The sequence below is a fragment of the Enterobacter cloacae complex sp. IR5412 genome, assembly GCF_049237385.1.
GTDB classification, from domain to species: Bacteria; Pseudomonadota; Gammaproteobacteria; order Enterobacterales; family Enterobacteriaceae; genus Enterobacter; species Enterobacter intestinihominis.
This window is the reverse complement of the sequence record NZ_JBMKHQ010000007.1, coordinates 19,908-103,036: the sequence shown is the minus strand read 5'-3', so window position 1 is coordinate 103,036 and position 83,129 is coordinate 19,908. Positions and strand designations below refer to the sequence as shown.

Annotated in this window: 72 protein-coding genes, 1 pseudogene and 1 riboswitch; of the genes and pseudogenes, 41 read left to right on the top strand and 32 right to left on the bottom strand. The window is 54.5% G+C overall.

Translation table 11 applies throughout. The features are described from left to right. Window positions 1–170: 170 nt before the first annotated feature. The 4 genes from thiQ to sgrR form a co-directional block, all read right to left on the bottom strand. Window positions 171–872, bottom strand: a complete 702-nt coding sequence (gene thiQ, locus ACOTX2_RS14505; protein WP_032625461.1) for a thiamine ABC transporter ATP-binding protein ThiQ — start codon at window positions 870–872, stop codon at window positions 171–173. Beyond that, window positions 856–2,466: a thiamine/thiamine pyrophosphate ABC transporter permease ThiP gene (gene thiP / locus ACOTX2_RS14500; RefSeq protein WP_063148355.1), complete on the bottom strand. Its 1,611-nt coding sequence runs from the start codon at window positions 2,464–2,466 to the stop codon at window positions 856–858. Before thiP ends, thiQ begins: the two co-directional genes overlap by 17 nt. Further along, a complete protein-coding gene (gene thiB / locus ACOTX2_RS14495; protein WP_023299313.1) occupies window positions 2,442–3,425 on the bottom strand; it encodes a thiamine ABC transporter substrate binding subunit in 984 nt (327 codons plus the stop codon). Before thiB ends, thiP begins: the two co-directional genes overlap by 25 nt. Window positions 3,426–3,456: 31 nt before the next feature. Further along, a riboswitch (TPP riboswitch) is annotated at window positions 3,457–3,557 on the bottom strand. Between the two features lie 36 nt (window positions 3,558–3,593). After that, window positions 3,594–5,249 (bottom strand): HTH-type transcriptional regulator SgrR, encoded by a 1,656-nt coding sequence (gene sgrR, locus ACOTX2_RS14490; protein ID WP_063148356.1) that lies wholly within the window; start codon window positions 5,247–5,249, stop codon window positions 3,594–3,596. 88 nt (window positions 5,250–5,337) lie between these two features. Between sgrR and sgrT the strand changes: the two genes are divergently transcribed. The 3 genes from sgrT to ACOTX2_RS14475 all read left to right on the top strand — a co-directional run bounded on the left by sgrT (window position 5,338) and on the right by ACOTX2_RS14475 (window position 7,159). Beyond that, window positions 5,338–5,490, top strand: coding sequence for a glucose uptake inhibitor SgrT (gene sgrT, locus ACOTX2_RS14485; RefSeq protein ID WP_003856388.1), 153 nt, complete (start codon window positions 5,338–5,340; stop codon window positions 5,488–5,490). A gap of 120 nt (window positions 5,491–5,610) precedes the next feature. Continuing rightward, complete coding sequence (locus ACOTX2_RS14480; RefSeq protein ID WP_058645797.1) at window positions 5,611–6,789, top strand: sugar efflux transporter; 1,179 nt, start codon at window positions 5,611–5,613, stop codon at window positions 6,787–6,789. Window positions 6,790–7,006: 217 nt separating this feature from the next. Beyond that, window positions 7,007–7,159 carry a Hok/Gef family protein gene (locus ACOTX2_RS14475; protein WP_010427008.1) on the top strand — a complete coding sequence of 51 codons (153 nt, stop codon included), beginning with the start codon at window positions 7,007–7,009 and terminating at the stop codon, window positions 7,157–7,159. A 90-nt stretch (window positions 7,160–7,249) separates the two neighbouring features. On the opposite strand, the gene leuD is transcribed toward ACOTX2_RS14475, so the two are convergent. The 5 genes from leuD to leuL form a co-directional block, all read right to left on the bottom strand. Next, the gene (leuD, locus tag ACOTX2_RS14470) at window positions 7,250–7,855 is read right to left on the bottom strand and encodes a 3-isopropylmalate dehydratase small subunit (RefSeq protein ID WP_023299315.1); all 606 of its coding nucleotides are present in this window, start codon (window positions 7,853–7,855) and stop codon (window positions 7,250–7,252) included. A gap of 10 nt (window positions 7,856–7,865) precedes the next feature. Next, window positions 7,866–9,266, bottom strand: coding sequence for a 3-isopropylmalate dehydratase large subunit (leuC, locus tag ACOTX2_RS14465; RefSeq protein ID WP_023299316.1), 1,401 nt, complete (start codon window positions 9,264–9,266; stop codon window positions 7,866–7,868). Window positions 9,267–9,268: 2 nt separating this feature from the next. Further along, a complete protein-coding gene (gene leuB, locus ACOTX2_RS14460; protein WP_022647034.1) occupies window positions 9,269–10,360 on the bottom strand; it encodes a 3-isopropylmalate dehydrogenase in 1,092 nt (363 codons plus the stop codon). After that, on the bottom strand, window positions 10,360–11,931 hold the full coding sequence (leuA, locus tag ACOTX2_RS14455; RefSeq protein WP_022647035.1) for a 2-isopropylmalate synthase: 1,572 nt from the start codon (window positions 11,929–11,931) through the stop codon (window positions 10,360–10,362). Before leuA ends, leuB begins: the two co-directional genes overlap by 1 nt. Before the next feature lie 91 nt (window positions 11,932–12,022). Further along, the gene (gene leuL / locus ACOTX2_RS14450; protein ID WP_057979999.1) at window positions 12,023–12,109 is read right to left on the bottom strand and encodes a leu operon leader peptide; all 87 of its coding nucleotides are present in this window, start codon (window positions 12,107–12,109) and stop codon (window positions 12,023–12,025) included. Between the two features lie 626 nt (window positions 12,110–12,735). Between leuL and leuO the strand changes: the two genes are divergently transcribed. From leuO to mutT, 23 genes are all read left to right on the top strand, one after another. After that, a complete protein-coding gene (leuO, locus tag ACOTX2_RS14445) occupies window positions 12,736–13,680 on the top strand; it encodes a transcriptional regulator LeuO (RefSeq protein ID WP_038415328.1) in 945 nt (314 codons plus the stop codon). A gap of 376 nt (window positions 13,681–14,056) precedes the next feature. Then, a complete protein-coding gene (gene ilvI, locus ACOTX2_RS14440; RefSeq protein ID WP_023299318.1) occupies window positions 14,057–15,781 on the top strand; it encodes an acetolactate synthase 3 large subunit in 1,725 nt (574 codons plus the stop codon). Between the two features lies 1 nt (window position 15,782). After that, window positions 15,783–16,277 carry an acetolactate synthase small subunit gene (gene ilvN, locus ACOTX2_RS14435; protein WP_001252742.1) on the top strand — a complete coding sequence of 165 codons (495 nt, stop codon included), beginning with the start codon at window positions 15,783–15,785 and terminating at the stop codon, window positions 16,275–16,277. 176 nt (window positions 16,278–16,453) lie between these two features. Then, complete coding sequence (cra, locus tag ACOTX2_RS14430) at window positions 16,454–17,458, top strand: catabolite repressor/activator (protein WP_003856369.1); 1,005 nt, start codon at window positions 16,454–16,456, stop codon at window positions 17,456–17,458. Between the two features lie 591 nt (window positions 17,459–18,049). Next, on the top strand, window positions 18,050–18,508 hold the full coding sequence (gene mraZ, locus ACOTX2_RS14425; protein ID WP_014830641.1) for a division/cell wall cluster transcriptional repressor MraZ: 459 nt from the start codon (window positions 18,050–18,052) through the stop codon (window positions 18,506–18,508). 2 nt (window positions 18,509–18,510) lie between these two features. Further along, window positions 18,511–19,452, top strand: a complete 942-nt coding sequence (gene rsmH, locus ACOTX2_RS14420; RefSeq protein ID WP_003856366.1) for a 16S rRNA (cytosine(1402)-N(4))-methyltransferase RsmH — start codon at window positions 18,511–18,513, stop codon at window positions 19,450–19,452. Next, on the top strand, window positions 19,449–19,814 hold the full coding sequence (gene ftsL, locus ACOTX2_RS14415; RefSeq protein WP_003856363.1) for a cell division protein FtsL: 366 nt from the start codon (window positions 19,449–19,451) through the stop codon (window positions 19,812–19,814). The genes rsmH and ftsL overlap by 4 nt, the downstream gene beginning before the upstream one ends. 15 nt (window positions 19,815–19,829) lie before the next feature. Beyond that, window positions 19,830–21,596, top strand: coding sequence for a peptidoglycan glycosyltransferase FtsI (gene ftsI / locus ACOTX2_RS14410; protein WP_022647040.1), 1,767 nt, complete (start codon window positions 19,830–19,832; stop codon window positions 21,594–21,596). After that, on the top strand, window positions 21,583–23,070 hold the full coding sequence (gene murE / locus ACOTX2_RS14405; protein WP_063148357.1) for a UDP-N-acetylmuramoyl-L-alanyl-D-glutamate--2,6-diaminopimelate ligase: 1,488 nt from the start codon (window positions 21,583–21,585) through the stop codon (window positions 23,068–23,070). Before ftsI ends, murE begins: the two co-directional genes overlap by 14 nt. Next, window positions 23,067–24,425, top strand: a complete 1,359-nt coding sequence (murF, locus tag ACOTX2_RS14400; protein WP_063148358.1) for a UDP-N-acetylmuramoyl-tripeptide--D-alanyl-D-alanine ligase — start codon at window positions 23,067–23,069, stop codon at window positions 24,423–24,425. Before murE ends, murF begins: the two co-directional genes overlap by 4 nt. Continuing rightward, on the top strand, window positions 24,419–25,501 hold the full coding sequence (gene mraY / locus ACOTX2_RS14395) for a phospho-N-acetylmuramoyl-pentapeptide-transferase (protein ID WP_003856353.1): 1,083 nt from the start codon (window positions 24,419–24,421) through the stop codon (window positions 25,499–25,501). Before murF ends, mraY begins: the two co-directional genes overlap by 7 nt. Window positions 25,502–25,503: 2 nt before the next feature. Further along, entirely contained in the window at window positions 25,504–26,820 is a 1,317-nt protein-coding gene (murD, locus tag ACOTX2_RS14390; protein ID WP_063148359.1) for a UDP-N-acetylmuramoyl-L-alanine--D-glutamate ligase, read from the top strand. After that, complete coding sequence (gene ftsW, locus ACOTX2_RS14385; RefSeq protein WP_022647044.1) at window positions 26,820–28,064, top strand: cell division protein FtsW; 1,245 nt, start codon at window positions 26,820–26,822, stop codon at window positions 28,062–28,064. Before murD ends, ftsW begins: the two co-directional genes overlap by 1 nt. Beyond that, window positions 28,061–29,125: an undecaprenyldiphospho-muramoylpentapeptide beta-N-acetylglucosaminyltransferase gene (murG, locus tag ACOTX2_RS14380; protein WP_063148361.1), complete on the top strand. Its 1,065-nt coding sequence runs from the start codon at window positions 28,061–28,063 to the stop codon at window positions 29,123–29,125. The genes ftsW and murG overlap by 4 nt, the downstream gene beginning before the upstream one ends. A gap of 59 nt (window positions 29,126–29,184) precedes the next feature. Then, the gene (gene murC, locus ACOTX2_RS14375) at window positions 29,185–30,660 is read left to right on the top strand and encodes a UDP-N-acetylmuramate--L-alanine ligase (RefSeq protein ID WP_022647046.1); all 1,476 of its coding nucleotides are present in this window, start codon (window positions 29,185–29,187) and stop codon (window positions 30,658–30,660) included. After that, window positions 30,653–31,573, top strand: coding sequence for a D-alanine--D-alanine ligase (locus ACOTX2_RS14370; RefSeq protein ID WP_023330111.1), 921 nt, complete (start codon window positions 30,653–30,655; stop codon window positions 31,571–31,573). Before murC ends, ACOTX2_RS14370 begins: the two co-directional genes overlap by 8 nt. Before the next feature lies 1 nt (window position 31,574). After that, window positions 31,575–32,417, top strand: coding sequence for a cell division protein FtsQ (gene ftsQ / locus ACOTX2_RS14365; protein ID WP_003856342.1), 843 nt, complete (start codon window positions 31,575–31,577; stop codon window positions 32,415–32,417). Further along, window positions 32,414–33,670: a cell division protein FtsA gene (ftsA, locus tag ACOTX2_RS14360; RefSeq protein WP_421625930.1), complete on the top strand. Its 1,257-nt coding sequence runs from the start codon at window positions 32,414–32,416 to the stop codon at window positions 33,668–33,670. The genes ftsQ and ftsA overlap by 4 nt, the downstream gene beginning before the upstream one ends. 63 nt (window positions 33,671–33,733) lie before the next feature. Then, on the top strand, window positions 33,734–34,885 hold the full coding sequence (gene ftsZ / locus ACOTX2_RS14355) for a cell division protein FtsZ (RefSeq protein WP_022647048.1): 1,152 nt from the start codon (window positions 33,734–33,736) through the stop codon (window positions 34,883–34,885). Window positions 34,886–34,986: 101 nt separating this feature from the next. Continuing rightward, window positions 34,987–35,904: a UDP-3-O-acyl-N-acetylglucosamine deacetylase gene (lpxC, locus tag ACOTX2_RS14350; protein WP_003856337.1), complete on the top strand. Its 918-nt coding sequence runs from the start codon at window positions 34,987–34,989 to the stop codon at window positions 35,902–35,904. Between the two features lie 280 nt (window positions 35,905–36,184). Next, a complete protein-coding gene (secM, locus tag ACOTX2_RS14345; RefSeq protein ID WP_032677334.1) occupies window positions 36,185–36,688 on the top strand; it encodes a secA translation cis-regulator SecM in 504 nt (167 codons plus the stop codon). A 58-nt stretch (window positions 36,689–36,746) separates the two neighbouring features. Next, entirely contained in the window at window positions 36,747–39,452 is a 2,706-nt protein-coding gene (secA, locus tag ACOTX2_RS14340) for a preprotein translocase subunit SecA (RefSeq protein ID WP_022647050.1), read from the top strand. A 57-nt stretch (window positions 39,453–39,509) separates the two neighbouring features. Continuing rightward, window positions 39,510–39,902 carry an 8-oxo-dGTP diphosphatase MutT gene (gene mutT, locus ACOTX2_RS14335; RefSeq protein WP_032621758.1) on the top strand — a complete coding sequence of 131 codons (393 nt, stop codon included), beginning with the start codon at window positions 39,510–39,512 and terminating at the stop codon, window positions 39,900–39,902. A gap of 34 nt (window positions 39,903–39,936) precedes the next feature. Here the strand turns inward: mutT and yacG are convergent, their stop codons facing one another. Genes yacG through coaE form a run of 3 tightly spaced genes read right to left on the bottom strand, consistent with a single transcriptional unit; the run spans window position 39,937 to window position 41,504 of the window. After that, on the bottom strand, window positions 39,937–40,131 hold the full coding sequence (gene yacG / locus ACOTX2_RS14330; RefSeq protein WP_003856332.1) for a DNA gyrase inhibitor YacG: 195 nt from the start codon (window positions 40,129–40,131) through the stop codon (window positions 39,937–39,939). A gap of 9 nt (window positions 40,132–40,140) precedes the next feature. After that, a complete protein-coding gene (gene zapD / locus ACOTX2_RS14325) occupies window positions 40,141–40,884 on the bottom strand; it encodes a cell division protein ZapD (RefSeq protein WP_022647052.1) in 744 nt (247 codons plus the stop codon). Continuing rightward, window positions 40,884–41,504 carry a dephospho-CoA kinase gene (gene coaE / locus ACOTX2_RS14320; RefSeq protein ID WP_022647053.1) on the bottom strand — a complete coding sequence of 207 codons (621 nt, stop codon included), beginning with the start codon at window positions 41,502–41,504 and terminating at the stop codon, window positions 40,884–40,886. The genes zapD and coaE overlap by 1 nt, the downstream gene beginning before the upstream one ends. Before the next feature lie 228 nt (window positions 41,505–41,732). On the opposite strand from coaE, the gene ACOTX2_RS14315 reads away from it, so the two are divergent. Continuing rightward, entirely contained in the window at window positions 41,733–42,776 is a 1,044-nt protein-coding gene (locus ACOTX2_RS14315; protein WP_022647054.1) for a GMP reductase, read from the top strand. 33 nt (window positions 42,777–42,809) lie between these two features. Here the strand turns inward: ACOTX2_RS14315 and hofC are convergent, their stop codons facing one another. The 4 genes from hofC to nadC form a co-directional block, all read right to left on the bottom strand. Further along, window positions 42,810–43,994, bottom strand: coding sequence for a protein transport protein HofC (gene hofC, locus ACOTX2_RS14310; protein ID WP_063148362.1), 1,185 nt, complete (start codon window positions 43,992–43,994; stop codon window positions 42,810–42,812). After that, window positions 43,984–45,363 (bottom strand): type II secretion system protein GspE, encoded by a 1,380-nt coding sequence (gene gspE, locus ACOTX2_RS14305; RefSeq protein ID WP_022647056.1) that lies wholly within the window; start codon window positions 45,361–45,363, stop codon window positions 43,984–43,986. Before gspE ends, hofC begins: the two co-directional genes overlap by 11 nt. Before the next feature lie 12 nt (window positions 45,364–45,375). After that, a complete protein-coding gene (ppdD, locus tag ACOTX2_RS14300; RefSeq protein WP_023299332.1) occupies window positions 45,376–45,813 on the bottom strand; it encodes a prepilin peptidase-dependent pilin in 438 nt (145 codons plus the stop codon). A gap of 174 nt (window positions 45,814–45,987) precedes the next feature. Next, the gene (gene nadC, locus ACOTX2_RS14295) at window positions 45,988–46,881 is read right to left on the bottom strand and encodes a carboxylating nicotinate-nucleotide diphosphorylase (protein ID WP_063148363.1); all 894 of its coding nucleotides are present in this window, start codon (window positions 46,879–46,881) and stop codon (window positions 45,988–45,990) included. Window positions 46,882–46,968: 87 nt separating this feature from the next. Here nadC and ampD point away from each other — a divergent pair, with 87 nt between their 5' ends. Continuing rightward, window positions 46,969–47,532, top strand: coding sequence for a 1,6-anhydro-N-acetylmuramyl-L-alanine amidase AmpD (gene ampD, locus ACOTX2_RS14290; protein WP_421625929.1), 564 nt, complete (start codon window positions 46,969–46,971; stop codon window positions 47,530–47,532). Further along, a complete protein-coding gene (gene ampE / locus ACOTX2_RS14285) occupies window positions 47,529–48,383 on the top strand; it encodes a beta-lactamase regulator AmpE (RefSeq protein ID WP_023299333.1) in 855 nt (284 codons plus the stop codon). Before ampD ends, ampE begins: the two co-directional genes overlap by 4 nt. An 18-nt stretch (window positions 48,384–48,401) precedes the next feature. Here ampE and ACOTX2_RS14280 read toward each other — a convergent pair whose 3' ends face one another. The 3 genes from ACOTX2_RS14280 to aroP form a co-directional block, all read right to left on the bottom strand. Further along, window positions 48,402–49,352 (bottom strand): family 43 glycosylhydrolase, encoded by a 951-nt coding sequence (locus tag ACOTX2_RS14280; RefSeq protein WP_063148365.1) that lies wholly within the window; start codon window positions 49,350–49,352, stop codon window positions 48,402–48,404. Window positions 49,353–49,362: 10 nt separating this feature from the next. Then, window positions 49,363–50,760, bottom strand: a complete 1,398-nt coding sequence (locus tag ACOTX2_RS14275; protein WP_022647062.1) for a glycoside-pentoside-hexuronide (GPH):cation symporter — start codon at window positions 50,758–50,760, stop codon at window positions 49,363–49,365. Between the two features lie 164 nt (window positions 50,761–50,924). Continuing rightward, window positions 50,925–52,295, bottom strand: a complete 1,371-nt coding sequence (gene aroP, locus ACOTX2_RS14270) for an aromatic amino acid transporter AroP (protein WP_023299335.1) — start codon at window positions 52,293–52,295, stop codon at window positions 50,925–50,927. Between the two features lie 537 nt (window positions 52,296–52,832). Between aroP and pdhR the strand changes: the two genes are divergently transcribed. The 4 genes from pdhR to lpdA all read left to right on the top strand — a co-directional run bounded on the left by pdhR (window position 52,833) and on the right by lpdA (window position 59,894). Continuing rightward, window positions 52,833–53,597 carry a pyruvate dehydrogenase complex transcriptional repressor PdhR gene (gene pdhR, locus ACOTX2_RS14265; protein ID WP_006173806.1) on the top strand — a complete coding sequence of 255 codons (765 nt, stop codon included), beginning with the start codon at window positions 52,833–52,835 and terminating at the stop codon, window positions 53,595–53,597. Window positions 53,598–53,720: 123 nt separating this feature from the next. Continuing rightward, a complete protein-coding gene (gene aceE / locus ACOTX2_RS14260) occupies window positions 53,721–56,384 on the top strand; it encodes a pyruvate dehydrogenase (acetyl-transferring), homodimeric type (RefSeq protein ID WP_022647064.1) in 2,664 nt (887 codons plus the stop codon). A gap of 14 nt (window positions 56,385–56,398) precedes the next feature. Then, window positions 56,399–58,294 (top strand): pyruvate dehydrogenase complex dihydrolipoyllysine-residue acetyltransferase, encoded by a 1,896-nt coding sequence (gene aceF, locus ACOTX2_RS14255; RefSeq protein WP_022647065.1) that lies wholly within the window; start codon window positions 56,399–56,401, stop codon window positions 58,292–58,294. 175 nt (window positions 58,295–58,469) lie between these two features. Next, window positions 58,470–59,894 (top strand): dihydrolipoyl dehydrogenase, encoded by a 1,425-nt coding sequence (gene lpdA / locus ACOTX2_RS14250; protein WP_003856313.1) that lies wholly within the window; start codon window positions 58,470–58,472, stop codon window positions 59,892–59,894. Window positions 59,895–59,946: 52 nt separating this feature from the next. Here the strand turns inward: lpdA and ACOTX2_RS14245 are convergent, their stop codons facing one another. After that, complete coding sequence (locus ACOTX2_RS14245) at window positions 59,947–60,738, bottom strand: DUF2950 family protein (RefSeq protein WP_032625516.1); 792 nt, start codon at window positions 60,736–60,738, stop codon at window positions 59,947–59,949. A gap of 10 nt (window positions 60,739–60,748) precedes the next feature. Then, window positions 60,749–62,266, bottom strand: a complete 1,518-nt coding sequence (locus ACOTX2_RS14240; RefSeq protein WP_063148366.1) for a DUF3300 domain-containing protein — start codon at window positions 62,264–62,266, stop codon at window positions 60,749–60,751. A gap of 387 nt (window positions 62,267–62,653) precedes the next feature. Here ACOTX2_RS14240 and acnB point away from each other — a divergent pair, with 387 nt between their 5' ends. Together acnB and yacL are read left to right on the top strand one after the other, a co-directional pair. Then, on the top strand, window positions 62,654–65,251 hold the full coding sequence (acnB, locus tag ACOTX2_RS14235) for a bifunctional aconitate hydratase 2/2-methylisocitrate dehydratase (RefSeq protein ID WP_022647068.1): 2,598 nt from the start codon (window positions 62,654–62,656) through the stop codon (window positions 65,249–65,251). A 182-nt stretch (window positions 65,252–65,433) separates the two neighbouring features. Continuing rightward, window positions 65,434–65,796 (top strand): protein YacL, encoded by a 363-nt coding sequence (yacL, locus tag ACOTX2_RS14230; protein ID WP_022647069.1) that lies wholly within the window; start codon window positions 65,434–65,436, stop codon window positions 65,794–65,796. Between the two features lie 31 nt (window positions 65,797–65,827). Here the strand turns inward: yacL and speD are convergent, their stop codons facing one another. From speD to ACOTX2_RS14215, 3 genes are all read right to left on the bottom strand, one after another. Next, window positions 65,828–66,622, bottom strand: a complete 795-nt coding sequence (speD, locus tag ACOTX2_RS14225) for an adenosylmethionine decarboxylase (RefSeq protein ID WP_022647070.1) — start codon at window positions 66,620–66,622, stop codon at window positions 65,828–65,830. Then, the gene (gene speE / locus ACOTX2_RS14220; protein ID WP_063148368.1) at window positions 66,623–67,492 is read right to left on the bottom strand and encodes a polyamine aminopropyltransferase; all 870 of its coding nucleotides are present in this window, start codon (window positions 67,490–67,492) and stop codon (window positions 66,623–66,625) included. It lies immediately after the preceding gene. A gap of 101 nt (window positions 67,493–67,593) precedes the next feature. Then, a complete protein-coding gene (locus tag ACOTX2_RS14215; protein ID WP_003856306.1) occupies window positions 67,594–67,941 on the bottom strand; it encodes a YacC family pilotin-like protein in 348 nt (115 codons plus the stop codon). 145 nt (window positions 67,942–68,086) lie between these two features. On the opposite strand from ACOTX2_RS14215, the gene cueO reads away from it, so the two are divergent. Further along, window positions 68,087–69,646, top strand: coding sequence for a multicopper oxidase CueO (gene cueO / locus ACOTX2_RS14210; RefSeq protein WP_063148369.1), 1,560 nt, complete (start codon window positions 68,087–68,089; stop codon window positions 69,644–69,646). 86 nt (window positions 69,647–69,732) lie between these two features. On the opposite strand, the gene ACOTX2_RS14205 is transcribed toward cueO, so the two are convergent. Beyond that, window positions 69,733–72,123, bottom strand: a complete 2,391-nt coding sequence (locus ACOTX2_RS14205) for a glucose/quinate/shikimate family membrane-bound PQQ-dependent dehydrogenase (protein WP_063148370.1) — start codon at window positions 72,121–72,123, stop codon at window positions 69,733–69,735. 206 nt (window positions 72,124–72,329) lie between these two features. Between ACOTX2_RS14205 and hpt the strand changes: the two genes are divergently transcribed. Then, entirely contained in the window at window positions 72,330–72,866 is a 537-nt protein-coding gene (gene hpt, locus ACOTX2_RS14200; protein WP_003856303.1) for a hypoxanthine phosphoribosyltransferase, read from the top strand. A 64-nt stretch (window positions 72,867–72,930) separates the two neighbouring features. On the opposite strand, the gene can is transcribed toward hpt, so the two are convergent. After that, on the bottom strand, window positions 72,931–73,593 hold the full coding sequence (gene can, locus ACOTX2_RS14195) for a carbonate dehydratase (RefSeq protein ID WP_003856301.1): 663 nt from the start codon (window positions 73,591–73,593) through the stop codon (window positions 72,931–72,933). A 107-nt stretch (window positions 73,594–73,700) separates the two neighbouring features. Here can and ACOTX2_RS14190 point away from each other — a divergent pair, with 107 nt between their 5' ends. The 4 genes from ACOTX2_RS14190 (at window position 73,701) to ACOTX2_RS14175 (ending at window position 77,251) form a co-directional block, all read left to right on the top strand. Next, a complete protein-coding gene (locus ACOTX2_RS14190) occupies window positions 73,701–74,627 on the top strand; it encodes an ABC transporter ATP-binding protein (RefSeq protein WP_003856300.1) in 927 nt (308 codons plus the stop codon). Next, a complete protein-coding gene (locus ACOTX2_RS14185) occupies window positions 74,624–75,394 on the top strand; it encodes an ABC transporter permease (protein ID WP_022647074.1) in 771 nt (256 codons plus the stop codon). The genes ACOTX2_RS14190 and ACOTX2_RS14185 overlap by 4 nt, the downstream gene beginning before the upstream one ends. Before the next feature lie 105 nt (window positions 75,395–75,499). Further along, window positions 75,500–75,940 (top strand): PTS sugar transporter subunit IIA, encoded by a 441-nt coding sequence (locus ACOTX2_RS14180; RefSeq protein ID WP_022647075.1) that lies wholly within the window; start codon window positions 75,500–75,502, stop codon window positions 75,938–75,940. Window positions 75,941–76,003: 63 nt separating this feature from the next. Continuing rightward, complete coding sequence (locus tag ACOTX2_RS14175; RefSeq protein WP_063148371.1) at window positions 76,004–77,251, top strand: polysaccharide deacetylase family protein; 1,248 nt, start codon at window positions 76,004–76,006, stop codon at window positions 77,249–77,251. 3 nt (window positions 77,252–77,254) lie between these two features. Here ACOTX2_RS14175 and ACOTX2_RS14170 read toward each other — a convergent pair whose 3' ends face one another. From ACOTX2_RS14170 to ACOTX2_RS14145, 6 genes and pseudogenes are all read right to left on the bottom strand, one after another. Beyond that, window positions 77,255–78,340, bottom strand: coding sequence for a fimbrial protein (locus ACOTX2_RS14170; protein WP_050483641.1), 1,086 nt, complete (start codon window positions 78,338–78,340; stop codon window positions 77,255–77,257). Window positions 78,341–78,360: 20 nt separating this feature from the next. Next, entirely contained in the window at window positions 78,361–78,963 is a 603-nt protein-coding gene (locus ACOTX2_RS14165) for a fimbrial-like protein (RefSeq protein ID WP_022647078.1), read from the bottom strand. Window positions 78,964–78,977: 14 nt separating this feature from the next. After that, window positions 78,978–79,541: a hypothetical protein gene (locus tag ACOTX2_RS14160; protein WP_023299346.1), complete on the bottom strand. Its 564-nt coding sequence runs from the start codon at window positions 79,539–79,541 to the stop codon at window positions 78,978–78,980. A gap of 26 nt (window positions 79,542–79,567) precedes the next feature. Then, window positions 79,568–80,137, bottom strand: coding sequence for a fimbrial protein (locus tag ACOTX2_RS14155; RefSeq protein ID WP_032625598.1), 570 nt, complete (start codon window positions 80,135–80,137; stop codon window positions 79,568–79,570). Window positions 80,138–80,175: 38 nt separating this feature from the next. Then, entirely contained in the window at window positions 80,176–82,770 is a 2,595-nt protein-coding gene (locus tag ACOTX2_RS14150; protein WP_063148372.1) for an outer membrane usher protein, read from the bottom strand. Window positions 82,771–82,851: 81 nt separating this feature from the next. Next, a pseudogene (locus tag ACOTX2_RS14145) lies at window positions 82,852–83,129 on the bottom strand (fimbrial chaperone); the annotation flags it as partial.

The following is an 83,129-nucleotide window of genomic DNA, read 5'->3' as shown; positions in this document are numbered from 1 at the left end:
GGTCATGTCGTTACAGAGTAGCAAGGAACATAAAGTGAACGGAATGACCACCACCGCCGTATGTTCCCCTCACCCTAACCCTCTCCCCGGAGGGGCGAGGGGATTGCTCAGTGCTCGCATTAATTTGTGGGGAACCCTCAGCCCCGTGGGAGAGGGTTAGGGTGAGGGCATCAGACCGCACGAATACCCAACAATGAAGATGCCCCTGCGTTACCACTCAGAAGTTCTTCTGTTTCTCCATCCCACAAAATACGGCCCTCCGCGATCACCACCGATCGCGGCGCGATGCGTGCGGCATCTTCAATGCTGTGCGAAACCATCAGCATCGTCAGTTGTTCGCGCTCGCAAACCTCCTCAACCAGCGAGAGCATTTCCTGACGCAGAGCCGGGTCGAGCGCCGAAAAGGGTTCGTCGAGCAGCAGCAGCGGCTGCTTGCGCACCAGACAGCGTGCCAGCGCCACGCGCTGGCGCTGGCCGCCGGAAAGCTCCCCCGGAAGTCTGTTGATAAACGCAGACAGGCCCATTTGTTCGGCGATCGCCTCCAGCGTCTGACGCTGCGCAGCACTGAGCTTTAACCCCGGATCCATACCCAGCGCGATGTTCTGCCAGACCGTAAGATGATTGAACAGATTGTTTTCCTGAAACAGCATCGACACCGGGCGCTTAGCCGGCGGAGCGTAGGTAAACTCGCCGTTATCAATGACGATCGACCCGCTGGCAGGCTGCAAAAAACCGGCAATCAGATTGAGCAGGGTACTTTTTCCGGCCCCGCTGGGGCCAAGCACTGCGATTCGCTCTCCCTGACGAACGGAGAGGGTAAAACGCATTGGCAGGTGCTCATAAAGCCAGGTTACATCAGTCAGTTTTAACATCACGCCCCGGAAGTTTTTCGATAACGGTAAATAACGCAAAGCACAGCAGCAACAGGAGCAGCGCCGTGACGGCGCCGTCTTGGCTACGATAGGAGCCAATTTGCTGATAAAGCCAGAACGGCAGCGTGCGGAAATCCTCGTTGCCGAAGAGCGCCACTACGCCAAAATCGCCAATCGACAGCACGCAGGCAAACGCCAGCGCCTGGGCGAGCGGACGTTTCAGTGCGCGCAATTCTACCACCTTCAGGCGCTGCCAGCCCTGCATGCCCAGCGACTGACACAGCAAGCTGTAGCGGCTGTTGACGTCGCGCATCGGGTTTTCCAGTACCTTGAGCGCGTAAGGGATGGCCATCAGTGCGTTGGTAAAAATGACGATGCCGTCGGCGCTTTCCGGCAGGCCGAGGGTGCTGTTGAACAGTAAAAAGAATCCGGTCGCCAGCACAATGCCCGGCATCGCCAGGATCAGCATACCCGTCAGTTCCAGCGCGTGTCCGGCTTTACGTGCATGACGCGCGTACAGCTCGCGGCTGCTCCAGAGCAGCATCATGGTCAGAATCACGCACAGTAGCCCGGCTGCCAGCGCAATGCGCAAGGAGGTCCACGTCGCTTGCCACAGGACAGGTTGTTGCAGTACCGACAACACATTGCGATTCAGTCCATCAACGATAACGGCCAGCAGCGGGGGCAGCAAAAGCAGGAGTGCCAGTGCGATCAGCATAAAATCCGCGACGCGGCTATACAGGCTGTCCTGCGGATCGCGCCAGCCTGTCATGTTATTGCTTCCTGCGGGGATCGTTTTGCTTAGCCTCTGGCTGAGTAACACCAGTGCCAGACAGCATACCATCTGCACGATCGCCAGCAGCGCGGCGCGGCCCGGATCGTAGTCGTAACTTAAAGCCTGATAGATCGCCAGCTCAATGGTGGTGGCCTGCGGCCCGCCGCCGAGAGAAAGTACGGTCGCGAAGCTGGCGAAGCAGAGCATAAAGATTAGCGCGGCAACCGGGGCAATCTGGCGTCGCAGCCACGGCCATTCGACAAAGCGGAAGAACGACCAGCCGCGCATGCCAAGCTGGGCGGCAATTTGGCGCTGCTCGCCGGGAATGTTCTCCAGCGCCTGTAAAAAGAGGCGCGTCGCCATCGGCATATTGAAAAAAATATGCGCCAGCAGAATGCCCTTCAGGCCGTAAGGGGAGAAGGACCATTCCAGACCAAGCAGGTTAAAGAGGGAGGCCAGCCAGCCCTGGCGACCGTATACGCTCAGAATCCCGAACACCGCCACCAGCACGGGCAGGATCAGCGTCATGGCACACAGGCGCAGCAGGGCCAGCCTGCCGGGAAAACGTCTGCGATAGAGGGCGCGGGCGAGGAAAATGGCCGGGATGACTGACAGCAGCGCGGAGAGAAACGCCTGCCAGAACGAGAAACGGATGACGTGCCAGAGATAGCTGTCGTGCCAGAGGGCAAGCAGATCGCTCTCTGGCGCGTTAAACCACAGCGCGAGAAACGCTCCCAGGCTGACGACCACCATCAGTATAGCGGCGAGCAGCCCGGGAACTAACCAGCCGGGGATCAGCGGCTGACGGCGCGTTGCCATTCACTTATCCATGCGGCGCGCTGGGTGGCAACCTGCTGCGGCGTAAATTCCAGGGAGGTTTGCGGTTTGTTCAGCTGCTCAAAACCTGCCGGCAGCGCAACATCAGTGACCGGGTACATCCAGTTTCCTGTCGGAATAGCATTCTGGAATGCCGGTGAAACCATAAACTTCAGGAATTTCTCGGCGAGCTCCGGCTGTTTGCTCGCGGCGGTGCGGGCGGCCACTTCCACCTGCAAATAATGTCCTTCAGCAAAGTTCGCGGCGGCGTAGTTGTCTTTCTTCTCGGCGATAATGTGGTAGGCCGGAGAAGTCGTGTAGCTCAGCACAAGGTCGCTTTCGCCTTTCAGGAACAGGCCGTAGGCTTCGCTCCAGCCTTTGGTGACGGTAACGGTTTTCGCAGCCAGTTTCTGCCACGCCTCAGGCGTTTTGTTGCCATAGACTTTCTGCATCCACAACAGCAGCCCCAGACCCGGCGTGCTGGTGCGCGGATCTTCATAAATCACGCGCCACTTCTGATCGCTTTCGACCAGCTCTTTCAGGCTTTTGGGCGGATTCTTCAGCTTGTTTTTATCGTAGACAAACGCAAAGTAACCGTAATCAAAGGGTACGAAGGTGTCGTTTTTCCAGCCGCCCGGCACGTTGACGGCATCTGCCGCCACGCCGCTTTTGGCGAACAGTCTGGTTTGAGTGGCGGCTTGCAGCAGGTTGTTATCCAGCCCGAGCACCACGTCGGCTTTGCTGTTTTTGCCTTCCATACGCAGCCGGTTAAGCAGAGAGACACCATCTTCCAGCGCCACGAATTTCAGCTCGCAGTTGCAGTCGGCTTCAAAGGCTTTTTTCACCGCCGGGCCGGGGCCCCAGTCGGCGGAGAAGGAGTCGTAGGTGTAGACCGTCAGGACAGGCTTAGCAAAAACAGGCAGCGCAAACAGCGCCAGCAGAGGAAGAACGTTTTTTAACACTTTGCACCTCAGGGTTGAGTGGCAAAGGATTTTGAGAGACAGCCTCAAATCCCTTCGCCGGCGTTATCCGGATCAGGTTCGACGGGTATTATCTCAGCGCACATCAGTGATGCAGCACCCCGTTGAGAACGGCGCTATTGTAATGATTTGGTGAATATTACGAAAGCGTTATGGCTCCGGCGGCGCAAACCACGCGGATTTAAAATCAAACCAGCCCAGGGTATTCATTCGCAGGCCGCGCATGCTGCGCTGACCCTGGATCAGCAGCCAGTGGTGAATCAACGGTACGATCGTCTGCCCGGCCAGCAGCTCCTGACACCAGGCGGCCAGATCCATTTCTCCTGCCCGCCACCGTGCGGCGTCTCGCTGCCAGTCCCGCTTGATACAGTGCTGAATCAGGGGCACTTCATACAGGTGCGAGAAGAGCGAAAAATCAAGCGGCAGCGTGAAGTTCGCACTGTTGAGCCAGATATCGCTGATAACATCTCCACGGTGCCATTCATCATAGTCCACTTCCTGTATCGCCAGCGTCACGCCCTCGGCTGCCAGCAGCTTACTCATGATCCTTGCGATAAACCGGTGCTCAATGTGATCGCGATAGTAGCTGAGGGTGATGGTCTCCAGTCCGGCAGGTTTTTCACTGCGTACTGGCTGCGCATGGTGCCAGCGCGGAAGCAGGCCATAGGCCGGGAACCACCAGGTCTGGTATTGCTCTTCAGCGTGATAAATCAGGTTAGCGGGAGCCAGAATATGGCTGATCCACTTGCGGACGTCGTGATTCGCCCCGCGATGGCTGCGGCTGTCAAAAAGCAGATAGTAGCAACCCTCTTCCAGGCGACTCTCGAACGCCTTTTCGCTGGTTGTTGGCCCTTCCAGCGTCAGGCCTGCGCTCAGCTCTTCGTTGAGATCCGGTAGTACCCAGACGTTGACTTCGTCGATCAGCGCCCTATAGCCAAAGTAATCATCAAAGGCGCGGATCTTCAGCTGATTACTGTTGTTCCGTGAAACGGAGTAGGGGCCCGTACCAATCGGCTGGCTGGAAAAATTGTTCAGGGATCGCCACTCGGCAGGCAGGATCATCGAGGGTACGTAGCCCAGAAGCCACGGAAGCCATTTGTCCGGCTGCGATAGCTCAATATCCAGGGTCCAGGCCGTGGGGGAGTGGATCCGCGCGATATGCGAATAGAGCGGCAGCGTGCGGGCGCGCTCTAAGGAATCGATAACGTCGCGCATCTCCAGCTCGCGTCCATGGTGGAAATGAATGCCGGGACGTAAAAAGAAGCGCCAGTGCAACGGAGACACCTGTTGCCAGTGATGGGCAATATCCGCTTCCAGTTCCCCGTTTTCCTCATTTATCCGCGTCAGACCGCTAAAAATCTGCCGGGCCATGTGGGTTTCAGAGCGACGTAACGCCGTACCGGGCAACAGATTTTTCATTGGGCGATAGTAAAGCACTCGCAGAATGTGGCGTCCCTGACGAAAGCTGCGTCCCAGATGCGAGACCAGCATCTGGCGCACGGCGGCTTTGTCGCCCACCAGCTGGACCAGCTGATCGATGCGGTCCTGCTCCAGCAGATCCTCCGCCCGCTGTTGCTGCAACGCCAGGCCGGTATAGAGGAAAGTCAGGCGCGAGCGCTTACCGCGTCCGGCTTCGGCCTCCCAGTTTAGCCAGCCCTGCTGCTGCATGGTGTTAAGGAGGGTACGCATATGACGCCGGGAGCAGTTGAGGAGCTCAGCCAGCTCGTTCAGCGTGGTCTCCTGCGATTGCCCCTCGCAGCACTGCCAGAGGCGGATAAATTGTTGTTGCAGACGACCAGAAGGCATAAAAGAGGAACTCCTGACAAAAAATCAGCAATTTATTAATCCCTATATTAAGCCAATAATCCTTATCGATGAAGCGAGGAGGTAAATTATGAAGAGGTCTACCGCACGTCAGTTTTATCAGCACTATTTTTCAGCGACAAAGGGAGTGTCCTGGCTGGCCCGCCAGTGCGCAGAGCAGCGGCTGAGAATACTGGAAGATCTGATGCAGTGGGACGTTACGAAACCGACCTCTTCTCGCTAACTCGCCTCGATCATGTGTGACTGAGTATTGGTGCTAATCACCCGCCAGCAAAATGTTTTTGCTGGCTTTTTTCGTTTACTATTTCACCCAATTTCGATTCGCTTTCATAAGGACTTGCGCATGCTCTGGTTGATGACGATGGGGCGACGCCTGAACGGCGTGTACGCCGCTTTTATGCTGGTGGCCTTCATGATGGGCGTGGCCGGTGCGCTACAGGCGCCGACGCTGAGCCTGTTTCTCAGTCGTGAGGTTGGGGCGCAGCCATTTTGGGTAGGCCTGTTCTACACCGTCAACGCCATTGCCGGGATCCTCGTCAGCCTGTGGCTGGCGAAACGATCCGACAGCCAGGGCGATCGCCGCAAGCTGATCCTCTTTTGTTGCGCCATGGCCGTGGGCAACGCGTTGCTGTTTGCCTTTAATCGTCACTACCTGACGCTTATCACCTGTGGCGTGCTGTTGGCCTCTCTGGCGAACACCGCCATGCCGCAGCTCTTCGCCCTGGCCCGGGAGTACGCCGACAACTCGGCGCGGGAAGTGGTGATGTTCAGCTCGGTGATGCGTGCGCAGCTCTCTCTCGCATGGGTCATCGGCCCCCCGCTGGCGTTCATGCTGGCGCTGAACTACGGTTTCACCGTCATGTTCACCATCGCCGCGGGAATTTTTGCCATCAGCCTGGCGCTGATAGCCTTTGTGCTGCCATCGGTGGCGCGCGTAGAGCAAGCGACGGACAAGCCCATCACCCAGGTAAGCGGCTGGCAGGATAAACACGTCCGCATGTTGTTTATCGCCTCCACGCTGATGTGGACCTGCAACACCATGTACATTATCGATATGCCGCTGTGGATCAGCAGCGATCTGGGACTGCCCGACAAGCTCGCGGGGATCCTGATGGGCACCGCTGCCGGGCTGGAGATCCCGGCGATGATTCTGGCGGGTTACTACGTAAAACGTTTCGGAAAGCGTCGGATGATGGTCGTCGCCGTGGCGGCTGGGGTGGTGTTCTACGCGGGGTTAATCCTTTTCCATTCGCGGGAAGCTTTGCTGGCGTTACAGCTATTTAACGCGGTATTTATCGGAATCGTTGCCGGGATCGGCATGCTCTGGTTCCAGGATTTAATGCCGGGGCGAGCAGGCTCCGCGACCACGCTGTTTACTAACAGTATCTCTACCGGCGTGATTCTGGCAGGGGTGATTCAGGGGGCGCTGTCGCAAAGCTATGGACATGCATCCGTGTACTGGGTGATCGCAGCGATTTCGGTCATCACGCTTGTGTTAACGTGCCGGGTTAAAGACGTTTGATTCTGGAAGGCGGCTTCACGAAATGAAACGATTTTCTGACAGGAGCAGAGAAGGCGCATAGAGTGCGTGACGGGTGCTTGAGGCTGTTTGCCTCAGGCTTTCGCAAGAGGCAAACAGTGGAGAGTCCCACATCAAAAAAACTGATGGGGAGACCAACTTCACAACCAACATTGCGAGGTTAGTCTCTTCATTGCCGAAAAGCAATAAGGAGGCTGGAATGCCAAAACGTACTCTGCTGTTAGGTTTGTTTCTGATCTGTACGACGTTGTTGATCTTCACCTGGATGGTGCGCGACTCGCTGTGTGAGCTGCACTTCAGACAGGAGAAAACAGAGCTGGCGGCAGTGTTGGCTTACGAAGCAAAACGTTAGCGGTATTGGCGGGGTTTTTCCCCGCCTCGCCAGAGTGGTTACGCCTCAACGCACCCTTATCAATGGCCCGCGCCCTGCGGGCCATTGCCTTTAGCCCATAAACGCAGGCTGTTTTTTCTCGTAGGTGGAGATAGCCTCTTCGTGCTGCAGCGTCAGGCCAATGCTATCCAGACCGTTCAGCATGCAGTGGCGACGGAACGCATCAATGCTAAAGCTGTAGGTCTTGTCACCGGCTTTCACCACTTCTGCTTCCAGATCCACTTCAAACGACATCCCCGGATTTGCCTGCACCAGCGCAAACAGTTCATCGACCTGTTCGTCACTCAGCGTCACCGGCAGCAGCTGGTTGTTGAAGCTGTTGCCATAGAAGATATCCGCGAAGCTTGGGGCGATAACCACTTTAAAACCGTAGTCGGTCAATGCCCATGGCGCGTGTTCACGCGACGATCCGCAGCCAAAGTTTTCCCGCGCCAGCAAAATGGAGGCGCCTTTGTATTCCTGAAAGTTCAGGACGAATTCCGGGTTCGGCACTTCGCCTTTATCGTCGAGGAAGCGCCAGTCGTTGAACAGATGCGCCCCAAAACCCGTGCGCGTCACTTTCTGCAAAAACTGTTTAGGAATGATCGCGTCAGTATCGACGTTAGCGGCGTCCAGCGGGACAACACGGCCCGTATGTTGGGTAAATTTCTCTGCCATGATTGTCTCCTTATTTCAGGCTGCGAATATCGGCGAAATGACCGGTGACTGCCGCAGCGGCGGCCATTGCCGGGCTGACCAGGTGGGTGCGCCCACCGCGGCCCTGACGGCCTTCAAAGTTACGGTTGCTGGTGGAGGCACAGCGCTCGCCCGGATTCAGGCGGTCGTTGTTCATCGCCAGACACATGGAGCAGCCGGGCAGGCGCCACTCGAAGCCTGCTTCGATAAAGATCTTATCCAGACCTTCCGCTTCCGCCTGGGCTTTCACCGGACCGGAGCCCGGCACAACCAGCGCCTGCACGCCCGGTGCCACTTTGCGGCCTTTTGCAATTTCTGCCGCAGCGCGTAAATCTTCGATACGGGAGTTAGTGCAGGAGCCGATGAACACTTTATCAATGCTCACGTCGGTCAGCGGTACGCCGGGTTTCAGCCCCATATAGGCCAGCGCCTTTTCCGCACTCGCGCGCTCGACCGGATCGGCGAAGGAAGCCGGGTCAGGAATGCTGTCGTTGACGGAAATGACCTGGCCCGGGTTGGTGCCCCAGGTGACTTGCGGGGCGATCTCTTCCGCCTGCAACGTCACAACGGTATCAAAAATTGCCCCCTCGTCCGTTTTCAGGGTTTTCCAGTACGCTACCGCGTCGTCAAAATCCTGTCCTTTCGGCGCATGAAGACGCCCCTCCACATAGTTGAAGGTGGTGTCGTCTGGGGCTACCAGTCCTGCTTTGGCACCCATCTCAATGGCCATGTTGCACAGGGTCATACGACCTTCCATGCTCAGCGCCTGGATAGCGTCGCCGCAGAACTCAACGACGTGACCGGTACCACCTGCACTGCCGGTTTTGCCGATAATCGCCAGCACGATATCTTTCGCGGTGATACCCGGCGCGGCTTTCCCCTTCACTTCAATCTTCATGGTTTTGGCGCGGCCCTGCTTCAGGGTCTGCGTCGCCAGAACGTGTTCCACTTCAGAGGTGCCAATCCCGAACGCCAGGGCGCCAAATGCGCCGTGCGTCGCGGTGTGGGAGTCGCCGCAGACAATGGTCATGCCCGGCAGAGTAATACCCTGTTCAGGTCCCATTACGTGGACGATGCCCTGATAGGGGTGGTTCAGATCGTACAGCTCCACGCCAAACTCGTTACAGTTCTTAATCAGCTCCTGCATCTGGATACGTGCCATCTCGCCAGATGCATTAATGTCTTTGGTCTGGGTGGAAACGTTGTGATCCATCGTGGCAAAGGTTTTACCCGGCTGACGCACCGGGCGCTTGTGCGCACGCAGGCCGTCAAATGCCTGAGGAGACGTCACTTCGTGTACCAGATGACGGTCGATGTACAACAGTGGGGTTTCGTCTGGCGTCTCGTAAACAACGTGCGCATCAAACAACTTCTCATATAACGTCTTAGCCATGATTACACCCCTTCAGCGACATAGCGGGCAATGATGTCGCCCATTTCATCGGTACTGACTGCCGCCGTGCCGCGTGCTAAATCACCGGTACGGACGCCTTCTTCTAACGCCCGGTTAATGGCGTTTTCAATTGCGGTTGCTGCATCGCCTGCATCCAGGCTGTAGCGCAGCAGCAGAGCCAGAGAGAGGATCTGCGCAATCGGGTTGGCGATGTTTTTGCCTGCGATATCCGGCGCGGAGCCCCCCGCCGGTTCGTACAGGCCAAAGCCTTCTTCGTTCAGGCTGGCGGAGGGCAGCATTCCCATGGAGCCAGTGATCATGGCGCATTCATCCGAGAGAATATCGCCGAACAGGTTGGAGCACAGCAACACGTCAAACTGAGACGGATCTTTGATCAGCTGCATCGTTGCGTTGTCGATATACATATGCGACAGCGCAACGTCCGGGTACTGCTTAGCGACTTCACTGACGATTTCGCGCCACAAGATGGAAGACTGGAGCACGTTCGCTTTATCAATAGAGGTCACTTTACGGCGGCGTTTGCGCGCTGACTCAAACGCGATATGGGCGATACGTTCAATTTCAAAACGGTGATAGACCTCGGTATCAAACGCTTTCTCATGCTGACCGCTGCCTTCGCGACCTTTTGGCTGACCGAAGTAGATGCCGCCGGTCAGCTCACGCACGCAGAGAATGTCGAAACCGTTGGCCGCGATATCCGCGCGCAGCGGGCAGAACTCTTCCAGCCCCGGGTACAGCTTCGCCGGACGCAGGTTGCTGAACAGTTTGAAATGTTTACGCAGCGGCAGCAGCGCACCGCGCTCCGGCTGCTCTGCTGGCGGCAAATGTTCCCACTTAGGGCCGCCCACGGAGCCAAACAGCACGGCATCGGCATTTTCACAGCCTTCCACAGTGGCTTTCGGCAATGGCGTACCGTGGTTATCAATCGCAATACCGCCCACATCGTAGTGGCTGGTGGTAATTTTCATCGCAAAACGCGAACGAACGGCTTCCAGTACTTTCAGCGCCTGTGCCATCACTTCCGGGCCAATACCGTCACCCGGCAACACAGCAATATGGTAATTCTTCGACATCACACGGTTTCCTTGTTGTTCTCTTTATTCTGAGCTTTGCGTTGCAACTCTTTTTCGACTTCGGCGGCACGCCAGATGTTGTTCAGGACATGCACCATCGCTTTCGCGGAGGATTCGACGATATCTGTCGCCAGACCCACACCGTGGAAGCGGCGACCGTTATAATTGACGACGATATCCACCTGACCCAGGGCGTCTTTACCGTGCCCTTTAGCCGTCAGGTCGTATTTCACCAGCTCTACGTCGTACTCAGTGACGCGGTTAATCGCCTGGTAAATGGCATCCACAGGGCCGTTGCCGTTGGCGGCTTCCGCTTTAATTTCATCCCCGCAGGCCAGCTTCACGGAGGCGGTGGCGATGTCGCTTGAGCCGGACTGGACGTTGAAGTAGTCCAGACGGAAGTGCTCTGGCTCTTCCTGCTGTTTGTTGATGAATGCCAGCGCTTCCAGATCGTAATCGAACACCTGGCCCTTCTTGTCCGCCAGCTTCAGGAAGGCGTCGTACAGCTGATCCATGTTGTAATCGCTGTCCTTGTAGCCCATCTCTTCCATACGGTGCTTCACTGCCGCGCGACCAGAGCGTGAGGTCAGGTTCAACTGAACCTGGTTCAGACCGATGGATTCCGGAGTCATGATTTCGTAGTTTTCACGGTTCTTCAGCACCCCATCCTGGTGGATACCGGAAGAGTGAGCGAACGCGCCCGTACCGACAATCGCTTTGTTGGCCGGGATCGGCATGTTGCAAATCTGGCTGACGGTCTGGCTGGTGCGCCAGATTTCGTTGTGATTGATGCGTGTGTGCACGTCCATGATGTCTTTGCGCACTTTGATCGCCATGATCACTTCTTCCAGCGAACAGTTGCCTGCGCGTTCGCCGATGCCGTTCATCGCGCCTTCTACCTGACGCGCGCCGGCGTGCACCGCCGCGATAGCATTGCCAACGGCCAGACCCAGGTCATCGTGGGTGTGTACAGAGATAATGGCTTTATCAATATTTGGTACGCGGTCATACAGACCGGTAATGATGTTGGCAAACTCAAACGGCATGGTGTAGCCGACGGTATCCGGGATGTTGATGGTTCTGGCTCCGGCATTAATAGCGGCTTCCACTACACGGGCCAAATCGTCAATCGGCGTGCGGCCTGCATCTTCACAGGAAAATTCCACGTCGTCTGTGTAGTTACGCGCCCGTTTAACCATATACACCGCACGTTCGATCACTTCATCCAGCGTGCTGCGCAACTTGGTTGCAATGTGCATGGGGGAGGTGGCAATAAAAGTATGGATACGGAAAGCTTCTGCAACTTTCAGGGATTCCGCGGCCACATCGATATCTTTCTCAACGCAGCGAGCCAGAGCGCACACGCGGCTGTTTTTGATGGTGCGGGCGATGGTCTGCACTGACTCAAAATCACCCGGCGAGGAGACAGGAAAACCGACCTCCATTACGTCTACACCCATGCGTTCCAGGGCCAGCGCAATTTGCAGTTTTTCTTTAACACTCAGGCTCGCCTGTAATGCCTGTTCACCGTCACGTAAAGTAGTATCGAAAATAACGACTTGCTGGCTCATGGGTTAGGTCCTTGTCAGTCTTAGGGCGCCTTGCTACGAGCATAAAAAAACCCGCGCAGTGGCGCGGGTTTTTAGTTTTACTGAAGACGATTCAACGCTGAATTTCGCCCGCCAGTCTACCGCGCACAGTGGATGCGTTTAGTAGTAGTAGACCGGTGAAACGAAGGGTGCGAATCATGAATCCTGCTCCAGGTGAATGCGATATGCTTTTAGTGGTACTGGATACGCCGACTCATGTCAACCCCTCCCCGACAAAACGGGGACCCAACGCAGGGAGAATACATTAGCTAATTGTGCTGGTTTTTGCGTGGCTAACCGATTTTATTGTCTATTATTGGACTGGGGATTCATCTCTGGAATAATTTGAATATAATTGGTAGCAATTGAACATACTATTTTCATCAACATGCTATGAAATGGAATGTGTTTCATATCATTGATTTATAGACTTCATGAATGATTTACGGGTAAGTAAGTTATCAAAATTGATATCAATTTGTTAATGAATATGCGTTGTATACTATTAATAGTTTAATAACGCTTAAGTCATTATTAATGAGAGCGTTGATTGTGTATTTGTCTGGTTTATGGTTTCATGCTCACAATAAAGTTTGAGATATCTTTGAACGATTTTTAACTCTTCATTTATGGGGTGCGTAAAGCCGCTCGGTGAATGGGGCTCTTTATATATTCCGAATTTTAAATAATTTCCTTTCGCTTGTTGTATATGCATGGTAAATCATATTTTTCGAAGTTATTCCTGTACCTGGGCAAAGGGAATTTAGCGTGACGGTGGAGTCAGAAATGCCAGAAAATAATATTAACCAACCACAGACTTATGATGGGGTTAAGCCTCAGTTACGCACAGTGGATCTTAACTTGTTAACTGTATTCGATGCAGTGATGCAGGAGCAGAATATTACGCGAGCAGCGCAATCTCTGGGAATGTCTCAGCCTGCCGTGAGTAATGCCGTAGCCAGACTTAAGGTGATGTTTAACGACGAGTTATTCGTTCGTTATGGGAGGGGAATTCAGCCCACAGCGCGTGCATTCCAGCTATTCGGTTCGATTCGTCAGGCGCTACAGCTAGTTCAAAATGAACTTCCCGGTTCGGGCTTTGAACCCTTAAGCAGTGAGCGGGTTTTCCATCTCTGTGTTTGCAGTCCGTTAGATAATTATTTGACGTCTGTTATATATAATAAAGTTGAACAGATCGCCCCAAATATTCATCTCGTTTTTAAATCATCATTAAATCAAAACACTGAACACCAGCTTCGTTATCAGGAAACAGAGTTTGTTCTGGGATACGAAGAGTTCCGCCGTCCAGAGTTTGCCTGTGTTCCGTTGTTCAAAGACGAAATGGTGTTAGTCGCCAGTAAAAAACATCCCCGTATGAATTCGCCGCTGCGTGAAAGCGATGTTTACAGTGAGCAACACGCCGTTGTTGCTCTTGACAGATATGCCTCATTCAGTCAGCCGTGGTATGACACCGCCGATAAACAAGCCTGCGTGGCTTATCAGGGAATGGCCATGGTCAGCGTATTAAATGTCGTTTCTCAGACACAGTTAGTCGCTATTGCGCCGCGCTGGCTTGCTGAAGAGTTCTCCGATTCACTGAATCTGCAAATTTTACCTCTGCCGCTCAAGCTTAATAGCCGGACCTGTTATCTTTCCTGGCATGAGGCTGCGGGTCGGGATAAAGGGCATCAGTGGATGGAAGAGCTGCTGATCAATATTTGCCGTCGCTAGGTTCTGGTGAATAAACCGCATGGCGTCATGCGGTTTATTCTGCGGTTTTTAAAACTGGCGATATTTTGTGCTGTGTTAATTTTTTCAGTTACTTATGCATGCTCAAAAATAGATGATTTCCTGATCCATCCTCTTTTTAAGAGATGAATTATTATTGTCTCCACTCATACCAGACGAATTCACCATATTCATGTCTGTCAGCTGTTTTTTCTGCTTTTATTGCTCATTCCCGCATCCCGTTTGCTAATTGCCTGCCTCATAACGAGCGGTTAAGGTATCCATCACTCTGCACATTATAAGATGGGTTTACCCTGTCAGAAGACGGCGCGGAAATGAATTCTGTAGACCGTCTATAACAAAAGCCTGGAGGCAAAGCATGGAGATGTTGTCTGGCGCGGAAATGGTCGTCCGATCGCTTATCGATCAGGGCGTGAAACAAGTGTTCGGCTATCCCGGAGGCGCGGTTCTCGATATTTATGACGCGCTGCACACGGTAGGCGGTATTGATCATGTTCTGGTTCGTCATGAACAGGCTGCTGTGCATATGGCTGACGGCCTGGCCCGCGCCACGGGCGAAGTGGGTGTTGTGCTGGTCACTTCCGGGCCGGGGGCGACCAATGCCATTACTGGCATAGCGACTGCGTATATGGACTCTATTCCACTGGTCATTCTTTCCGGACAGGTGGCGACGTCGCTGATTGGCTATGATGCGTTTCAGGAGTGCGACATGGTGGGGATCTCACGCCCCGTGGTGAAGCACAGCTTTCTGGTTAAACAAACTGAAGATATCCCGGGCGTACTGAAAAAAGCCTTCTGGCTGGCCGCCAGCGGTCGTCCTGGGCCAGTGGTTGTCGATCTGCCAAAAGATATTCTCAATCCGGGGAATAAACTGCCTTACCTTTGGCCTGAGTCGGTGAGCATGCGTTCGTATAATCCGACCACGCAAGGGCACAAAGGACAGATTAAACGTGCGCTGCAAACGCTGCTGGCTGCGAAAAAACCGGTGGTCTATGTGGGGGGAGGCGCCGTCAATGCAGCCTGCGAAACGCAACTACGCGAACTGATCGAGAAGCTTAATCTTCCTGTCGCGTCATCACTGATGGGGCTGGGGGCGTTCCCTGCCACGCATCGGCAGGCGCTGGGCATGCTGGGTATGCACGGCACCTACGAAGCCAATATGACGATGCACAATTCTGACGTGATTTTTGCCGTCGGCGTGCGTTTTGACGATCGCACCACGAACAACCTGGCGAAATACTGCCCGAATGCGACGGTGCTGCACATTGATATCGATCCTACTTCTATCTCTAAAACGGTGCCGGCGGATGTGCCGATCGTGGGAGACGCACGACAGGTGCTGGATCAAATGTTGGATCTGCTGGCGCAGGAGACCGCCTCTCAACCGCTGGACGAGATCCGCGACTGGTGGCAACAAATCGAGCAATGGCGTGGCCGTCAGTGCCTTAAATACGACACGCAAAGTGAGAACATCAAACCGCAGGCGGTGATCGAGACGATCTGGCGTCTGACCAATGGCGATGCGTATGTCACTTCTGACGTGGGCCAGCATCAGATGTTTGCTGCGCTGTATTACCCGTTTGATAAACCGCGTCGCTGGATCAACTCAGGCGGGCTCGGCACGATGGGCTTTGGTTTGCCCGCCGCGCTGGGGGTAAAGCTGGCGTTGCCAAACGAAACGGTTATTTGCGTAACGGGTGACGGCAGTATACAGATGAATATTCAGGAACTTTCCACTGCGCTGCAATATGAACTGCCAGTGCTGGTGCTGAACCTGAATAACGGTTACCTCGGCATGGTAAAACAGTGGCAGGATATGATTTATTCGGGCCGTCACTCCCAGTCCTATATGAAATCACTTCCGGACTTTGTCCGTCTGGCTGAAGCCTATGGTCATATTGGCATGCGGGTAACCGATCCGTCAGAGCTGGAAGCGAAGCTCGGCGAAGCGCTTGAGCACGTTAAAAACAATCGCCTTGTCTTCATGGACGTTATCGTCGATGGCACAGAGCACGTTTATCCGATGCATATTCGTGGCGGTGGTATGGATGAAATGTGGTTAAGCAAAACGGAGAGAACCTGATATGCGCCGGATATTATCTGTATTACTGGAAAATGAGTCGGGCGCACTGTCGCGGGTTATTGGGCTTTTTGCCCAGCGCGGCTATAACATTGAAAGCCTGACCGTCGCACCGACCGATGACCCTACGCTCTCGCGCATGACGATCCAGACTGTCGGCGATGCGAAAGTGCTTGAGCAGATCGAAAAGCAATTGCACAAGCTGGTGGACGTACTGCGCGTCAGCGAGCTGGGGCAGGGGGCTTACGTCGAACGTGAAGTGATGCTGGTGAAAATTCAGGCCAGCGGTTACGGCCGTGAAGAGGTCAAGCGCAACACGGATATTTTCCGTGGGCAGATTATTGACGTCACGCCTTCTATATATACTGTCCAGCTTGCCGGAACGAGCGATAAGCTGGACGCTTTCCTGGCCTCTGTCAGGGATGTGGCAAAAATTGTTGAAGTTGCGCGCTCTGGCGTTGTTGGCCTCTCGCGCGGCGATAAAATCATGCGTGAGTAGCGCAATAGGTTCGCCTCTTTCAGCCCGGTAGCCAAAGCCGGGCTTTTTTTTGCGTAATCCGCCGACAACGCAGACAAAAGCGGTTGCCGTGAAGGCTATTCTGCGTTTAGATGTTAAAATATTTAACCATAACCTTGACAGGGCCATGGACTCTTTTCTTTTTTTGAGGGGCAATTGTGAAACTGGATGAAATCGCCCGGCTCGCCGGCGTGTCGAGAACCACGGCCAGCTATGTGATTAACGGTAAAGCAAAGCAGTATCGTGTCAGCGATAAGACCGTTGAGAAAGTGATGGCAGTCGTTCGTGAGCATAATTACCATCCGAATGCTGTCGCAGCAGGTTTACGTGCCGGGCGCACCCGCTCTATTGGCCTGGTGATCCCGGACCTGGAAAACACCAGCTATACCCGCATCGCCAACTATCTAGAACGTCAGGCTCGTCAGCGGGGCTATCAGCTGTTGATTGCCTGCTCCGAGGATCAGCCCGACAACGAGATGCGCTGCATTGAGCATCTGCTGCAACGTCAGGTTGATGCCATCATCGTGTCGACCTCTTTACCACCCGAGCATCCGTTCTATCAGCGCTGGGCGAACGATCCGTTCCCGATAGTGGCGCTGGATCGTGCGCTCGATCGTGAACATTTCACCAGCGTGGTGGGTGCCGATCAGGACGATGCAGAAATGCTGGCTGCCGAGCTGCGTACCTTCCCGGCTGAAACGGTGCTGTATCTTGGCGCTTTGCCTGAACTTTCGGTAAGCTTCCTGCGTGAACAAGGGTTCCGTACGGCATGGAAAGACGATCCGCGTGACGTTCATTATCTCTATGCCAACAGTTATGAGCGCGAAGCGGCTGCCCAGCTGTTCGAGAAATGGCTGGAAACGCACCCGATGCCGCAGGCGTTGTTTACCACCTCGTTTGCTCTGTTGCAGGGAGTGATGGACGTGACGTTACGTCGCGATGGCAAGCTGCCATCCGATCTGGCGATTGCTACCTTCGGTGATAACGAACTGCTCGACTTCCTGCAATGTCCAGTGCTGGCGGTGGCTCAGCGTCACCGCGACGTCGCCGAGCGCGTGCTGGAGATTGTTCTGGCAAGCCTGGATGAACCCCGCAAGCCGAAACCCGGGCTTACGCGTATCAAACGTAATCTCTATCGGCGCGGAATTTTGAGCCGCCATTAATATTTCCACAGGGGCGGTATAACTGCCCCTTTTGCGGCGAATTTATTGCGATAAATAATTCCCGGATAAAAATTAGGATTTATCTCTAAGATTCATAGCCTGCTATTTTTCTGAATCCATTTTGGTGTTAAAAAGCACAATTATAAATTTTTGACTGACATTTCTTTGTATTGTTTTGTTACAAACAGGCGCCAGCCGATGAATATTCAGCCATTTTTCACTCTCCCTCCAGGCCTCAATGCACACGAACGAATCCATATTGCCTCGGGATTAAACTGGTGCTGTTATCCCCCGGCGATATGCCTTAAAATGCTGCCCGCGTCGCAAACTGACACTTTATATTTCCCTGCGATGATATTGAGTGAGTCTTAACGCTCGTGTGCATATTCGGTTTTTTTCTTACAAATATTCATAACGTTAATTTTGCCTCGCCAGTTGTTTAGTTATTAGCCAGGTCACTCTTGCTCTGTAAATAGGATGCTTTCGGGTCCGTACAGAGAGAGTCCTGGCTTGACAAGCTTTTCCCTCGCTCCGTAAACTCCTTCAGGTGGGAATTTGTGGGTTAAAGTGGTGAGGAGGGGTGAGGCTGGCATGTTCCGTGGAGCAACGTTAGTCAATCTCGACAGCAAAGGGCGTTTATCGGTACCAACCCGATACCGTGACCAGCTGATTGAGAACGCTTCGGGTCAACTGGTTTGCACCATTGACATCAACTCCCCCTGCCTGCTGCTTTATCCTTTGCCTGAATGGGAAATCATTGAGCAAAAGCTGTCGCGACTGTCGAGCATGAACCCGCAGGAACGCCGCGTACAGCGGTTGTTATTGGGACATGCCAGTGAATGTCAGATGGATAGCGCCGGGCGATTATTGATTGCGCCTGTGTTGCGGCAACATGCCGGTCTGACTAAAGAAGTGATGCTGGTCGGGCAGTTCAACAAGTTTGAACTGTGGGACGAAACGACCTGGTATCAACAGGTCAAGGAAGATATCGACGCTGAGCAGTCTGATTCCGCAACATTATCGGAACGGCTGCAGGACTTGTCTCTATAAATATGATGGAAAATTATAAACATACAACGGTGCTGCTGGATGAGGCCGTTAACGGCCTGAATATTCGTCCAGATGGCATCTATATTGATGGCACTTTTGGTCGCGGTGGCCACTCGCGTTTGATCCTCTCTCAGCTTGGAGCGGAAGGGCGCCTGCTGGCAATTGACCGCGATCCGCAGGCGATTGCCGTTGCGCAAACCATCGATGACCCTCGCTTTTCCATCGTGCATGGACCTTTCTCTGCGCTTGCGGATTATGTCGCCGAGCGCGGCCTGACCGGCAAAATCGACGGGATCCTCCTCGATCTTGGCGTCTCTTCACCACAGCTTGATGATGCAGAACGCGGCTTCTCCTTTATGCGCGACGGTCCGCTGGATATGCGTATGGACCCCACCCGCGGCCAGTCTGCCGCCGAGTGGTTACAAACTGCTGACGAAGCGGATATTGCCTGGGTGATCAAAACCTTCGGCGAAGAACGCTTTGGCAAACGTATTGCGCGCGCCATCGTGGAGCGCAACCGCGTTGAGCCAATGACCCGTACCAAAGAGCTGGCAGAAGTCATCGCGGCGGCAACGCCAGTGAAGGACAAGCACAAACATCCTGCGACCCGCACCTTCCAGGCGGTTCGTATCTGGGTAAACAGTGAACTGGAGGAAATAGAGCTGGCGCTAAAAAGCTCGCTCGACGTGCTGGCCCCGGGTGGGCGGTTATCCATCATCAGCTTCCATTCGCTGGAAGATCGCATCGTTAAGCGCTTTATGCGTGAACAGAGCCGCGGTCCGCAGGTTCCAGCTGGGCTGCCGATGACGGAAGAACAACTCAGAAAGCTGGGAGGCCGTCAGTTGCGAGCATTAGGCAAGTTGATGCCGGGCGAAGAAGAGGTGGCAGAGAATCCACGTGCCCGTAGTTCAGTGCTGCGTATTGCAGAGAGGACGAACGCATGATCAGCAGAGTGACAGAGACCCTAAGCAAAGTTAAGGGATCGTTAGGAAGTAACGAGCGCCATGCCTTGCCTGGCGTGATCGGTGACGATCTTTTGCGGTTTGGGAAGCTGCCACTCTGCTTGTTCATTTGCATCATTGTGACGGCAGTCATGGTGGTAACCACCGCTCACCATACCCGTTTGTTAACTGCGCAGCGCGAACAGATGGTACTGGAACGCGATGCGCTGGATATTGAATGGCGAAATCTGATCCTTGAAGAAAACGCGCTAGGCGATCACAGCCGGGTTGAACGGATCGCAACGGAAAAACTGCAATTACAGCATGTTGATCCTTCGCAGGAAAATATCGTAGTACAAAAATAAGGGAAAACGCGACGCATGAAAGCAGCGGCAAAAACGCTAAAACCAAAACGCCAGGAAGAACAGGCCAACTTTATCAGTTGGCGTTTTGCGTTGCTTTGCGGCTGCATTTTACTGGCGCTGGGTTTCCTGCTGGGGCGCGTGGCGTGGCTACAAATCATCGCGCCTGACATGCTGGTGCGTCAGGGGGATATGCGTTCTCTGCGCGTGCAGGAAGTTTCTACCTCTCGTGGGATGATCACCGACCGCTCCGGCCGCCCGCTGGCGGTGAGCGTACCGGTGAAGGCGATCTGGGCCGATCCTAAAGAGCTGCATGACGCAGGCGGGATCACCCTTGATAACCGCTGGAAGGCGCTCTCAGACGCGTTGAAAATGCCGCTGGATCAGCTGGCGTCACGCGTTAACGCCAACCCGAAAGGGCGCTTCATCTATCTTGCCCGTCAGGTGAACCCTGATATGGCTGACTACATTAAAAAACTCAAGCTGCCCGGCATTCATCTGCGGGAAGAATCCCGCCGTTATTATCCTTCCGGCGAAGTCACCGCGCACCTGATTGGCTTCACCAACGTGGATAGCCAGGGGATTGAAGGCGTTGAAAAAAGCTTCGACAAGTGGCTTACCGGCCAGCCTGGCGAGCGAATCGTGCGTAAAGACCGCTATGGTCGCGTCATTGAAGATATTTCCTCGACAGACAGCCAGGCCGCGCACAACCTGGCCCTGAGTATTGATGAGCGCTTGCAGGCGCTGGTCTATCGTGAGCTGAACAACGCCGTCGCGTTTAACAAGGCGGAATCGGGCAGTGCCGTGCTGGTGGATGTGGCGACAGGTGAAGTGCTGGCGATGGCCAGTAGTCCCTCATACAACCCGAATAATTTTGCCGGTACAGCAAAAGATGCGATGCGTAACCGCTCCATCACCGATGTGTTTGAACCCGGTTCAACCGTAAAACCTATGGTGGTGATGACGGCTCTACAGCGAGGCATCGTCAACGAAAATACCGTTCTGAATACGATCCCTTATCGAATTAACGGCCACGAAATAAAAGACGTGGCACGTTACAGCGAACTGACCCTGACCGGGGTCTTACAGAAGTCGAGTAACGTCGGTGTGTCAAAACTGGCGTTAGCGATGCCGTCCTCAGCGTTAGTAGATACTTACTCACGTTTTGGGCTGGGAAAGGCGACCAATTTGGGGTTGGTCGGAGAACGCAGTGGCTTATATCCTCAAAAACAACGGTGGTCTGACATAGAGAGGGCCACCTTCTCTTTCGGCTACGGGCTAATGGTAACTCCCTTACAGTTAGCGCGAGTCTACGCAACGATTGGCAGCTATGGCATTTATCGCCCGCTGTCGATCACCAAAGTTGATCCACCGGTTCCGGGGGAACGTGTTTTCCCGGAATCTATCGTTCGTACCGTCGTACATATGATGGAAAGCGTCGCGCTGCCCGGTGGTGGTGGTGTGAAGGCCGCGATTAAGGGCTATCGTATCGCCATCAAAACCGGTACAGCGAAAAAAGTGGGGCCGGACGGCCGCTATATCAACAAATACATTGCCTATACCGCAGGCGTAGCGCCTGCAAGCAATCCGCGTTTTGCGCTGGTGGTCGTCATCAACGATCCGCAGGCGGGTAAATACTACGGCGGCGCCGTCTCCGCGCCTGTGTTCGGGGCTATTATGGGCGGCGTGTTGCGCACCATGAACATTGAACCGGATGCGCTGGCGACGGGCGAAAAAAGTGAATTTGTAATTAATCAAGGCGAGGGAACAGGTGGCAGATCGTAATTTGCGCGACCTTCTTGCTCCGTGGGTGCCTATGCTACCTGCGCGAGCACTGCGAGAGATGGTACTGGACAGCCGCGTAGCGGCTTCTGGCGATCTTTTTGTGGCAGTGGTAGGTCATCAGGCGGACGGGCGTCGTTATATCCCGCAGGCGATTGCGCAAGGTGTTGCTGCCATTATTGCTGAGGCCAAAGATGAGGCAACAGACGGTGAGATCCGTGAAATGCACGGCGTGCCGGTCATCTATCTCAGCCAACTGAATGAGCGTCTCTCCGCGCTGGCAGGACGTTTTTACAACGAACCTTCCGACCAGTTAAAGCTTGTTGGCGTGACAGGAACCAACGGAAAAACCACCACCACTCAGTTGATGGCGCAATGGGCTCAGCTGCTGGGTGAAACCGGTGCCGTCATGGGCACGGTGGGGAACGGTATTCTGGGCAAAGTAAGCCCGACGGAAAACACTACAGGCTCGGCGGTTGACGTGCAGCGTGTGCTGGCAGGCCTTGCAGAGCAGGGGGCGACCTTCGCGGCTATGGAGGTCTCCTCCCATGGCCTGGTACAACATCGCGTGGCGGCACTGAAATTTGCCGCCTCTGTCTTTACAAACCTGAGCCGCGATCACCTTGATTATCATGGTGATATGGAGCACTACGAAGCGGCGAAATGGCTGCTTTATTCCACTCACCACCACGGGCAGGCGATCATTAACGCCGACGACGAAGTCGGTCGCCGCTGGCTGGAAAAACTGCCAGATGCGGTGGCGGTGTCGATGGAAGATCGCATTAATCCGAACTGTCGTGGCCGCTGGCTGAAGGCAGTCGAAGTGAACTACCACGATAGCGGGGCGACGATCCGCTTTGCTTCCACCTGGGGTGAAGGTGAAATTGAAAGCCGCCTGATGGGGGCTTTCAACGTCAGTAACCTGCTGCTGGCGCTGGCGACGCTGCTGGCGCTGGGTTACCCGATGGTGGATCTGCTGAAAACGTCTGAGCGTTTGCAACCGGTCTGTGGCCGCATGGAAGTGTTCAGTGCGCCGGGCAAGCCGACGGTGGTCGTGGATTACGCCCACACGCCGGATGCGCTGGAAAAAGCGCTGGAAGCGGCGCGTCTGCACTGCGCAGGCAAGCTCTGGTGCGTGTTTGGCTGCGGTGGCGATCGCGACAAGGGCAAACGTCCGCTGATGGGCGCCATCGCTGAGCAGTTCGCGGATATTCCCGTGGTGACCGATGACAACCCGCGTACCGAAGAGCCGAGGGCCATTATCAACGACATTCTGGCGGGCATGCTGGATGCGGGTCGTGCGCGCGTGGTCGAAGGCCGTGCGGAGGCCGTGACTAACGCCATTATGCAGGCGCAGGTGAACGATGTGGTTCTGCTGGCCGGTAAAGGTCATGAGGATTATCAGATCGTCGGCAATCGTCGTCTGGATTACTCCGACCGCGTGACGGCAGCGCGTCTGCTGGGAGTGGTGGCATGATTAGCATTACGTTAAGCCAGGCCGCTGCGGTATTGCAGGGGATGCTGCATGGTCAGGATCTGACCATCGAGGCTGTGACCACCGACACCCGTAAGGTGACGGCGGGCTGCCTGTTTGTGGCGCTGAAGGGTGAACGTTTTGACGCCCACGATTTTGCGCAACAGGCTAAAGATAACGGCGCGGGTGCGCTGCTGGTCAACCGTAAGCTCGATATCGATTTGCCGCAGATTGTGGTGAAAGATACGCGCCTGGCGTTTGGTGAGCTGGCGGCATGGGTTCGCCAGCAGGTGCCAACACGCATCGTGGCGCTGACGGGCTCGTCGGGCAAAACCTCCGTTAAAGAGATGACGGCGGCGATCCTTAGCCAGTGCGGAAACACGCTTTATACGGCGGGCAACCTTAATAATGACATTGGTGTACCGATGACGCTGCTGCGCCTGACCCACGAGCATGAATATGCGGTGATTGAGTTAGGGGCTAACCATCAGGGCGAAATCGCCTGGACCGTGAGCCTGACGCGTCCGGAAGCGGCGCTGGTGAATAACCTGGCGGCGGCACATCTTGAAGGTTTTGGTTCGCTGGCCGGTGTGGCGAAAGCGAAAGGTGAAATTTATACCGGCCTGCCGGATGACGGCATCGCCATTATGAATGCCGATAACAATGACTGGCTGAACTGGCAGAGCATCATTGGTTCACGCAAAACCTGGCGCTTCTCCCCGAATGCGGCAAACAGTGATTTTTCGGCGACCAACATTCATGTGACGTCACACGGCACCGAGTTCACCCTCACGACCCCAACGGGCGACATCGACGTGCTGCTGCCTCTGCCGGGTCGTCATAACATCGCCAATGCGCTTGCTGCGGCAGCGCTCTCAATGGCGGTAGGGGCCTCACACGCTGCGATAAAAACTGGTCTGGCGAATTTAAAAGCCGTGCCGGGGCGTCTGTTCCCAATCCAGCTGGCTGAAAACAAACTCCTGCTGGATGACTCCTACAACGCTAACGTCGGCTCCATGATGGCGGCCGTGCAGGTCTTGTCTGAGATGCCGGGCTATCGCGTGATGGTTGTTGGCGATATGGCCGAGCTGGGTGATGAAAGCGAAGCCTGCCACGTACAGGTTGGCGAAGCGGCGAAAGCCGCCGGGCTTGACCGCGTACTGAGCGCAGGCACGCTGAGCAAGGCCATTTCCGATGCCAGTGAAGTTGGCGAACATTTTGCCGATAAATCTGCACTGATCGAACGCCTGAAGGCATTGATTACAGAAAAACAGATTGTGACTGTTTTAGTTAAAGGTTCACGTAGTGCCGCCATGGAAGAGGTTGTGCACGCATTACAGGAGAACGGGACATGTTAGTTTGGCTGGCCGAACATTTGGTCAAATATTATTCAGGCTTTAACGTCTTTTCCTATCTGACGTTTCGCGCCATCGTCAGCCTGCTGACTGCGCTGTTCATCTCGTTGTGGATGGGCCCGCGCATGATTGCCCGTCTGCAAAAACTCTCTTTCGGCCAGGTCGTGCGTAACGACGGTCCGGAATCGCATTTCAGCAAGCGCGGTACGCCGACCATGGGCGGGATCATGATCCTGACCGCGATTGTGGTGTCCGTTCTGCTGTGGGCTTATCCGTCTAACCCCTACGTCTGGTGCGTGCTGACCGTTCTGGTTGGCTACGGGATCATCGGTTTTGTTGATGACTACCGCAAAGTCGTGCGCAAAGACACCAAAGGTTTGATCGCCCGCTGGAAGTATTTCTGGATGTCGGTAATTGCGCTGGGTGTGGCCTTCGCGCTTTACCTGGCAGGAAAAGACACCCCGGCCACCGAGCTGGTGGTGCCGTTCTTCAAAGACGTGATGCCGCAGCTGGGGCTGTTCTATATTCTGCTGGCTTACTTTGTGATCGTCGGCACCGGCAACGCCGTCAACCTGACCGATGGTCTGGACGGCCTGGCCATCATGCCAACCGTGTTTGTCGCGGGCGGTTTCGCGCTGGTGGCGTGGGCGACCGGTAACATGAACTTTGCAAACTACCTGCACATCCCGTACCTGCGACACGCTGGTGAGCTGGTGATCGTCTGTACGGCGATTGTCGGCGCGGGGCTGGGCTTCCTGTGGTTCAACACCTATCCGGCGCAGGTCTTTATGGGCGACGTCGGTTCACTGGCACTGGGCGGCGCGCTGGGCATTATCGCCGTGCTGCTGCGTCAGGAGTTCCTGCTGGTGATTATGGGCGGTGTGTTTGTGGTTGAGACCCTGTCGGTGATTTTGCAGGTCGGTTCCTTCAAGCTGCGCGGCCAGCGCATCTTCCGTATGGCACCGATTCACCACCACTATGAACTGAAAGGCTGGCCGGAGCCGCGCGTCATTGTGCGCTTCTGGATTATTTCGCTGATGCTGGTGCTGATTGGCCTGGCAACGCTGAAGGTACGTTAATCATGGCAGATTACCAGGGCAAAAAAGTCGTTATCATCGGGTTGGGCCTTACCGGCCTCTCCTGCGTGGACTTTTTCCTTGCGCGTGGCGTGACGCCGCGCGTGATGGATACGCGCGTCTCTCCGCCGGGTCTGGACAAGCTGCCGGAGCAGGTTGAACGCCACCTGGGTGGTCTGAATGATGAGTGGCTGCTGGTCGCCGATCTGATTGTTGCCAGCCCGGGCATGGCGCTGGCGCATCCTTCGCTGAGTGCCGCGGCGGATGCAGGCGTTGAGATTGTTGGCGATATCGAACTGTTCTACCGGGAGGCGCAGGCCCCGATCGTTGCCATTACCGGTTCAAACGGTAAAAGCACCGTCACCACCCTGGTGGGTGAGATGGCGAAAGCGGCGGGCAAAAATGTCGGCGTGGGCGGTAACATTGGTCTGCCCGCGTTGATGCTGCTCGATAAAGGGTGTGAGCTGTTTGTACTTGAGCTTTCCAGCTTCCAGCTGGAAACCACTTCAAGCCTGCATGCGGCGGCGGCGACGATCCTTAATGTCACCGAAGATCATATGGACAGATACCCGTTCGGCTTGCAGCAGTACCGCGCGGCCAAGCTGCGTGTCTATGAAAATGCCAAAGTCTGCGTGGTGAATGCCGATGATGCACTCACCATGCCGGTGCGTGGCGCAGACGATCGCTGCATTAGCTTCGGTATTAACATGGGTGACTATCACCTTAACCGCCAGCAGGGCGAAACCTGGCTGCGGGTGAAAGGTGAGAAGGTGCTGAACGTGAAAGAGATGATGCTCTCCGGCCAGCATAACTACACCAACGCGCTGGCGGCGCTGGCGCTAGCGGATGCCGTTGGCCTGCCGCGATCTTCAAGCCTGAAGGCGCTGACCACCTTTACCGGCCTGGCTCACCGTTTTCAGCTGGCGCTGGAACACAACGGCGTACGCTGGATTAACGATTCCAAAGCGACCAATGTGGGTAGCACCGAGGCGGCATTGAACGGTCTGCACGTTGAAGGCACACTGCATCTGCTGCTGGGCGGCGACGGTAAATCAGCCGATTTCTCCTCGCTGAAGCAGTACCTCAACGGTGACAACGTGCGCCTTTATTGCTTTGGCCGCGATGGCAGCGAGCTTGCGGCGTTGCGTCCTGAGGTCGCCGAACAAACCGAGACCATGGAACAGGCGATGCGCCTTATCGCCCCCCGCGTGAAGCCCGGCGATATGGTGCTGCTCTCGCCAGCCTGTGCCAGCCTCGATCAATTTAAGAATTTCGAACAGCGGGGCGATGTCTTTACCCGCCTGGCGAAGGAGTTAGGCTGATGCGTTTATCTCTCCCTCGCCTGAAAATGCCGCGTCTGCCAGGGTTTGGTATCCTGGTATGGCTGTTTACGGCGCTGAAAGGCTGGGTGATGGCTTCACGGGATAAAGATTCCGACAGCCTGATTATGTACGACCGCACGCTGTTCTGGCTCACGCTGGGGCTGGCTGCGACCGGCTTTATTATGGTCACCTCGGCGTCGATGCCTGTCGGACAGCGTCTGGCAAACGATCCGTTCCTGTTTGCCAAGCGTGACGGGCTGTACATCATTCTCGCGTTCTGCCTGGCAATGATCACCTTACGCCTGCCGATGTCGTTCTGGCAGCGGCACAGTACGGCCATGCTTATCGCCTCAATCATCATGCTGTTGATCGTTCTGGTCGTCGGGAGCTCCGTTAACGGGGCATCACGCTGGATCGCCTTTGGTCCGCTGCGTATTCAGCCTGCAGAGTTCACCAAGCTTTCGTTGTTCTGCTACCTGGCAAACTACCTGGTGCGTAAAGTCGACGAAGTTCGTAACAACCTGCGCGGCTTCTTAAAACCGATGGGCGTGATTCTGGTGCTTGCGATCCTGCTGCTGGCGCAGCCCGACCTCGGTACGGTAGTCGTACTGTTTGTCACTACGCTGGCGATGCTGTTCCTGGCGGGAGCAAAACTGTGGCAGTTCATTGCCATCATCGGGATGGGGATTTCGGCAGTGGTGCTGCTGATCCTCGCCGAACCATACCGTATCCGCCGTGTGACCTCGTTCTGGAACCCATGGGAAGATCCGTTCGGCAGCGGTTATCAGCTGACACAGTCGCTGATGGCGTTTGGCCGCGGCGAAGTCTGGGGCCAAGGCCTGGGCAACTCGGTGCAAAAACTGGAGTATTTACCGGAGGCGCATACCGACTTCATCTTCTCCATTATTGGGGAAGAACTGGGTTATATCGGTGTGGTATTGGCGCTATTAATGGTATTCTTCGTCGCTTTCCGCGCCATGTCGATTGGCCGTAAAGCGCTGGAGATCGATCACCGCTTCTCCGGTTTCCTGGCCTGCTCAATTGGTATCTGGTTTAGCTTCCAGGCACTGGTAAACGTTGGGGCCGCAGCGGGTATGCTGCCGACCAAAGGTCTGACGTTGCCGTTGATCAGTTATGGTGGTTCGAGTCTGTTGATCATGTCGACGGCCATCATGTTTTTGTTACGCATAGATTATGAAACGCGTCTGGAGAAAGCTCAGGCGTTTACACGAGGTTCACGATGAATCAACCGAAGCGGTTAATGGTGATGGCAGGCGGGACCGGCGGACACGTGTTCCCGGGACTGGCGGTTGCGCACCATTTAATGGAACAGGGCTGGCAGGTACGCTGGCTGGGAACCGCAGACCGCATGGAAGCCGACCTTGTACCTAAACACGGTATCGAGATCGACTTTATTCGTATTTCTGGCCTTCGTGGCAAAGGGATCAAGGCGCTGCTGCTGGCGCCGGTGCGCATTTTCAATGCCTGGCGTCAGGCGCGCGACATTATGAAGCGCTTTAAGCCTGACGTCGTTCTGGGCATGGGCGGCTACGTTTCCGGTCCGGGAGGACTGGCGGCGTGGTCACTGGGCATCCCTGTTGTTCTGCATGAGCAGAACGGTATTGCCGGGTTGACCAACAAATGGCTGGCAAAAATCGCCACCAAAGTTATGCAGGCCTTCCCCGGGGCATTCCCGAAAGCCGATGTCGTAGGGAACCCGGTGCGTGTGGACGTGCTGGCGCTGCCGCTGCCAGATGCACGTCTGGCGGGCCGAGAAGGGCCGGTGCGCGTGCTGGTTGTCGGCGGTTCCCAGGGCGCACATATTTTAAACCAGACGATGCCACAGGTTGCGGCAAAACTGGGTGATGCGGTGACCATCTGGCACCAGAGCGGGAAGGGCGCTCAGCAGAGCGTTGAGCAGGCTTACGCGCAGGAAGGTCAGCCGCAGCATAAAGTGACTGAATTTATTGATGATATGGCCGCAGCCTATGCCTGGGCCGATGTCGTGGTCTGTCGTTCGGGTGCGCTGACGGTGAGCGAAATCGCCGCCGCCGGTTTGCCAGCGCTGTTTGTGCCGTTCCAGCACAAAGACCGACAGCAGTACTGGAATGCGCTGCCGCTTGAGAAAGCGGGTGCCGCAAAAATTTTTGAGCAGCCACAATTTACCGCTGATGCGGTCGCCACTACCCTGGCGGGCTGGAACCGGGATGTATTACTGGAGATGGCGCAACGCGCACGCGCGACCGCTATCCCGGATGCAACGGAACGGGTGGCAAAAGAAGTGAGCCTGGCAGCCCAGGCATAATTCTCGCAGCGCGTGTTGCGCTGCACGATTTTTTTGAAGTAGTCGATGGCGTTTAGAGAATGAATACACAACAACTGGCAAAACTGCGTTCTATCGTGCCCGAGATGCGTCGCGTCCGGCACATTCACTTTGTCGGCATCGGTGGTGCTGGCATGGGCGGTATTGCCGAAGTGTTAGCTAACGAAGGCTATCAGATCAGCGGGTCTGACCTGGCGCCAAACCCTGTTACGCAGCAGCTGGCGTCGCTGGGGGCGACTATCTATTTCAATCATCGCCCGGAAAACGTGAGCGATGCGAGCGTGGTTGTAGTGTCCAGCGCGATCTCCGCGGATAACCCGGAAATCGTTGCGGCGCATGAGGCGCGCATTCCGGTGATCCGTCGCGCGGAAATGCTGGCTGAACTGATGCGTTTCCGTCACGGCATTGCGGTGGCCGGTACGCACGGTAAAACCACAACAACAGCGATGGTCTCCAGCATTTATGCGGAAGCGGGTCTCGACCCAACGTTCGTTAACGGTGGTCTGGTGAAAGCCGCTGGCGTGCATGCGCGTCTGGGCCATAGCCGTTATCTGATTGCGGAAGCGGATGAGAGCGACGCGTCGTTCCTGCATCTACAGCCAATGGTGGCTATCGTCACCAATATCGAAGCTGACCATATGGATACCTACCAGGGCGACTTCGAGAACTTAAAGCAGACCTTTATTAACTTCCTGCACAACCTGCCGTTCTATGGCCGTGCGGTGATGTGCGTGGACGACCCGGTGATCCGCGAGCTGCTGCCGCGCGTCGGGCGTCAAATTACCACCTACGGCTTCAGCGAAGACGCTGATGTACGCGTGGAAGATTATAAGCAGATCGGTGCGCAGGGACATTTCACCCTGGCACGCCAGGATAAAGAGCTCCTGCATGTCACCCTGAACGCGCCGGGACGTCACAATGCCCTGAATGCGGCGGCGGCGGTGGCTGTTGCAACGGAAGAAGGCATTGATGATGAGGCGATCCTGCGCGCGCTGGAAAGCTTCCAGGGAACGGGCCGTCGCTTCGACTTCCTGGGTGAGTTCCCACTGGAGCCAGTAAACGGTAAGCCAGGTTCTGCGATGCTGGTCGATGACTACGGTCACCATCCGACGGAGGTGGACGCAACCATCAAAGCGGCACGCGCGGGTTGGCCGGAAAAGAATCTGGTCATGATCTTCCAGCCGCACCGTTACACACGTACCCGCGATCTGTATGACGATTTTGCCAACGTCCTTTCGCAGGTCGATACCCTGCTGATGCTGGATGTTTATGCCGCGGGCGAAGCGCCGATTCCGGGCGCGGACAGTCGGTCTTTATGTCGTACCATCCGCGGACGCGGTAAAGTGGACCCTATCCTGGTCCCCGACCCGGTGCAGGTAGCTGAAATGCTTGCCCCGGTCCTGACGGGTAACGATCTGATCCTGATTCAGGGTGCGGGAAATATCGGCAAAATCGCCCGTACCTTAGCTGAAATCAAACTGAAGCCGCAAACTCAGGAGGACGAGCGTCATGGCTGATAAGATTGCTGTCCTGTTTGGCGGCACTTCCGCCGAACGCGAGGTTTCTCTGAATTCGGGCGCTGCCGTGCTGGCGGGCCTGCGTGAAGGTGGCGTGGACGCGCATCCGGTTGATCCGAAAGAGGTGGACGTTACGCAGCTGAAAGCGATGGGCTTCGATAAAGCCTTTATCGCGTTGCATGGCCGCGGCGGTGAAGACGGCACGTTGCAGGGGCTGCTGGAGCTGATCGGTATGCCGTACACCGGCAGTGGCGTGATGGCATCCGCTATCTCCATGGATAAACTGCGCAGCAAACTGCTGTGGCAGGGGGCGGGTCTGCCCGTTGCGCCATGGGTTGCACTGACGCGCCGTGAATTTGAATTGGGCTTGTCGGACAGCGTTAATACACGCATTGCGGCACTGGGCTTACCGGTTATTGTGAAGCCTAGCCGTGAAGGGTCGAGCGTGGGAATGTCCAAAGTTGATAAAGCTGTAGATTTGGCTGACGCTTTAGCTCTGGCATTTCAACATGATGAAGAAGTTCTGATTGAAAAATGGCTTAGCGGGCCGGAATTTACCGTCGCGATGCTTGGTGAAGAAATTTTACCGTCAATTCGCATCCAACCCGCCGGAGTCTTCTATGATTATGAGGCGAAGTATCTCTCTGATGAGACGCAATATTTCTGCCCAGCTGGCCTTGAAGCACAACGTGAAGCGGAATTACAGTCTCTGGTGCTTAAAGCCTGGAATGTTTTGGGATGCCGAGGCTGGGGACGAATTGATGTGATGCTTGACGGTGACGGGCAATTTTATCTGCTGGAAGCAAACACGTCTCCGGGTATGACCAGCCATAGCCTTGTGCCGATGGCGGCGCGTCAGGCGGGAATGAGCTTCTCGCAATTAGTCGTACGTATTCTGGACCAGGCGGGCTGATATGTCTCAGGCTGCGTTGAACACGCGCAACCGCGATGACGAAGAAGAATATTCTTCTTCGCGCCGGAGTAATGGAACGCGTCTTGCAGGGATTATCTTCCTGCTCGGGGTGCTGTGCACCGTGTTTATCAGCGGCTGGATGGTGCTGGGCTGGATGGAAGACGCACAGCGGTTGCCGCTGTCGAAGCTGGTAGTGACCGGAGAGCGTCACTACACGCGTAACGATGACATTCGCCAGTCAATTCTGGCGCTGGGGTCGCCTGGCACCTTTATGACGCAGGACGTCAACATTATCCAGAGCCAGATTGAACGTCTGCCGTGGATAAAACAGGCGAGTGTCAGAAAGCAATGGCCTGATGAATTGAAGATTCATCTGGTTGAATATGTGCCGATTGCGCGTTGGAATGATCAGCATATGGTTGACGTAGACGGAAATTCGTTCAGCGTCCCGAGCGATCGTGTCAACAAGCAGAATTTACCGATGTTGTATGGCCCGGAAGGCAGCGAAAACGAAGTATTGCAGGGTTTTCGTGAGATGGGGCAGGTGCTGGCTAAGGATCGCTTTACGTTAAAAGATGCTGCGATGACGGCGCGCCGTTCCTGGCAGCTGACCTTAACGAATGGCATTAAGCTCAATCTTGGCCGCGGCGACACAATGAAACGTCTGGCGCGTTTTGTAGAACTTTACCCGGTTTTACAGCAGCAGGCGCAGACGGATGGCAAACGGATAAGCTACGTTGATTTGCGCTATGACTCAGGCGCAGCAGTCGGTTGGGAGCCGGCTCCGGTCGAGGAACCTAATCAGCAACAAAATCAGGCACAGGTACAGGCAGAACAACAATGATCAAGTCGACGGACAGAAAATTGGTAGTAGGACTGGAGATTGGCACCGCGAAGGTTGCCGCTTTGGTAGGGGAAGTTCTGCCCGACGGTATGGTCAATATCATTGGCGTGGGCAGCTGCCCTTCCCGTGGTATGGATAAAGGTGGGGTAAACGACCTTGAGTCGGTGGTGAAATGCGTTCAGCGCGCCATCGACCAGGCTGAATTGATGGCAGATTGCCAGATTTCCTCTGTCTATCTGGCTCTTTCTGGTAAGCACATCAGCTGCCAGAATGAAATCGGTATGGTGCCGATTTCTGAAGAAGAAGTGACGCAGGAAGACGTTGAGAACGTTGTCCACACGGCGAAATCTGTGCGTGTTCGCGACGAGCACCGTGTGCTGCATGTGATCCCGCAAGAATACGCGATCGACTACCAGGAAGGTATCAAGAATCCGGTCGGTCTGTCGGGCGTACGTATGCAGGCAAAAGTGCACCTGATCACATGTCACAACGATATGGCGAAGAACATTGTAAAAGCCGTTGAACGTTGTGGCCTGAAAGTTGACCAACTAATTTTCGCCGGACTTGCCGCGAGCTATTCCGTGCTGACCGAAGACGAACGTGAACTGGGCGTCTGTGTGGTCGATATTGGTGGTGGTACAATGGACATGGCTGTCTATACCGGCGGTGCGTTGCGCCACACCAAAGTGATCCCGTACGCCGGGAATGTGGTGACCAGCGATATCGCTTACGCCTTTGGTACGCCACCGAGCGATGCAGAGGCGATTAAAGTGCGCCACGGTTGCGCGCTGGGCTCTATCGTCGGCAAAGACGAGAGCGTTGAAGTGCCGAGCGTAGGCGGTCGACCGCCGCGCAGCCTGCAACGCCAGACGCTGGCAGAGGTAATTGAGCCGCGTTATACCGAGCTGCTCAACCTGGTCAACGAAGAGATTTTGCAGTTACAGGAACAGCTTCGCCAGCAGGGTGTGAAACATCATCTCGCGGCGGGGATTGTATTAACCGGCGGGGCAGCGCAAATTGAAGGTCTTGCGGCCTGCGCTCAGCGCGTGTTCCATACGCAGGTGCGTATCGGTGCGCCGCTGAATATCACCGGTTTAACGGATTATGCCCTGGAGCCGTACTATTCAACGGCGGTGGGCCTGCTGCACTACGGGAAAGAGTCCCATTTAAGTGGTGAGGCAGAGGTGGAAAAACGCGTCTCGGTGGGGTCGTGGGTCAAACGACTTAACACCTGGCTGCGAAAAGAATTTTAATTTTTTTAAGAGACCGGAGAGAATTAGCGGTCTCGGGCGACAGGCACAACGGAGAGAGAGATTATGTTTGAACCTATGGAATTAACCAACGACGCGGTGATTAAAGTCATCGGCGTCGGTGGCGGCGGCGGTAACGCCGTAGAACACATGGTGCGCGAGCGCATCGAAGGTGTTGAATTCTTCGCGGTGAACACCGATGCGCAGGCACTGCGTAAAACGGCTGTTGGCCAGACGATTCAGATCGGTGGTGGCATCACTAAAGGTCTGGGAGCAGGGGCTAACCCGGAAGTGGGCCGCAACGCGGCTGAAGAAGATCGTGAAGCGCTGCGCGCTGCACTGGACGGTGCAGACATGGTCTTCATCGCAGCGGGTATGGGCGGCGGTACAGGTACCGGTGCAGCACCCGTTGTGGCGGAAGTCGCTAAAGATTTAGGTATTCTGACCGTTGCTGTCGTGACCAAGCCTTTCAACTTTGAAGGTAAGAAGCGTATGGCTTTCGCGGAGCAGGGTATCACCGAGCTGTCCAAGCATGTGGACTCTCTGATTACCATCCCGAACGACAAGCTGCTGAAAGTGCTGGGTCGCGGTATCTCTCTGCTGGACGCCTTTGGCGCGGCAAACGACGTGCTGAAAGGCGCGGTTCAGGGTATTGCTGAACTGATTACCCGTCCTGGCCTGATGAACGTCGACTTTGCAGACGTTCGCACCGTGATGTCCGAGATGGGCTACGCGATGATGGGCTCTGGCGTGGCGAGCGGTGAAGACCGTGCGGAAGAAGCCGCTGAAATGGCGATCTCTTCTCCACTGCTGGAAGATATCGATCTGTCTGGCGCGCGCGGCGTGCTGGTCAACATTACCGCTGGCTTTGACCTGCGTCTGGATGAGTTCGAAACCGTGGGTAACACCATCCGTGCATTCGCCTCTGACAACGCGACCGTTGTTATCGGTACGTCCCTTGACCCGGAAATGAACGACGAACTGCGTGTGACTGTTGTGGCCACCGGTATCGGTATGGACAAGCGTCCTGAGATCACCCTCGTGACCAACAAACAGACTCAGCAGCCGGTGATGGATCGTTACCAGCAGCACGGTATGTCGCCTCTGACTCAGGAGCAAAAACCGGCTGCGAAAGTGGTGAACGACCCGACTCCACAAACGGCAAAAGAGCCAGATTATCTGGATATCCCGGCGTTCCTGCGTAAGCAAGCTGACTAAGAATTGGCTGGAATTTGGGGATTTGCGCTCTTTGTGCTAAACTGGCCCACCGTTAGTGATATACACTCTCGGTTGGATAGTTAATTTGGCGAGATTATACGATGATCAAACAAAGGACACTTAAACGTATCGTTCAGGCGACGGGTGTCGGTTTACATACCGGCAAGAAAGTCACACTGACGTTACGCCCTGCGCCGGCCAATACCGGGGTCATCTATCGTCGCACCGACTTGAATCCACCGGTAGATTTTCCGGCCGATGCCAAATCTGTGCGTGATACTATGCTCTGTACTTGTCTGGTGAACGAGCATGACGTGCGGATTTCTACCGTAGAGCACCTGAACGCCGCCCTGGCGGGTCTGGGTATCGACAACATTATGGTTGAAGTCGATGCGCCAGAAATCCCGATCATGGACGGGAGTGCTGCTCCGTTCGTTTATTTGTTGCTGGATGCCGGCATCGAAGAACTGAACTGCGCGAAGAAATTTGTTCGCATTAAAGAGACCGTTCGCGTCGAAGATGGCGACAAATGGGCTGAATTCAAACCGTACAATGGTTTCTCGTTGGACTTCACCATCGATTTTAACCATCCTGCGATTGACTCCAGCACCCAGCGCTATGCGATGAACTTCTCTGCGGATGCGTTCATGCGTCAGATCAGCCGAGCACGTACCTTCGGCTTTATGCGTGATATCGAATATCTGCAATCCCGCGGCCTGTGCCTGGGCGGCAGCTTCGATTGTGCCATCGTTGTTGACGATTATCGCGTACTGAACGAAGACGGCCTGCGTTTTGAAGATGAATTTGTCCGTCACAAAATGCTGGACGCGATCGGCGACCTCTTCATGTGTGGTCACAACATCATTGGTGCCTTTACCGCGTTTAAATCCGGTCATGCACTGAACAACAAACTGTTGCAGGCCGTCCTGGCAAAACAGGAAGCCTGGGAATATGTGACCTTCGAAGACGAAGCTGAACTGCCGCTGGCGTTCAAAGCCCCGACTATGGTCCTGGCGTAACGGTTAAAGCCGTTTCGTAAGAAAAGCGACTGGTTCACCTGGTACTCTCTCCGACCAGGGAAGCCAGTCGTTTTTATTTCTGCCCTTTCTGGATTTGTCTCTCTCACCCCTGGCCTGTGTTGGGTGCCAAATAACGGTGTGTTCGCTGCATTAATGACCGTTTTTACCTGCTGCAAGGTGTCATTCCTGCTGTCGTGTATTGGCTTTAGTGGTAATATCTGGGCGCTAAAAAAGAATAACTGAACTCAGCCTGCACTGGCGGGCGAACGTGGTGGAGCAAGTGAGCGGAATACTGACGCGCTGGCGACAATTTGGCAGACGTTACTTCTGGCCGCATCTCTTATTGGGGATGGTCGCGGCGAGTCTCGGCTTGCCTGTGCTCAGCAACAGCGCAGACGCGGCAACCCCAGCACGTTCCACGACGACCAAGCACGATCTCACCACGCGGGTTAACTTCACTAATCTCGCATGGCTTGAAGCCAGCCGTCGTCCCAATTTCTCCGTTGATTACTGGCAGCAACACGCGATTCGCACGGTTATTCGCCATCTGTCGTTCGCGATGGCGCCGCAGACGATGCCTGTTGCTGAAGAAACGCTGCCGGTCCAGGCTCAGCACCTTGCTCTGCTCGATACGCTCAATGCGCTTCTGACGCAGGACAACCAGCCGCCTGTGACCGTGAGTCAGACGGCGCAAACTGCTTTTGTTTCCCCCGCATCCTTCTCTGTTTCGACCTGGATTAGCCAGGTTCACGGCATCCGTGCCGGGCCTCAACGCCTCAGCTAAATTAATCTTTTTCAATACCTTAATTTATCTGCCCGACTGGGGCGTTTGAGAATTTATTATGCTAATCAAATTATTAACCAAAGTTTTTGGTAGTCGTAACGATCGTACCCTGCGCCGCATGCGCAAAGCTGTGAACGTCATCAACGGTATGGAACCGGCGATGGAGAAGCTCTCTGATGATGAACTGAAAGCAAAAACCGCGGAGTTCCGTGCGCGTCTGGAGAAAGGCGAAACCTTAGAAAGCCTGATCCCGGAAGCCTTTGCCGTAGTACGTGAGGCCAGTAAACGCGTGTTCGGCATGCGTCACTTCGACGTGCAACTGCTGGGCGGGATGGTGCTCAACGAGCGCTGCATCGCGGAAATGCGTACCGGTGAAGGTAAAACCCTGACTGCAACGCTGCCGGCTTACCTGAATGCGCTGACGGGTAAGGGCGTTCACGTTGTTACCGTCAACGACTATCTGGCGCAACGCGACGCCGAAAATAACCGTCCACTGTTCGAATTCCTCGGCATGACCGTGGGCATTAACATGTCCGGTCTGCCGGCACCTGCCAAGCGTGAAGCGTACAACGCGGACATCACCTACGGCACCAACAACGAATACGGCTTCGACTACCTGCGTGACAACATGGCGTTCAGTCCTGAAGAGCGCGTCCAGCGTAAACTGCACTATGCGCTGGTGGATGAGGTTGACTCCATTCTGATCGATGAAGCGCGTACCCCGCTGATCATCTCCGGCCCGGCCGAAGACAGCTCCGAGATGTACCGTAAAGTCGACAAAATCATTCCACACCTGCTGCGTCAGGAGAAAGAAGACTCCGATACTTTCCAGGGTGAAGGTCACTTCTCCGTGGATGAAAAAGCGCGTCAGGTCAACCTGACCGAACGCGGCCTGGTGAAAATCGAAGAGCTGCTGGTGGCTGAAGGCATTATGGAAGAGGGCGAGTCTCTGTACTCCCCGAGCAACATTATGCTGATGCACCACGTAACGGCTGCACTGCGCGCGCACGCCCTGTTCACCCGCGACGTTGACTACATCGTTAAAGACGGTGAAGTCATCATCGTCGATGAACACACCGGTCGTACCATGCAGGGACGTCGCTGGTCCGATGGTCTGCACCAGGCCGTGGAAGCGAAAGAAGGCGTGGATATTCAGAACGAAAACCAGACGCTGGCCTCCATCACCTTCCAGAACTACTTCCGTCTGTACGAGAAGCTGGCGGGGATGACCGGTACCGCAGATACCGAAGCGTTTGAGTTTAGCTCCATCTATAAGCTGGATACCGTGGTAGTACCAACCAACCGTCCAATGATCCGTAAGGATATGCCGGACCTGGTATACATGACCGAAGCGGAAAAAATCCAGGCGATCATCGAAGATATTCGCGATCGTACCGCGAAGGGCCAGCCGGTTCTGGTGGGGACCATCTCCATCGAGAAATCTGAAGTGGTGTCTAACGAGCTGACCAAGGCGGGCATCAAGCACAACGTGCTGAACGCCAAGTTCCACGCTAAAGAAGCAGATATCGTTGCGCAGGCGGGTTACCCGGCTGCCGTAACCATCGCTACCAACATGGCGGGTCGTGGTACCGATATTATGCTCGGCGGTAGCTGGCAGGCCGAAGTGGCCGAGCTGGAAAACCCAACCCCGGAGCAAATCGCGCAGATCAAAGCCGACTGGCAGGTGCGTCACGACGCGGTGCTGGCATCCGGTGGTCTGCACATCATTGGTACCGAGCGTCATGAATCTCGTCGTATCGATAACCAGCTGCGCGGTCGTGCGGGCCGTCAGGGTGATGCCGGTTCTTCCCGCTTCTATCTGTCCATGGAAGATGCGCTGATGCGTATTTTCGCCTCTGACCGTGTGTCCGGCATGATGCGTAAACTGGGCATGAAACCAGGCGAAGCGATCGAGCACCCGTGGGTTACCAAAGCGATTGCCAACGCCCAGCGTAAAGTAGAAAGCCGCAACTTCGACATTCGTAAGCAACTGCTGGAATATGATGACGTTGCCAACGACCAGCGTCGTGCAATCTATACCCAGCGTAACGAACTGCTGGACGTGTCCGACGTGAGCGAAACCATCAACAGCATTCGCGAAGATGTGTTCAAAGCCACTATCGACGCGCACATTCCACCGCAGTCTCTGGAAGAGATGTGGGATATCGAAGGCCTGCAGGAACGTCTGAAAAACGACTTCGACCTCGAACTGCCAATCAAAGAGTGGCTGGACAAAGAGCCTGAGCTGCACGAAGAGACCCTGCGCGAGCGTATCTACGAAACCGCGCTGGACGTCTACAAGCGTAAGGAAGAAGTGGTTGGCGCTGAGATGATGCGTCACTTCGAGAAAGGCGTAATGTTGCAGACCCTGGACTCCCTGTGGAAAGAGCACCTGGCGGCAATGGACTACCTGCGTCAGGGTATCCACCTGCGTGGTTATGCGCAGAAAGATCCGAAGCAGGAGTACAAGCGTGAATCCTTCTCCATGTTTGCTGCCATGCTAGAGTCGCTGAAGTATGAAGTCATCAGCACTCTGAGCAAAGTTCAGGTGCGTATGCCGGAAGAAGTGGAAGCGATGGAGCAGCAGCGTCGTGAAGAAGCTGAGCGTCTGGCACAGATGCAGCAGCTGAGTCATCAGACCGATGAGAGCGAAGCCGCAGCGGCAATCGCAGCGCAGACGGGCGATCGTAAAGTCGGTCGTAACGATCCGTGCCCATGCGGTTCCGGCAAAAAATACAAGGCGTGCCACGGCCGCCTGAGCTAAGAACATAACAAACCGAAAAGGCGCAGATATCTGCGCCTTTTTTATGGACGTGACATGATGAAAACACTGCAAATTGCTGTCGGGATCATTCGCAACCCGCAAAACCAGATCTTCATTACCCAACGTGCCGCCGATGCGCATATGGCCAACAAATGGGAATTCCCCGGCGGGAAAATCGAATCAGGTGAAACGCCGGAGCAGGCGCTGGTGCGTGAGCTTCAGGAAGAGGTGGGGATCACCCCGCTTGACGCAACGCTGTTCGATAAGCTGGAGTACCAGTTTCCGGACAGGCACATCACGCTCTGGTTCTGGCTGGTGGAAAACTGGGAAGGTGAGCCATGGGGAAAAGAGGGGCAGCCGGGTAACTGGATTGAGCTTCAGGCCAGCGATGCGGAAAAATTCCCGCCTGCCAATGAGCCTGTGATCCTCCGGCTGGTCGCACAACCGTAGGCCTGCTAAGCGAAGCGCCAGCAGGCTTTTAATGTTACTGCTGGTTTTCGCTCCAGTCATCGCTATCCGAGAGATCGCCTTCGCTCGGAATGCGTTTCTCTTCCGCCGCCCATTCGCCCAGGTCTATAAGTTGACAGCGTTTGCAGCAGAATGGGCGAAATGGACTCACTTCTCCCCAGACGACAGTTTTCCCACAGGTTGGGCAGTTTACGGTGGTTACGTCAGACATCGGCACTCCTTAACAACAGGCCAGTTCAAAATCGAGGCGTTCTGGCACGGTGCCATGCTCACTGTCCAGCGGCATAAAGCGGATCGCGAAACGGCTTTTATGTCCGGAAATTTGCGGGTAAAGCTGCTCGCCAAGAGAGAGATTCAAACGCAGAAGATCGGCGTCGTCGCCGTTATCCTGATAAAAACCGTTGAGACTGGTCTGCTTGCGGAACGGGGCAGAGTTACGCACAAGATCGAGGATCAGGGATAACGTTTGATTCATCGGCTCCAGACTGCCCATCCAGCTGTTCACCTGGCGATCGCGCTGTTCCTGCGGCATGTGCAGCCACATATGCAGCGTTGGAAGGTCAAAGCTACAGCAACCGCCCGGTATGCTCAGACGCTGACGCACCAGCGCAATCAGACGGTCCTCGCGTAAAAATTGTCCAACGCGCGGCGCGGCCATCAGCGTCGCGCTGCTGTTTTTTAGCTGCTGGCGTAAAGCGTCAATTCGACTTTTATCTACGCCCGGTACTTCGGCCCAGGCCTGTAATTTACGCTGCTGGCGCTCCAGCTCTTTCAACAGCTCAGTGCGGACATCGCCGCGTTCAATCACATCCAGCAGATCGCCCACGTTGCGGAAAAAATGCAGCGCGGTGGCGTGATCGTTGACGGGCAGATGTTGTGAAAGTTGTTGAATAAGAAATTCTATGCGTAGCCAGGTACGCATTTTTTCGTTAAGCGGATGCTCAAAAAGGATATGAGTCGACATTATGGTTTTTCCTGTGCAACGGCCTGCGCGGCGAAGGTCAGATACTGCGCGTGCAGACGAGCAACATCCGATGCAATGGCATCTGGTGCGCCGTTATTATCAATAACATCATCCGCAACGGCGAGGCGCGCTTCGCGCGTGGCCTGTGCGGCAAGAATTTGTTCAGCATGCTCGCGTGAAACATGGTCACGCGCCATGGTTCTCTGGATTTGCGTTTCGCGGGAAACGTCAATCACCAGCGTTCTGTCTGCTTTATTTTGAAGCTGATTTTCCACCAGTAACGGGATCACCCACAACACATAGGGCGAACTGGCTGCGGCAATCTGACGCTGAGTTTCCTGGTGGATAATGGGGTGGAGCAGGGCATTAAGCCAGGCTTTTTCCGCCGGATCGGAAAATATGCACTCACGCAACTGCCGACGATTCAGGGTGCCGTCAGCCTGTATCACACGGCGACCAAAATGCGCTTCGATGGCGTTTAAGGCGGGTGTATTGGGTTCTACCACCTGACGGGCAATGATATCGGCGTCGATAATCGTGATGCCGAGACGAGCAAACGCGTGCGCAACGGTGCTTTTACCACTACCGATGCCGCCGGTTAATGCGACGATATACCCCATTAAATCAGATCCTGGGAATTATTCAGTTTTAAAATCAGTTGCTTAAAATTCAAACTTACAACAGCCAATGTTTAGCTCTCTTTACCCGCTTTTTACCAGGTAAATTTATAGGATTGTAGCGTAAAAAAAGAGAATTTCGCAGTCTTGCGGAGCAGGTATTAGTGCGTATGATAGCGTCACTGGAGTTGTGCTTTTAATATATTTGCCTCTAACCCCAGGAATCCGCACATGCGTATCGAAGAAGATCTGAAGTTAGGTTTCAAAGACGTTCTTATCCGCCCTAAACGCTCTACACTGAAAAGTCGCTCAGACGTTGAACTCGAACGTCAATTCACCTTTAAGCATTCCGGTCAGACGTGGTCTGGCGTGCCGATTATCGCGGCCAATATGGACACCGTCGGGACCTTCGAGATGGCGACCGCGCTGGCGCAATTCGACATCCTTACTGCGGTACATAAACACTACAGCCCTGAGGAGTGGAATGCGTTTGTCGCCTCCGCCTCGGCTGACGTGGTGAAGCATGTGATGGTCTCGACCGGTACGTCTGATGCAGATTTTGAGAAAACCAAACAGATCCTGAACGCCAATCCGGCGCTGAATTTTGTCTGCATTGACGTGGCAAATGGTTATTCCGAGCATTTCGTCCAGTTCGTCAGCAAGGCGCGTGAAGCCTGGCCAACCAAAACCATCATCGCGGGCAACGTGGTGACCGGTGAAATGTGTGAAGAGCTGATCCTCTCCGGGGCCGACATTGTGAAAGTGGGCATTGGCCCGGGCTCCGTTTGCACCACGCGCGTGAAAACCGGTGTGGGTTATCCGCAGCTGTCTGCGGTAATTGAATGCGCTGACGCCGCGCACGGTCTGGGCGGCCAGATCATCAGCGACGGTGGCTGCACCATGCCAGGCGATGTGGCGAAAGCCTTCGGCGGCGGCGCGGACTTCGTGATGCTCGGCGGCATGCTGGCCGGCCACGAAGAGAGCGGCGGTACCGTGGTGGAAGAGAACGGTGAGAAATTCATGCTGTTCTACGGAATGAGCTCTGAATCTGCGATGACCCGTCACGTGGGTGGTGTCGCGAAATACCGTGCGGCGGAAGGTAAAACCGTGAAGCTGCCACTGCGCGGCCCGGTCGAAAACACGGCGCGCGATATCCTCGGCGGTCTGCGTTCTGCCTGCACCTACGTGGGGGCTTCCCGCCTGAAAGAGCTGACTAAACGCACGACGTTTATCCGCGTTCAGGAGCAGGAAAACCGCGTATTTAATAGCCTCTGACGGCTACGGCTGGCGCGCGTCCGTGCGCCAGCATTACCCCGCGCTCATTGCATCCCCCAGATGGAAAATTGGCAGATACATCGCCACCACCAGCGTGCCAATAATCAGACCTGTCACGACCAGTAGCAAAGGCTCAAGAAGCGCCGCCAGATTGTCTGCCTGCTGAAATGTCTGTTCCGTATGATGGCGGGCCAGATTCATCAGCATCACATCCAGTGAACCCGATACTTCTCCGGTGCGAATGAGCTGAATACACAGTGGCGTAAAAACAGAGGCCTTCTGGAAGGAGGACCACACGGGCATCCCCTGTTCGATATCGCTGCGTATCTCACGGAGTTTCTCCTGCCAGTAGCCACTCTCAACGGTCTCCTCCACACTCTCCACTCCTTGTAAAAAAGCAATTCCAGCCTGCTGGGTTAATGACAGCACGGTAAAAATTTGCCCCAGTTTTTGCCCACGCATCAGCGTGCCCATCACCGGTACGTGTAATAAGACATACTGCCAGCGCGGATGCCGCCGCAGCTTACAGGCGATGACAACCATTGCCACGAGCAGGGCCAAAAGGGTGAGCATATGCGCCTGAACCAGGGCCGCCAGCCCCATGACTGCCTGCGTGAGCAAAGGGAGCGGGGTGTTGAACGTTTTGTAGATTGCAGCAAACTCAGGCAACACCAGCGTGACCATCGCCAGCACCACGAAAACGGCCAGCGTCAGGATGATCAGCGGATAGCGCAGCGCTTTCTTCACCTTTACACTGAGCTGCTGCTGGGATTTTTGTTGCTGCGCAAGCTGACGGCAGCAGGCTTCGAGCTTACCCGTCAGCTCACCCGTCTTCACCATCGAGACATAAAGGGGGCTAAACACCTCTGGCCATTTCTTCATGGCCTCTGACAGGGCGCAACCTTCGCTCAGGTCATCAGCAAGACTGTGCAGCAGCGCCTGCCAGTGCTTCAAAGGATGCTGTTCCGCCAGCATGTGCAGGCTTTGGGACAGCGTGAGTCCGGCCTGTAGCAGCGTGACGAGCTGGCGAAAAATATCGTAGCAGTGTTGCACCTGCCATCGGTGTCGCTGCTGGCAGCGTTTTAGCGCCAGCGGGTGCAGCTGTTTAAGCACCAGAGCCGTGTAAGCTGCGTTACGGTCGATGGCCCAGAGGGTGCCGGTTTGCACCTCCCCCTCGGTGGTCAGGGCACGCCAGCGCCAGAGCGAATTAGCAGCCATCGGGCATTCCCAGGACGCGCAACAGCTCTTCGAGCGTGGTCAGCCCTTGCTCCACGGCCATGCAGCCGTGCTCAAACAAAGATGTCATTCCCGCCTGACGAGCGCTTGAACCAATCACCTCCGTGCTTGCTCCGCTGGCGATGGCCTGCCGCAGCGTGTCGTCGATGACGAGCACTTCAAAAATGGCTACGCGACCATAAAAACCGTGGTAGCAGCGTTCGCAACCGGTGGGTTGCCAGCGAGGAAGCGGCCGGGGCCACAGCGTGCGAGGTAATTCGGTGTGGCGGCTGGCTTCCTGTCGGCAGTACGGGCATAAACGACGCACCAGCCGCTGGGCAATCACCATCGAGAGCGCCGAAGAGATCATCCAGCGCGCGACGCCCATCTGTTGCAACCGTACCAGCGTTTCAGTCGTCGAATTAGTATGAAGGGTGGACAGCACCAGATGCCCGGTTTGCGCCGCCTTAATGGCAATTTCTGCCGTTTCGCCGTCACGAATTTCACCCACCATAATGATGTCAGGATCCTGCCTGAGCAGGGCACGCAGCACGCTCTGGAAGGTCAGCCCCGCGCGCGGATTAATCTGCGTCTGGTTTAAGCCTGCAAGCGGGATTTCAACGGGATCTTCCACGCTGCAAATATTAACGTCAGGGGTATTTCGCGCCTGTAACGCGCTGTACAGCGTCACCGTTTTCCCGCTACCGGTCGGGCCGGTGACCAGAATCAACCCCTGAGGGCTGTTAAGCGCCCCGGCAAAACGGGCCTGCTGGTCTGCACTCATCCCCAGCAGTTCAAGCTCCAGTGCCTGCTGCACCTGGTGAAGCAGACGAAGCACGATTTTTTCTCCACCGCTACAGGGAAGGGTTGCGATACGAAAAGAGACGGGGACGCTTGCCAGCTCCACCGTAAACTGACCGTCCTGCGGCAGGCGGCGCTCCGCAATATCCAGTTGGCCCAGCACCTTCAGGCGTGCGGCAAGAGTCGTACCGAGGGCGGCGGAAACCGGCGGTTGCGGGTAGAGAACACCGTCGATTCGCAAACGGATCTGGTAGCCGTGCTCCGTCGGTTCAATATGGATGTCAGAAGCCCGCTGGTTCACTGCCTGCTGCAACGTTGTACTGAGCACGTCAGCGGCTGAGTTTGGCACTATTCCCGGCAGGTGTGATGATGAGAGGGACTGAAGCCGTTTTTCCATCCGCTCGGCCGTCCAGCACTCGATATCAATACGCTTCTGTGTGGCGAAGCGTAACGCTTCCATCAGCTCAGAGGCAGGATTACCCACCACCGCAATGCTGATCATCTCGGTGTCGCTTGCGAGTAGCAGTGCGTGATGGCGCTGACAGAGCGTCATAAGCTGTTCGGTGTTCATTGTCCACTCCTGTCAGTTGTTGTCGAAGCGGAAAACATCTTCACAGGCTTGTCTGAGCGCCGTGTCGGACGCAATGTTGCAGGCACGCGTCCAGCCCGTCATACCGTTACCGTCGCTCCAGATCGGTGTCATGAGTACTTCAAGTCCGTTAAGACTCTCCTGTCCTGTTAACGATACGACCCCCTTCGCCACGCTCATCGCTGAAACGTAACGCGTGGTTGTCGGGGAGGGGATGCCATTGGTTCCTGCGTCGCAGCGATCCACACCACCACGATCCAGGGCGCAAAGCTCAATAGCGGTGCGGTAGGGGATGAACGTTTGCAGCATATCGGTGAGCGCTGCTTTTCGCAGGTAGTTCTGATAGGCCGGGATGCCAATCGCGCTCAGGATGGCAATAATGCCAATGACCACCATTAGCTCAATCAGGGTAAATCCTTGTTGTCTGTTCATATCTGCTCCTTACGTTAAGTGGCGCTACTGTGGCAGTGTCGGCGCGCAGAAACGAGGGGCAAAAGCGCGAACGTGAAAGGGCTTTCAGGGAAATGATTCAGTGTTGCAGAGAAGGACAGCGTAATTGCGAGCGGTTTCGTATTTCCCCTCTCCGGGCGGAGAGGGGAAGATCAGTTATTTGAAGCGCATCGAGAGGTCCAGGGCACGTACGTGCTTGGTCAGGGCGCCAACGGAGATATAATCGACGCCGGTTTCAGCAAATTCGCGGAGGGTGTCGAACGTCACGTTGCCGGACACCTCAAGCTGCGCCTGGCCGTTTGTGCGTTTGACCGCTTCACGCATCTGCTCCGTGTCGAAGTTATCGAGCATGATGATGTCAGCCCCCGCTTTAATGGCCTCGTCCAGCTCATCCAGCGTTTCCACTTCCACTTCGACCGGCACATCCGGATGCAGCCAGAAGGCTTTTTCCACGGCCTGACGTACCGAGCCAGAGGCAATAATGTGGTTCTCTTTGATCAGGAAGGCATCGGATAGCCCCAGACGATGGTTGGCGCCACCGCCGCAGAGCACGGCGTATTTCAGCGCGGTGCGCAGGCCCGGCAGGGTTTTACGGGTATCCAGCAGCTGCGTGCGGGTGCCTGCCAGCAGGTCAACGTAGCGGCGTACTTCACTGGCAACGCCAGAGAGCGTTTGCACAAAATTGAGCGCGGTGCGTTCACCGGTCAGCAAGACGCGGGACGGGCCGTCCAGCTCGAACAGTGGCTGATTTGCCGTGACCGCATCACCGTCCTCAACGTGCCATGTTACCTGCACCTCGTCGCCCGCCAGCTGGGTAAAGACCTCCTCAACCCAGCGTTTGCCGCAGAAAACCCCCGCTTCGCGGGTGATGACTACCGCGTGCGACCGTGTCTCTTTTGACAACAATTGGGCGGTAATATCGTTATCGGCGCTGACGTCACCGCCGAGGTCTTCTCTCAGGGCATGGGCAACGCTTGCCGGGATATCACTATTAATACGTTCCAGAAGCGCGTCACGTCGGTGGTCGGGGTTATAGCGGCGAGGCGGCATGATAAAACTCCAAATTGGTAACGAATCATAATATTGAAACATGCTACTCTGAACCGAGTAACAGCACCATAGATAAGGAGTTCCAGCATGTTGTTAGAAAACGGATGGCTGGTGGACGCGCGACATGTACCGTCGCCGCACCACGATTGCCGCCCGGAGGATGAAAAGCCCACACTGCTGGTGGTTCACAACATAAGTCTCCCGCCAGGTGAGTTTGGCGGTCCGTGGATCGACGCGTTATTCACAGGAACGATAGATCCCGATGCTCATCCTTACTTTGCTGAGATTGCGCATTTGCGCGTATCGGCGCACTGCCTGATCCGCCGTGATGGCGAAGTGGTTCAGTATGTTCCTTTTGATAAGCGAGTCTGGCATGCCGGCGTGTCGATGTATCAGGGGCGCGAGCGGTGCAATGATTTCTCCATTGGAATTGAACTGGAAGGAACGGACACCACGCCTTACACCGATGCGCAATATCAGAAACTGGTTGCTGTGACGCAAACTTTAGTGGGGCTTTATCCCGCCATTGCAGACAATATTACGGGGCACAGCGACATCGCCCCCGAAAGAAAAACCGACCCCGGCCCGGCGTTTGACTGGTCCCGGTTTCACGCCATGCTTACCACGTCGTCAGATAAGGAGATAACATGACGTTGTTTACCATGCTGCTGGTTATGATCGCCGAACGCCTGTTTAAGCTCGGCGAGCACTGGCATCTGGATCATCGGCTGGAAGTGTTATTCCGCCGGATCAGGCATTTTTCCATGCTACGCACGCTGCTTATGACGGCAGGTGTGATGGTGATTACGTTCCTGTTGCTACGCTCACTTTACGGCCTCTTTTTCAACGTGCCGCTGCTGGTGGTATGGATACTGCTGGGCGTGTTGTGTATTGGCGCGGGCAAGGTGCGTTTGCACTATCACGCGTATCTGAAAGCTGCTTCCCGGGATGATGTCCACGCGCGCGGCGCGATGGCGAGCGAGCTGACGATGATCCACGGCGTACCGCCGGACTGCGATGAACGCGAATTTCTGCGCGAGCTACAAAACGCGCTGCTGTGGATTAACTTCCGTTACTACCTGGCGCCGCTGTTCTGGTTTGTGGTGGGCGGTCCATGGGGACCAGTACTGCTGATGGGCTATGCTTTTCTGCGCGCCTGGCAGACCTGGCTTGCCCGCTACCTTACGCCGCATGAACGTCTCCAGTCCGGCATTGATGCCATTCTGCACGTGCTCGACTGGCTTCCGGTGCGACTGGTCGGCGTGGTCTATGCCCTCATCGGTCACGGTGAAAAGGCGTTGCCAGCGTGGTTTGCCTCCCTTGCAGACCGCCATACCGCGCAGTATCAGGTCTTAACCCGACTGGCTCAATTCTCGCTGGCTCGCGAGCCGCACACGAATAAAGTCGAAACGCCTAAAGCTGCCGTCTCGATGGCGAAAAAAACGTCGTTTGTGGTGGTGGTGATTGTGGCGTTGCTGACGATTTACGGCACGCTGGTCTGACCCAGCGCGCCGAAGCCGTTACAGCGTATCCGCAGGCGGGATGCCGAAATCAGGCATCCCGTTGTCGTCCCAGCGGACGAGCTTCAGGCGAGTGTGGCGATTCGGATCGTAAAGCGGATCGCCTTCAATTTCAGTGTAGTTTCGCGCGTGGTAGACCAGCACATCGTCGCCTTCCGGCGTCTGCGTAAAGCTGTTATGGCCTGGTCCATACTGACGGTTTTCGTAGCTGGTGACGAACACCGGGCGCGGGGATTTATGCCAGTTAGCCGGGTTTTGCGGATCGGCATCTACGTCTATCCACAGTAATCCCATGCAGTAATTCTCGTCGGTGGCGCTGGCGGAATAGCTGATAAATAGCTTATCGCCATGGAACAGCACCGCCGGGCCTTCGTTGACCCAGAATCCGCGGCACTCCCAGTCATATTCCGGTTTACTGAGCATCACCGGCTCGCCTTTCAGCGTCCACGGATTTTCCATTTCACACAGGTAAAGATTGGAGTTACCGGAAATGTCCGGGGCTTTTTGCGCCCACAGATACCAGCGTTTGCCCTGATGCACAAAGGTAGTGGCATCCAGCGCGAAGGTGTCAAACGGGGTTTTGATTTGCCCTTTTTCCACCCACGTACCGGTGAGCGGATCGCGATCTGCGCATTCAATGGCGAACATGCGATGCTGGAACATCCCGAGTTCGTCGAGCGCCTGGGTATGTGTGGCGGCAAAGTAGATGTACCACTTGCCGTCGATATGATGCAGTTCCGGTGCCCAGATCAGCTGGCTCATCGGGCCGGTGTCGGGCTTGCGCCAGACAACTACCTCTTCGGCATTGCCTAAATCTTCCAGCGAGTCCGCGCGGCGGATCGCCAGCCGGTCATACTCCGGCACGGAGGCGATAAAGTAATATTGTCCTTCGTGACGCAGGATATACGGGTCGGCGCGTTGTTCAATAAACGGGTTTGGCCAGGTTTGCATTCGGCTTTCCTTATTTAGTCTCAGCGGCTTTAAATTCCTGATAGTCGCTCAGTTCACGATAGTTGGTGCGACGCTTCTCCAGATCGGACTGGATTTGCTTCATGGTCTCACGGTCCACTTTCAGCAGACGTACAACGCCCGCGGTAATTAAATATCCAATGCCAGGAATGACGGTAAAGAGCAGCACAATGCCGTTGATGGCATCCGCGCTCTGCGCTTTTGCGCCCGCGTCATAACCGTACCAGGAGAGCAGGAAGCCAACCATCGCCCCGGCAATCGCCAGACCCAGCTTCAGGAAGAAAATGTTGCCGGAGAAGCTTATCCCGGTGATACGTTTCCCGGTTTTCCATTCACCGTAGTCGTCCACGTCGGCCATCAGTGACCAGTGCAGAGGGGATGGGATCTGGTGCAGGATATTCAGCAGGACGTAAAGCACAACAATGGTTGTCGTCGCTTTCGGGTCGAAGAAGTAGAAGGCGCAGGAGAAAATCGCCAGCGCGATGTTGGTCCAGAAGAAGACCTTCAGCTTGCACCAGCGGTCGGTCAGCACTTTCGCCAGCATACTGCCGAACATCATGCCGACAACGCCCAGGCTGATAAACAGCGTGGCGAAATGGGTGCTTTGCCCCATTACCCAGGTGACGTAATACATGGTGGCCGCCATGCGGATAAAGCCCGGGCAGACGTTGCAGAGCGTCAGAAGCAGAATGCGCACCCACTGGTCATTCTTCCACACATCCTTCAGGTCGTTTTTCAGTTCGTCGTGGGTTTGTACAGCCGGGCGAACGCGCTCGCGCACCGTGGCGAAGCAGAACAGGAACATGCAGGTACCAATCAGCGCCAGCACGGTCATCGCCATCTGGTAGCCTTTGGCTTTGTTATCCCCACCGAACCAGTCGGCCATTGGCAGGAGCGTAAGCGACAGCAGCAGCGTGGCGATACCGACCATAACAAAACGATAGGACTGGCAGGCTACGCGCTCTTTTGGGTCGTTGGTGATCACGCCACCGAGCGAGCAGTACGGAATGTTGATGGCGGTATAGGTCAGCGACAGCAGGAAGTAGGTGACAAATGCATAGATAACTTTGCTGTTATAGCTCCACTCTGGGGTGGTGAACATCAGGATGCTGAACAGCGCATAGGGGAAGGCAATCCACAGTAGCCATGGACGAAATCGGCCATATTTGCTGCGGGTACGGTCGGCAATCGCGCCCATGATTGGGTCCGTTACGGCGTCAATCACGCGAACGGACAGCAGCAGTACCCCAACCAGCGCAGGCGCCAGACCAAAAATATCCGTATAAAAATAGTTAACAAATAACATGATGGCGCCAAAGATAATGTTGCATCCGGCGTCACCCATGCCATAGCCGATCTTTTCTTTTACTGACAGTTTGTTGTTATCCATCGACAGATCTCCGGGTTTCGGTATGGAGAGAATTATTCGCTGGCAAACGGATATATGCGTTGCAATATAAGGGCGGTGATATGGAGGATTTTGCTGTTGGCGTGAATTTGTGAGGAAGGTAACAAGACGCTGTACCCGCAACCGCGGGTACAGCGAGAAAACACTTAGTGCGCTTTCACCGTTTTGGCGTTTTTCTGTTTCACCATATAGCCCACGCCGAGGATCGCAATCCACACCGGGATGAGGTAGACGGAAATCGCCATGCCTGGCGTGATGAGCATGATGACCAGCACGGCCGCCATGAACAGCAGGCAAACCCAGTTCCCCAGCGGATAGAGCAGGGCAGGGAAGCGCGTGGTTACGCCCTGCTGCTGCTTGGCGCGGCGGAACTTGATGTGCGCGAGGCTAATCATCGCCCAGTTGATCACCAGCGCGGAAACCACCAACGCCATCAGCAGGCCGAAGGCCGATTCCGGTGCCAGGTAGTTAATCAGAACGCAAAGCGCCGTCACGACCGCCGACACGATAATGGTGTTAACCGGTACGCCACGTTTATCAACGGTAAGCAGCGCTTTCGGTGCGTTGCCCTGTTGCGCCAGGCCGAACAGCATACGGCTGTTGCAGTAAACGCAGCTGTTATAAACAGAGAGCGCGGCGGTCAGCACTACGACGTTAAGCGCGTTCGCCACGAAGGTGTCGCCCAGCTCGTGGAAGATCAGCACAAACGGGCTGGTATCCGCCGTGACGCGTGTCCATGGCAGCAGGGAGAGCAGGACCGCCAGGGAGCCCACGTAGAAGATCAGAATACGGTAGATAACCTGATTTGTGGCTTTCGGGATGCTCTGCTCCGGGTTGTCGGCTTCCGCGGCGGTGATGCCCACCAGCTCCAGACCGCCGAAGGAGAACATAATGATCGCCATCATCATTACCAGGCCGGTCATGCCGTGCGGCAGGAACCCGCCCTGTTCCCAGAGGTTGCGTACGGTTGCCTGCGGGCCACCGTTGCCGCTGAAGAGCAACCAGCCGCCAAAAATGATCATCGCTACAACGGCAATTACTTTGATAATGGCGAACCAGAACTCCATTTCCCCAAACACTTTCACGTTGGTCAGGTTAATGGCGTTGATCAGCACGAAGAAGACTGCCGCAGACGCCCAGGTGGGGATCTCCGGGTACCAGAATTGAATGTATTTACCGACGGCGGTGAGTTCCGCCATAGCAACCAGCACGTAAAGAACCCAGTAGTTCCATCCGGAGGCGAAGCCCGCAAAGCTGCCCCAGTATTTGTAGGCAAAGTGGCTAAAAGAGCCTGCAACCGGCTCCTCAACGACCATTTCCCCTAACTGGCGCATAATCAAAAACGCAATGAAACCTGCAATTGCGTAACCCAGAATGATGCCCGGACCGGCCGACTGGATAACGGACGCACTGCCCAGAAACAGGCCAGTACCAATAGCACCGCCCAGGGCAATGAGCTGAATATGGCGGTTTTTAAGGCCGCGCTTTAGCTGATCGCCATGCTGTTGAGCTTCCATTTGAAACCTCGTGTGTGGTTGTTATGTTCACGCTGTGCGTGTGTAATTATGAAAGTCCATATTCTGTATTTATTTCTTTACGGTTAACGATACCGAAAAAAGCGGAGATGGCTTCCGTTAGCGCCAGAATAGTGGTAAGTGCCAGCGAATGCACCTGCTTTATGAAGGGATGATGACGACTTGAATAAAAAGAAACCAATTGTAAATCGGTACGTTAACCCCTCATACCCCAACCTATAGAATAGAAATGCGTCATAAGTGGACGAATTTTCATATTTTGCCTTGTTGAATCGCTTCAGATTGCAAAATCCCTCGTTTAAATATGGTTAAAACTGCCCCTTTGGGAGTAATCATTTCATTTGTGCAAAGTTACATTCCTGAAACGTTAGTTCTGTAAGGTTGTTAAAATGTGCCGGGTTTCCTGATTTCAATCAAAACCAATATGGACAGAAGGTGAATACTTTGTTACTTTAGCGATACGAACATGAAATTGGTAAGACCAATTGACTCCGGGCAAAAAGGCGTAAGACAGGGAATATGGCCTACAGCAAAATTCGCCAACCAAAACTTTCCGATGTGATTGAGCAGCAGCTGGAGTTTTTGATTCTCGAAGGGACACTGCGCCCGGGCGAGAAACTCCCGCCAGAACGCGAGCTGGCAAAACAGTTCGACGTTTCACGCCCCTCTCTGCGTGAGGCGATTCAACGTCTCGAAGCAAAGGGCCTGTTGCTCCGTCGTCAGGGTGGCGGAACCTTTGTGCAAAACAGCCTGTGGCAGAGCTTCAGCGACCCGCTGGTAGAACTTCTCTCTGACCACCCAGAATCCCAGTTTGATCTGCTTGAGACCCGTCACGCGCTGGAAGGTATCGCGGCCTATTACGCCGCCCTTCGCAGCACTGATGAAGACCGCGTACGTATTCGCGAGCTGCATCAGGCCATTGAACGGGCACAGCAGTCCGGCGACTTAGACGCCGAATCCAGCGCCGTTGTCCAGTATCAAATTGCCGTCACCGAAGCAGCGCACAACGTGGTGCTCCTCCATCTGCTACGCTGCATGGAGCCCATGCTGGCCCAGAACGTTCGTCAGAATTTTGAATTGTTGTATGCCCGTCGGGAGATGCTCCCGCTGGTAAGCAACCATCGCACCCGAGTATTCGAGGCGATAATGGCCGGGGAACCGGAGCAGGCGCGTGAAGCGTCGCACCGCCATCTGGCTTTCATTGAGGAAATCTTGCTGGACCGCAGCCGTGAACAATCGCGTCGCGAGCGTTCATTGCGCCGCATACAGCAACGAAAGGATTAAGCGCCAGGTACTTTTAGAGCGCGGCAACTAAACGCAGAACCTGTCTTATTGTGTTCTTAACCGAGAGCACAATGGGACAGGTTCCAGACAAATCAACGTATTAGATAGATAAGGAATACCCCCATGTCAGAACGTCTCCAAAATGACGTGGATCCGATCGAAACTCGCGACTGGCTACAGGCGATCGAATCGGTCATCCGTGAAGAAGGTGTTGAGCGTGCTCAGTATCTGATTGATCAGCTGCTTTCAGAAGCGCGCAAAGGCGGCGTGAAAGTGGCTTCAGGTGCAGGGGCTAGCAACTACGTAAACACGATTGCCGTCGAAGACGAACCGGAATACCCGGGCAATCTGGATCTGGAACGCCGTATCCGTTCTGCTATCCGCTGGAACGCTATCATGACCGTTCTGCGCGCATCCAAGAAAGATCTGGAACTGGGTGGCCACATGGCGTCCTTCCAGTCCTCTGCGACCGTTTACGAAGTGTGCTTCAACCACTTCTTCCGTGCAGCCAACGAGAAAGACGGCGGCGATCTGGTGTACTTCCAGGGCCACATCTCTCCGGGCATCTATGCACGTGCCTTCCTGGAAGGTCGTCTGACTGAAGAGCAGATGAACAACTTCCGTCAGGAAGTTCACGGTAAGGGTCTGTCTTCTTATCCGCACCCTAAACTGATGCCTGAGTTCTGGCAGTTCCCGACCGTATCTATGGGTCTGGGTCCAATTGGTGCAATCTATCAGGCTAAATTCCTGAAGTACCTGGAACACCGTGGTCTGAAAGACACCTCTGAGCAGACCGTTTACGCCTTCCTGGGCGACGGTGAAATGGATGAGCCAGAATCTAAAGGCGCGATCACCATCGCGACCCGTGAGAAGCTGGACAACCTGTGCTTCATCATCAACTGTAACCTGCAACGTCTGGATGGTCCGGTAACCGGTAACGGCAAGATCATTAACGAACTGGAAGGCATCTTCGCGGGTGCAGGCTGGAACGTGATCAAAGTCATGTGGGGCGGACGTTGGGATGAGCTGCTGCGTAAAGACACCAGCGGTAAACTGATCCAGCTGATGAACGAAACCGTTGACGGCGACTACCAGACCTTCAAATCCAAAGACGGTGCCTACGTTCGTGAGCACTTCTTCGGCAAATATCCTGAAACCGCAGCCCTGGTTGCAGACTGGACTGACGAGCAGATCTGGGCGCTGAACCGCGGTGGTCACGATCCGAAGAAAGTTTACGCTGCACTGAAAAAAGCGCAGGAAACCAAAGGTAAAGCGACTGTGATCCTGGCCCACACCATCAAAGGTTACGGCATGGGTGATACCGCAGAAGGTAAAAACATCGCTCACCAGGTTAAGAAAATGAACATGGACGGCGTGCGTTATATCCGCGACCGTTTCAACGTTCCAGTGACCGATGAGCAGGTAGAAAACCTGTCTTACATCACCTTCCCGGAAGGGTCTGAAGAGCACAAGTACCTGCACGAACGTCGTCAGGCGCTGAAAGGCTACCTGCCTGCTCGTCAGCCTAACTTCACCGAGAAGCTGGAACTGCCAGCCCTGGAAGACTTCTCTCAGCTGCTGGAAGAGCAGAACAAAGAGATCTCTACCACTATCGCTTTCGTTCGTGCCCTGAACGTGATGCTGAAGAACAAGTCAATCAAAGATCGTCTGGTTCCAATCATCGCCGACGAAGCGCGTACTTTCGGTATGGAAGGTCTGTTCCGTCAGATCGGTATCTACAGCCCGAACGGCCAGCAGTACACCCCGCAGGACCGTGAGCAGGTTGCATACTACAAAGAAGACGAGAAAGGTCAGATCCTGCAGGAAGGTATCAACGAGCTGGGCGCAGGCGCATCCTGGCTGGCTGCTGCGACCTCTTACAGCACCAACAACCTGCCGATGATCCCGTTCTACATCTACTACTCCATGTTCGGGTTCCAGCGTATCGGTGATCTGTGCTGGCAGGCAGGCGACCAGCAGGCTCGCGGCTTCCTGATCGGTGGTACTTCTGGTCGTACGACCCTGAACGGTGAAGGTCTGCAGCACGAAGATGGTCACAGCCACATTCAGTCTCTGACTATCCCTAACTGTATCTCTTACGACCCGTCTTACGCGTACGAAGTGGCAGTCATCATGCATGACGGTCTGCAGCGCATGTACGGTGAAGCGCAAGAGAACGTTTACTACTACATCACCACCCTGAACGAAAACTACCACATGCCGGCAATGCCAGCAGGTGCCGAGGAAGGTATCCGTAAAGGTATCTACAAACTCGAAACCATCGAAGGTAGCAAAGGTAAAGTTCAGCTGCTGGGCTCCGGTTCTATCCTGCGTCACGTTCGTGAAGCAGCGCAGATCCTGGCGAAAGACTACGGTGTGGGTTCCGATGTGTACTCTGTGACCTCCTTCACTGAACTGGCGCGTGATGGCCAGGATTGTGAGCGCTGGAACATGCTGCACCCAATGGAAACCCCACGCGTTCCGTACATCGCTCAGGTGATGAACGACGCGCCAGCGGTGGCGTCTACTGACTATATGAAACTGTTCGCTGAGCAGGTTCGTACTTACGTTCCAGCTGATGATTATCGCGTACTGGGTACTGACGGCTTCGGTCGTTCTGACAGCCGCGAAAACCTGCGTCACCACTTCGAAGTTGATGCTTCCTACGTGGTTGTAGCAGCACTGGGCGAACTGGCTAAACGTGGCGAAATCGATAAGAAAGTGGTTGCAGACGCAATCACCAAATTCAACATCGATGCAGATAAAGTTAACCCGCGTCTGGCGTAAGAGGTAAAAGAATAATGGCTATCGAAATCAATGTACCGGACATCGGGGCTGATGAAGTTGAAATCACCGAGATCCTGGTCAAAGTAGGCGACAAAGTTGAAGCTGAACAGTCGCTGATCACCGTAGAAGGCGACAAAGCCTCTATGGAAGTCCCGTCTCCTCAGGCTGGCATCGTTAAAGAGATCAAAGTCTCTGTTGGCGATAAAACCGAGACTGGCAAACTGATCATGATTTTCGATTCCGCCGACGGTGCAGCAGCTGCTGCACCTGCGCAGGAAGAGAAGAAAGAAGCCGCTCCTGCTGCTGCTCCAGCAGCGGCCGCGGCAGCGAAAGAAGTAAATGTGCCTGACATCGGCGGTGACGAAGTTGAAGTTACCGAAATCCTGGTGAAAGTGGGCGACACCGTTGCGGCTGAGCAGTCACTGATCACCGTAGAAGGCGACAAAGCCTCTATGGAAGTGCCAGCACCGTTCGCCGGTACCGTTAAAGAGATCAAGATCAACACCGGCGACAAAGTGTCTACCGGCTCGCTGATCATGGTCTTTGAAGTGGCGGGTGCAGCACCTGCCGCTGCGCCTGCTCAGGCTGCTGCTCCGGCTCCGGCCGCTGCACCAGCGGCTGCTGGCGGCGCGAAAGACGTTAACGTACCGGATATCGGCGGTGACGAAGTTGAAGTGACCGAAGTGATGGTGAAAGTGGGCGACAAAGTTGCCGCTGAACAGTCACTGATCACCGTTGAAGGCGACAAAGCTTCTATGGAAGTGCCTGCGCCGTTCGCCGGTACCGTTAAAGAGATCAAAATCAGCACCGGCGACAAAGTGTCTACCGGCTCTCTGATCATGGTCTTCGAAGTGGAAGGCGCAGCGCCTGCCGCCGCTCCGGCTGCCGCGGCTGCTCCGGCACCTGCTGCTGCACCGGCTCAGGCTGCTAAACCTGCTGCTGCCCCTGCTGCTAAAGCAGAAAAATCTGAGTTCGCTGAAAACGACGCTTACGTCCACGCGACTCCGCTGATTCGTCGCCTGGCGCGCGAATTCGGTGTGAACCTGGCGAAAGTGAAGGGCACCGGCCGTAAAGGTCGTATCCTGCGCGAAGACGTTCAGGCTTACGTGAAAGACGCGGTGAAACGCGCCGAAGCTGCACCTGCGGCAGCCGCTGGCGGCGGTATCCCGGGCATGCTGCCATGGCCGAAAGTGGACTTCAGTAAGTTCGGTGAAATCGAAGAAGTGGAGCTGGGCCGTATCCAGAAAATCTCTGGTGCTAACCTGAGCCGTAACTGGGTGATGATCCCGCACGTTACGCACTTCGATAAGACCGATATCACCGATCTGGAAGCGTTCCGTAAACAGCAGAACGCCGAAGCTGAGAAGCGTAAGCTGGACGTGAAGTTCACCCCAGTGGTCTTTATCATGAAGGCCGTTGCCGCTGCCCTTGAGCAGATGCCACGCTTCAATAGCTCCCTGTCTGAAGACGGCCAGAAGCTGACGCTGAAGAAATACATCAACATCGGTGTTGCGGTTGATACGCCAAATGGTCTGGTGGTTCCGGTCTTCAAAGACGTGAACAAGAAGAGCATTACTGAGCTGTCCCGTGAACTGACCACCATCTCCAAAAAAGCGCGTGATGGTAAGCTGACTGCCGGCGAAATGCAGGGCGGCTGCTTCACTATCTCCAGCATCGGCGGCCTGGGTACCACCCACTTCGCGCCGATTGTAAACGCGCCGGAAGTGGCTATCCTCGGTGTGTCCAAGTCCGCGATGGAGCCGGTGTGGAATGGCAAAGAGTTCGTGCCGCGTCTGATGATGCCAATCTCTCTGTCCTTCGACCACCGCGTAATCGACGGGGCTGATGGTGCGCGTTTCATCACCATCATCAACAACACCCTGAGCGACATTCGCCGCCTGGTGATGTAATCGAAAAGCCGGCCAGTCGGCCGGCTTTTTTCTGATAATCTCATGGGGTTTTTGAGGTTATTGGTGAAAGCGATAATTCGTGAGCCGTTTGTTGTTTCAAAATTGTTAACAGTTTTGTAAAATACGGGCGGATAGAACGACCCGGTGGACGACGGGTATACATTAAGAGGTCATGATGAGCACAGAAATCAAAACTCAGGTCGTAGTACTTGGGGCAGGCCCGGCAGGTTACTCCGCAGCATTTCGCGCCGCGGATTTAGGTCTGGAAACCGTCATCGTAGAACGTTACAGCACCCTCGGCGGTGTTTGTCTGAACGTCGGCTGTATCCCTTCTAAAGCGCTGCTGCACGTAGCGAAAGTTATCGAAGAAGCCAAAGCGCTGGCTGAACACGGTATCGTCTTCGGCGAGCCGAAAACCGATATCGACAAAATTCGTACCTGGAAAGAGAAAGTTATCACTCAGCTGACCGGCGGTCTGGCGGGTATGGCCAAAGGCCGTAAAGTGAAAGTGGTAAACGGTCTGGGTAAATTCACCGGTGCGAACACCCTGGAAGTGGAAGGCGAAAACGGCAAAACCGTGATTAACTTCGACAACGCGATCATCGCGGCAGGCTCTCGCCCAATCGAACTGCCATTCATTCCACATGAAGATCCACGCGTGTGGGATTCCACCGATGCGCTGGAGCTGAAAACCGTTCCTAAGCGTCTGCTGGTTATGGGCGGCGGTATCATCGGTCTGGAAATGGGTACTGTGTACCATGCGCTGGGTTCAGAGATCGACGTGGTTGAAATGTTCGACCAGGTAATCCCGGCAGCCGACAAAGATATCGTTAAAGTCTTCACCAAACGCATCAGCAAGAAATTCAACCTGATGCTGGAAACCAAAGTGACTGCCGTTGAAGCGAAAGAAGACGGTATTTACGTTTCCATGGAAGGCAAAAAAGCCCCATCCGAACCACAGCGTTACGACGCCGTGCTGGTGGCTATCGGCCGTGTGCCGAACGGTAAAAATCTCGACGCGGGCAAAGCTGGCGTGGAAGTGGACGACCGTGGCTTCATCCGCGTTGACAAACAGCTGCGTACCAACGTGCCGCACATCTTTGCTATCGGCGATATCGTCGGTCAGCCAATGCTGGCGCACAAAGGTGTTCACGAAGGTCATGTTGCCGCTGAAGTTATCGCCGGCATGAAGCACTACTTCGATCCGAAAGTGATCCCATCTATCGCGTATACCGAGCCAGAAGTTGCATGGGTTGGTCTGACTGAGAAAGAAGCGAAAGAGAAAGGCATCAGCTACGAAACTGCCACCTTCCCGTGGGCTGCTTCTGGCCGTGCTATCGCGTCCGACTGCGCAGACGGTATGACCAAACTGATCTTCGACAAAGAGACTCACCGCGTCATCGGTGGTGCGATTGTCGGTACCAACGGCGGCGAGCTGCTGGGTGAAATCGGTCTGGCTATCGAAATGGGCTGCGACGCAGAAGACATCGCGCTGACCATCCACGCACACCCGACTCTGCATGAGTCCGTGGGCCTGGCGGCAGAAGTGTTTGAAGGTAGCATTACTGACCTGCCAAACGCGAAAGCGAAGAAGAAATAAGTTTCTTCAGATGAAAAAAGCGGCCTCAGGCCGCTTTTTTTATGCGCTGCGTTCAGGGTGTGACAGGCTGCCAGGTCTTATCCGGCTGGTATTCACTAAGAGCCTGCGCTTTCTGCGCCGAATCGTTGCCGAGATCTGCCTGATAAACCGCGTCATCCTGGTTAATTACAAAGCTCATTACCCCCGTCTGACCGTAGTTCACCGGCCAGGCGACCATGGCAAAGCCATTTTTATCCGGCAGGATGCGGAATCGGTAACCATGGTAACCCGCCCCCGACTGTGGAGGACTGAACGCCGGACCCAGTGGGCTGGGCGTTTCACCGGGAGCGACGGGCCAGTACAGTCCATCCTTTTTACCTTCAGAACTGACTATCTTCTGCGCGTACTTTTGGTTCATCGCAAAATAGCTCTGCTGGGCATCAACATAGGCGTGAAGCGCTTCGATGGCTGCGAGTTCGTTGCGCCCGATTTCGCGGGTCAGGATCTCTTCTGCGGCTTCCTGCATATCAAACTGCCAGCCAGATGCCGTTTTGACCACCGGGATCGGTAGCTGCCAGCCGTTATCGCCCACCACCAGGTGCGCCACGTTGCCACTGATGACGGTTTTATGATGAACGTTCCAGTCGCGCAGGAAGCGATCGACCGCATCAGGATCAACGCCTTCGGGCGGCAGAAAATCGCGCCAGTTTTCACCGAGCAAATTGTTCATCGCACTTTCGTTTTGCTCGCTGATGGCGCTTGCCAACGCACTGGTCGCCTGTTCTGGCGAACTGAACGATTGCTGTGCCATGACGGCCGCCGAGACCATGAACAACACCATTCCACTGAGTAATTGACGTTTCATGTCGGCTCCCTTAACGATGACGGAATTCATGGCGTTCAGCGCGTTCACCAGTGAGCTGGCGCGGCTGATGTTGACGAGTAGCGAGCTGCCGGCTTTGCGCCCCGCGCTGCTGCTGGGCTTGCCAGTTGGCGGAGCGGCTGTCGTTGCCGCTCAGGGCATTGGCCCGATGCAGCCTGGCTGGCTGCTGTACCGTCTGTGAAACCCGCTTCTCCTGTCTGTGCATGTCAGTCTGATGATGTTCACGCTGCGGCGTGCTCGTCCGTTTTACGGCCTGTGGCCTGGTGTCATATCCACGATAGTTATTTCGCTGCGAGATCTGCTTCAACTGTTGCGTTGAGGCCAGACGTTGTGCGTCCCGCGTGGCTGTATGTACTGAGTGTGGGAGGGTTTTACCCGTTGATTTTTCCATCTGGCTGAGAGCGGCCTGGCGCTGGCTGTCGCGATTGACTGGATTTTGCTGCGTCGCGCTTAGCCCGGTGGCTGTATGTGTAGAGTGGAAGCGGTTAGCCAGCTGGTTATTCGGGTAAGGCACGCCTTCACGATAGGCAGGATTGTGCTGCCAGGTGTGGTTATTACCGTTCAGGTGCTGCCCGCTGATTCTGTTGAAATTATCCACGTTGATATTGATGTTGTTATCACCGTTGCGGTTATAACCGCCGTGATTGTCCCAGTCATCATCGTGATGATGGTGATCCCAGTCGTCGTCATCCCAGTCAATATTGCTGAAAATGGCGTAGGTTGTAGCGACCCCGAGGCTAAAACCTAATCCTTTAACCAGACTGTCAGTGAATTGCTCGCCGGGTGAAGGCGGAAGATAGACCGGCGGGTAAGCGGTGTTAGGCCAGGTACCATAAACCGTATTCGGGTTATACGTAGGGACGTAAACCACCTGTGGATCGGCGGATTCAATTTTGATCACCGTTGGGCTGGTAGGCGTTGCGGTTGTCGTGGTTTTTGTCGATGCAGGTTTCGTGACCGTGATGACCGTCTGCTGCGGTGTGGATTGCAGCGCACCCGTTTGTTGGGCCAGCAGGCGCAGCCGCTGTACGGAATCCATCACATCTTTCGGCTGTGCAAGGAAGGCGTCTCCCAGATTTTGTACCCATGGCGGATTTTCGCCCATCAACGACATCAGCTGAGGAAACGCAACCAGGGATTTTACGCTGGGATCCCACGGCTGGGTGGCTACCGCCTGCAGGGCGGCATCACCCTGCATTTTAGGATTGTCTTTCGACCACTGCGCGGCCTGAATAACATTTGACGGGTAGGTCGACGCCATCAAGATTTGCGACAGCAGGGCATCCGGGTAAAGCGCGACAGGGGCAACCCATTGGTCGATTTGCGCCGCAGTGTAGACCGGGGCAGCGACGGGCGCAGGCTGGGCTACCGGTGCGCCAGGTTGTTGTGCAACCGGAGCAGGCGTAGCAGGTTCCGTTGCGCGGCTTTTAACGTACATGACACCCGAGGCGGCAAACAGCCCCGCACTGCAAAGCAGAACAAGAAGATGTGGCTTAAAAGGCAACTTCATAGATTGACTCCAACGAGACGAGTGCAGTGCCGTGAGGCGTTGCTGTTGCCGCGAGTATCATTCACTCGTGTTTTACAGTTTTGACTATTGTTGGGAAACCAACCTGAGCGTCCGGATAAAGAGTGTGAGTATTTATTACACAATTATATCGGATAGCTGAAAAGGCGACGGGAAAGAGGACAAGATTCGCCTCGTCTCCCCGCTACACCATGCTTAACGATTCAGCAAATAATTTAATGTTGCTTTTTTGTAAACAGATTAACACTGTGCAGAAATCCTGCTATGCTGCCCGACGCGGTATCGGGCATTTACCCTACAAACTGCTGTCTCACAGGAGCGTGAAGAGAACGCCCGCCGCATATGACAATGAGAGCGAGGAGAACCGTCGTGCTAGAAGAATACCGTAAGCACGTAGCAGAACGTGCCGCCGAGGGAATTGTACCCAAACCTTTAGATGCAACCCAAATGGCCGCGCTCGTCGAGCTGCTGAAGAACCCGCCTGAGGGCGAAGAAGAATTCCTGTTAGATCTGCTGATCAACCGCGTACCGCCTGGCGTAGATGAAGCTGCCTACGTAAAAGCCGGATTCCTTGCTGCTATCGCCAAAGGCGAAGCCACCTCCCCACTGGTTACTCCTGAAAAAGCCATTGAACTGCTCGGCACCATGCAGGGCGGCTATAACATTCATCCGCTGATTGACGCGCTGGACAACGAAAAGCTGGCACCGATTGCTGCCAAAGCGCTCTCTTCAACGCTGCTGATGTTCGATAACTTCTACGATGTAGAAGAAAAAGCCAAAGCAGGCAACGTTTACGCGAAGCAGGTGATGCAGTCCTGGGCCGATGCCGAATGGTTCCTGAACCGCCCTGCGCTTGCTGAAAAAATTACCGTGACCGTCTTTAAAGTTACCGGTGAAACCAACACCGATGACCTCTCTCCGGCTCCGGACGCGTGGTCTCGTCCTGATATCCCTCTGCACGCCCTGGCGATGCTGAAAAACGCCCGCGAAGGCATCGAGCCGGATCAGCCGGGTAGCGTTGGCCCGATTAAACAGATCGAGGCGCTTCAGGAGAAAGGTTTCCCGCTGGCCTACGTCGGTGATGTGGTTGGTACCGGTTCTTCCCGTAAATCTGCGACCAACTCCGTGCTGTGGTTCATGGGCGACGATATTCCGCACGTGCCGAACAAGCGCGGCGGCGGCCTGTGCCTCGGCGGCAAAATTGCACCGATCTTCTTCAACACCATGGAAGATGCGGGCGCTCTGCCAATTGAAGTGGACGTGAGCAACCTGAACATGGGCGACGTGATTGACGTTTACCCGTATAAAGGCGAAGTGCGCAACCACGAAACCAACGAACTGTTGGCAAGCTTCGAGCTGAAAACCGACGTGCTGATCGACGAAGTGCGTGCCGGTGGCCGTATTCCGCTGATCATTGGCCGTGGCCTGACCACCAAAGCGCGTGAAGCGCTGGGTCTGCCGCACAGTGACGTGTTCCGTCAGGCGAAAGACGTGGCGGAAAGCAATCGCGGCTTCTCGCTGGCACAGAAAATGGTCGGTCGCGCCTGCGGCGTCGCTGGTATCCGTCCTGGCGCGTACTGCGAGCCGAAAATGACCTCCGTGGGCTCTCAGGACACCACCGGTCCAATGACCCGTGATGAACTGAAAGACCTTGCGTGCCTGGGCTTCTCGTCTGACCTGGTCATGCAGTCCTTCTGCCACACTGCGGCATATCCGAAGCCGGTTGACGTCACTACGCACCACACGCTGCCTGACTTCATTATGAACCGTGGCGGTGTCTCCCTGCGTCCGGGCGACGGCGTTATCCACTCCTGGCTGAACCGCATGCTGCTGCCGGACACCGTGGGTACCGGCGGTGACTCTCATACCCGTTTCCCGATTGGTATCTCCTTCCCTGCGGGCTCCGGTCTGGTGGCGTTTGCCGCAGCGACCGGCGTGATGCCTCTCGACATGCCTGAATCCGTGCTGGTGCGCTTCAAAGGCAAAATGCAGCCGGGCATCACTCTGCGCGATCTGGTGCACGCAATCCCGCTGTATGCCATCAAACAGGGTCTGCTGACCGTTGAGAAGAAGGGCAAGAAAAACATCTTCTCTGGCCGCATTCTGGAAATTGAAGGTCTGCCGGATCTGAAAGTTGAGCAGGCGTTCGAGCTGACCGATGCCTCTGCCGAGCGTTCTGCGGCGGGCTGTACCATCAAGCTGAACAAAGAGCCGATTATTGAGTATCTGACCTCCAACATCGTGCTGCTCAAGTGGATGATTGCGGAAGGCTACGGCGACCGCCGTACGCTGGAGCGTCGTATTCAGGGCATGGAAAAATGGCTGGCGGATCCGCAGCTGCTGGAAGCTGACGCTGACGCAGAGTACGCGGCGGTGATCGACATCGATCTGGCGGATATCAAAGAGCCAATCCTGTGTGCGCCAAACGATCCGGACGATGCGCGTCTGCTCTCTGACGTACAGGGCGATAAGATCGACGAAGTGTTCATCGGCTCCTGTATGACCAACATCGGCCACTTCCGTGCTGCCGGTAAGCTGCTGGATACTCACAAAGGCCAGCTGCCGACCCGTCTGTGGGTGGCGCCGCCAACCCGTATGGATGCGGCGCAGCTGACCGAAGAGGGCTACTACAGCGTGTTCGGTAAGAGCGGGGCGCGTATTGAAATTCCGGGCTGCTCCCTGTGCATGGGCAACCAGGCGCGCGTGGCCGACGGTGCGACGGTGGTCTCCACCTCCACCCGTAACTTCCCGAACCGTTTGGGTACCGGGGCGAACGTCTACCTGGCTTCTGCGGAGCTGGCAGCGGTTGCGGCGCTGATTGGCAAACTGCCAACGCCGGAAGAGTACCAGACCTTTGTGGCTCAGGTAGATAAGACGGCGGTGGACACCTATCGCTATCTGAACTTCGACCAGCTCTCTCAGTACACCGAGAAGGCTGACGGGGTGATCTTCCAGACGGCAGTATAAACACCAACCCCTCACCCCTAACCCCTCTCCCCAAGGGGCGAGGGGGATTTTATTCCCTCTCCCTTTGGGAGAGGGCCAGGGTGAGGGGTATTTTTTTTATTTTCATTCCTCCCACCTCTCCCGCTTTTTTTCTTCCTCTCTGCTGCGATAATTACCCTAATGGCTTTGCAGAGGAAAACGCTATGGATTACGAATTTTTGCGCGACATCACCGGCGTGGTGAAAGTGCGAATGTCGATGGGGCACGAAGCCGTTGGACACTGGTTTAACGAAGAGGTGAAAGAGAACCTCGCGCTGCTGGATGAAGTCGAACAGGCAGCGGAAACGGTGAAAGGCAGTGAACGCTCCTGGCAACGCGCCGGGCACGAATACACCCTGTGGATGGATGGCGAAGAGGTGATGGTGCGTGCCAACCAGCTTGAGTTCTCGGGTGATGAGATGGAAGAGGGGATGAGCTACTACGACGAAGAGAGCCTGTCGCTGTGCGGTGTGGAAGATTTCCTGAAAGTGGTGAACGCCTACCGCGACTTTATGAAACAGAAGTAACTCCCCGAAGCGTCCCTGCTTCGGGCCACGATTACACGGTCGGAATGTTACGGCCGTAGTAAATTTCGCGCATCTCTTTCCAGAGCAGGTCGGTAATGACCTTACGCTCTTCTTCGCTTAAATCTTCCGGCTTCGTGTGGAACATGTAGTGCTTAAGGTCGAATTCCTTAAGTAACATTTTGGTGTGGAAGATATTCTCCTGATAGACGTTCACATCCATCATGTCGTATAGCGACTTCATGTCGTCGGACATGAAGTTCTGAATGGAGTTGATCTCATGATCGATGAAGTGCTTCATGCCGTTGATATCACGGGTAAAACCGCGTACGCGATAATCAATAGTGACGATATCGGATTCCAGCTGGTGGATTAAATAATTCAACGCATTCAGCGGTGAAATCACGCCGCAGGTCGACACTTCAATATCCGCGCGGAAGGTACACAGTCCGCCTTCCGGGTGGCTTTCCGGGTAGGTGTGCACGCAGATATGGCTTTTATCCAGGTGGGCGACAACCACTTCTGGCAGTGGGCCGGGGTGCTCGGTTTTGTCGATAAGCTGCGGGTCAACCGGCTCTTCACTGACCAGAATGGTGACGCTTGCTCCCTGCGGCTCGTAATCCTGGCGCGCGATATTCAGGATGTTGGCGCCGATAATCGAGCAGGTCTCTGTCAGGATCTCGGTCAGACGGTTGGCGTTGTAGAGTTCATCGATATAGGCGATATAACCATCGCGCTCTTCTGCTGTTTTGGCGTAGCAGATATCGTAAATACAAAAACTCAGGCTTTTGGTCAGATTGTTAAAGCCATGCAGTTTAAGCTTTTTCAATTAGTTCACCTCCTTTGAGGACAGCGCGTCTTGCAGATATTGAGGCAACGCAAAGGCTGCGGTGTGGATCGCCGGGTTGTAGTATCGGCATTTGAGTCCGGCCTGGTGGAAGCGGGCCTGGATAATTTCGGTGGAGAGATGGCGCAGGACGTCGTTATCCGTCGCCCAGGCAAAGGTCATGATCCCGCCGTAATAAGTGGGGATCGCCGCCTGGTAGAAGCTGACGTCAGCAAAATAGGTGCTCAGCTTACGGTGGCTATCAAGCGCTTCATCCTGTTGCAGGAAGCAAACGCCGTTTTGTGCCACAAAAATCCCGCCAGGCTTCAGGCAGCGCTTGCAGCCTTCGTAAAACGACGAGGTAAACAGCGACGCGCCGGGGCCGATAGGGTCGGTACAGTCAGAAATAATGACATCAAACGTTTGCGTGGTCTGGTTAACAAAATTGACGCCATCGTCGATAACCAGATTAAACCGCGGATCGTCATAGCTGCCGGCATTGTGGTTGGGCAGATACTGGCGGCAGAACGACACCACACCGGCGTCGATTTCCACCATGGTGATGGTTTCGACATTCTGATGGCGAGAGACTTCACGCAGCATCGCGCCGTCGCCGCCGCCGATAATCAGCACGTCCTTCGCGTTGCCGTGGGCCAGCAGCGGGACGTGGGTCATCATTTCGTGATAGATAAACTCGTCGCGCTCGGTGGTTTGCACCACGCCGTCCAGCGCCATTACGCGGCCAAAGGCGGCGTTTTCGAAGATTATCAGATCCTGATGATCGGTTTTCTCATGATAGAGCACGTTATCCACGGCAAAATACTGACCAAACTGGTCATGCAGCGTTTCTTGCCATACCGTTTTTTCGGTCATGGGGAGCACCTCCTTCGTTAGCATCCATTACATCCGGCAGATGGGCGCAACACAACACCGCCGTGAAGCGGTTAGCGGGTCAACAAGGGGCGTCGGGAAGGTTACTTCACGTAGGCGAGCAGGCTGAGTGAATCGCGAGCCAGCGCTTTGCATTTTTTAGCAGTGGGAATGCCAATACCGCTTAAATCACGGTAGCTGTCTTCACCGAGCGCCTTCATGTCGAAGCTGTCGTAGTTGCTGAGGTCCCATTGGTTCTGCTGGGCAAAAAAGACCAGTGCGCGACGAATTTGCCCATTGGGTAAATTCTGGTAACCACAATCGTTTTTCAGAAAAACAAAAACTGCCGTCAGATCGGCCATATCTTCCGCTTCGTTTTCACTTAGCGCGTAACTGTTCGCACACATCGCCATCAGGCTGGCGAACAAAATTGTTCTGAAAAACGTCTTCATTGCCTTTACCACTGCATCACGGAAAATTAACGTTAGCATACTTGATGCCAGGCCGACGATCTTTATTATTGCCGCCGTGCTTGACCTTCCGGTAAGGGGAGGGTTTATGCTCAAAAGATCGCCTGCTGGAAATAAGGAAATGCACATGCAACGTCGTGATTTTTTAAAATTTTCTGCCGCGCTGGGGGTTGCCAGCGCGTTACCGCTCTGGAGCCGCGCCGTTTTTGCCGCCGACAGACCTGCTTTACCCATACCTGAATTACTCGCCGCAGATGCCCGCAGCCGCATTCAGCTTGTGGTGCAGGCCGGTAAAACCACGTTCGGTCAGCACGCCGCCACGACGTGGGGTTATAACGGCAATTTGCTCGGCCCTGCGTTGCAGTTACGCAAAGGGAAGGCGGTGACGGTAGACATTCATAACACGTTAGCGCAAGAGACCACGCTGCACTGGCATGGGCTGGAAGTCCCGGGCGAAGTGGATGGGGGGCCTCAGGGCGTCATCAGGCCTGGTGGTAAACGCAGCGTCACCTTTACTCCTGACCAGCGTGCGGCGACCTGCTGGTTCCACCCGCATCAGCATGGCAAAACGGGCCATCAGGTGGCGATGGGGCTGGCCGGTCTGGTGCTGATTGAAGACGATGAAAGCCGCCTGCTGCGCCTGCCAAAACAGTGGGGTATCGACGATGTCCCGGTGACTGTGCAGGACAAAAAATTCAGCGCTGACGGGCAAATTGACTATCAGCTGGACGTAATGAGCGCGGCGGTAGGCTGGTTTGGCGATACGCTGCTGACCAACGGCGCAATCTACCCGCAGCATGCCGCGCCAAAAGGCTGGCTGCGTTTACGCCTGCTAAATGGCTGTAACGCCCGCTCGCTGAACTTCGCCACCAGCGATAAACGCCCGCTGTATGTGGTGGCAAGCGACGGCGGCCTGCTGCCGGAACCGGTGAAGGTGAGCGAGCTGCCGATGCTGATGGGCGAGCGCTTCGAGGTGCTGGTGGATATCAGCGATGGCAAAGCGTTTGACCTGGTGACCCTGCCGGTCAGCCAGATGGGGATGGCCGTTGCGCCGTTTGATAAACCCCATCCGGTCCTGCGCATTCAGCCGCTACAGATCGCCGCTTCCGGTACGCTGCCGGACGCCCTCACCACGCTACCCGCACTCCCGTCGCTGGACGGGCTTACGCAGCGTAAACTTCAGCTCTCCATGGACCCGATGCTCGACATGATGGGCATGCAGGCGCTGATGAAGAAGTACGGCAATCAGGCCATGGCGGGAATGCACCACGGCCAGATGATGGGCCATATGAATATGGACCACGGTAAAATGGGCGGCATGGATCACGGCGGCCATGGTTTCGATTTCCACGACGCCAACCGCATCAACGGCAAAGCGTTCGATATGAACACACCCATGTTCGCCGCCACGAAAGGGCAGTTTGAACGCTGGGTAATTTCAGGCGAAGGCGACATGATGCTGCACCCGTTCCATATCCACGGCACGCAGTTCCGTATTCTCTCTGAGAACGGTAAAGCGCCGGACGCGCATCGCCGGGGCTGGAAAGATACGGTGAGGGTGGAAGGCGGTGTCAGCGAGGTGCTGGTGAAGTTCGATCACGAAGCGCCGAAAGAGTTTGCCTATATGGCCCACTGCCATCTGCTGGAGCATGAAGATACGGGGATGATGCTGGGCTTTACCGTATAAAAAAAGCCGGGTGGCGGCTTCGCCTTACCCGGCCTACATAGGACACCCGAAAGCCCGGTAAGCGTTAGCGCCACCGGGCTTTTTCATTACTTAGCGTCGTCAGGCAGTGCATACGCGACAATATAGTCGCCCATCTTCGTGCCAAACGAACCGTGACCACCTGCGGAGATGACAACGTACTGTTTGCCATTCACTTCATAGGTCATCGGCGTTGCCTGTCCACCGGCTGGCAGACGGCCTTGCCACAGTTTTTCACCGTTGGTCATGTTGTAGGCGCGCAGGTAGTTATCTGCGGTTGCCGCGATGAACAGCACGTTACCGGCGGTGGAGATTGGGCCACCCAGCATTGGCATACCCATATTGAACGGCACTGGAACAGGCATCGGGAACGGCATGCTGTCCTGTGGCGTACCAATACGTTTCTTCCAGACGATCTTGTTGGTCTTCAGATCCAGACCGGAGATGTAACCCCAGGCAGGCTGTTTACACGGCAGACCGAACGGAGAAAGGAACGGATTCAGGGTCACACCATAAGGAACGCCATACTGCGGCTGGATACCGGCTTCGGTACCGCTGCCTTTCGCATCTTTCGGCTGCTCCATTGGGTTACCCGGACCGCGTGGGATCAGACGGGAAACGAACGGCAGCGCCATTGGGTTAGCGATGGCGACCTGACGGTTAGGGTCAACGGAGATCCCACCCCACTCGAACATCCCCAGGTTACCCGGGAAGACCAGCGTGCCCTGCTCTGACGGCGGCGTGAAGATGCCTTCATAGCGCAGCTGGTGGAAGATCACGCGGCATACCAGCTGGTCAAACATCGTGGCACCCCACATGTCTGCACCGCTGAGGTCTTTCTCCGGACGGAAACTCAGATCAGAGAACGGCTGTGTTTTGGTAACGTAGTCGCCTTTAGCCGCGCCCTGCGGAACCGGTTTTTCCGGCGCAGGAACAACCAGCTTACCGTTGCTGCGATCCAGCACGAAGATGTTGCCGGTTTTGGCCGGGGCGTAAATCACCGGAACGGTTTTACCGTTAACGGTAATGTCCGCCAGCGTCGGCTGGGACGGCATATCCATATCCCACAGATCGTGGTGAACGGTCTGGTAGCTCCATGCCAGTTTACCGGTCGTTGCGTTCAGCGCCACGATGGAGCTGGCGTAACGTTCCTGCTCCGGCGTACGGTTACCACCCCAGATATCCGGCGTGGTCACGCCCATCGGCAGGTAAACCAGGTCCAGCTTCGCGTCATACGCTGCCGGTGCCCAGGAGTTCGGTGAGTTAAAGGTAAAGGTGTGTTCATCCGATGGGATCGCGTTGGGATCTTTCGCGCCCGGGTCGAAGGCCCACAGCAGTTTACCGGTGTTCACGTCGAAACCACGGATAACGCCGGAGGTTTCGCGGGTAGAGAAGTTATCCGTTACCGAACCGGCAATCACGATGGTTTTATCGGTAATGATTGGCGGGGAGGTCGGCTCATACAGACCCGGCGTAGTGTCCGGCATGTTGGTCTGAAGATTCAGAATGCCTTTGTTAGCGAAGGTTTCGCACAGCTTACCGGTCTCAGCGTTGATGGCAAACAGACGGCCATCGTTCACCGGCAGCATAATGCGGCGAGGACAGTCGGCAATGACTTCCGGGCTGGCATTATCAGCGCGCGCTTCGTGGTAAGAGACGCCGCGGCAGGTGATGTGCTGGAACGACGGGTTGGAGTTCAGCTGTGGATCAAAGTGCCATTTCTCTTTACCGGTGGCCGCGTCGAGCGCGAACAGACGCTGGTGCGCCGTACACAGGTAGAGCATGTTGCCCACTTTAATCGGGGTCACTTCGTTGGTCAGCTCACCCGGATCGTTTGGCATCTTCAGGTCGCCGGTACGGAATACCCAGGCTTCCTTCAGGTTTTTCACGTTGTCCGCGTTGATCTGCTTCAGCGGGGAGTAACGTTGACCTTCCTGATTACGACCATAGGCTGGCCAGTCGCCGTCAGCCACCTGCGAGATAGCCGCAGCCGGCGTGGATTCAGTGTTCAGCGTACCGTGGATCTCCTGCGGGTCGTTGAATCCGGCCCAGGTCAGGATGCCGCCACTAATCAGCAAGGCAACGACCAGACCGGCTACAGCACCACTGGAAGGGACGATCAGACGACGCCAGACAAACGGCAGGATCAGCCAGATACCGAAGAAGACCAGAATGTCGCTGCGCGGCGTCAACGCCCAGAAGTCGAATCCGACCTCCCAGACGCCCCAGATCATGGTTGCGAGCAGTAACGCTGCGTACAGCCACAGAGCAGATTGTTTTCTGCGTAAAAGCAGGACGGTTACGCCAACCATAACCAGACCCGCAATCGGGTAGTACCAGGAGCCGCCAATCGCGACCAGCCATACGCCACCGATTAACAAATACAGCGCGCAGAATGCGGCAAACGCGGCTGTTAATGTCACCAGTAGACGCGGCTGTTTAGTTTTTGTTTCAGCCATAGAAAAGTACTCGTCAGTTTTGTTAATTATTTGCTAGCAATTAATTATAGGTATTAACAACTGTGATCGGAATCACAAATATTGCTTTTTATAACTCATACGCCAGGGCAATCCATTTACTGGTATAATGGCTGGCTTGCGTATCGATGCCGGAGCGAGAGTCATCCGCATTGAGAGATTTTCACTAAAATCATTTGGTTAGTAATATGAAACATACTGTTGAAGTGATGATCCCGGAAGCCGAGATCAAAGCGCGTATCGCCGAACTGGGTCGTCAAATCACCGAACATTACAAGGACAGCGGCAGCGAAATGGTGCTGGTCGGTCTGTTGCGTGGTTCTTTCATGTTCATGGCAGACCTGTGCCGTGAAGTGCAGGTGCCGCACGAGGTCGATTTTATGACCGCCTCCAGTTACGGCAGCGGCATGTCCACAACCCGTGATGTGAAAATCCTGAAAGATCTGGATGAAGATATTCGTGGCAAAGATGTGTTGATTGTTGAGGACATCATCGACTCCGGTAACACGCTCTCTAAAGTGCGTGAGATCCTGAGCCTGCGTGAACCAAAATCACTGGCGATTTGTACCCTGCTGGATAAGCCTGAACGCCGTGAAGTGCAGGTGCCGGTGGAGTTCGTTGGTTTCTCCATCCCGGACGAATTCGTGGTGGGTTACGGCATTGATTACGCGCAGCGTTATCGCCATCTGCCGTATGTTGGGAAAGTAGTGATTCTGGACGAATAATTGCGGGCTGATGCCCTCACCCCAGCCCTCTCCCACAGGGAGAGGGTGAAAACCCCCGGCTTTGTTATTTATGGTTCACATGCTTAAGCTTGAGGTTGGCAATTCCCGAGCGGTAACGCTGTTCCAGCGTTTCGCGGTTGGTGGCGGTCACTTCCAGATTGCGCAGCAGACCGTCGTGAATACCGTACGCCCAGCCGTGGATGGAGACCTTCTGCCCGCGTTTCCAGGCAGACTGCATAATCGTCGAGTGGCCCAGGTTATAGACCTGCTCCATTACGTTCAGCTCACACAAGGTGTCGAGACGGCGCTCCTGCGGCATTTCGCCCAGCAGTGAGCTATGTTTGAACCAGATATCACGAATGTGCAGCAGCCAGTTATCGATTAACCCCAGCTCTGTGTTTTCGACCGCCGCCTGCACGCCGCCGCAGCCGTAGTGGCCACAAATAATGATGTGCTCAACCTCAAGAACGTCAACGGCGTACTGCACAACCGAAAGGCAGTTGAGATCGGTATGAATAACCAGGTTAGCCACATTGCGGTGAACAAACAGTTCGCCAGGTTCAAGACCCGTCAGACGTTCGGCGGGGACACGGCTGTCAGAACATCCAATCCAGAGAAAGCGCGGGTTCTGCGCTTGCGCGAGTTTTCCAAAAAATCCGGGGTCTTCCTCCACCAGCATTTTTGACCATAGTGCATTGTTGCTGATGAGTGTATCTATGTCGTTCATGGAGGTTAGCGACCTGTAACCAAGTGATTGCGTTGCGCTACTATAGGGTAACCCGACTTTTAATGAAACCACACAACGTGTGTCAGAACTTAAGGTAAGTTGAATTCATGGCGATTGCACTGGAGCTTGAACAGCTCAAAAAAACCTACCCGGGGGGCGTTCAGGCGCTGCGCGGGATAGATCTTAAAGTCGAAGCGGGAGATTTCTACGCGCTTCTGGGGCCGAACGGGGCGGGGAAATCCACCACCATCGGGATCATCAGCTCGCTGGTCAATAAAACCTCCGGCCGCGTCAGCGTGTTTGGCTACGATCTGCAAAAAGATGTGGTCAACGCCAAGCGTCAGCTGGGGCTGGTGCCGCAGGAGTTCAACTTCAACCCGTTTGAGACGGTACAGCAGATTGTTGTTAACCAGGCGGGTTACTATGGCGTTGAGCGCAAAGAGGCGCTTGAGCGCAGCGAAAAGTATCTGAAACAGCTCGACCTGTGGGAGAAGCGTAACGAACGCGCGCGGATGTTGTCCGGGGGGATGAAGCGCCGCCTGATGATTGCCCGCGCGCTGATGCACGAGCCAAAGCTGCTTATTCTTGATGAGCCGACTGCTGGCGTGGATATTGAACTGCGTCGTTCCATGTGGGGCTTCCTGAAAGATCTGAACGATAAAGGCACCACCATCATTCTGACCACGCACTACCTGGAAGAGGCGGAAATGCTGTGCCGCAATATCGGCATTATTCAGCACGGTGAGCTGGTGGAAAACACCTCGATGAAGAATCTGCTCTCCAAGCTCAAATCAGAGACCTTTATCCTCGATCTGGCGGCGAAAAGCGCGCTGCCGAAACTGGAGGGCTACAACTATCGCCTGGTCGATACCTCGACGCTGGAGGTAGAAGTGCTGCGCGAGCAGGGTATCAACAGCGTGTTCTCACAGTTGAGTGCGCAGGGCATTCAGGTATTAAGCATGCGTAACAAAGCAAACCGACTGGAAGAGCTGTTTGTCTCTCTGGTGCACGACAAACAAGGAGACAAGGCATGACGCATCTTTACTGGGTCGCGCTGAAAAGCATCTGGGCAAAAGAGATTAACCGCTTTATGCGTATCTGGGTGCAAACCCTGGTGCCGCCGGTGATCACCATGACGCTCTACTTCATCATTTTCGGTAACCTGATTGGCTCCCGCATTGGTGAGATGCACGGTTTTACCTATATGCAGTTTATCGTGCCGGGCCTGATCATGATGGCGGTGATCACCAACGCTTACGCGAACGTAGCGTCGTCGTTCTTTAGCGCCAAGTTCCAGCGCAACATTGAAGAGCTGCTAGTGGCCCCGGTGCCAACGCATGTGATCATCGCCGGTTACGTGGGCGGCGGCGTAGCGCGCGGGCTGTGCGTGGGGATTCTGGTGACGGCGATTTCGTTGTTCTTCGTCCCGTTCCAGGTGCATTCGTGGCTGTTCGTGGCGCTCACATTATTGCTGACGGCGATCCTGTTCTCCCTCGCCGGGCTGCTGAACGCGGTGTTTGCTAAAACGTTTGATGACATCAGCCTGATCCCGACCTTCGTGCTGACGCCGCTGACCTATCTGGGCGGGGTGTTTTACTCCCTGACGCTGTTGCCGCCGTTCTGGCAGGCGCTGTCGCACCTGAACCCGATTGTCTACATGATCAGCGGCTTCCGCTTTGGCTTCCTCGGTATTGCCGATGTCCCGCTGTTCACCACCGTTGTGGTGCTGGTGGTGTTTATCGTGGCATTCTATCTGCTGTGCTGGTATCTGATCCAGCGCGGACGCGGGCTGCGTAGCTAACCTTCTGCCCGGCGACGTTCTGTTTGCCGGGCACTTTCTTTGACAGTTATCACCGTAAACTAACCTTCACCTGGATAAACTACTCGCCTGCTAAGGAGAGACGTTATGCTGGGATGGGTGATCACCTGCCACGATGAAGAGGCACAGGAAATGCTGCTTAAGCTGGAGGCCCGATTTGGCCCCCTGGCGCAATGTCGTGCGGTAAATTACTGGCGAGGGCTGAGCACCAATATGCTCAGCCGGATGATGTGTGACGCGCTGCATGAAACCGACACCGGCGATGGCGTGATTTTTCTCACTGACAGATCCGGCGCGGCGCCATACCGTGCGGCTGCCCTAATGAGCCATAAGCACGATAACTGTGAAGTAATCTCCGGTATCAGCCTGCCTTTACTCGAAGCGATGTATCCGCTGCGCGCAACGTTGAGCAGCGCTGAGTTTCGTCACGCCATTGTGGCGCAGGGCTCGCCGGGCGTGAGCAGCTTGTGGCACCAGCAGCAGAAGAACCCGCCTTTTGTTCTGCTTCACGATCTGTATAAGCATTAAACATTGGTATTGATGCCGCTTTTGTTACAATGGCGGCTGATTTTCTGTGTCGATTTATATTCCATGCTCAAGCGCGTTATCTTTGTCCTTCTGCTCGTGGTTTCCGGTGGTGCGTCTGCCAGCCTGACCAGCCAGCAAGGCCTTCCTGCTCAGTATATGCAAACCACCGAAGATGCGGCCATCTGGGCGCAGGTGGGAAATGCCGTTGTGAATGTGGGGAATGTCCGCGCCGGGCAGATCCTCGCTGTCTTTCCGGCCGCGGCGGATTACTATGAATTTCGTTTCGGATTCGGTACGGGGTTTATTGATAAAGACCACCTTGAAAAAGTTCAGGGCAAACAACGCGTTGAGGATAGCCTGGGTGACTTGAACAAGCCGCTCAGTAATCAAAACCTCATTACCTGGAAAGACACGCCGGTGTATAACGCCCCCAGCAGCGGAAGCGCGCCCTTTGGCACCTTAAGCGCTAATCTTCGCTATCCGATTCTGAATAAGCTGAAAGACCGCCTGAACCAGACCTGGTTCCAGATCCGTATCGGTAATCGTCTGGCATGGGTAAGCAGCCTGGATGCGCAGGAAGATAACGGGCTACCGGTTCTGACCTACCATCATATTTTGCGTGATGAAGAGAACACCCGTTTTCGACATACCTCCACGACGACCAGCGTACGTGCGTTTAATAATCAGATGGCCTGGTTACGCGATCAGGGCTACACCACGCTGACGATGTACCAGCTTGAAGGGTACGTGCGTAACAAGATGAACCTGCCCGCGAAAGCGGTGGTGATCACCTTTGATGATGGCCTCAAATCGGTGAGCCGCTATGCGTATCCGGTGCTGAAAGAATATGGCTTCAACGCGACGGCGTTTATAATTTCATCCCGAATCAAAGGCCATCCGCAGAAGTGGGATCCAAAATCGCTACAGTTTATGAGCGTTCAGGAAATCAAGGGCATCCAGGATGTGTTCGACATTCAGTCTCACACTCATTTCCTGCATCGCGTGGATGGCTATAAACACCCCATCCTGTTGAGCCGTAGCTATCACGTGATCCTGTTTGATTTTGAACGCTCACGTCGTGCACTGGCTCAGTTCAACCCGCGCGTATTGTATGTGTCGTATCCATTTGGCGGCTATGACAATAAAGCGATAAAGGCAGCGAATGACGCTGGTTTTCATCTGGCAGTGACGACGATGAAAGGGAAGGTGAAGCCGGGGGATAATCCGTTCCTGTTGAAGCGTTTGTATATCTTAAGAACGGATTCACTGGAGACGATGTCGCGGCTGATCAGTAATCAGCCGCAGGGATAGCGGTTAGTCGTATGAAAGGGTGAATACGCCGGTGGCTTTAAACGACCCCGGTTTCACTGTGTTTCCGTTTGCTACCAGTTGAGCAACATAATTAATTTGCTTGGATTCAGGGGTTTGGTAATCCGTTATGACATAGGATGAGTCAGGATTATTCGGCAGAAGTTGAGAGGTTCCGTTATACATGATTTTCACGCCTGCGCCTTCAGCTCCGGACGAAAGCGTATTACCAAGAAGATCATTATTTTTTCCGGTTAGCTTTGAGGTGGTGAGTTTGGTTGTGATATTTGCCACACCGGTACAATTGCTTAAGCTAATGGAAAAAGGGATATCCTTAACCCGATTGTTTTTAATGTCTGAAACATAATATTCTCCCAGGTTAACATTATTAGTACCATCCGATAGCATGGCCATGTCGCAGGTTGGAAGAACGATCGGGATCTGGAATGAGTCCTCGTTGACCACAAATGTCCATGGTCGGTTGTTAGTATCATCTGGATTACCAATAGCCATTTTACCCAGAGTGCCGGGTTTGGGTCTGATTGCGGTTTCTTTGTTCGGGTTGCCTCTGTAACCTTCATCAATATAAATTTGAACTGAGGTGTTTATCCATTTTCTATCCCAGGGGTCAGACTTACCTGAGGATGCAACGGTAGTCCAGCCAGTAGTATTCATAGCGAAGTAACCACCCATGCCTCCATCGCTTTCTGCGGTGTGCACCCTTACGGAATAATAAATCCCCGGAATATTTGTTTCAAACATAGCCCTGCCATAACTGCTCCCCATCAGCAAGGTCGGGTTTGTTTGTGACACGAGGTTAAAACCATCGTCCCCCATACCACATTCGGCCTGAATGCCTGGTGTCAGGTTAACGTTAAAAAGAGTACTGGCATAATTACCCGGAGGGGGAAGACGTACGGTGCCACCTGAGTAGTCAGAATTGATCAGCGTGGTTGTGCCGCCTTTTCCATTATTCATGCGGCACTCATCTGCCCAGCAGGAGTGGCTGAGGGTTAATAACGCGCTCGCCATGGCAAACGCCATTGTGCCTTTCACGTTGAAACCCTGTCTTATAAAGTTGAACATTCTCATCCTTTTTCCTGTTCTGATTATTATTCGTAAGTGACGTCAACCAATACTTTACTGGTAACGACACCACCAGCCACTACGCCAATATTTTGATATCGGGCATAGAACTGATAATCCGTTAAAAATGCAGTATCCTGACCGCTTACGTCATAAGTGATTTTTGACGTGCCGTCGTTGTTTAAAACATTCTTTTTATATTTTTCTGAGAAAACGACGACGCCGACATTTTTTGCCGCGCCTGCGGCGGTATCATCACTTTTGAAAACCTGATTTTGTCCTGGCCAGAAACCCGACTGCGGCGAAAAGCTAAAACTCAGCTTTTTAGCCGTACCGCTGTCTCCATAGCAATCATCTACATGGATCTTAAAAGGCGTACCGCCTGCATCATCGGTTGCAGTAAAACGATCGCTACCATCCGGGTTATAAAACCAACTGCGCATCGCATTGGGGAGATAAATTTCGCCGTCATTTTCCACGGTCATCTTACAGGTGCTATTAACAATGTTAGCGGTAATATTTACGTCTAATCCTGAGCTTGCCTGGCTTACGCCAGGCAAGATGCCACCAGCCAAGCCCATAAGCAACACAAGACCGGGCTGGTATAAAATAAACGGTGATTGTTGCATACTGGTTCCTGGTATTATGGATAAGCGATAGTAAACGTGACTGGCGCAGTAACCGCCCCCGCGCCTACATCAGCAATGGTTTGGCCTTGCCCGATAACGATACGGGAATTCATCGGGAATTCACCGGTACCATCAGTAATGGTGACATCCTTAGCAGCCGGAGGCGTGTTACAGCTCATAAGCTCGCCAGTATCGACAACACCCGACCAGATCTCAAAGCCCGTTGCTAAGCCGCCAGAGTAAGAATCACCCGTCTTGTTGACGCCACTGCATTCACCACCAGCGCCTTTCGCAGCGGACACCGTTGCCTTGGTTACTCCAGAACAGTTGGTGAAACTAATCTTGAGCGGCTCGACACGGGTTTTGTTCACCAGATCGGATTTGTATACGTCGCCGAACGCAATTTCAGTGGAGGCTGTGCCTGCATCGTTAAGTACTTTTGCGGTACATGTGCCTGATACAATTTTTGATTTAATCGTTAATTCGACACTAGGGGTGCCTGTAATTGCTGCGCTTGCCATTCCCGAGAACAGAAGAGCAGAAACGGACAGGGCGATAAAAGTAGAATTGAATTTCATAATGTTGCTCCGTTTTCCTGCACTAATCACTCGTAGCTAAATTCAAAGGTCGCCACGGCCTGAAAATCACCAATGGTCATGCTGTTTTCTTTTGTTTCACGTAAGGTGGCCACCAGAGCAACTTCCTTATTCTGGATTTCTGTCGGACTCCAGACCAGGCGCTCTGAATCCAGGGTTGAGTTAATGATAAAAGGAGTATTTGGTGCATCGGCTCTGGCGATTTCAGCCGCAGAGTAATCAGCGCCACCGTTAGTTTTTGCAATCTGGTTAACAAGGCCGCTAGCTAAATAACCTGATTTGGTTCCTTTTACGGTTGTTTTTAACGAGGTTAGCGACGCCGGGCATTCAACGAGCACAATTTTGAAATTGGCATTTGCCGTTCCGGCTTTGACATCATCTAAACGTACCTGACCGTTATTACCGATAGTCAGCGTTTGCTGCGTATCTGAACCCGTACCGCCGACCAGTTTCATATCGCAGGTGGTTTCGCGGATATTGGCAGTGAAGTTAACATTGAGATCGGCTGCCGCAGCAGAACCTGACATCGCTAACATTGCTAATGCGATTAATGAATAACCGCAATGATTTTTCTTCATATTATTTCCCATGGGTGTGATTCCCTGTTTTAACATCATTACATTTGGCACTGTTGATTACTCAGAATCGTGGTTAAGCCTGCTTTCTTCGCATTTTCAGGAATCTGATAATGCACCGTGCAAGAGCTGGATCCATCGCTTCCCCATACCACCCGGAGAGCGCCTTTGTCTTCCACACCGCGTACATAAGCTTGTCCTGCCTGGCCTACCGTTCCGATAGATTCGTTTTTCTCATTCAGAACGTCTGCACCTAACGGAATAAAGCCGTTATCAGAACGTTGTAATTCCAGAACAAGCGAACGACCTTCATCCGTTTCAAAATTCACTAATACAACGGAGCCATTGCGAGGTACGGCAACAGCGCTGGTATTTTTGATTTCAACGTCTGCTTCGAGAGTGCTGATATCGAGCGATACTCGGTTTTCTCTGTAGGCTGACATATACGGCATAATCCCGTACCCGGAGCTGTTAATGCGGCTTTGGCCGTAACCCAGCCGAGCACCCGTTGCGCCACTTGCTTTTACCAGCGCAAGTGAATCCGTTTCGCCGATACTGCCGGATGTAAATACAACGCCACCCGAGTGGACAACCATTCCGCCGTTATAACTCGCGGAATACTGTTTACTATTGTCATCGCCAAAGGACGCTGAGACACCGAGCGGCCCGTAAGGACTGTTCCATGAGCTATAGCCACTGACCTGGTTCAGGTTGCCGTAGTTGCCCCCGCTTGATGAGGCGCTAACGGAATAGCTCACTTCACTGTTTATGGAGTTGCCGCTTGCCGTAGAGTTAAAACTGGTACCGCCTTTTAAATCAGTGCGCAGGCTCATGTTGACGTTATTGAATCCGCCTGACTGCGCGCTATCTTTATTGAATATGCTGAATGGAATACTGACGTTTAAATAAACGCTGTCATCCTTTTCCCCTGTTTCGTTGTACGTGCGTTGCACAGAAACGCTATAGCTACCGTAAGCAAAACTATTGTTGTAACCCACGCTGTAGTCGGAGGTGGAGCTGGAGTCATTCCAGTAATCCTGCCAGGTACCGCTAATATAGAGTGAGCCGTATTCATCACCGTTAACATTCAATGGCTGGTTCAGGCTGACCTGTATCTGGTTTTTGGTACGCTGATAATCAGCATAAAGCTCGGCATTGCTGTCATAAGATCGATTGCCATATTCCTCGTGATGAATACTGTCCTGCAATGAGGCGGCATCGTTAAGGCTGAGATAATCTTCTGTAGAGAAGCGATAAGCTGCCACGTTAAGAGATGTGTTAGTAGCTTCAAGCATTTTGCTGTAGGTCAGCCGATAACTTTGCCCTTTAAGCGTGTCCAGCCCGTCGATATCGGCATAGGACCCGGTAACATCTAATGCGAATGCACCAATACGGGTATTCATAGCCAGACCAAGCAGGCCGGCGTAGAAATCCATATCCGTATATTGCGCACCCACGTAACCGGTAAAGGTATTATTCAGACCATACGCGTAAGTTGCGTAGCCAACGTTTGGCTTATCGTGCAATGAATCATCATTCAGCTCACCTAAACCCACATCCCAGCGGCTGGAGCCTGGGCGGAGCATTTGTGTAACTGAGGAGAACGGAACGGTAAACGTCCGTTTACTTCCATCGGCTTCCTCTACAGTGACAATCAAATCATTGCCATAGCCTGTTGTACTGAGGTCATTGATCTCGAAAGCACCGGGTGGAACGGTGGTTTCATAAATTTTATTGCCGCTTTGCGTTACGCTAACTTTGGCGTTACTGTTTGCCACACCACGAATTACTGGCGCGTAGCCAGAGGTGCCTTCCGGGAGCATGCGGTCATCGTTATACATACGCGCACCACGCAGGCTCACCGAGTCAAAGACATCACCGCGTGTGTAGGAATCACCCATTACCATCTGTGCGTTAAGTGGTGTGATGTCTCGCTGGAGGTAGATATCCTGGCTGGAATAATGTGTGCCATTATCGCTGTCCCAGTTCAGACTGCCGCGAGAACGTAAACGCCACGGCCCCACGTTCAGGCCATAATGCAAGCCCGCATAAGCGGTATCTGAATTGGTGCCGTTTGACTCGCTGTGCCAGGTATTAAGATCGTATGAGAGTAATCCGGCCGGAACACCATTATCCCATAATGAAGGATCGACATACCCTGCTGGAAGCTTAAGCACGTAGATTTGCGGGAAATTAAGATCCATTTCCTGCTTGCTACTATCAAAATTTTCAGAAGCACCGGGATAATATTTTTTGATATCTACGCAAGACGTTTCGTCGTTTTTGACATCATCGCCTAATATGCTGGTATCAACGCCTGCCTGTGTCAGCGTGAGTTTAGTCAGACATGCTGAGGCACGTGGCGTTTTGTTATCAATGAATGTCATCTCGACCGTGGATTTTGAATTGCCATTCAAATTCACTTTTACACGGTAAGTACCTGGCAGAACTGGGTTGCCATAAGCATAACGATCGACATTGATACCTCCACCATTATCGATAAGGAACTGGTCATTAAATTCAATTGCCGATTCTGTTTCGGATGAGGTGTCTACAGCTTTTTTTTCAGTCTCGCTGGCATGCAGAGGAAATGCTGCACAGATTGCGAGACATAAAATTGATCGTTGAAATAGCATGCTTCATCCAGACAAGTCGTCGTATGAATGCTATGAATCATTCATACGTGTTATATTTATAATGTGGCGGTGGTGCGGTTATTAATTTACTTTGCTTTCAAAAGTATCAGAGCCGCCATTGTCATTAATGGTTTCGTAAGCAACAGTGCCGGTGGCAGTACTACCTAAACCTTTTACCTGCATAATTTGAGTACTAAACGGTAAAATAGATTTATGCTCAACCTGGTACTCTTTATTTGCTGATTTCAGCTTTACATTTGAAATAGAAACGTTGTAAGGGGAATCATTGTGTGCGATCAGGTTTAGCGTATTACCTTGTATTTGTTGTGACCACGTTACTTTGGCTGCTGCATCTCCTG

What these genes read in the sequence shown, in the direction of transcription:
- thiQ (WP_032625461.1), bottom strand. Translation starts at nt 872, where the DNA reads ATGTTAAAACTGACTGATGTAACCTGGCTTTATGAGCACCTGCCAATG.
- thiP (WP_063148355.1), bottom strand. Translation starts at nt 2,466, where the DNA reads ATGGCAACGCGCCGTCAGCCGCTGATCCCCGGCTGGTTAGTTCCCGGG.
- sgrR (WP_063148356.1), bottom strand. Translation starts at nt 5,249, where the DNA reads ATGCCTTCTGGTCGTCTGCAACAACAATTTATCCGCCTCTGGCAGTGC.
- sgrT (WP_003856388.1), top strand. Translation starts at nt 5,338, where the DNA reads ATGAAGAGGTCTACCGCACGTCAGTTTTATCAGCACTATTTTTCAGCG.
- ACOTX2_RS14480 (WP_058645797.1), top strand. Translation starts at nt 5,611, where the DNA reads ATGCTCTGGTTGATGACGATGGGGCGACGCCTGAACGGCGTGTACGCC.
- ACOTX2_RS14475 (WP_010427008.1), top strand. Translation starts at nt 7,007, where the DNA reads ATGCCAAAACGTACTCTGCTGTTAGGTTTGTTTCTGATCTGTACGACG.
- leuD (WP_023299315.1), bottom strand. Translation starts at nt 7,855, where the DNA reads ATGGCAGAGAAATTTACCCAACATACGGGCCGTGTTGTCCCGCTGGAC.
- leuC (WP_023299316.1), bottom strand. Translation starts at nt 9,266, where the DNA reads ATGGCTAAGACGTTATATGAGAAGTTGTTTGATGCGCACGTTGTTTAC.
- leuB (WP_022647034.1), bottom strand. Translation starts at nt 10,360, where the DNA reads ATGTCGAAGAATTACCATATTGCTGTGTTGCCGGGTGACGGTATTGGC.
- leuA (WP_022647035.1), bottom strand. Translation starts at nt 11,931, where the DNA reads ATGAGCCAGCAAGTCGTTATTTTCGATACTACTTTACGTGACGGTGAA.
- leuL (WP_057979999.1), bottom strand. Translation starts at nt 12,109, where the DNA reads ATGATTCGCACCCTTCGTTTCACCGGTCTACTACTACTAAACGCATCC.
- leuO (WP_038415328.1), top strand. Translation starts at nt 12,736, where the DNA reads ATGCCAGAAAATAATATTAACCAACCACAGACTTATGATGGGGTTAAG.
- ilvI (WP_023299318.1), top strand. Translation starts at nt 14,057, where the DNA reads ATGGAGATGTTGTCTGGCGCGGAAATGGTCGTCCGATCGCTTATCGAT.
- ilvN (WP_001252742.1), top strand. Translation starts at nt 15,783, where the DNA reads ATGCGCCGGATATTATCTGTATTACTGGAAAATGAGTCGGGCGCACTG.
- mraZ (WP_014830641.1), top strand. Translation starts at nt 18,050, where the DNA reads ATGTTCCGTGGAGCAACGTTAGTCAATCTCGACAGCAAAGGGCGTTTA.
- rsmH (WP_003856366.1), top strand. Translation starts at nt 18,511, where the DNA reads ATGATGGAAAATTATAAACATACAACGGTGCTGCTGGATGAGGCCGTT.
- ftsL (WP_003856363.1), top strand. Translation starts at nt 19,449, where the DNA reads ATGATCAGCAGAGTGACAGAGACCCTAAGCAAAGTTAAGGGATCGTTA.
- ftsI (WP_022647040.1), top strand. Translation starts at nt 19,830, where the DNA reads ATGAAAGCAGCGGCAAAAACGCTAAAACCAAAACGCCAGGAAGAACAG.
- murF (WP_063148358.1), top strand. Translation starts at nt 23,067, where the DNA reads ATGATTAGCATTACGTTAAGCCAGGCCGCTGCGGTATTGCAGGGGATG.
- mraY (WP_003856353.1), top strand. Translation starts at nt 24,419, where the DNA reads ATGTTAGTTTGGCTGGCCGAACATTTGGTCAAATATTATTCAGGCTTT.
- murD (WP_063148359.1), top strand. Translation starts at nt 25,504, where the DNA reads ATGGCAGATTACCAGGGCAAAAAAGTCGTTATCATCGGGTTGGGCCTT.
- ftsW (WP_022647044.1), top strand. Translation starts at nt 26,820, where the DNA reads ATGCGTTTATCTCTCCCTCGCCTGAAAATGCCGCGTCTGCCAGGGTTT.
- murG (WP_063148361.1), top strand. Translation starts at nt 28,061, where the DNA reads ATGAATCAACCGAAGCGGTTAATGGTGATGGCAGGCGGGACCGGCGGA.
- murC (WP_022647046.1), top strand. Translation starts at nt 29,185, where the DNA reads ATGAATACACAACAACTGGCAAAACTGCGTTCTATCGTGCCCGAGATG.
- ACOTX2_RS14370 (WP_023330111.1), top strand. Translation starts at nt 30,653, where the DNA reads ATGGCTGATAAGATTGCTGTCCTGTTTGGCGGCACTTCCGCCGAACGC.
- ftsQ (WP_003856342.1), top strand. Translation starts at nt 31,575, where the DNA reads ATGTCTCAGGCTGCGTTGAACACGCGCAACCGCGATGACGAAGAAGAA.
- ftsA (WP_421625930.1), top strand. Translation starts at nt 32,414, where the DNA reads ATGATCAAGTCGACGGACAGAAAATTGGTAGTAGGACTGGAGATTGGC.
- ftsZ (WP_022647048.1), top strand. Translation starts at nt 33,734, where the DNA reads ATGTTTGAACCTATGGAATTAACCAACGACGCGGTGATTAAAGTCATC.
- lpxC (WP_003856337.1), top strand. Translation starts at nt 34,987, where the DNA reads ATGATCAAACAAAGGACACTTAAACGTATCGTTCAGGCGACGGGTGTC.
- secA (WP_022647050.1), top strand. Translation starts at nt 36,747, where the DNA reads ATGCTAATCAAATTATTAACCAAAGTTTTTGGTAGTCGTAACGATCGT.
- mutT (WP_032621758.1), top strand. Translation starts at nt 39,510, where the DNA reads ATGAAAACACTGCAAATTGCTGTCGGGATCATTCGCAACCCGCAAAAC.
- yacG (WP_003856332.1), bottom strand. Translation starts at nt 40,131, where the DNA reads ATGTCTGACGTAACCACCGTAAACTGCCCAACCTGTGGGAAAACTGTC.
- zapD (WP_022647052.1), bottom strand. Translation starts at nt 40,884, where the DNA reads ATGTCGACTCATATCCTTTTTGAGCATCCGCTTAACGAAAAAATGCGT.
- coaE (WP_022647053.1), bottom strand. Translation starts at nt 41,504, where the DNA reads ATGGGGTATATCGTCGCATTAACCGGCGGCATCGGTAGTGGTAAAAGC.
- ACOTX2_RS14315 (WP_022647054.1), top strand. Translation starts at nt 41,733, where the DNA reads ATGCGTATCGAAGAAGATCTGAAGTTAGGTTTCAAAGACGTTCTTATC.
- hofC (WP_063148362.1), bottom strand. Translation starts at nt 43,994, where the DNA reads ATGGCTGCTAATTCGCTCTGGCGCTGGCGTGCCCTGACCACCGAGGGG.
- gspE (WP_022647056.1), bottom strand. Translation starts at nt 45,363, where the DNA reads ATGAACACCGAACAGCTTATGACGCTCTGTCAGCGCCATCACGCACTG.
- ppdD (WP_023299332.1), bottom strand. Translation starts at nt 45,813, where the DNA reads ATGAACAGACAACAAGGATTTACCCTGATTGAGCTAATGGTGGTCATT.
- nadC (WP_063148363.1), bottom strand. Translation starts at nt 46,881, where the DNA reads ATGCCGCCTCGCCGCTATAACCCCGACCACCGACGTGACGCGCTTCTG.
- ampD (WP_421625929.1), top strand. Translation starts at nt 46,969, where the DNA reads ATGTTGTTAGAAAACGGATGGCTGGTGGACGCGCGACATGTACCGTCG.
- ampE (WP_023299333.1), top strand. Translation starts at nt 47,529, where the DNA reads ATGACGTTGTTTACCATGCTGCTGGTTATGATCGCCGAACGCCTGTTT.
- ACOTX2_RS14280 (WP_063148365.1), bottom strand. Translation starts at nt 49,352, where the DNA reads ATGCAAACCTGGCCAAACCCGTTTATTGAACAACGCGCCGACCCGTAT.
- ACOTX2_RS14275 (WP_022647062.1), bottom strand. Translation starts at nt 50,760, where the DNA reads ATGGATAACAACAAACTGTCAGTAAAAGAAAAGATCGGCTATGGCATG.
- aroP (WP_023299335.1), bottom strand. Translation starts at nt 52,295, where the DNA reads ATGGAAGCTCAACAGCATGGCGATCAGCTAAAGCGCGGCCTTAAAAAC.
- pdhR (WP_006173806.1), top strand. Translation starts at nt 52,833, where the DNA reads ATGGCCTACAGCAAAATTCGCCAACCAAAACTTTCCGATGTGATTGAG.
- aceE (WP_022647064.1), top strand. Translation starts at nt 53,721, where the DNA reads ATGTCAGAACGTCTCCAAAATGACGTGGATCCGATCGAAACTCGCGAC.
- aceF (WP_022647065.1), top strand. Translation starts at nt 56,399, where the DNA reads ATGGCTATCGAAATCAATGTACCGGACATCGGGGCTGATGAAGTTGAA.
- lpdA (WP_003856313.1), top strand. Translation starts at nt 58,470, where the DNA reads ATGAGCACAGAAATCAAAACTCAGGTCGTAGTACTTGGGGCAGGCCCG.
- ACOTX2_RS14245 (WP_032625516.1), bottom strand. Translation starts at nt 60,738, where the DNA reads ATGAAACGTCAATTACTCAGTGGAATGGTGTTGTTCATGGTCTCGGCG.
- ACOTX2_RS14240 (WP_063148366.1), bottom strand. Translation starts at nt 62,266, where the DNA reads ATGAAGTTGCCTTTTAAGCCACATCTTCTTGTTCTGCTTTGCAGTGCG.
- yacL (WP_022647069.1), top strand. Translation starts at nt 65,434, where the DNA reads ATGGATTACGAATTTTTGCGCGACATCACCGGCGTGGTGAAAGTGCGA.
- speE (WP_063148368.1), bottom strand. Translation starts at nt 67,492, where the DNA reads ATGACCGAAAAAACGGTATGGCAAGAAACGCTGCATGACCAGTTTGGT.
- ACOTX2_RS14215 (WP_003856306.1), bottom strand. Translation starts at nt 67,941, where the DNA reads ATGAAGACGTTTTTCAGAACAATTTTGTTCGCCAGCCTGATGGCGATG.
- cueO (WP_063148369.1), top strand. Translation starts at nt 68,087, where the DNA reads ATGCAACGTCGTGATTTTTTAAAATTTTCTGCCGCGCTGGGGGTTGCC.
- ACOTX2_RS14205 (WP_063148370.1), bottom strand. Translation starts at nt 72,123, where the DNA reads ATGGCTGAAACAAAAACTAAACAGCCGCGTCTACTGGTGACATTAACA.
- hpt (WP_003856303.1), top strand. Translation starts at nt 72,330, where the DNA reads ATGAAACATACTGTTGAAGTGATGATCCCGGAAGCCGAGATCAAAGCG.
- can (WP_003856301.1), bottom strand. Translation starts at nt 73,593, where the DNA reads ATGAACGACATAGATACACTCATCAGCAACAATGCACTATGGTCAAAA.
- ACOTX2_RS14190 (WP_003856300.1), top strand. Translation starts at nt 73,701, where the DNA reads ATGGCGATTGCACTGGAGCTTGAACAGCTCAAAAAAACCTACCCGGGG.
- ACOTX2_RS14185 (WP_022647074.1), top strand. Translation starts at nt 74,624, where the DNA reads ATGACGCATCTTTACTGGGTCGCGCTGAAAAGCATCTGGGCAAAAGAG.
- ACOTX2_RS14180 (WP_022647075.1), top strand. Translation starts at nt 75,500, where the DNA reads ATGCTGGGATGGGTGATCACCTGCCACGATGAAGAGGCACAGGAAATG.
- ACOTX2_RS14175 (WP_063148371.1), top strand. Translation starts at nt 76,004, where the DNA reads ATGCTCAAGCGCGTTATCTTTGTCCTTCTGCTCGTGGTTTCCGGTGGT.
- ACOTX2_RS14170 (WP_050483641.1), bottom strand. Translation starts at nt 78,340, where the DNA reads ATGAGAATGTTCAACTTTATAAGACAGGGTTTCAACGTGAAAGGCACA.
- ACOTX2_RS14165 (WP_022647078.1), bottom strand. Translation starts at nt 78,963, where the DNA reads ATGCAACAATCACCGTTTATTTTATACCAGCCCGGTCTTGTGTTGCTT.
- ACOTX2_RS14160 (WP_023299346.1), bottom strand. Translation starts at nt 79,541, where the DNA reads ATGAAATTCAATTCTACTTTTATCGCCCTGTCCGTTTCTGCTCTTCTG.
- ACOTX2_RS14155 (WP_032625598.1), bottom strand. Translation starts at nt 80,137, where the DNA reads ATGAAGAAAAATCATTGCGGTTATTCATTAATCGCATTAGCAATGTTA.
- ACOTX2_RS14150 (WP_063148372.1), bottom strand. Translation starts at nt 82,770, where the DNA reads ATGCTATTTCAACGATCAATTTTATGTCTCGCAATCTGTGCAGCATTT.